The organism is Rhizobium sp. M1 (assembly GCF_002531805.1).
In the GTDB taxonomy this organism is placed as follows: domain Bacteria; phylum Pseudomonadota; class Alphaproteobacteria; order Rhizobiales; family Rhizobiaceae; genus Rhizobium; species Rhizobium etli_C.
On record NZ_NWSW01000017.1, the window covers coordinates 1 to 115,343 of the forward strand.

A 115,343-nucleotide genomic window follows, 5' to 3' on the forward strand; every position below is an offset into this window, starting at 1 on the left:
CGAGCAGAGACGAAAGTCGGTCATAGTGATCCGGTGGTCCCGCGTGGAAGGGCCATCGCTCAACGGATAAAAGGTACGCCGGGGATACCAGGCTGATGACCCCCAAGAGTCCATATCGACGGGGTTGTTTGGCACCTCGATGTCGGCTCATCGCATCCTGGGGCTGGAGCAGGTCCTAAGGGTTTGGCTGTTCGCCAATTAAAGCGGTACGTGAACTGGGTTCAGAACGTCGTGAGACAGTTCGGTCCCTATCTGCCGTGGGTGTAGGAATATTGACAGGATCTGTCCCTAGTACGAGAGGACCGGGATGGACATATCTCTGGTGGACCTGTTGTCCTGCCAAGGGCATAGCAGGGTAGCTATATATGGACGGGATAACCGCTGAAGGCATCGAAGCGGGAAACCCACCTGAAAACGAGTGTTCCCGATCAGAGCCGTGGAAGACGACCACGTTGATAGGCCGGGTGTGGAAGTGCGGCAACGCATGAAGCTTACCGGTACTAATAGCTCGATCGGCTTGATCGTTCTCATTGACTGTGCTCATCTCAGGGCGACCGCAAAGCGGTCGTCCCGACAAGGCAAAGGCCTTCGCCTTTGCCCGGGCCCGGCGAACACGCAGTGTTCGTCCGGTTAAAGGCCAAAGACGTGTTCAAAACAAAACACTACCGACTAGTCACTAATCACTAGTCACTCGTGTACCAGCTTCTCAAATCAAAAAGTTGCGCTTTGCCGACCTGGTGGTTATGGCGGGGTGGCTGCACCCGTTCCCTTTCCGAACACGGCCGTGAAACGCCCCTGCGCCCATGGTACTTCGTCTTAAGACGCGGGAGAGTAGGTCGCTGCCAGGTCTGCAAATCGCAACTCAAATCTTCTCTGAACATCCAACGGCCAAAAGCCGAACAAAAGGCCGCCCACAAAGCGGCCTTTCGTGTTACAATATACCGCGGGCTGGAGCAGCCCCCGCCGAACCGCAGAAGGCAGTGCCTTCGAGGACCGGCAAACAAAAAGTCCGGGCTTGCCCAGACAGCTCACAATGGCGCGGGGTGGAGCAGCCCGGTAGCTCGTCAGGCTCATAACCTGCAGGCCGCAGGTTCAAATCCTGCCCCCGCAACCAAATCTTCCTTATCTTCCAGGAGCACCGAAACCAGTTATCGCTGGCGATGGTAGCTCGTCGTCCTGCGGACCATAACCTGAAGGGTGAGCGGTCGGTCGGGCTAAGCCCGATAAAACAGTCCAGTGGACTGTTTTAAGATCCGAACGGTTCAAATCCTGCCCCCGAAACCAAACTCTTCAACACACAATACTCAAAAAGCCCGCCAATCCGGCGGGCTTTTTTGATTCCAGAACACATCTGAGCGAGCACTCAGTCCCAAAGGACCGGGTTCCGATCCCTCACCTCCAGCGCATTCCGTGCCAGGAATTCCGCGGCCTGGACCGTCTCCAGAGCATTCGCCGCCTCCCTGAAATATGGCAGCGTTTGCCAGAGCGTGCGATCGCCGACAATGTAGAAGCGGCGCTTGGCGCGCGTTAGCGCGACGTTCAAGAGGTTTGGCTTGGAGGCGGCCCAGCCGGCCGCTCCGCGATGATCGGCGTCGGCGCCGAGCACCATGAAAACGATATCCTCTTCCTTGCCCTGGAACGTATGCACAGTGCCTATCCGTTCCTGAAGCCACTTCTGCAGTTTCGGCGGAGATGCGCCCGTATATCCGTCCTGATCGGTCCATCGCGCATGGGTCAAAGCCCGTCTCAGACTGTTCTTCGCTTCCTTGAACGGTGAGATGATGTAGAGATCAGGCAATGCACCGGACCGACGGTAGGTCGCGCCGAGGAGATCGACGATGAAGTCCGTCTGCTCCGCAACGGCCTGTTTGCCCGAAACCTTGCCCTTGACGTCGATCCAGGCGCTGTCGCCATAGAAGGGCGGCGCGTCGCCGGCCGGGCGGCGCTCTGCCAGCCCGAAGATCATCTTGTTCTGGTAGGCGATCTGGTTGGCAAGGCTGAACATTGGATCGATGCACCGTCGATGCACTCTGAGAGGGCTACCGATCCAGAGCCCGTCTGCTTTCTCGTCTTGAAGCGTTGTTCCGTAGCGATTGGCGGCATCGGCGAGCATCTGCACCGACACCCTGTTCGGCGAATACTGGCCTTGCGCCGTGTGCGGTGAGAGAGCCGAAGCGGCGCCGATCAGCGCGCTCGGAAGAGTAAAGACCGGTTCGATCTGCTGGGGATCGCCGATCACCATGACGCGGCGCGCCCGCAACAAGGCCCCGACGGCCGCCTGCGGCACGGCCTGGCCGGCTTCATCGATGAAGACCCAGCCGATCGAGCCGGCTTCGAGACCGCGGAACTGCCGGGCGAAGGAGGCGAATGTCGTCGAGACGATGGGAACGACCATGAAGAGGCTTTGCCAGATCGATGCAATATGTTTGTCATCGACGGGATTGTTGTTGGACAGCAGCTTGCTGACGGCAACGATATTTCCGCCGAAACCGCCGCCCTTCCGGCCGACCTCAGCCAGCCACGCTTCATGCAGCGTCAACGCTGCTTCGAACAATGCCGAACGCAGAGCCGCCAGTTCGTCCTGATGCCAGAGGCCGTCAATCTGCACCTGATCGCTGTCGAGGTCGGCGAGGCGCTCCGGTGCGGCGGGATGATCGAGAATTTCTCCCAGCCGCTCGAGTTCTTCTGTCTTCGCAAACCAGATTTTCCGGCGTGACCGCAGTGCCCGTTCGGCGTGGTCATGCGCCCGTAAAGCGCGTTCCAGCGCGGGTTTATCCGTCTTCGCAAGCTGATCCTCGCATTCTGCCAGCGCCTTGCGCAGCTCCAATTGCTTGCGCGCATTGGCGACGACGTCTTGCCGATGCTGCCGGGCAGGGTTGGTCGCGAGCACTCTCTTCCATCGCGCCGGAGCGCTGCGGTCGAGCAGCTGTTCCTCTTCCTTCAAAGAAGACAAACTGTCCTTGATACGGCCCATTTCGGCCGCGATCTCGTCGCACCGGTTCTGTGCATGGCGAAGTTCGCCAGCGGCGGCGGCCAGCTTTTCAAGCGTTTCGCGGCAGAATGCATCCTGCGTGACATGCGCGATTTCATGACGGAGATCGGCATAGCGCGCATATTGGCCGATCTTGTCGCGAACCACGTCGTCGGCGGCATGAAAGGCGGCCGATGCTTCGGCGAAGGTCGGCCCCTCATAGCTCTTCAGCCATTCCCAGATGGTCTGCGGCTTCTGGGCGCCCGACCAGCCGGGCTTCGGCCTGTCGGTGATTTCCATGAAGGCGAAACGTTCCTTGAACGCTCGCCGATTCCTGGAATTGCCGAGCACACAGGCGATCAATCCCCACGGGCGATCGCCGTCGGCGAGTTTGATCACGCCCCCATTGTCCTTCTGGCAGGCGATTTTATGAGCGACCGTCTGCAGATAGCGGAAGGAAGACGTCTTCGAAATCGAGCTCTGCTTGGGAAGGTCGCGCGAGATATTCTCGACGGCGGCGTTGTTGGAGGATGCGACGATCATTTCGAATCCGGCGAGCGCCGGGATCAGCGCGGATATCGAGGCCGTGCTGCGGTCGGCAAAAGTGACGCGGCGCGGCGCGCCGTCAAAGGCATCGCGTGCCGTCTCGAGGCCGCCCAGGATCCGGGCCCGCCGAACGATATTATCCGCGAACATGTCGCGCAGCAGGGTCGTCTTTCCGGTGCCGGGCGGACCGTTGACCGAGAACAGTCCGGTTTCCGAGCGGCCGCCGATCGCCGAATTGATTGCAAACTGCTGCATGAGGCTCATGGCGAGGTGAGGTTCGCTCAGCCAGCGTCCGCGGTTGAGATTGGCGGGATGCAGGGCCCGAACGATGGCGCCGCGCCCATCTTGCGAATAGAGGTCGACCCGCTTTTCATCGGCCAGCGGCGTGAGATATCGCCTGAGCGGCTCTGGGACATTGCCCTGCTTGACGCAGATCATCGCCCGTTCGATGTCCTCGATGAAGAAGCTGTTCAGGATGCCAATGTCTTCTTCACCATCTGCACTCTCGTCTTCCTCGTCGTCGGCATTGGGGGCATGGTCCTCCTGTTGGGGCTGCAGGGAGATGAGATCGGGTCTCTCCGCCCTGTCACGGTAGCGTATTTCGACGGCGGCGATGGGCCTGTCCCGGCGCGAGACAAAGCTCGCCCAATCGCAGAGCAATTCATGCAGCGCCAGGATTTCGGCGGCATCGATCGGCTGATCGGAGCCGGCCTCGAAGGCTGAAGATGTCAGCTGTCGCTGCGCCCGAAAGTTTTGAAGCAATTCCGACAGCTGCCGTTTGCTGTCGGCAAACGCCTCATGGCTGAGTGAGGCGAGCCCGGATTTCTGCACGCGGCCGAGAGCCCATGGAAGCGTGGAAACCGCAAAGGTTTCGAACATCGGCTGCCCCAGCGGCGTGAGCTGCAGGCTGGCAAAGCAGGTATCGCCATCGAGATCGCTGCGTTCGGCATCCTCGTACTCGGCAATATCGGCCGCAACGCGGTCGAAGCGCCGGCGGATATCGGCAATTTCGGATTTGCTGAAAACGCCGAGGAACAAGGTAAAGCCGGTAATCTGCTTCTCCTCGGGTATAACAGGACGGCTGAGTGCCGCGCCATCCTGCAACAGCGTTTTTGCATGCAGCCAGAAAACGGTCCGTCCTTCCGCTGAGACGAGCCGACTGGAGAGATCGTAAGGTATGAAAAACTCGATTTTGTGCCAGAAATCGAGAATGGCCAGAAGCCGTTCCCGTTCCGCCCTGTCTGCATCGGTCTGCATGACTTCTCACTGAGGAGTTGCTAAGTGGCTCTCGCCTCTTTTAGCAACGATTGCAGCTCGAAATCAAAGAGCATGGTGATTGGGCGCCCGGCCGAACGCGTTGAGCGCGCGTAAGGCGCGTCCATGCAGACGCGGCCCGGAGGCGTGGAAGGGCAGCGCTGGCCTTGGCGGCATAATCGAGGGCGGTCGGATCGTTCGACCCCGCTGGCAAAGGTCATATAAATATGACAATTTGTACTGGAATATTACATTCGTCCGATTATCTATAGTGAAAGCAAATATAACCTTACAGTACCAGGTCTAGCAAAAATACAACCGAAGCGTAGTAACGTATCGTTTTTCGCTCCCGAAAACTAATCACTTTGGGCCATTTCCTTCCTTCTCAATCCGTATTAACATAATTAAGAAATGTCTAAAGAAGAGGGCGGTGACATCAAGGGGGCGGCATTTCATACTATCTTCTACCCGCCATCGCTTCACGTTTGAGTAAAGTGTAACGCTAGGGGAGGCGTATATGTTCATGACAGGCTCAGGAATGGAGAATACCGACCAGGCAAGAAAGTCTAGCCCTTCCGGAGATACTATCCTTGTAGTTGCCAAGGCGGATCTGTTTTCAGAATGCATGGTAGAGGCGCTGGCAAAGAAATTCCCGAACTGCGATGTGCCAAGCTTAGCAAATACGAAGCCGATGCTGGAAAAGGATACGAGCGATCTAAAGCTCGTTTTATTCTACCATATACCTCAGCCTGAGCTTCAGGACGCGTTGAAGGCGGTACGGGAAAATCACCCGGAAACCTCGATCGGACTCGTTGTCGAGGCCATCGATATGCTGGAACCCTATGTCAGCCGTTTGGTGGAGGCAAGGATCATCGACGGCGTCCTGCCGCTCAATCTTCGGCTTGATGTCTTCATGGCCGCGGTGGATCTGCTGATGAAGGGCGGAGAGCATTTTCCCTCGGCACTTCTTAACCGTCTCGCCAACAAGAGCCCCCAGCTGGAGCCTTCACTCTATCAGACGAAATCGGTCGATGCCGCGCGCAGCAATGCGCTCAAGCTGAGACGCGACAGCATCTCCGCTTTGACGACCCGCGAGGTTCAGATCCTGGATCTCATCTGCAAGGGGACGCAGAACAAGATCATCGCCGACAAGCTGCATCTTTCCGAAAACACGGTGAAGGTTCACGTCCGCAACATCTACAAGAAGATGAACGTCCGAAACCGCACCGAGGCAGCGTCCCGCTTCTTCAACGACCATCCGGTCGGCGATGACGAGATGTCGAGCCGCTGGCGCAACTGATCTGCAGCGCGCCGCGTCTGTTCAGGCGCGCAAGGGACGCCGCAGCAGGTTGAACTGCCGGGTAATTTATCCTTGCATCGATGTCGATTCGAAGGATTTGTTTCAGATCGACGGACGCGCAAAGCAGCGCGACTTCTGTCCGAAGCCGCTCGGAGAGCAGATGTACGGGGCGGACCCGTGATAGGCGACGACGCGGGCAGGTGCCGCGGCCGGCCGCACGGCCCGGTTTTCCGGGTAGGCGTATGCCTTCGAGACACGTGGCGTCTCGACGACGACGACATTCTTTTTCGCGACGGCGGCTATGTCGTCGTTAACGACCGAACAGGCCGTCGGCCCGACCGCAAGAAGCGTCGTTCCCCAGGCAAACATCGCAAAATGAAATAGACGCCAGCCTTTCGGCTGCGCTGCAGCGTGTTTTTTCGACATGGCCAATCCCCTCGCATATGGCGCTCCCGGATGCAAGACCGGTCGTGCAGTTACGCGCGGCCAGCCCTTCAATTCTTTTGTACTCGTTCTTGGTTGACCGAAGCTTGAGCGGTGTCGGGATACTCGTTCTGCGTGAAAAAAAGACAGAAAATGATTAATTATTTGTTACTTAAAAGAACAATTGCGTAGTTATTTTGGATTGAAAACGTTTTTAAAGTTGACCTCGCTAACAATCGTCTTATCATTCGAATAGTAAGCCAGATATCCGAAGAATAACTATAAAGTTATTCAAGTGAGATACTCAAGTAGATGAATATCCGACCGGATAATGAAGGCACGCAGCGCCTGAATAAATCAAAAGACTAAAACATGGGAAGGAGTTTGTAATGCGTAGTTTCGTTCCCGGCGAAGGTTATTCTGAAGTAGAAGGCGTGCCGGTGCTCAAGAATCTGGGCACTGCTCTTGTCAATGGCGGGGCCGGTTTTCTTGGCTCGCATCTCTGCGAAAGGCTTCTGTTACGCGGCCACAGCGTCATATGCCTCGATAATTTTTCGACCGGCCGCCGTGTGAATGTCGATCATCTCCTGTCGAACCCCCGTTTTCGCATCATCGAGCACGATGTCCGGCAGCCCTTCGATATCGAAGCGTCGCTCATCTTCAATTTTGCCTCGCCCGCCTCTCCGCCCGATTATCAGCGGGATCCGGTCGGCACATTGCTCACCAATGTGCTCGGCGCCGTCAACACCCTGGACTGTGCGCGCAAGACCGGCGCGACCGTCGTTCAATCGTCGACCTCGGAGGTTTATGGCGATCCGAACCAGAGCCCGCAGCGCGAAACCTATTGCGGCAACGTCAACCCGATCGGGCCGCGCGCCTGTTACGACGAAGGCAAGCGCAGCGCCGAAACCCTGTTCTTCGACTACCACAGGACCTATGGCGTCGACATCAAGGTCGGCCGCATCTTCAACACCTACGGGCCGCGTATGCGCCTGGATGACGGCCGGGTGGTCTCCAATTTCATCGTGCAGGCTCTGCGCAACGCCGACCTGACGATCTACGGCGACGGCCAGCAGACCCGCTCTTTCTGCTATGTCGACGATCTCGTTGAAGGTTTCCTGCGTTTCTCGGCAGCCGGCAGCGCCTGCCACGGCCCGATCAATCTCGGCAACCCCGGCGAGTTCACCGTCCGGCGCCTGGCGGAAATCATCCGCGACCTGACGAATTCGCGTTCCCGCATCGTTCACCTGCCTGCTGTCGTCGACGATCCGCGCCAGCGGCGGCCGGATATTTCCCGGGCGATGACCGAGCTGGGATGGCAACCCCACATCGAGCTCGAAGCCGGCCTGGCGCGCACCGTCGAATATTTCGACGGCCTGCTTGCCCGGACAGAGAAGGCGGAGGCCGTATGAGATGCCCCGCTACATTCTCGTCACCGGCGGTGCCGGTTTCATAGGCAGTCATATCTGCAAAGCCCTGTCGCGCGCCGGCATGATCCCGGTTGCCTACGACAACCTGTCGACCGGACATGCCGACAGCGTCCGCTGGGGCCCGCTCATCCGGGGTGAACTCGGCGATGCGGTGGCGCTGCGCCGGACGATGGCCGAATTTTCGCCCGATTGCGTTATCCATTGCGGCGCCAACGCCTATGTCGGCGAATCCGTCGAGATGCCGAGAAAATACTACCGCAACAACGTCGTCGGCAGCCTCACGCTGCTCGAAGCCTGCCTCGATCAGGATATCGACCGGATCGTCTTTTCGAGCAGCTGCGCCACCTATGGCGTTCCCGCCTCCTTGCCGATACGGGAGGAAACCCCGCAGCAGCCGGTCAATCCCTATGGCCGCACCAAACTGATCTTTGAGATGGCGCTCGAGGATTTTGCCGCCGCCTATGGCATCCGCTTCGCCGCCTTGCGTTATTTCAACGCCGCCGGCGCCGATCCGGATGGCGAACTTGCCGAGCGTCACGAGCCCGAAACCCATCTCATTCCCCGCGCCCTTCTTGCTGCCGCCGGCAGGCTGGAGCGGCTCGATATCTTCGGCACCGACTATTCGACCGCGGATGGAACCTGCGTGCGCGACTATATCCATGTCAGCGATCTCGCGCAGGCGCATTTGGCCGCCGTCAATCACCTGATGGCGGGCGGCGGCTCGCTCAGCGTCAATCTCGGTTCCGGCCGGGGCACCTCGGTGCGCGAGATCCTTGCAGCCATCCATCGCACCACCGGCCGTGAAGTGCCGGTCCGGTACCGCTCGCGCCGTGCCGGCGATCCGCCGATCCTTTTTGCCAATACGGCAAGGGCGAAAGCGGAACTCGGCTTCGCGCCGGCACTCTCGGATATCGATACGATCATCCGCACCGCCGGCCCCACCTTCGGACTGGAAGTGACGGCATGAGCGACGCTTCGCACATCGGCTATGGCCTTGCGCCTGCAAAAACCGCCACCGCCGAAGCGTTCGATCCTGTTTTCACCGGCCGCAGACGCGTCGCCTATGGCTTCGGCATCCTCTGCTGGCTGGCCGCCCTTGGGTTTTTCTGGATCTGGTGGTGCCAGTCCGCCCATATCATTTCCTGGACTGCGTTCGTGCTCATCACCGCCGTGCTGGCCTGGATCACGCTCGTCCCGGCCTATTTCATCCTGATCTTCCTCGATGCCAGGACGATCAGTTCGCGTGCGCGGCTGCCGGAAGGGCGCGTGGCGATGGTCGTCACCAAGGCGCCGTCCGAGCCCTTTGCCGTCGTCCGCACCACGCTGCAGGCGATGCTCGATCAGATCGGCGTCGAGTTCGACGTCTGGCTGGCCGACGAGGATCCTTCCGAGGAAACCAGACGCTGGTGCGCCGAGCACGGCGTGCTGATCTCCACCCGAAAGGGCGTGGCGGAATATCACCGCACGACCTGGCCGCGCCGAACCCGGTGCAAGGAAGGCAATCTTGCCTATTTCTACGACCATTTCGGCTATGCGCGTTACGATTTCGTCGCCCAGTTCGACGCCGATCATGTACCGACGCCGACTTATCTCAGGGAAGTCCTGCGCCCCTTTGCCGATCCCGGCATCGGCTACGTCTCCGCGCCCAGCATCTGCGATGCGAATGCGGCGGCAAGCTGGGCGGCGCGCGGAAGGCTCTATGCGGAGGCGAGTCTGCACGGTTCGCTGCAGACCGGTTACAACAATGGCTGGGCGCCGCTTTGCATCGGCTCCCACTATGCGGTTCGCACGTCAGCCCTTCGTGAGATCGGCGGCCTCGGCCCCGAACTTGCCGAAGATCATTCGACGACGCTGATGATGAATGCCGGCGGCTGGCGCGGTGTCCATGCCGTCGACGCGATCGCTCACGGCGACGGTCCGGCGAACTTCGTCGATCTCGCCGTCCAGGAATTTCAATGGTCGCGCAGCCTCGTCACCATCCTGCTGCAATATTCTCGCCGCTACGTCACCCATCTGCCCTGGTATCTGAAATTCCAGTTCGTGTTTTCGCAGCTGTGGTACCCGCTTTTCTCCGCCTTCATGGCCGTGATGTTCCTGCTGCCGGTTGCCGCTTTGCTGACGGGCGATGTCTTCGTCAACGTAACCTATCCGGATTTCCTGCTGCATTTCGCGCCGATATCGATCGTGCTGACGCTGTTTGCCTTCTTCTGGCGGGCAACGGCAACCTTCAGGCCGCACGATGCGAAACTGTTCGGCTGGGAAGGGCTTGCCTTCATCTTCCTGCGTTGGCCGTGGTCGCTCGCCGGCAGCCTCGCAGCTGTTCGCGACCATCTCTGCGGCTCTTTCGTCGACTTTCGCATCACGCCGAAAGGCCGGCAGGAGCAGCAGTCTTTGCCGCTGCGCATCGTTGCGCCCTATATCGGCCTCGCCGGCCTTTGCGCCGTCGCCATGGTGTTCGCCAACGACGCGGCCGCCGCCCAGGGCTTTTATATCTTCGCCGCGATAAATCTCATGATCTATCTGCTGCTGACGGTGCTGATCGTCCTTCGCCACGCAATCGAGAACGGTCTGCCGCTGCTGCCGCAGTCACGCGGCCTGTGGCTGGCGACGGCGACGGGGCTTGCGATCTGCGTCACCGGCGGCATGCAGGCCGGCGGCCATGGGCTGCGCAGTCTCGAAGCCCTTTCGCACGGTCAGACTGTCATCAGTTTCAGCCAATCGCAATTTGCCGTGGCCGGAGCCGGTCTGGGCGGCGGCAAAACCCGGACCGTGAAGTTCCGCATCAGGTGGAATGGGTTCGGACGCACGGGACGCGACGAACAAGGTGTTTGAGCCGGGGAAACCGGCCGGCGTCGAGGAGGAGAATGTAATGCGTATCGGATCGAGACTATATGGGGCGGCCCTTGCTCTCAGCCTGTGCCTGCCATTGGCGGCGCAGGGCGCCGAGACCGCAAAGAAGAATGAGCCGACGCCGCTCACCGCCTATGAGCTCTACCGGATCTACGGCGATAGGACCTGGACCTGGGATACCGGTGGCGGCCGCTTCATCGAGGATGGCCGGCGGTTTGTCGCCTGGGTAAACGACAAGGGCAAGCAGTCCTTCGCCGAAGGAAAATGGGTTGTCGACGACCTCGGCCAGCTCTGCATGCGTGCCACCTGGACGAATGCCGAGGGTGCAGCGCGCGCCAGCACCTGTTTCGGTCACCGCAAGATCGGCAACACGATCTATCAGCGCCGCCAGCCGAACGGCAACTGGTACGTCTTTCGGCATGCATCGGTGCACCAGGACGACGAATTCCGCAAGCTTGTTGCCGCGGACACCGTCAGCGCCAAGGCACGCGATCTGAAGCAGCTCCTGTCGGACCAGGAACTTGCCCGAAAAGGAGGGTGAGCCATGAAGACGCTAATGAATAACCACCTCTCGACCGCCGCGATCGCGCTGCTGCTATTGTGCGCCACGGATTTGCCCGGCCGAAGCGAAATGCAATATGCGGGAGTCGCCCCGAACCAGACATCCAGCATACGAACGATCATCGATAAACGCCCGGTGGTTCATGCCGACGGCATCAAGTTCGGCGCCTATGACCCGCATGGGGATTTCGGCGCTCAGACCAATGTCTCGACCGAGGCCCTGTTCCTGCCATGGGAAGACGTTGACCTGGAGACGCTGCGTATCGCTGATGCCTATGCACAGGCCAGAGGCCGCAACCTGCTGATCACGGTAGAGCCGTGGTCCTGGGACGTTGACTGGCGGCTGACTTCCGACGAGCTTCGCCGCAAGGTGCTGCGGGGCGATTACGACGTCAACATGCGGGCAATCGCGCAGATGATCTCGCAGCTGAAGAGCCCGGTGATCGTCCGTTGGGGCCAGGAGATGGAGGACAAGTCAGGACGGTTTTCGTGGTCCGGCTGGAACCCGCAGGACTATATCACCGCCTACAAACGGATGATGGATATCGTCCGCGACGAGGCGCCCGGCACCGAGCTCATGTGGTCGCCGAAGGGAGAACCCGGCCTTGACGCCTATTATCCCGGCGACGACTACGTCGATCTTGTCGGCCTCTCGGTTTTCGGGCTCCAGCGCTATGACGAGCTTGCCTACAACAAGCATCGGACCTTTTCGGAAGCGTTGAAGCAGGGCTATGATCTCGTCGCCGGCTATGGAAAGCCCGTCTGGGTCGCAGAGCTCGGCTACGAAGGCGGTGACGCCTATATGAGACCCTGGATCGAAACCGCGACGCTGAAGCAGAGCGCCTTCCCGAACCTTCAGGAAGTGGTCTATTTCAATGACCGCGACGTGCACGCCTGGCCCTTCAATCTCGGCCGGCCGGACTGGCGGGTGGTCGAAAGCCTGGCAGCCAACTGAAAGGCATCTGAAGCGCAAATCCACAAGGTCGCAACGCGCTTCAATCAGGAAAACAGAGAGGCCCGCCGGGGTTTTGCGGGCCTCTCCTCTCATATCCGGCAGCCGATCATCCCTTGAGCGTTGCCTTACCCTCTTCGACGAGCCGGGTCGCCGCATCGGCGGGCGAGGTCCGTTCGAAGGCGAGTTCGTCGCAGATCGGCCGCAGCACGCGCTGGTCGAATTGGGTTGCACCCATCGGCACCGGCGGCGGATATTCGCCGACCTGATCCTTGAGCATGTTGACGTATTTGACCGTTTCCTGTTCCGTCGGGTTCAGCTGCGGCAGGATGGCCTCACGCACGGTCGGCGACATCGGCACGCCGCGCTCGACGCCGAGAATCTTGCCGGCCTCGATGTCGTTGACGAAGAAGTCGATGAATTTTGCGGCCGCTTCGCCGTTCTTCGTCGTGGCGCCGACACTCCAGATCAGCGCAGGGCGGTAGTAGTGGCCCGACGGCCCGCCTTTCTTTTCCCGCGGCAGCATGGTGATGCCGAGCTTGTTCTTGATGATCAGCTGATAGCCGATCATTTGGTTGGAATAGGCCATGCCGATCACCGATTTTCCGAGACCGAGGCTATTGGTGTCGATGGTGTTCTGGTCCAGCGTCTGGACGTCGGCAGCCACCGTGCCCCCTGCTTTACGCAGCTTCTCCCAGTAGTCGAACCATTCCGTCGCATCGTCGGCCGTGAAACCGAGCCCGACGCTTTCCCTCGCAAAGAGGCTCTTGCCGCGTTGGCGCAGCCAGGCGTCGAACACATAGGCGTAGCGGGCCGCATAGGGGCCTCCGCTCTTGCCGGACGACTTGGCGAGTTCGACGGCGAGCTTGGCATATTCGTCCCAGGTGAGATCGGGTGTCGGCAGCGGAATGCCGGCCTTCTCGAATTCAACCGTGTCGAAGAACATCGAGAAGGAGTTGAGGCCGAGGCCGACGCCATAGAGTTTGCCGTCGATGGTGGTCAATTTCAGCATGTCGGGGCCGAAGGACTGGACCTTCAACGCCGATGGGACGAACTCGTCAAGCGGCATGCAGGCGCCGCGCTTGGAATAGTCGGAGATCGTCCCCGGTTCGAGCTGGAAGATGTCGGCAATCGAGCGCCCCGCCATCTGGGTGGCGAGCTTCGTCCAGTAGCCGTCGCCGGAAAGCGATTCACCGACGATCGTGACGCCGGGTGTTTTCGACTGGTAGAGTTTGGCGACGTCGAGCGTGCGTTTGGCACGGTCGTTGGACCCCCACCACATGGCGCGCAGCGCCGTGTCTTCGGCAAAAGCCGGAATGGCGCGTCCCGCGAATGCCAGGCCGGCAGCTGCGCCGGCGGAGCCCATCAGGAATGAACGGCGGTTGACCTGCATACTATCCTCCCTTGTCCCTATATGCCCGCGGCCAATCCTCCAGAGCGTCGTCGGGCATTCGGCAAGCAGAGTACGCAAAAAAATATTTATTGCAAGAAATAACGTTCGTGTTGCAAATTTGCGTAATTTGCATAATGTTTGCCCATGAGCGATGAAAAAATCAGACGGCCGCGTCAGGCCGATATAGCCACATTGGCGGGTGTCTCGGTCTCGACGGTGTCTCGCGTGCTGGCGAACGAGCCGGGGATCAGCGAAACCGTCCGTCGTCAGATATTGAAGGTGGCTGCCGAACACGGTTATCCGGTCAAGCCGGCAGTTGAAGCCGTTGCCGGCGGGCTGGCGCTGATCGCCAGCGACGGCGTCACGGGCGGCCTCAGCGTCTTCTACGAGGCGATCGTCGAGGGCCTGCGCGCCGGAGCGGCCGAAGCGGGCATGCCGTTCGAAGTCCGGATGGTCCGGGAGGAACGCATCACGCCGGACGCCGCGCGCGATTATATGCAGGCCGCGGCGGCCGAAGGTCTCTTTCTCGTCGGCATCGATCCGAACGACATGCTGCGCGACTGGCTGCAGGACGCCATGGTGCCGACCGTTCTCGTCAATGGCACCGACCCCGGAATGCGTTTCGATGGGGTTTCGCCGGCTAATTTCTTCGGCGCCTATCAGGCGACTGGCCGGCTGACGAAGGCCGGCCATCGCCGCATCCTGCATCTGAGCGGCTCACATCGCCAGACGATCCGTGAGCGTATCCGCGGTTTCGAGGCGGCGATTGCCGCTGTCCCTGGCGCCGAAGGTCGTTTCGTAGCCATGACGCTGCAGGGCAGCGCCAGCCGCGAGGCCCATGAACGCACGGCGGCGATCCTCGCCGAGAATGCCGGTTTTACCGCCGCCTTCTGCATGAATGATTTCATCGCCGTCGGCGTGCTCGAGGCTGTCATCGAAGCGGGCCTGCGTGTGCCGGAGGATTTCGCGATCGTCGGTTTCGATGATCTGCCTTGTGCGCTGATGACCAATCCGCAGCTTTCCACCATGCGCGTCGACCGCGCCGCCCTCGGGCGCGAAGCCGTTTCGCTGATGCTGTCCCGTTTCCGCAACAGGACGGCGCCGGCGCGCCACATCTGTCAGGCTGTCGTTCCCGTTGCGGGAGGGACCGTTGTGAACGTCGAAACCCGTGAGTGATCCGATGACCTATGATCCCGCCAGCGCCAATCCGCTTGCCGGCAATCCGCTCGAAACCCGCGCCGATATGAGCCGAGCCCTGCTTGATCTCTTCGATCCGCTGCTTGCCTGTTTTTCGAAAGGCAATGCCCGCGTCAGGCTGAGCGGTGCCGCCGCCCATTTCGACCGGGCGGCGGCCGATCTTGAAGGTTTTGCCCGCCCGCTCTGGGGTTTGGCGCCGCTTGGCGCCGGCAATGGAGACTTCGCCCACTGGCATCGTTTTGCCGAAGGCCTCGCAAACGGCACCGATCCCGCTCATCCCGAATATTGGGGAACCGTCAATGGCCGCGATCAGCGCATGGTCGAGCTTGCCGCCCTCGGTTTTGCCCTGGCGCTGGTGCCGGAAAAAATCTGGGAGCCGCTCGATGCGCGCGCCCGCAGCAATGTCATCGCCTATCTCAAGCACGCCCGGCAGTTCGACTATGCCGACAACAACTGGAAATTCTTCCGGATTTTCGTCGACATCGCCCTCGATCGCCTCGGCGCCGATTTCGATCGCAGCCTGACGCGGCAATATCTGGAGGAACTCGAAGGCTTCTATATCGGCGACGGCTGGTATCGCGACGGAAACGTGCGCCGCATCGACCACTACATTCCCTTCGCCATGCATTTTTACGGGCTGATCTATTCGAAGCTCGTCGATGACGATTACGCCAAGCGCTACCGCGAACGGGCGATCCTCTTCGCCCGCGATTTCCGCCACTGGTTTGCCGCCGATGGGGCGACGATTCCCTTCGGCCGCAGTCTGACCTATCGCTTTGCCTGTGCCGGCTTCTGGTCGGCGCTTGCCTTTGCCGGCGTCGAGGCGCTGCCCTGGGGTGAGGTCAAACACCTTTGCCTGCAGCATCTGCGCTGGTGGAGGGACAAGCCGATCGCCGACCGCGACGGCGTGCTGTCGATCGGTTTCGGCTATCCGAACCTCTTGATGTCGGAGAGCTACAATTCCGCCGGCTCGCCCTATTGGGCATTGAAGGCCTTTCTGCCGCTGGCGATCCAGGAGGATCATCCGTTCTGGACGTCCGAGGAAACGGCGCGGGAGCCGGCGCCCGAGGTCGTTCCCCAGCGCCATCCCGGCATGGTGATGATGCGCACGGGCGGCGACGTCGTGGCGCTGTCATCAGGCCAGGAAAACCTGCAGATGCGCTTCGGCACGGAAAAATACGCGAAATTCGCCTATTCCACCCGTTACGGCTTCAGCGTCGAATCCGATGAGCGCGGCTTTGCGCTCGCCGCTTTCGATTCGATGCTGGCCTTCAGCGATGACGGCCTGCATTACCGCGTGCGCGAAACCAATGAGGAAGCCAGGCTCGCGGGCGATGTGCTTTATGCGAAATGGTCACCTTTCCCCGATGTCAGCGTCGAAAGCTGGCTGGCGCCCGCGGCCCCCTGGCATATCCGCCTCCACCGGATCAGGGCGGCCCGGCCGCTGAGGGTCGCCGAAGGCGGCTTCGCCATCGCCCGTCGGGATTTCGAGCTGGACACGCTGTCGGCGTCGGATGGCGCTGCCTATGCGATCGGCGAAGCCGATTTCAGCGGTATTCTCGACGTGGGATCGTCGGTCGATCGCGCCGGGCTCGTGCAGAAGGCCCAGCCCAACACCAATGTGATCGTCGCAAAGACCATCGTACCGCAGCTGCGCGGTCAGATTCCGGCCGGTGAGACCATCCTGGTAACGGCGGTGCTGGCGCTCGGCGATCCCGCCGCCGTCGCGTCCGCCTGGACGCGGCCGCCGAAGGCGCCTGATCTTGCGGCGCTGGAGGCGCTGGTGCGGGAAAAGGGTGTGACCGTCAGCGCCATCGAAGCGCCGGGCCAGATGCCATGAGCCGCCCGGCCATCGTCCTTGCCATGGAACCGTCGCGCACGGAGCATGTCCTGCCTGACGAGATCCTGCGCCGGCTCGATACCATCGGCCGCCTGCTGGATTCCGAGCCGCTGCAGCATTTCGAGGACGAACGCGCCAGCCGCCTGCTGGCCGAAGCCGAAATCCTGGTGACCGGCTGGGGCGCGCCCTATGTCGGGCCTGAGATTCCCGCTGCCGCGCCGCGGCTTCGCCTCATCGTCCATGCGGCGGGCACGGTGAAGGGCATCATCGACGAGGCCATCTTCGAAGCGGGCATCGCGGTCAGCCACGCGGCCGAGGCCAATGCCGTGCCGGTTGCCGAATTCACGCTTGCCGCGATCCTCTTTGCCGGCAAGCGCGCCTTCCGGTTCCGCGACCTCTATGTCGCCGACCGCAACCGCGATCGCACCTATCCAATGCAGCGCGAAGCGATCGGAAATTATGGCCGCACCCTCGGTATTATCGGCGCCTCGCGCATCGGCAGGCGGGTGATCGAGCTGTTGAAACCTTTCGAATACAGTCTGCTGCTGTTCGATCCGATGGTCGATGCCGCCGAGGCGGCAGGCCTCGGAGCCGAAAAGGTCGCGCTCGACGATTTGATGCGCCGCGCGGATATCGTTTCCCTGCACGCGCCATCACTGCCGTCGACGCAGCATATGATCGATGCGCGAAGACTGTCGCTGATGACGGACGGGGCAACGCTCATCAACACCGCGCGCGGCATTCTCATCGATGAGGCCGCTCTGCTTTCGGAGCTGAAGACCGGCCGCATCGACGCGGTGATCGATGTGACCGATCCGGAAATTCCGGAGGCGGGTTCGGTTTTCTACGATCTGCCGAACGTTTTCCTGACCCCGCACATTGCCGGCGCCATCGGTCTGGAACGGGCTCGCCTCGGAGAGATGGCAGCGGATGAGATCGAGCGTTTTACGGCCGGCCGGCCGCTGCTCTACCAGATCCGCCGGCAGGATCTCGAAAACATCGCCTGACGCAACCAGGGGCGCGTCAACGCGGTGTCCTCAACGAATTGGGCGAGCCGTCATTGGCAAGCTCGGGCATCAGCTCGGCGATATCGACCACCCTGCCGGTGCGCGAACTCGTCAGCGCGGCAATGCCGCAGAGCACGGACATGGCGCCTGCCCGCGTGCCGGCGCGCTGGCCGAGCCTGTCTTCCATGCCGGGCTTGAAGATCATGTTGCGCATGCGGTCGTCGCCGCCGTAATGGCCGCCGGTGAAATGCGGAACGACGATGCGTTCGACGGCTTGCCTGTCATTCGGGAAATTGCGGATGAGGAGGATCGTATCCTCCTTCGGCTGTTCCCAGGGCTGGGCCTCATATTGGCGAATTTCGATGCGCCCCTTGGTGCCGTTGAAGGCGAGGTGATGGCCTTCGATCGGCTGGAAGGTGTTCAGCGAATAGGAGACATGAACGTTGTTGCGGTAGCGGAGGCTGACCACCATCGTATCGGGAATGTCGATGTCTTCGCGGAAGACGCAGCCGTCGCGGAAATAACCGTCGATCTTCGAGGGATCCTCGTAAAGCTGATCCAGGAAAGGGTCGGCTTCGAGATCAAGATAGTAGTCGCATTCATGTGCGTGCGGACAGAGCTTGCAACGAGGCCCGCGGAACGGCCCCTTGCGGCCGTAATTCTGCAGATCGGCGAAGGACGTGACGGCCTCGGGATCGCTGTCGAGATACCAGTTCAGAAGATCGAAATGGTGGGTCGCCTTGTGAACGAACAGGCTGCCGGAATTTTCCGTATAGGCATGCCAGCGGCGGAAGTAGTCGGCGCCGTGTTTGGTGTTCAGATACCAATGGAAATCGACGGAGGTCACCCGGCCGATCTCGCCGGCATTGAGCAGTTCCTTGATGCGGGCCGCCGTCGGCGCATAGCGATAGTTGAAGGAGACATCGACCCGGCGGCCGGTGCGCTTCTCGGCATCGAGAATCCGGCGAATTTTCTCGATCGAGGTGGTCATCGGCTTTTCGGTGATGACGTCGATGCCGGATTCCAGCGCCCGCACGATAATATCGTCATGCGTCTGGTCGGGCGTGCAGACGATGGCCAGATCCGGCCTCTGCTCGGCGAGCATGGAATCGATGTTTTCATAAAGCGGCGCATTGCTGCCGATCATGTTGCGGGCGCGCTCGCCGCGCAGCGAGTTCTTCTCGACGATGGCGGTCAGGTCGACATGTTCGCGCCAGCCGGCCAGCAGGTCCTTGCCCCACATGGTGGTGCCGCGGTTTCCGGTGCCGATCAGGGCAAAACGGCGTTTCTCCATCGAATGAATCCTCCTGCATGCTGATGAAACGAATTTTGAAAATCAGGCCTAAAGCGCGTCGCGATCTTTCAGATTCGCTTAGTCCGCGCTTTAGGTCTTTGGCTTTCGCATGTCGTGATCGCAAAACCGCTGCGCACTTTTGCGCGACATGCTTAGCAGCAGCTCCGGAAGCGCTCGACGCAGGTGGCGATCACTTCGTCGGCCGGACGCTTCCACCAGGTCTCTGCCGAGAAGATCTCCACTTCCTGCGCCCCGAAGAAGCCCGCCGCCTCGATCATCCGCCTTATGCCCTTGAGGTCGATGACGCCGTCGCCCATCATGCCGCGGTCGAGCAGCATATCCTTGGTCGGCACCAGCCAGTCGCAGATGTGATGGGCAAAGATGCGTTTCATGCGGCCCGCGCGGGCGATCTGGTTGGCGAGATCTGGATCCCACCAGACATGGTAGACATCGATCGCAACGCCGACATCCTCGCCGAGCGGTTCGCACATGTCGAGCGCCTGGCCGAGCGTGTTCACGCAGGAGCGGTCGGCGGCATACATCGGATGCAGCGGCTCGATCGCGAGCTTCACACCGGATGCCTGGGCATGCGGCAGAACGGCGGCGATGCCGTCGAACACCATTTGCCGGGCCGCGACAATATCCTTCGAGCTGCCGGGCAGGCCGCCGACGACGAGCACGAGGCAATCGGCGGAAAACGCCGCCGCTTCGTCGATGGCGCGCCTGTTGTCGTCGAGGTTCTTTTGCCAGTCGGCCTCGCTTGCCGCCGGAAAGAAGCCGCCGCGGCAAAGGCCGGTCAGCTTGATGCCGTTCGACTTGACGATCCTGACCGCCTCGTCGAGACCGGCCTTGGCGACCTGGTCGCGCCAGGGCGCGATCGAGGTGATGCCGTGCTTCAGGCAGATATCGACCGCTTCGGCAAAGCCGCATTGCTCGCGGATCGTCGCCAGATTGATCGAAAGTCCTTCGACCTGCATCTCATTCCCCTCCCATTGCCATGCCTGAGATCAGTGAATGCCGTGGACAGCAAGCACTTGGCGCATGCGCGCCGCTGCAAGTTCCGGATCGGCCAGAACCCGCGCCTTGTCTGCCAGGCGGAAGAGTTCGGCCAGATGTGCCAGCGAACGCGTGCTTTGCTGGCCGCCGACCATAACGAAATGATCCTGCAGGCCGTTGAGATAGGCGAGGAAGACGACGCCGGTCTTGTAGAAGCGGGTCGGCGCCTTGAAGATGTGACGCGACAGCGGCACGGTCGGCTCGAGCAGATCGAAGAATTCGTGATTGCTCTTGCGGCCGAGCGCGTCGAGCGCGGCCGAGGCTGCCGGCGCGATCGCATCGAAAATGCCGAGCAGTGCGTCGGAATGGCCCTCTTCGTCGCCGGCGATCAGTTCGGCATAGTTGAAATCGTCGCCGGTATACATGCGGACACCTTTCGGCAGCCGGCGGCGCATCGCCACTTCCTTCTCCTTCGACAGAAGAGAGATCTTGATGCCGTCGACTTTCTGAGCATTGGCCTCGATCACCTCGAGGCAGGTTTCCATCGCTTTCAGATGGTCGTCATTGCCCCAGTAACCCTGAAGCGCCGGATCGAACATTTCGCCGAGCCAGTGGATGATGACCGGCTCCTTGACCTGGCGAAGGATGCGGTCATAGACCCTGACATAATCGTCCGGGCTCCTTGCGACGACGGCAAGCGCCCGGCTTGCCATCAGGATGATGCGGCCGCCGGCCGCCTCGACCGTTTCGATCTGCTCCTCATAGGCCTTGAGGATCGTGTCGATCGTCACCTCGGGGCCGGGTATCAGGTGGTCGGTGCCGGCGCCGCAGGCAATCAATGCATCCTTGCGGCCGGCGGCTTCGCCAAGCGCCCGGCGGATGAGGTCACGCGCTTCCGGCCAGCCGAGCCCCATGCCGCGCTGCGCCGTATCCATGGCTTCGGCGACACCGAGGCCGAGATCCCAGAGCCGATGGCGGAAGGCCAGCGTCCGTTCCCAGTCGATCGCCGGCGTCAGCCAGGGGTCGTTGTCGGCAAGCGGATCGGCAACGACGTGCGCCGCCGCAAAGGCGATGCGCGGGAAGCTCGTGGCGTCGCGCTTCTTCAGTTCGATCGGCGTGCCGGTCAGCGTATAGGGGACGATCTTGCCGTCGAGAGGGAGATTGATCGTCGTCACGGCTCAGAACTCCAGTGCGGGAACGTCGAGCCAGCGGCGTTCGGCCCAGGATTTCAGCCCGAGTTCGGCCAGCTGCACACCCTTGGCGCCGGCCTCCAGGCCGTAGGGCCACGGCGCGTCTTCGACGACATGGCGGATGAACATTTCCCACTGCGCCTTGAAGCCGTTGTCGAAGGCCTGGGTATCAGGAACCTCGTCCCAAGTCTTGTAGAAGTCGATCGTCTGCGGCTGGTCGGGGTTCCAGACCGGCTTCGGCGTGTTGACGCGGTGCTGGCTCCAGCATTTCGTCAGGCCGGCGACAGCCGAACCATGCGTGCCGTCGACCTGGAAGGTCACGAGATCGTCGCGGCGCACGCGCACCGCCCAGGAGGAATTGACCTGCGCGATCACGCCGCCCTCAAGTTCGAAGGTCGCGTAGGCCGCGTCATCCGTATCGCAATCATAGGGCTTGCCCTGCTCGTCGATGCGGCTCGGAATATGCGTGGCGCCGAGGCAGGAGACAGCCTTGACTTCGCCGAACAGATTGTCGAGCACGTAGCGCCAGTGGCAGAGCATGTCGAGGATGATGCCGCCGCCATCGCCCTTGCGATAGTTCCAGGAGGGGCGCTGCGCCGGCACGCCCCAATCGCCCTCGAAGACCCAATAGCCGAATTCGCCGCGCACCGAGAGGATCTTGCCGAAAAAGCCGGAATCCCTGAGCAGCGCCAGTTTGCGCAGGCCGGGCAGGAAGAGCTTGTCCTGCACGACGCCATGCTTGAGCCCGGAGCGCCGCGCCTTGCGGGCGAGATCGATCGCCACCTGCAGATCGTCGGAAATCGGCTTTTCGCAGTAGACGTGCTTGCCGGCGTCGAGCGCCCTGGACAGAAGCTCGGCGCGCATCAGCGTCGTGCCGGCGTCGAAGAAGATCGTGTCGTCGGGATTGGCCAGCGCGGCATCGAGATCGGTCGACCAGCGCTTGATGTTATGCTTCTTCGCCAGCTCTTCCATCTTGGCGCCGTTGCGGCCGACGATGATCGGGTCGATCTCAAGTTTCTCGCCCGAATTCAGCGTGATGCCGCCTTGGTCGCGGAAGGCCAGAATCGAGCGCACCAGGTGCTGGTTGTAACCCATGCGGCCGGTGACGCCGTGCAAGATGATCCCCAAGCGTGCCATTTTTTTCCTCCCTGCAATCTTTTTCGGCGGGAGCGGGCATGTCAGCCCGGCCCTCCCAAGCCAGTAACTAAACAGTTACTTGATGACAGAAGAGCGGCGAGCCTGTCAAGAGTCGAATCCGACTTTCGAGACTCAGCGCTTGATCGAGGCGAGCGTGACGTGGACGATATGGCTTTCCCAGGCGTTGAGATTGGCCGGCTCGATCAGGTCGCGGCCGAAGATCGTCGAAAGCGTGTACTGGTTGGAGAGATAGAAATAGCCGAGCGAGGCGATCGTCAGGTAAACATGCAGCGGATCGGCCGTCTCGACGAAGACGCCCTGTTTCTTGCCCTGTTCGAGCACTTGGGATAGCTCGCCGATCAGGTGCGAATGGAGTTCCTTGAGCCGGACGGATTGGCGCAGCCACCGGGCGCGATGCAGGTTTTCCGTGCCGAGCAGGCTCAGGAATTCCGGGTGCTGGAGGAAATAGCGCCAGGTGAAGAGCGCCAATTCGCCGATGCCTTCCTCCGGGCTGCGGTCGCCGATATGCAGCGCGCGCTCGGCGGTGCGGATGCCGACATAGGCTTCCTCGAGCACTTTGAGGTAGAGCTGCTCCTTGTCGCCGAAATAATGATAAAGCATGCGCTTGTTGGTGCCGGCCCGTTCGGCGATGGCGTCGACGCGGGCGCCGCCCATGCCGTTTTCGGCAAATTCCCGGGTTGCCGCTTCGAGGATCGCCGCGCGTGTCCGCTCCGGATCGCGTTGGGCCGTCCGTTCTGTCGACGGTCGCCGGGCCTGCTTCTTTTCCCTGTTTCCCCCGCTGTCGTTCATCGCTCCACCCCTGTCTTCACGTGTTGCGCTCATAAGCCTTCGGTGCGAAATTGTAAAAACCGAATTTGGAAGGGCGGCCCACCGGAACAGAAGGGTCGGAGCATGACGTCGCCTGAACCGTCGAGGCTTTTCGCCATCATGCTCTAACCGACACCGCTTGACAGGCTTGCCGCTTTGCTCGTAGCTTGTAACCAATTAGTTATTTGCGCAAGCAAAACTGGTTTGGAAGCGTGTGGAGGCGCTTCCCTTTGGAGGAGGAAAAAATGACCCTGCGTGTAAACAGACGTAATTTCGTGGCCGGCGGCGCAGCACTTCTGTCGCTCTCGGCGCTCGGCACCAGCGCCCTGGCGCAGGAAACGCGCCTGCGTCTCCTGTGGTGGGGCTCGCAGCCACGTGCCGACCGCACCAACAAGGTGTCGCAGCTCTATCAGACCAAGAATCCGGGGACGTCGATTACTGGCGAGTTCCTCGGCTGGGGCGATTACTGGCCGCGCCTTGCGACCCAGGTCGCGGGCCGCAACGCGCCCGACGTCATCCAGATGGACTATCGTTATATCGTCCAATATGCACGGCGTGGCGCGCTCGCCCCGCTCGAATCCTATATGCCGGCCAAGCTCAATCTCGACGATTTCGACAAGGCCCAGATCGAAGGCGGCAGTGTCGACGGCCATCTCTATGGCGTCAGCCTAGGTGCGAACTCGGCCGCGACGGTCCTGAACACCACCGCCTTTAAGGAGGCCGGGGTCGATCTGCCGACGCAGGCGACCACCTGGGATGAGTTTGCCCGCATGGGCGCCGAGATCACCAAGGCCGGCAAGCGCAAAGGCATGTTCGGCCTCGCCGATGGCAGCGGCGGCGAGCCTCTGTTCGAAAACTGGCTGCGTCAGCGCGGCAAGGCGCTCTATACCGCCGATGGCAAGATCGGCTTCGGCGTGGACGATGCCTCGGAATGGTACGACATGTGGGCCAAGTTCCGTGAGGCTGGCGCCTGCGTTCCCGCCGATATCCAGGCTCTCGACAAAAATGATATCGAAACCAACACGGTGTCGCTCGGCAAATCTGCGGCCGGTTTTGCCCATTCCAATCAGTTCGTTGCCTATCAGGCCATGAACAAGGACAAGCTGGCGCTCACCAATTACATGCGCATCAAGGCGGATTCGAAGGGCGGCCACTATCGCAAGCCTTCGATGTTCTTCTCGGTCTCGGCCCAGTCGAAAGCGATCGACCTGGCCGTGGACTACATCAACTTCTTCGTCAAGAACCCCGAGGCAGTGCTGCTCCTGGATGTCGAACGCGGCATTCCGGAATCGGCCGCCATGCGCGAGGTCGTCGCGGCGAAGCTCGATGAGAACGGCAAGGTTGCATTGGCCTATGTCAGCGGTCTCGGCGATCTTGCCGGCAAATTGCCGCCGCCGCCGCCGGCCGGCGCCGGTGAAGGCGAGCTGATGCTGCGAAACATCGCCGAACAGGTCGGTTTCGGACAGCTGTCTCCCGCCGACGGCGGCAAACAGCTGGTCACTGAAATTACGCAGATTCTCGCACGAGGCTGATCCCGTATGAGCAATGCGATGCGCACGCCCGCAGGGGCCATAAATGTGGAAAGATATGAGGGGGCCGTGGCCGAAGGGCGCTTCCGGCGTCTCTGGAATGCCAATGCTCCCGGCTATCTCTTCCTTCTGCCATGGCTTGCCGGCTTTTTCGGGCTGACGCTCGGGCCGGCCCTGATTTCGCTCTACCTCTCCTTCACCGACTTCGACATGCTGCAGTCGCCGCGGTGGGTGGGAATGGCGAATTACGTGCGCATCGCCACGGCGGATCCGAAATTCTCGGCCGCCATGCACGTCACCCTGACTTATGTTGTCTTCTCGGTGCCGTTCAAGCTGACCTTCGCCTTGCTGGTCGCCATGGCGCTGAACCGCGGCCTGCGCGGGCTGACCTTCTATCGCGCCATCTTTTACCTGCCCTCATTGCTGGGCGGCAGCGTGGCGATCGCCGTTCTCTGGCGCCAGCTTTTTGCCAGTGATGGTCTCGTCAATGCCGCGCTCTCGCAGTTCGGCATCGAGGGGCCGAGCTGGATCTCGCATCCGAATTATTCGATCTATACGCTGGTGGCGCTCTCGGTCTGGCAGTTCGGTTCGCCGATGATCATCTTCCTTGCCGGCCTGCGCCAGATCCCGCAGGACATGTATGAGGCGGCCAGCCTCGACGGCGCCTCGAAATTCCGCCAATTCTACAAGATCACCCTGCCGCTTCTGACGCCGGTAATCTTCTTCAACGCCGTCGTCCAGACGATCGAAGCCTTCAAGGCCTTCACGCCGGCCTTCATTATCTCGGGTGGCACCGGCGGGCCGATCAATTCGACGCTGTTCTACACGCTCTACCTCTATCAGGAAGCCTTCGGCAATTTCCGCATGGGCTATGCCTCGGCGCTCGCCTGGATCCTGGTGGTGATCATCGCGATCTTCACCGCCTTCTCCTTCCTGACCTCGCGTTATTGGGTGCATTACGATGACTGAGATGACCGCTTCCGTCACTGCGGCCAGGCCGCCATCGGACATCACCAAACGCAGCCTGCCGGCGTCGCTCGTCATCCACGCCCTGCTGATCGCCGCTTCGCTTCTGATGCTCTATCCGCTGTTGTGGATGGTCTCGGCATCGGTCAGGCCGGAAACCGAGATCTTCTCGTCGACCTCGCTCATCCCGTCGTCGATCGATTTCTCATCCTATGCGCGCGGCTGGGTCGGCCTCGATGTCAGCTTCGGCCGGTTCTTCTGGAATTCGCTCGTCATCTCGCTGCTGGTGGTGACCGGCAATGTCATCGCCTGTTCGCTGACGGCCTTCGCCTTTGCCAGGCTGCGTTTTGCCGGCCGGAATTTCTGGTTTGCGATCATGCTCGGCACGCTGATGATCCCCTATCACGTGACGCTGATCCCGCAATATGTGCTCTTCCTCAATCTCGGCTGGGTCAACACCATCCTGCCGCTTGTCGTGCCGAAGTTCCTGGCAAGCGACGCCTTCTTCATCTTCCTGATGGTGCAGTTCTTCCGCGGCATCCCGCGCGAACTCGACGAGGCGGCGATGATGGACGGCTGCAGCGCCTGGCGCATCTATTGGAAGATCATGCTGCCGCTGTCGCTGCCGGTGCTGGCAACCGCCGCCATCTTCTCCTTCATCTGGACCTGGGACGATTTCTTCGGCCCGCTGATCTACCTGAACGACATGAACACCTATACGATCCAGCTCGGCCTGCGCACCTTCGTCGATTCCACCAGCGCCTCGGATTGGGGCGGTCTCTTCGCCATGTCGACTTTGACGCTCGTGCCGGTCTTCTTCTTCTTCCTGTTCTTCCAACGCCTGCTGATCGAGGGCATCGCCACGACCGGCATGAAACGCTGATGGCGGCAATGGGAAAGAGTGACATGAGCATCAAGACGGTCGCGATCGTCGGCTGCGGCATCGGCCGCTCCCACATCGTCGAGGGCTATCTGCCGCATTCCGACAAGTTCAAGGTCGTGGCGATCTGCGACCTGAACGGTGAGCGGTTGGCTGCGGTCGGAGACGAGTTCGGCATCGAGCGCCGCACCACTTCCTTTGCGGAGCTGCTTACCGATGACACGATCGACATCATCGATATCTGCACCCCGCCTGGCATCCATCTGGAACAGGTGGTGGCAGCACTCGCCGCCGGTAAGCATGTCGTATGCGAAAAGCCGCTGACCGGCTCGCTTGCCGCCGTCGATACGATCATGGAAGCGGAAAAGAGTGCCAAAGGCGTGCTGATGCCGATCTTCCAGTATCGTTACGGCGACGGTATCCAGAAGGCCAAACGGATCATCGATGCCGGCATTGCCGGCAAAGCCTATACGGCTTCGGTCGAAACCTTCTGGTTGCGCAAACCGGAATATTACGCCGTGCCCTGGCGCGGCAAATGGGCGACGGAACTCGGCGGCGTGCTCGTCACCCATGCGCTGCATCTGCACGACATGATGATGCATCTGATGGGGCCGGCGGCAAGGGTTTTCGGCCGTGTCGCCACCCGCGTCAACGATATCGAGGTCGAAGATTGCGCCTCCGCCAGCCTGCTGATGGAAAACGGCGCCTTCGTCTCGCTGTCCTGCACGCTCGGCTCGCAGGAGCAGATCAGCCGGCTGAGGCTGCACTTCGAGAACGTCACCTTCGAAAGCACGCACGAACCCTACACGCCGGGCAAAGATCCCTGGAAGATCATCGCCGCCAATGATGACGTCAGGGCAAAGATCGACCGCGTGGTCGGCGACTGGCAGCCGGTCGCGCCGCGGTTCACCACCCAGATGGGCCAGTTCCATGCCTTCCTCAGCGGCCAGGGGCCGCTGCCGGTGACAACTCAGGATGCGCGCCGTGCCCTCGAACTTGTCACCGCCATCTACCAATCTTCCGACAGCGGCGCTGAAGTGCCGCTGCCGGTCGGTCCCGACAGTCCAAAATACGCCGATTGGCGCGCAAGAACGAAGTAACCGATAAATAAACGAGAGGGTTTTGAGAAGATGGCAACCAGTGTCGTTCTTCAGAAGGTCGAGAAGCGCTACGGCGCGATGGATGTGATCCATGGCATCGACCTCACGATCGATCCCGGCGAATTCGTCGTTTTTGTCGGGCCCTCCGGCTGCGGAAAATCGACCCTTCTGCGCATGATCGCCGGCCTCGAAGAGATATCGGGCGGCGCGCTGCTGCTCGACAGCGAGCGCATGAACGAGGTGGCGCCGGCCAAGCGCGGCATCGCCATGGTTTTCCAGTCCTATGCGCTCTATCCGCACATGTCGGTCTACAAGAACCTCGCCTTCGGCCTGGAGACGGCGGGTTACAAAAAGGCCGATATCCAGCCGAAGGTCAAACGTGCCGCCGAGATCCTGCAGATCGAAAAGCTCCTGGAGCGTAAGCCGAAGGCGCTCTCCGGTGGCCAGCGCCAGCGTGTCGCCATCGGCCGGGCCATCGTGCGCGAGCCGCGTATCTTCCTGTTCGACGAGCCGCTGTCGAATCTCGATGCCGAACTGCGCGTGCAGATGCGGGTCGAGATCTCCCGCCTGCACCGGCAGCTCGGCAACACCATGATCTACGTCACCCATGATCAGGTCGAAGCGATGACGATGGCCGACAAGATCGTCGTCTTGAATTCCGGCCGCATCGAGCAGGTCGGCGCGCCGCTCGATCTCTACAACAACCCGGCCAACCGCTTCGTCGCCGGCTTTATCGGCAGCCCGAAGATGAACTTTCTGCAGGCGCGCATCGAAGAGGTCGGTGAAGCCGAAACCAGCATTCATGTTTGCGGCAATTCCGTCCGCCTGCCGCGCCGGCTGCAAGGCGAGGCCGGTGAGACCGTCACCTTCGGCATCCGCCCCGAGCATCTTTCCCTCACGCAGGGCGCCATCACGCTCTCGACCGTTAATGTCGATCTCGTCGAAAATCTCGGCGGCGCCACCATGCTCTACACCACAACGCCGGATGGCCAGTTGCTGACGGTCGCGCTCGACGGTCAGCAGAAGGTCGAGCCCGGCGCCAATGTGAAGGCTCTCTTCGATCCGGCCCGCTGCCACGTCTTCGACGCCGCCGGCAAGACGATCTGACCCTAAAGCGCCCTTTGCGCGTCCGGAAGGACGCGCGCGGCTGCTTGACAGCCTATCCTGCTCTGCCCCATCATTTTGCCAGCGCCGCAAGGGGGATAGCATGACGCCTGAGGATAGGATTCATGCGCTTGGCATCTGGCAGGGTCCGATTGAAATTTCGCCGATATCTGGCGGCATCACCAACAGGAACTATCTGGTCAGCGATGCCGTCGCGCGCTGCGTGGTGAGACTCGGCACCGATATTCCGATCCACCACATCATCAGGCAGAACGAGCTTGCCGCAAGCCGCGCGGCGCACGCAGCCGGCCTGTCGCCCGCCGTCATCCACCATTCGCCCGGCGTGCTGGTGCTCGACTATATCGAGGCGCGGGCGCTGTCGCCCGAGGATATCAGGACGCCGGAAATGCTGGCCCGGATCGTGCCGCTGGTGCGCGCCTGCCACCATGATATCGCACGGCATTTCCGCGGCCCGGCGATGATCTTCTGGGTCTTCCATGTCATCCGCGACTACGCCGCCAGCCTGAAGGAGTCGGGCAGCCTCCACCTCCCACTGCTGCCGGCGTTGATCGCCAAGGCCGAGACGCTGGAAGAGGCGGCAGCGCCGTTCGAGATCGCCTTCGGCCATAACGACCTGCTGGCCGCCAATTTTCTCGATGACGGCAAGCGGCTCTGGCTGATCGATTGGGACTATGCCGGCTTCAACACGCCGCTGTTCGATCTCGGCGGGTTGGCCTCCAACAACGAGTTCTCGCAGGCCGCCGAGCAAATGATGCTGGAGATCTATTTCGATCGGCCGCCGACCGATGATCTCCGCCGCCGCTACGGCGCGATGAAATGCGCCTCGCTGCTGCGCGAGACGCTCTGGAGCATGATTTCGGAAATCCACTCCACCATCGATTTCGACTATGCCGCCTATACAGCCGAAAATCTCGCGCGCTTCGAGCGCACCTATCAAGCTTTTGAACAGGATCGATAAATGACGAGACAATTACCGAAGACGGCCAAGGCCGTGGTCATCGGCGGCGGCATCATCGGCTGCTCGACGGCCTATCATCTCGGCAAGCTCGGCTGGACCGATACGGTTTTGCTCGAGCGCAAGAAGTTGACCTCGGGCACCACCTTCCATGCCGCCGGTCTTGTCGGCCAGCTGCGCAGCAGCGCCAACATCACCCAGCTGCTCGGTTATTCCGTCGATCTCTACAAGCGGCTGGAAGAGGAAACCGGTCTCGGCACCGGCTGGAAGATGAATGGCGGCCTGCGCCTTGCCTGCAACGAGGAGCGCTGGACGGAGGTCAAGCGCCAGGCGACCACGGCGCAGTCCTTCGGCCTCGAAATGCAGTTGCTGACACCGCAGGAGGCCTTCGATCTCTGGCCGCTGATGACAACAGACGATCTCGTCGGCGCCGCCTTCCTGCCGACCGACGGCCAGGCCAACCCTTCAGACATCACCCAGGCGCTGGCAAAGGGCGCCCGCATATCAGGCGTTTCGATCTTCGAGGATACCGAGGTTCTCGACCTCGACATCGACAAGGGAAGGATCCGCGCCGTCGTCACGGCTGAAGGCCGCATCGAATGCGAGCGCGTCGTCGTCTGCGCCGGCCAATGGACGCGCGCCTTCGCTGCCCGCTTCGGCGTCAACGTGCCGCTGGTCTCGGTCGAGCACCAGTATATCATCACCGAATCCTTCGGTGTGCCCTCCAACCTGCCGACGCTACGCGATCCCGATCGCCTGACCTATTACAAGGAAGAGGTCGGCGGCATCGTCATGGGCGGCTATGAGCCGAACCCGATTGCCTGGGCTGAGAAAGGCATCCCCGAAGGTTTCCACTACACGCTGCTGGACAGCAATTTCGAGCATTTCGAGCAGATCATGGAACAGGCGCTCGGCCGCGTTCCGGCGCTGGAGAATGTCGGTGTCAAGCAGCTGCTGAACGGCCCGGAAAGCTTTACGCCGGATGGCAACTTCATTCTCGGCGAGGCGCCCGAGCTCAAAAATTTCTTTGTCGGCGCCGGCTTCAACGCCTTCGGCATCGCCTCAGCCGGCGGCGCCGGCATGGCGCTTGCCGAATGGGTGACCAAGGGCGAGCCGCCCTACGATCTCTGGCCGGTCGATATCCGCCGTTTCGGCCGCCCGCATTTCGATACCGACTGGGTGCGCACTCGCACGCTCGAAGCCTATGGCAAGCACTACACCATGGCCTGGCCGTTCGAGGAGCATTCGAGCGGGCGCCCCTGCCGCAAGTCGCCGCTCTATGACAGGCTGAAGGCGCAGGGTGCCTGTTTCGGGGAAAAGCTCGGCTGGGAGCGGCCGAACTGGTTCGCCGATCTCTTCGCCAATGAGGAGCCGAAGGATATTTATAGCTACGGCAGACAGAACTGGTTCGACGCCGTCGGCCGCGAGCACAAGGCGGTGCGCGAGGCGGCCGTCATCTTCGACCAGACCTCCTTCGCCAAATTCGTGCTGAAGGGCAGGGATGCCGAGGCGGCACTCTCCTGGATCGCCGCCAACGATGTCGCAAGGCCCGCGGGATCGCTCATCTATACGCAGATGCTGAACGACAAGGGCGGCATCGAATGCGACCTGACCGTCGCCCGCATTGCCGAGGACGAATATTACATCGTCACCGGCACCGGTTTCGCCACCCACGACTTCGATTGGATCGCCCGCAATATTCCGGCGGAGATGCATGCCGAACTGGTCGACGTCACCTCGGCCTATTCCGTTCTGTCGCTGATGGGACCGAATGCACGCGCCGTGCTGGAGAAGGTGACCGGCAGCGACGTCTCGAATGCCGCCTTCCCCTTCGGCCAGGTCAGAACGATCGGCATATCGGGCTGCCCGGTGCGGGCCTTGCGCATCACCTATGTCGGCGAGCTCGGCTACGAACTGCATATTCCCATTGAGTATGCGACCACGGTCTATGATGTGTTGATGGTTGCTGGCGGCGAGCTCGGCCTCGTCAATGCCGGCTACCGCGCCATCGAAAGCTGCCGCCTGGAAAAGGGCTATCGCGCCTGGGGTTCCGATATCGGCCCCGACCACACGCCCGTTGAGGCCGGCCTCGGCTGGGCGGTGAAGATCAGGAAGAACGTTCCCTTCCGCGGCCGCCAGGCGATCGAACGGCAGCTTAAGGAGGGTGTGAAGAAGCGCCTTGCCTGCTTCGTTCCCGACGATCCCGATACCGTGCTGCTCGGCCGCGAAACCATCTATCGCGACGGCAAACGCGTCGGCTGGCTGTCGAGCGGCGGCTTTGGTTACGCGCTGGGAAAACCGATCGGCTACGGCTATGTCCGCAACGCCGAGGGGGTCACGGAGGATTTCGTCTTGTCCGGCAGCTATGAGCTCGATGTCGCCAGGGAACGCATTCCCTGTAAGGTGTCGCTGGCCCCGCTCTACGATCATGATATGGCGCGGGTGAAGGCGTGACCATGTGGCGTGGGTTTACGCCTCCGCGTCAAAGCGGACCGTCGCGGCTTGGCACCCTCTTCTCCCCAGCGGGGGTCCGAAGGACGGGCTGAGACCCGCGGCTCAACCCAGGTAAAGGTGGCCCGAAGGGTCGGATGGGGGGCCGCACGGCACACCATTCATTGCTCTTCGCTTGCGCTCAGCGCATTCGCGGCTTTCGCCGCTCACCCCCTCCTCTGCCTGCCGGCATCTTCTCCCCGCCGGGGAGAAGGGACCTGTAGCACGCGCCTTGCTATCTCTCCCCAAGTAAGAGCAAGGCGTGTCGGAGGAAGAGAGAAAACCTCAAAACAGCGGCAACCGATCGTCCTGGATCAGGATCTCCAGCTTGTCCGAGACATCCTGCGCCCACGCCCGATGTTCCGTCAAAGCCTTCGGGAAAAGTCCGGGCAAGGTGAACAGCGCCGCCGAAATCGCCGGACCGGTGCGCGGGACATCGGCGATCAACGCGGCGATTTCGGCTGCACGGGGATCGCGCAATTCGTAGCGCTCGCCATTGCCGCGTTCGCCGATCGCATAGCGCATCCATGCCGCAACGGCGATCGCATAGGTCTCCGCCCTGTCGCCGTGCGCCAGCGCCTCGCATGCCGGTTCCAGCAGCCGCTGCGGCAGTTTCTGGGTGCCGTCCATGGCGATCTGATAGGTGCGGTGGGCGATCGCCTTGTTTGCAAAGCGCGCTATCAATTCCTTGGCATAGTCGTCGAGATCGATGCCGGGGACCGGATCGAGCGTTCTCGCCGCCGCGTGCATGTGGCGATAGGCAAGTCCGGCCAGCGCGTCATCGTCCATCACGTCGCGGATGAATTCATAGCCGCCGATATAACCGAGATAAGCGAGCAGCGAATGGGCGCCGTTCAACATCCGGAGCTTCATCTTCTCATAGGCCGAGACGTCTTCGACCATCAGCGCGCCGCGCACCTTTTCCCAATCCGGCCGCCCATTGGCGAAATGGTCCTCGATCACCCATTGGGTAAAGGGTTCCGTCTCGATCGCCGCCATATCCGTGCGGCCGGTCAGCCGCTCGGCATCGGCATAGGTCGCCTCGGTGCTGGCCGGCGTGATGCGGTCGACCATCGTCGACGGGAATGGCACGTTGGCTTCGATCCAGCGATGCAGATCGGCATCGATGCGGGAGGTGAATTCGAGCACCAGGCGTTTCAGCACGGCGCCGTTGCTCGGCAGGTTGTCGCAGCTGAGCGGCGTAAACGGGGCAATGCCCTTCTGCCGGCGGCGCGCAAGGCCTTCGACGAGATAGCCGATGACGCCACGCGGCGCATGCCGGTTGGCGAGGTCGGCGACGATATCGGGATGTTTGAGGTCGAGGCCGCCGGTTGCCGGATCGAAGCCATAGGCCTTTTCCGTCACCGTCATGCTGACGATACGGATATCAGGATCTTCGAGCCGCGCAAGCAGGCCGGCCGGATCGCGCGGCGCCACATGCGCCTTCAGGATCGAGCTGATCACCTCAGCCGTCGTGCCCGAGGTATCGCGGATCAGCGTCGTATAGAGCCCGTTCTGGGCAGTCAGATTGTCCGCGACATCGGGCGTGCGCAGGCTTGCCACCTCGATGCCCCAGTCGCCGCCTGCAGCGGCGAGCGCGCCATCGGTAAACGGCGCGAAATGCGCGCGGAAGAAGGCGCCGGGGCCTAGATGCAGAATGCCGCTTTTCAGCCGGCTGCGGTCATAGGCGGGAAGCTTCGCCGTCGGGGCGAGGCCGGAAAGGGTCTGCAGTCGTTCGCTCACAGCTTATAGGCCTTCTTCGCATTACCATAGGAGAGTTCGCTCGCCACGATCTCGGCGTCGCTCTTGGAAATCCGGTGCTCGGCGACAAGCCCAGCGAGGAAGCGGCAGACTTCGCGGCGCCAGACATCGTGCCGCGCCGGGATCGAAAGCAGCGCGCGCGTATCGTCGTTGAAGCCGGCCATATTGGCAAAACCTGCCGTTTCCACCACCTGGTCGAGATAGCGCCGGATGCCGAGCGGGCTGTCGTGGAACCACCAGGGCGGGCCGATCATCAGGCAGGGCCAATGGCCGGCCATCGGCGCCAGCTCGCGCGCATAGGTCGTCTCGTCAAGGGTGAAGAGCAGCACCCGCAGCCCCGGCGCATGGCCGTATTTCGACAGCAGCGCATTGAGGCCGCCGACCCAGTCGGTGGGCGTCGGGATATCGGCGCCCATATTCGGGCCGCGGGTCGCAAACAGCCCGCTGTCGGTATTGCGCCGCGAGCCGGCGTGGATCTGCATCACCATGCCGTCTTCGGCCGAAAGTCCGGCCATCTCGGTCATCATCTGGCCGCGGAAGAGCTCGGCATCCTGAGGCGAAAGCGGACCCTTCAGCGCCTTGTCGAGCAGCGCCTGCTTTTCGGCAAGTGGCAGGTCGGCGGTGAAGGCTGTGGGTACGCCGTGATCGGTCGCGGTGGCGCCGAACTGGCGGAAATAGGCGCGGCGGCGCCGATGCGCCTCGATCAGGCCGTCCCAGCGCGTCACGTCAGCGCCGGTGATCTCCCCGAACTTGACGAGATTGTTGCGGAAGCCGACGGCGTCGGGATCGGTGACGCTGTCCGGCCGGTAGGTGGTGCGCACTCTGCCGATCCAGCCGTCCGCGGCCATCTTCTGGTGATGGGCCAGCGGGTCGAGCGCACCTTCTGTGGTCGCGATCGTTTCGATGCCGAAGCGCTGATGCAGCGCCCGCGGCCGGAATTCGGGAAGGGCGAGCTGGGCATTGATGTGATCGTAGAGCGCATCGGCATTGTCTGATGTCAGCGGCTCGGTGCAGCCGAGTACGGCCGACATGGCGTGGTCGACCCAGAGGCTCGATGGCGTTCCGCGGAAGAGATGGTAATGCTTGGCAAAGCTCCGCCAGATCGCGCGTCCTTGAGCCACCGGTTTGCCATCGAGCCGCGGCACGCCGAGTTCGTCCAATGGAACGCCGACGCTGTGCAGCATGCGGAAGAGATAATGATCGGGAATGACGAGCAGCGAGGCCGCGTCTTCGAAGGGCTTGTCGTCGGCGAACCAGGACGGTTCGGTATGCCCGTGCGGGCTGACGATCGGAAGATTGCGCACCGTCTCATAGAGGTCTCGCGCAATGGTCCGTGTTGCCGGGTCGGCCGGAAAGAGCCGGTCCGGATGAAGAAAGCCGTTTCCTGCATCCATCAGTATTCCTCCCTGATGGATATGGGCCTACCCCACAACATCAGGCGCGGCAAGGTCTTTTAGTAACCAAACGGTTCAGTTTTGCGCGCGGCTGCGCCGGCCATCGAAAACATTGACGAGATGGCCTATTTCCGCTTTGGGAGAACCATCTATTCTGCCGGTGTCGGCAAAGGAGGATCTAGAGCCTTTCCGGGTTAGATTGTAGCATTCTGTTGGCTCAAACGGAGTCGGATGGTCGACCGGCCGGCGCGTGTCGTAGCCCGGTTCTACGGCCAAGCCGGCCGGTCGAGCAGGCGGCCCGTTTCAGCCAACCCGAAGGGCCGAGCATCTTTCCGCCAGGACAAAGGCGATCGGCTCGGGCGTACCAAGGGGTATGCCCGTCGCCAATCGCCTTTGCCCTGACGAAAACCTGCTCCGGCAGAATGCTGCAATCTAACCCGGAAAGACTCTAATGTCCGACGAGACGAACCGCATCACCCGGCTGGAGGAAATGCTGGCCTATCAGGCAAAGACGATCGAGGAGCTTTCTGATCAGCTTGCCGAACAATGGAAGATCGTCGAGCAGATGCGCACCAAGCTCGACCGTCTGACCGAACGTTTCCTGTCGCTGGAGGAGCAGTCGCTGGAAGCGCCTGCCGTCACCCGTCCGCCGCATTATTAACGGCACGCGGCGAGAGGCCGCGTGCCCGGTTCTTGCGGCTGGCTGATCAGACGCCGCCGATGCAGAGATATTTCATTTCGAGATAGTCGTCGGCGCCGTGGCGTGAGCCCTCGCGGCCGAGGCCGGATTGCTTGATGCCGCCGAAGGGCGCGGTCTCGGACGACATGATGCCGGTATTGATGCCGATCATGCCGTATTCCAGCGCTTCCGCCACCCGCCAGACCTTCTTCAGGTCGCCGGCATAGAAGTAGGCGGCAAGGCCGAATTCGGTATCATTGGCTTGAGCGATGACATCCTCGGCCGTCTCGAAACGGAAGAGCGGCGCCACCGGTCCGAAGGTTTCCTCGCGCGCCACCTTCATGCCGCGCGCCACGCCGGTCAGCACCGTCGGGGCGAAGAAGGTGCCGGCGCCGTCGATACGCTTGCCGCCGGTCAGCACCTTGGCGCCCTTGGCAAGCGCGTCGCTGACATGATCTTCCACCTTGGCAAGGCCCTGCTCGTCGATCAGCGGCCCGATCTCGACACCCGCGGTGAAGCCGTCGCCGACCGACATCTCGGCGACCCTGGCGGCAAGCTTGGCCGCAAAGGCGTCATAGACGCCCGACTGGATGTAGAGGCGGTTGGCGCAAACGCAGGTCTGGCCGGCATTGCGGTATTTGGAGGCGATCGCGCCTTCGACGGCGGCGTCGAGATCGGCATCGTCGAAGACGATGAAGGGTGCATTGCCGCCGAGTTCCAGGCTGACCTTCTTGATCTGGTCGGCGCACTGCCGCATCAGGATGCGGCCGACTTCGGTCGAGCCGGTGAAGCTGATCTTGCGCACCTTGTCATTGCCGCAAAGCTCGCGGCCGATTGCCGGGCCGTCGACGCCGACGATGAGATTGAAGACGCCGGCGGGGATGCCGGCCTGTTCGGCGAGCACGGCAAGGGCGATCGCCGTCAGCGGCGTCTGTTCGGCGGGCTTCGAGACGACCGTGCAGCCGACGGCCAGCGCCGGCGCGATCTTGCGGGCGATCATCGCCGCCGGGAAATTCCACGGCGTGATCGTGCCGACGACGCCGACCGGCTGCTTGATGACGATCATGCGCTTGTCCTGGGACGGCGCCGGGATCGTCTCGCCATAGATCCGCTTGGCCTCTTCGGCGTACCATTCGACATAGGACGCGGCATACAGGATCTCGCCACGCGCTTCCGCGAACGGCTTGCCCATTTCGGCGGTCAGGATCGCGGCGAGTGCGTCGGCATTGGCGACCATCAGGTCGAACCATTTGCGCAAGGTGGCGCTGCGCTCCTTGGCCGGGCGGGCAGCCCAGGCCGGCTGGGCGGCATAGGCCGCATCGATCGCCGCCCGCGTCTCGCTGGCTCCCATGTCGGGCAGCGAGGCAAGCAGCTCGCCGGTTGCCGGATTGAGCACGTCGAAGGTCTTGGCGGCATCGCCCGATGTCCAGACGCCGTTGATATAGCCGGCGGCGCGCAGGAACGGCGAAGAGAAGGGAACGTGCTTCGTCAGGGCGGTGGTGAAAGCCATGGCATATCTCCTTTGGGAGAGGCTGCCGGTCGCCGGCAGCCATTGAAATCCGGTTCGGTTACTTGGCCGCGCTCGCTTCCAGCATCGAGGCCTCGAGAATGTCGAGTGCCTCGCCGAGAACCTCGTCCTGGATGGTGATCGGCGCGAGGAAGCGGATGACATTGCCGTGGACGCCGCAGGTGAGCAGGATCAGGCCCTTGTCGAGTGCGATCAGCCGCACCCGGTTGGCGAAATCGGCACTCGGCAAGCCGGTCGTCCGGTCGTTGAATTCGATCGCATTCATGAAGCCCGGCCCGCGGATATCGGCGATCTCCGGCACGCTGTCGCGCAAGGATTCCAGCCGCTGTTTCAGCCGGCCGCCGAGCAGGTCGGCACGATCGCAGAGATCCTCGTCGGCGATGACGTCGAGGACGGCATGCGCAGCGGCGATGCCGAGCGGGTTGCCGCCATATGTGCCGCCGAGCCCGCCCGGTCCGGGCGCGTCCATGATCTCGGCGCGGCCGGTGACGGCGGCGAGCGGAAAGCCGCCGGCAAGGCTCTTTGCCATCGTCGTCAGGTCGGCCGCCACCTCGTGATGATCCATCGCGAACATCCGGCCGGTGCGGGCAAAACCGGTCTGCACTTCGTCGGCGATCAGCAGGATGCCATGCTGGTCGCAGAGCTCGCGCAGCGCCTTCATGAAGGCGGCGGGTGCGGAATAGAAGCCGCCTTCGCCCTGCACCGGCTCGATGATGATGGCGGCGACGCGCTGCGGATCGACATCGGCGGCAAAGAGCTTCTTCAGCGCGGCAAGCGACTGATCGGCGGTAACACCATGCAGTTCGACCGGGAAGGGGACGTGGAAGACGTCGCCCGGCATGGCGCCGAAGCCGACCTTGTAGGGCACGACCTTGCCGGTCAGCGCCATGCCCATGAAGGTGCGGCCGTGAAAGCCGCCGCCAAAGGCGATGACGGCCGAACGGCCGGTTGCCGCACGGGCGATTTTGACGGCATTTTCGACCGCCTCGGCGCCGGTCGTGACGAAGATTGTCTTCTTCTCGAAATCGCCCGGCAGCAGCGCGTTCAACCGTTCGGCAAGGCTGACGTAGCTCTCGTAGGGCACCACCTGATGGCAGGTATGGGTGAAGCGGTCGAGCTGGTCTTTGACCGCCGCGATGACTTTGGGATGGCGGTGGCCGGTGTTGAGAACGGCGATGCCGGCGGCGAAATCGATATAGCGGCGCCCCTCCTTGTCCCAGATTTCGGCATTCTCGGCGCGATCCGCATAGATCTGGGTGGTCATGCCGACGCCGCGCGAAATTGCGGCGTTCTTCCGGTCCGTAAGGCTTGTCGCGGTCATCGATCTGCTCCATATCGAGGGTTAAGGATTATCTTGCATAAGTTCTGCAAGATATTCTGGAAATTCCTACATTTTTCCTGCAAGAAAACAAGAGACATTTTTTGCTTCAAACATCAGGCGATTTGATCAATGTTCGCGCGACGAGAATCGGGGATAGTGGCGGATGAACGATAACGGGCCTGTGCGCTACAAGGTGGCGGAGGCCGCGCGGCTGGCCGGTGTTTCCGCCTCGACGCTGCGCCTCTGGGAAAGCCAGGGTCTGGTGGTTCCCGGCCGCTCCGAAACCGGTCATCGGCAATATAGCGCCGACGACGTCGCGCGCCTGAAGCGCATCTCCTGGTATCGGGTCGAGCGCGGCCTCAATCCCGCGGCCATCCGCGAGGCGCTGGAGGGCGAGGATCCCGTGGCCGAGGGCGAAGCAAGCCAGAATTCCGGCCTCGGCCGCAGGCTGCGCAGCCTGCGCCATGCCGCCGGCAAGACACTGGAACAGGTGGCCGGGGACAACGGCATCACCGCTTCGACGCTGTCGACGCTGGAGCGCACCTCGCAGGGCGTCGGCTTCAAGACGCTGCATGATCTCGCTGATTACTACGGCACCACCGTCTCCCGCCTGTCCGGCGAAGAAAGCGGCGAGGTGCCGGTCCTGGTGCGTTCCGGCGAATGGCGCAGCTGGCCGGAAACGACGCCCGGCGTCACCGTGCAGCTGCTTGCCGAAGGCCCCAGGATGATGGACTGCCATCGTTTCGTGCTGGCGCCGGGCGCAGCCAGCGAGGGCGCCTACCGCCACGAGGGCGAGGAATTCATGCATGTCCTGTCCGGCCGGCTCGAGCTGGTGCTCGACGGTGATCAGTTCTTCGAACTCGGTCCGGGCGATTCGCTGTATTTCGAAAGCCGCCGCTACCATTCCTGGCGCAACCGCCACGACGGCGAAACCGTGCTTCTCTGGATCAACACGCCGCCGACATTCTGATGCGAAGAAGCGGTTTCGCACTTTGCGCCTTTGCGCTATAGCGCTACCTACGCAATTCCTTAGGTCGAAAATCGATATAAGGATAAAATCATGCAGCAATTCAAAGCGCTACAGCGTCCTTTGCGCGTCTGAAAAGAGGCGCGGCTGTTTCGAACGAAAGATAGTCTCATGGCCGCCACCATACGTTATCACGAAGGCGATATTTCCACGGCCGATGCGGCCCGCTACACCGGCGCGGTAGCGATCGACACCGAAACGCTCGGCCTGGTGCCGCGCCGCGATCGGCTCTGCGTCGTCCAGCTTTCGCCGGGTGACGGCACCGCCGACGTCATCCGTATCGCCGCCGGCCAGAAAGAGGCGCCCAACCTGGTCGCCCTGCTCGAAGATCCGACCCATCAGAAGATCTTTCATTATGGCCGCTTCGATATTGCCGTGCTCTTCCACACCTTCGGCGTCACGACGACCCCGGTCTTCTGCACCAAGATCGCCTCGCGCCTGATCCGAACCTACACCGATCGCCATGGCTTGAAGGATAATCTCAAGGAGATGCTCGACATCGACATCTCCAAGACGCAGCAATCGTCCGACTGGGCGGCCGAAACGCTGTCTCCGGCCCAGCTCGAATATGCCGCTTCCGACGTGCTTTACCTGCATGCTTTGCGCGACAAGCTGACCGCCCGCCTGATCCGCGACGGCCGCTTCGATCATGCCACCGCCTGCTTCGAATTCCTGCCGACCCGCGCCAAGCTCGACCTGCTCGGCTGGGAAGAGGCCGATATCTTCGCCCATAGCTGAGCGAACCGCCCGGTGAACACTGGCACCAGCCCCTGCGTGGCTTCCGCGGCCGTAATAGCGAATACCTGAAGGGCGCGAAGCGAATCCAAGAGATCGCGACGCGCTTTAGCCCTTTGTTTTTATGCATGTCGTTGTCCCGGAACCGCTGCACACTTCCGGGCGACATGCATTAGCATTTCGTTAAGATCTCTTTACTAAAATTCTCGTTAATTTTTATGCATTCGATGACGCCGGAATTGCGTCATGCGGACAGGAGGATCTGCTGGGATGCAGAGGGATCGGATGAGCACGGTCCTTTTATAGAGCCTGCTTTCATCGTCACTTTGCGAAAGGAGCATGCCATGTTGACTCCCGTTCGTGCGGCGTCCAATGCAAGCTTTTCGTCTCAAGGCCAGACTGCGGCGATCGTCGCCGGCGGCCTCGGCCGATCTGTCATTGCCCCGGCGCCCGTCAATGCCGTCGAAGCCGCCGACCTGAATTCCGCCATTGCCGGCAAGCTGAATATCCTGCTCCTGGCCGCGCGCGAGCGCATGGTCGACGCCCTTTTCGATGTCCTCGATGCGGCCGGCCGCGCCATCTCGCTGGATCGCGGCGAGGACGAAACCAATCTTGCCTTCGCCTCCCGGCTCGCCGATGCCATCCGGCGCCTGCCGGCCGCCCGGATCGACGAGGTCGAGCGCCAGCTTGCCGGACAGGGCCATAGCCTGCCGCTCAGGATGGTCGCCGAAGCCTTGAAGAATCCGACAGGTCCGGAAGCCGCCCGGATCGTCGCTTATCTCGAAATAGTCCGCTACAAGGACCGTGATCTCGCCGCCCGCGCCGTGGTGCGTTCCTATGGCCAGAACGACGCTTCGCCGATGCGCGCCGATGCCCGCCCTGAAATCCAGCTGCATGAGGGCAGCCTGCCTGCCGCCATGCGCCAGCCGGCAGAAGAGGCGCCTGCGCCGGCCGATGCCCATGTCGGGGCCGAAGCGCTTATGACGGACGAGAAGACGATCGCCGCGGAGACTGTCGAAACAGCCGAGCCGAAAACGCCGCAGCTTGAAGACAACGCCCGCTCCGCTCCGGCGACGTCAGAAGACCTCGCGCCGGAAAATCCGGTCGCCCCCGAGACCGAAGCCCGGCAATCCATGGAGACAGCCGCGGCCGGCGATAGCAGGGAGACGGCGGAGCCGCCTGCCATCCAGCCGCGCGCAAATTCGGAAAAGGCCGATCCCGTCATTCCGAGAAACTGGACGGGCATTGTCGCCTCGATGACCGAAGAGGCCTCCGAGATGATCGCCACCATCATCCGCGAGCAGGACGTCGACACCGGACTGGAGGATGGTCCAGTCGAGGCGGCAGTAGAGATCGATGTCATTCTCGATGACGCCGTCATCAGCGATGCGGCCGAGACTTTGGCGAGGCAGCCTGCGGAAATTCCGGCATCCGACCTGCGCCAGGCCACGGCACTCCATCCCGCGCCAACGGAGAGCAAGGTTGCCGCGGCGGCTGACCGTCAGCCGAAGGAGATTGCCGCGCAGCCGCAAATAGTGCCGGCCCCAGAAGCCGTTGAACCCTCCTATGTGCCGCTTGCGGCAAGAATGCCGGATGGTTTTGCCTATGCCCAGCTGCCTTATCAGTTCGCCAAGGATATGCCGCTGAACGAAACGGCGGGGGAGACGCATCACCAGCATCAGCACCAGCGCGACGACGCTTCCGAGGATCAGCAGCAGGAAGAACAGCAGGCGCAGTCCGGCGAAGAGGCCGAGCCCGACCCCGCAGCGGCCGACGCCGCACCTGCGCGAAGGACGCCGCGAATGATCGACGCCGATCCGGCGCCCCAGCCGGCCGGCGCGGTCGCCGACCCTGTTTATGCGCTCTACCAGCGCATGGTCGGCTGGGAATGATACGGTTTCATCGCCTGAAAATGCAGAACCCGCCGGATCGCTCCGGCGGGTTCTTCAATTTTAGCGAAGGATGGGGGGCTTATTCGCCGCCGCGGTTCTTCAGGGCTGCGCCCAGGATGTCGCCGAGCGAAGCGCCGGAGTCGGACGAACCGAACTGAGCGACGGCTTCCTTCTCTTCCGCAATCTCCAGAGCCTTGATGGACAGCATGATCTTGCGGTCCTTCTTGGAGAAGTTGGTGACGCGGGCGTCGACGACCTGGCCGACCGAGAAGCGCTCAGGACGCTGCTCGTCGCGGTCGCGGGCGAGATCGGCGCGACGGATGAAGGACGTGATGTCTTCGTGGTTGACGAGCTTCACTTCGACGCCGCCATCGTTGATCGCGATGACTTCGCAGGAAACGACGGCGTTCTTGCGCAGATCGCCCGATGCAGCGGCGTCGCCGACTGCATCCTTGCCGAGCTGCTTGATGCCGAGCGAGATGCGTTCCTTCTCGACATCGACGTCGAGAACGACGGCCTTGACGACGTCACCCTTGTTGAACTCCTCGATGACCTGTTCGCCCGGACGGTTCCAGTCGAGGTCGGAGAGGTGCACCATGCCGTCGACATCGCCGTCGAGGCCGATGAACAGGCCGAATTCGGTCTTGTTCTTGACTTCGCCTTCGACTTCAGTGCCGGCCGGATGGCTGCGGGCGAATGCTGCCCACGGGTTTTCCAGCGTCTGCTTGAGGCCGAGCGAGATACGGCGCTTGGACGGATCGACTTCGAGAACGACGACTTCGACTTCCTGGCTCGTGGACAGGATCTTGCCGGGGTGAACGTTCTTCTTGGTCCAGGACATTTCCGAGATGTGGATCAGGCCTTCGATGCCCGGCTCCAGCTCGACGAACGCACCGTAGTCGGTGATGTTCGTGACGGTACCGGAGATCTTCTTGCCTTCCGGATACTTGGCCTGGATGCCATCCCACGGATCGGACTCGAGCTGCTTCATGCCGAGCGAGATGCGGTGGGTTTCCTGGTTGATGCGGATGATCTGAACCTTGACCTGCTGGCCGATGTTCAGGATTTCCGACGGATGGTTCACACGGCGCCATGCCATGTCGGTGACGTGCAGCAGGCCGTCAATGCCGCCGAGGTCGACGAACGCACCGTAATCGGTGATGTTCTTGACGACGCCGTCGACAACCTGGCCTTCTTCGAGGTTCTGAACGATTTCAGAACGCTGCTCGGCACGGGATTCTTCCAGAACCGTACGGCGCGATACGACGATGTTGCCGCGGCGCTTGTCCATCTTGAGGATTTCGAAGGGCTGCGGGTTGTGCATCAGCGGCGTGACGTCGCGGATCGGGCGGATATCGACCTGCGAACGCGGCAGGAAGGCGATCGCGCCGTCGAGGTCGACCGTGAAGCCGCCCTTGACCTGGTTGAAGATCACGCCTTCGACGCGTTCACCGGCTTCGAACTTGGCTTCGAGCTTGATCCAGCTTTCTTCGCGGCGAGCCTTCTCGCGCGACAGAACGGCTTCGCCAAGCGCGTTTTCGATGCGCTCGACATAGACTTCGACTTCGTCGCCGACCTTCAGCGAACCGTCCTTGGCGCGTGCGCCGAATTCCTTGAGCGCAATGCGGCCTTCAACCTTGAGGCCGACGTCGACAACGGCGACGTCCTTTTCGATGCCCGTGACGATGCCCTTGGTGACATAGCCTTCGGCCAGGTCGTTCTTGGCAAAGGACTCTTCGAGAAGAGCCGCGAAATCCTCGCGGGAGGGGGTAGCTACTGACATAAAATCTCCTGCGTGTCCCGAAATGGAATCGGACACGTGCGCGCCGGTTGGTTTGCGTTGAACGGGCCTGAACCCAGTCCGCCCTCTCTCACGAAGGCAATCCGGCGCTTGGACGGAATTTCAGGCTGCATAAAAGCGATATCGTGCTTTTGAGCACGCGAAATCGCTTGAATTTAGGCATTTCGGCTCAAGACTGCATCGATGATTGATTGCGCAGCTTGAAACGCGGCCTCTATACTCATTTCCGACGTATCAAGCAAGTGCGCATCGACCGCTGGTTTCAAAGGGCTGTCGGCCCGTCCCATGTCGCGTTCGTCGCGTCGCTTGACGTCCTCGAAAATCGCATCGAAATCCGCCGTCGCACCCTTGCCGACAATCTCGTCGTAACGGCGTCTCGCGCGCACCTGCGGCGTTGCCGTCACATAGAGCTTGACCGGCGCATCCGGGCAGACGACCGTGCCGATATCGCGCCCGTCGAGCACCGTGCCCGGCGCTTTTTCGGAGAACCGCCGCTGCGCCTCGACGAGCGCCCGGCGCACCGCCGGCATGACGGCGATCTTCGAGGCGGCTTCGCCGATCTCGTGTTGCGAAAGTATATCGCGATCGAGCCCGCCAAGTTCAACCTCCCGCGCCATCTTTTCCGCCACCGCCTCATCGTCAAGCGGCAGGCCGGCGTCGAGCAGCGCCTTGGCGGTGGCGCGGTAGGTCAGGCCGGTGTCGAGATGGTGGAAGCCATATTGCTCGGCGATGCGGCGCGAAAGCGTGCCCTTGCCGGCCGCAGCCGGGCCGTCGATGGCGATGGTGAAAGTCTTGGTCGTCATGAGATCAATCCTGGAGCAGGGCGCTTACGGGCCTCGACGCGGCGCCACACGTGGCATAATGCTTTGTAAAGGCGCAGCATTTCCTTCGCAAGCCCGCCCTTTCCGGCGACCGTCTCCGCCCGCTTCCGCAGCCGCCGCGCCCCGTTGCGAGAGGGACGCCGGCCGGGCAGCCGCCGGTGCCGGAAATACCCGGCACGGCGATGATAAAGTTTGGCTTTGACATGCGAAGCCGCAGCGATTAAGGGGACCGGCTTATAAATTCCGATGGAACGCCGGCTTGAACGGCATTTTGCCGAATCGCGGATTCGGCCATTCTCACGAGGCTTATAGTGGCGAAAGCGGAACTTGGAACCAAGCGCACCGATCCGGAAACCGGCAAGAAGTTCTACGATCTGAACCGGGATCCGATCGTTTCTCCTTATACCGGCAAGTCCTACCCCCTGTCCTTCTTCGAGGAAACCTCGGCAATCGCCGACGTCGCCGAGGAAGACGAGGTTGCGGAAGTCGATACCGAAAACACCGAAGTCGAACTGGTCTCGCTGGAAGATGCCGATGACGCCGCCGGCGGCGACGACATCCCCGATATGGGCGACGACGATGTCGAAATCGAAGGCGATGACGACGACGATACCTTCCTCACACCCGACGAAGACGATGACGACGACGACATGAGCGACATCATCGGCGTGACCGGCGACGAAGACGAAGTCTGACGACTGCATTTCGGCCCGGTGAGGAAAAAATTCTTCGGGCCGAATTTTTTAGGCTTGCTATCTCCGAAAACCGGAAGTAATAAGCCGCCACCCCAGAGGCAACGCCCTCCGGAGTATCCCAGGACCGGCCACGCCGGACCACCTTTGATGGGGCTATAGCTCAGCTGGGAGAGCGCTTGCATGGCATGCAAGAGGTCAGCGGTTCGATCCCGCTTAGCTCCACCACGCTTCGCCCTTACGGGCTTCGCGTGACACAGCCGCGAGAAACCGTTAGGCCGAAGCAGTGCCCGGCATAGCCCGAAGGGCGACGACGGGCTGAAACGCTGATGTGGTACGTCTATATTCTCCGCAGCGTCGATTTTCCCGATCAGGAATATACCGGCTCTACCGCAGATCTGCAGCAGCGCCTTGCGGCGCACAATGCCGGCAAATCCACCTACACCGCCAAATTCGCGCCTTGGAATTTGCTCTGGTATTGCGCCTTTCCCGACAAGTACAAAGCGCTTGAATTCGAAACCTACCTGAAATCGCATTCCGGTAGAGCTTTTGCCAGCAAGAGATTGGTCCAGCCGAATCAGACTCCGGATCATCTCATGAAACAGCAGACCGATTCCGAATAGCCAGAAAAGGCCTCCAGCGGCGTCTGTGGAGACCGGCGCACCCTCCAACGTCTGACGATCCCTTTGATCTATAGTGATAGCGTCGGCGAAGCTTGGCTCCGCCCCATTCCTTGCCAATCCTCTTTGCCAATTCCTCAATGAAGAGGATTTATTCTGCTGCCGGAACTCAGTGATTCCACTTCAGGACCCTCGAGCAATGACCAGAGCAAGACGCCGCCGTATCATCCGTACCCGACGCACCCTGACCGGGCTCGCCCTCGTCGGCTCGATTTCGTTTCTGGCCGGCATGACCGATGCGACCGGCCTGCTGCTGACCGGCGATTTCGTTTCCTTCATGACCGGCAACACGACGCGGGCCGCACTCGCCTTGAGCGAGGGCAACCTTTTTCACGCGGCGGTGCTGATCTCGGCCATTCTCGTCTTCGTGCTCGGCAACGCGGCCGGCATTGTCATCGCCCATGTCTCGCAGCGCCGGATTTTCGTGGTGCTCGGCTGCGTCGGCCTCGTCCTGGCGCTCGCCTCGATTGTGAGCGCGCAAAGCATGATGCTTCCGAGATTCTACCTGATCGTCTTTTCCATGGGCATGGTGAATGCCGCCGTCGAACATATCGAAGGCCTGCCGATCGGGTTGACCTATGTCACGGGCGCGCTGTCGCGTTTCGGCCGCGGCATCGGCCGCTGGATCATCGGCGATCGCCGCGTCGAATGGACGATCCAGATCGTGCCCTGGGGCGGCATGGTGCTCGGCGCGATTGCCGGTGCCGTCCTGACGCGGCTGACCGGCGCGCATGCCTTGTGGCTGGTCTCGATCTTTGCCATGGCGCTGGCGCTTGCCGCCATGTTCATTCCCCGGCCGCTTCAGCGGCGCTTCAACCAGAAGCTCGCGCCGCACCACTCGGCGGTTGCCCGCAGCAAATAGAGGCGTCGCATTCCTGTTACCCTCGAATCGGATAGGAAGGAGCGCCGTCCGTCCTCGAGGAGTAGATCTTGTTTCTGATTTCGAAGCTTGTCTGGATTTTGGGCCAGCCGCTGTCGCTGGCATTCCTTCTTGTCTTCTTCGCCCTCCTCGCCGGGCTTCTGCGCTGGCGCGCCTTAAGTCTTTTCGCGACAGCCGGTGGCGCCCTCATCCTCTTCGTCACGCTCTACACCACGGCCGGCAACCTCATGATGCAGGGGCTCGAGCAGCGGTTTCCAAAGCCTGCCGCCGATCCGGAAAACCTGCAATGCATGATCGTGCTCGGCGGCGCCTTCGAAAACGAGGTGAACACGGCCCGCCACGGTATCGAATTCAACGGCGGCGCCGACCGCTTCGTCGAAGCCCTGCGGCTGGCGCAGAAATTTCCCGACTCGCGCATTCTCGTTTCGGGCGGCGACGGCTCCATCTCCGGCATTTACGAAGGCGATGCGGCGGCGTCCGAGCGGTTCTTCCCGCTCTTCGGCATCGGCAAAGATCGGCTGATCGAGGAGCGGCAATCGCGCACCACCTTTGAAAACGCCGTCAACACCAAGGAATTCCTGGCAGGCCAGGGGCTTTCCCATTGCCTGCTGATCACCTCGGGTTTTCATATGCCGCGTTCCGTTGGCATCTTCCGCAAGCTCGGCATCGATATCGTGCCCTGGCCGACCGATTATCGCACCGACGGGCAGGTGAGGCCGGGCCTGGATTTCACCCAGCCGAACCTCAATGCCCAGAACATGGCGACGGCGATCCGCGAATGGTACGGCTTGGTCGGCTATTATCTCGCCGGCCGGACGTCGGAGCTCTATCCCCGCTGAGTCACTTCTTCGAGATGGTGACGAATTTCGTGCCGCGCACGCGCGCCGTCACGATACAGGGGTCACCTTCGGTGCGGTCGCAGAACCGCGGATGCATCTTCATCGCCAGCACCATGTTGCCGAAGCGCTGGACGAAGTCGTAGCCGTAGATCTGCGCCGTCGCGATCATGAAATAACCGCCTTCGGCGACCTGCAGATAGAAATTATAGGTGCAGCCGTCGTCATTGCATTGCGGCCCCTTCTGGCCGTCGCAGGTGAGCAGGCCTTCGTTGACCACCGCGTCGATCAGCCCGTCATTATTGATGTCCTGCCGGGTGATGAAGCCGTCGGCGAATTCGGCCGCCTTGCACTGCTCCTGGAAATGCTTCTTCTCGTAGATCTCCGGGTCGGAGATCAGCGACTGCTGGCCGAAGGCCGCAGCCGGCATGATGAGCAGCAGGACGATATTCAGAACGGCGAGCACCAGCGTTTTCACGGGCTTTCCTCTTTTGGATAAAGCTCTTCAGCTCGCTTTATGGCCGCTCCGCCTTGCGCCGCCCTTGCCGCCGTGGTTCTTTCCGGAAACTGTTCGCCGGCTCCGGGGTCCGCATGTCCTTGCTCGTCTATCTCGATTATGCCGGCATTGCGCTGTTTGCCGCGACAGGCGCGCTCGCAGCCTCGCGCAAGCAGCTGGATCTGATCGGCTTCCTGTTTTTCGCCATGGTGACGGGAACCGGCGGCGGCACCGTGCGCGATATCGTGCTCGGCCGCGTGCCGGTCTTCTGGGTGCTGAACCCCGGTTATATCCTCGTCTGCTGCATCATGGGCGTCATCGTTTTCTTCACCGCTCACCTGCTGGAATCGCGCTATCGCCTGCTGATCTGGCTGGATGCGATCGGTCTGGCCGCCTATTGCGTGCTCGGCGCCGCCAAGGGACTTGCCGCCACCGGCTCGCCGACCATCGCCATCGTCACCGGCACGTTGACGGCAACCTTCGGCGGCATCCTGCGCGATCTGATGGCAAACGAGCCTTCGGTGCTGCTCAGGCCGGAAATCTATGTGACGGCAGCCCTTATCGGCGCCGGCGTGTTCACGCTTGCCAATGGGCTGGGGATGCCGCTTTATCTCGCCTCGGGCTGTGGCGTCGCAGCCGCCTTTGCCGTTCGCGGCGGAGCGTTGTGGTTCGGCTGGACTTTCCCGATTTACAAGCACAAGCCCGGCCGGCATCCCGACGATGTCATGTAGAGACCGAGCATGATGCCGAAAAGTGTAAGCGGTTTTCGGACGACGTCATGCTCTAGCTATTTAAACTAGAACTGGATGCCGTCAGCCCCGCTTGGCCCGCAGGCGGATCACCACGTCGACATGGGCGATCTCCATGCCCTCGGGCGGCTCCGGCAGATTGGCGATCGTCAGGTTGCTGACGGGAATGTCGAGCACCTCGTTTTCGCCTTCGACGAAGAAATGATGGTGGTCGGACACATTCGTGTCGAAATAGGTCTTGGCGCTCTCCACGGCGAGAACGCGGATCAGGCCGGCCTCGGTGAACTGGTGCAGCGTGTTGTAGACGGTCGCCAGCGAAACCGGCACGCCGGCGGCAACCGCCTCCTCATGCAGTTCCTCGACGGTCAGATGCCGGTCGCCCTTGGCAAACAGGAGGTCGCCGAGCGCGACGCGCTGGCGGGTGGGACGCAAGCCTGCGCCACGCAGCCTTACCTCTATTGCGATCGGGAGTGCACCCGTCATCAAAACCAACTCCGGTTATTCCTGCATAAAGCAATCATGTTTCTCAAAGCGGTATAACTTTTGCATTGGAGCCTTTCAATAGTTCAATGGGGACAAGAGCCTGATAAACGCGGCAAAAACGGGCTTTTGACGCAAATAGGTCTGGTCGCGGCCCTGGCCTTCCTGTATGCGACCACCAAATAATGGCGTAGGCCTGGTCCGGGGCGATGAAGGAAGCTGCCTTGCTTGTGCTTCATTTTCTGAAGAACTTGGACTACACGTTCACATCCATCGGCTTCACGCGGGGGGAAAAATAAATTTTATGACAACCAGACAGTCCAGCTTCTCGTATGAAGAACTCATCGCTTGTGCTCATGGCAAGCTGTTCGGCCCCGGCAACGCGCAGCTGCCGCTGCCGCCCATGCTGATGGTTCACCGCATCACGGAAATTTCCGAAACCGGCGGTGCCTTCGACAAGGGCTATCTCAGGGCCGAATACGACGTACGCCCCGACGACTGGTATTTTCCCTGCCATTTCGAAGGCAATCCGATCATGCCGGGCTGCCTCGGCCTCGACGGCATGTGGCAGCTGACCGGCTTCTTTCTCGGCTGGCTCGGCGAGGAAGGCCGCGGCATGGCGCTTTCGACAGGCGAAGTGAAGTTCAAGGGCATGGTGCGGCCGCATACGAAACTCATCGAATACGGCATCGACTTCAAGCGCGTCATGCGCGGCCGCCTCGTGCTCGGCACGGCCGACGGCTGGCTGAAGGCAGACGGCGAGACCATATACCAGGCGGCCGATCTTCGTGTCGGTCTATCGAAAGACAAGACCGCCTGAAACCGCATTTCGAGCGGCTGACGAAAACAACAAAGGTTTGATCAGATGAGACGGGTAGTTGTCACGGGTCTGGGTATCGTTTCCTCGATCGGAAGCGACGCGGCCGAAGTCACCGAATCCTTGCGCCAGGCAAAGTCGGGTATTTCCTTTTCCAACGATTTCGCCGAACACGGCTTCAAGTGCCAGGTCTGGGGCAGCCCGAAGCTCGGCCCGGCGGAACTGGCCGAGCTGGTCGATCGCCGCGCCATGCGCTTCCTGTCGCAGGGCGGCGCCTGGAACCATGTCGCCATGAAGCAGGCGATCGCCGATTCCGGTCTGGAAGAGAAGGACTACGCGCAGAACGAACGCGCCGGCATCATCATGGGATCCGGCGGCCCGTCCACCCGCACACTCATCGAAGCGGCCGACATCACCGTCAAGAACAACAGCCCGAAGCGCATCGGCCCCTTCGCCGTGCCGAAGGCGATGTCTTCGACCGCCTCCGCCACGCTTGCCACCTGGTTCAAGATTCACGGCGTCAATTATTCGATCTCGTCGGCCTGCTCGACCTCGGCGCATTGCATCGGCAATGCCGCCGAGATGATCCAGTGGGGCAAGCAGGACGTGATGTTTGCCGGCGGCCACGAGGATCTCGACTGGACGATGTCCAATCTCTTCGACGCCATGGGCGCCATGTCCTCCAAGTACAACGACACGCCCGACAGCGCCTCGCGCGCCTATGACGTCAACCGCGACGGCTTCGTCATCGCCGGCGGCGCCGGCGTGCTGGTGCTCGAGGAGCTGGAGCGCGCCAAGGCTCGCGGCGCCAAGATCTACGCCGAAATCGTCGGCTACGGCGCCACTTCTGATGGTTACGACATGGTCGCTCCGTCGGGTGAGGGCGCCATCCGCTGCATGCGCCAGGCGCTTTCCACCGTCAAAGGCGACGTCGACTATATCAACACCCACGGCACGTCGACGCCGGTCGGCGACAGCAAGGAAATCGGCGCTATCCGCGAGGTGTTCGGCGCCAGGATCCCGCATATCCAGTCGACCAAGTCGCTGACGGGCCATTCACTGGGCGCGGCCGGCGTGCAGGAATCGATCTATTCCCTGCTGATGATGCAGCAAGGCTTCATCGGCGAGAGCGCCCATATCAGCGAGCTCGATCCCGAATTCGAAGGCGTGCCGATCGTGCGCGAGCGTATCGACAATGCGAAGATCGATATCGCCCTCTCCAACTCCTTCGGCTTCGGCGGGACGAACGCCACGCTCGTCTTCCAGCGCCATAACGGATAATAATATGACTGGAATCATGCAGGGTAAGCGCGGCCTCATCATGGGCGTCGCCAACAACCACTCGATCGCCTGGGGAATTTCGAAGGCCCTCGCCGCACAAGGTGCGGACCTCGCCTTCACCTATCAGGGCGAGGCGCTCGGCAAGCGCGTCAAGCCGCTTGCCGCCGAAGTCGGCTCGGATTTCGTGCTCCCCTGCGACGTCGAGGACATCGTCTCGGTCGATAGCCTGGTCGACGCGATCGAACAGCGCTGGGGCAAGCTCGATTTCATCGTTCATGCCATCGGCTTTTCCGACAAGAACGAGCTGAAGGGTCTCTACGCCGATACGACGCGCGAGAATTTCAGCCGCACCATGGTCATTTCCTGCTTCTCCTTCACCGAGATCGCCAAGCGTTGCGCGCCGTTGATGGAAGACGGCGGCGCGATGCTGACCTTGACCTACAATGGCTCGACGCGCGTCATCCCGAACTACAACGTCATGGGCGTCGCCAAGGCGGCGCTCGAGGCTTCGGTGCGTTATCTGGCCGCCGACTACGGCCCGCGCGGCATCCGCGTCAACGCCATATCCGCCGGGCCGATCCGCACGCTCGCCGGCGCCGGCATCTCCGATGCGCGCGCGATCCTCTCCTGGAACCAGCGCAATGCGCCGCTGCGCAAGACCGTGACCATCGATCAGGTCGGCAATTCGGCGCTCTACCTGCTTTCGGACCTTTCCGCCGGCGTCACCGGCGAGATCCACTTCGTCGACGCCGGTTTTAACGTCACCTCGATGCCGACGCTGGATACGCTGCGCAGGGCAGACGTCGAGTAGGCGCCGCTCATCGAAATTCAAAGGCCGTGCGCAGAGCCTGCGCACGGCCTTTTTGTTTTCGTGATGGGGAGATCGCTTCGAAGCCGCCTGAGCCTTATTTCTTCGCCCACAGAACCTTGAAGCGGGCATTGCGGCAGGTTTCGCCGCTTTCCCTGAATTCCGCCGCCAGAACCGGCTCGTAGGGTAGGCCGCGATTGGCGACGAGCAGCAGGCGGCCGCCGCCGCGAAGCGCGGATGCGGCGGTCTTGATCATCGCCTGGCCGAGCGACGGCTCGGCGGCATGGCCCTCATGGAAGGGCGGGTTCATGATGACGAGGTCGTATTTGTCCTTGACCGGCTCGCCCGCCAGATCGTGCCAGAAGAAGCGCGCAGGCGCGTTCGGGCAGTTCTCCGCCATATTGTCCCGCGCAGCCTCCAGGGCCGCGTGATTGGCCTCGTAGAGGTCAAGGCGCCCCAGTCCGCGCGATCTCTGCGCCATCTCGACGGAGAGATAACCCCATCCCGCGCCGAAATCGGCGACGTCGCCGGTAAAATCCTGCGGCAGGCGCGAGGCGAGCAGCTCCGATCCGGCATCGACGCGGTCATGCGAGAACATGCCGGCTGTCGCATGGAAGCGGTCGTCGACGCGCACCGGCGCTTTTGCCAGCTTGGAAACGATGTCGCCGGCATCGGCCGGCCGGCCGAACCAGAAGGCGACGCCGTGATATTTCGGCATATGGTCGATGGCGAGGCCGAACCCTTCCAGGCGCTTGCGCAGCGGCTGGATGCCGTCTTCCTTGGCCCCGGCAACGACGATCAGCCCGCCTGCCCGCGTGCGGGCGATGGCGGCGGCCAGATTCGCCTCGTTCTCGCCCTTGTGCTTGGTGCAGAGCACGAGTGCGGCGTCATAATCCTCGCCGTCGATCTCCGGCTTGGCGTCGATCCGCTGCGCCAGAAGCTGGCGGTAGAGCGGCCGGAAGCCCTGGACGGCGCTGAGCGAGGCGGCAAAGCCTTCGGGCAGCTGAAAGCCCGCCTCGGCGCCGAGAAACAGCACACGCTCGCCCTCGCCGGGCGCCTCGACTGTGCCGCTGGCAAAGGGATGGAACAGGGTCTTCAGCGTCTCGCGGCTCATGGGTCTCGTCTCGTTAAAGCATGTCGGGCAAAAGTGTGCAGCGGTTTTGCGACCACGACATGCGCAAAACCAGGATACAAAAAGGGCGCGGAAGATTCCCGCGCCCGGAATTCAATCTGGGAGACGCGGCTTATTCGGCCGCTTCTTCCTTCTTCTTCTCGTTCGCGATCTCCTGGCCGGTGGCCTGGTCGACGACCTTCATCGACAGGCGAACCTTGCCGCGTTCGTCGAAACCGAGCAGCTTGACCCAGACCTTGTCGCCTTCCTTGACGACGTCCTGCGTCTTGGCAACACGCTCGGAAGCGAGCTGCGAGATATGGACGAGGCCGTCGCGGGCGCCGAAGAAGTTGACGAAAGCGCCGAAGTCGGCGGTCTTGACGACGGTGCCTTCATAGATCTGGCCGATTTCAGGCTCGGCAACGATCGAGTGGATCCACTTGCGGGCCGCTTCGATTTCCTTGCCGGAAGAGGAAGCGATCTTGACGGTGCCGTCGTCCTCGATGTTGATCTTCGCACCGGTCTTTTCGACGATTTCGCGGATGACCTTGCCGCCGGAGCCGATGACTTCGCGGATCTTGTCGACCGGAATGTTCATGACTTCGATGCGCGGAGCGAATTCGCCGAGCTGGCCGCGGCTTTCGGTGATCGCCTTGGACATTTCACCGAGGATGTGGGTGCGGCCGCCCTGGGCCTGGCTGAGCGCGACCTTCATGATCTCTTCGGTGATGCCGGCGATCTTGATGTCCATCTGCAGCGAGGTGATGCCGTCGGCCGTACCTGCAACCTTGAAGTCCATGTCGCCGAGGTGGTCTTCGTCACCGAGGATATCGGAGAGAACAGCGAAGCGGTCGCCTTCCAGGATCAGGCCCATGGCGATGCCGGCAACCGGCTTGGCAAGCGGAACGCCGGCGTCCATCAGAGCGAGCGAGGTGCCGCAGACGGTCGCCATCGAGGACGAGCCGTTCGACTCGGTGATCTCGGAGACGACGCGCAGCGTGTAGGGGAACTGCTCGGCCGACGGCAGCATCGGACGGATGGCGCGCCATGCGAGCTTGCCGTGGCCGATTTCGCGGCGGCCCGGGGAGCCCATGCGGCCGGTCTCGCCGACGGAGTAGGGCGGGAAGTTGTAATGGAGCAGGAAGCGCTCCTTGTACATGCCCGTCAGGCTGTCGACATATTGTTCGTCTTCGCCGGTGCCGAGCGTGGCAACGACGATCGCCTGGGTTTCGCCGCGGGTGAACAGCGCCGAACCATGGGTGCGCGGCAGAAGCCCGACTTCCGAAACGATCGGACGAACGGTTTCGAGGTCGCGCCCGTCGATGCGGCTCTTGGTGTCGAGAATGTTCCAGCGGACGATCTTGGCCTGCAGGTGCTTGAAGATCGCGCCGACTTCCTCGGCCGTGTAGCGGGCTTCGCCTTCCTCGGGGAGGAAGTGGGCCTTCACCTTCGCCTTGACGGCGTCGACGGCGGCGTAGCGGTCGGCCTTCTGGGTGATCTTGTAGGCTTCACGCAGTTCGGCTTCGGCAAGACCGAGCATTTCGCTTTCGAGCGCGGAATAGTCTTCCGGCTGGAAGTCGCGCGGCTCCTTGGCGGCAACTTCGGCGAGCTTGATGATGGCGTCGAGAACCGGTTGGAAACCCCTGTGGCCGAACATGACGGCGCCGAGCATGACGTCCTCGGGCAGTTCCTTGGCTTCGGATTCGACCATCAGCACGGCGTCGTAGGTGCCGGCGACGACGAGGTCGAGGCTCGACTCGTCCATCTCGTCGAGATGCGGGTTGAGAACATATTCGCCGTTGATGTAGCCGACGCGCGCACCGCCGACCGGGCCCATGAAGGGGACGCCGGAGAGCGTCAGCGCTGCCGAGGTCGCGACCATCGACAGGATGTCGGGGTTGTTTTCAAGGTCGTGCTGGATGACGGTAACGACGACCTGCGTGTCGTTCTTGTAGCCTTCCGGGAAGAGCGGGCGGATCGGACGGTCGATCAGGCGGGAAACGAGGGTCTCGTTTTCGCTCGGGCGTCCTTCGCGCTTGAAATAGCCGCCGGGGATCTTGCCGGCTGCATAGGTCTTCTCCTGGTAGTTGACGGTCAGCGGAAAGAAGTCCTGGCCGGGCTTCGGCGCCTTGGCCGAAACGACGGTGGCGAGAACCACGGTTTCGCCGTAGGTGGCGAGAACGGCGCCGTCGGCCTGACGGGCGATCTTGCCGGTTTCAAGCTTCAGCGGGCGGCCGGCCCACTCGATTTCCACGGTGTGTGTATCAAACATATCTTGTCCTTCAATGCGGGAGCACGCGCCATCGCCGATATCAGGGCGCAGCGCACAGTCGACCGCAATCAATGCGACGTATCACGGGCAAGACAACGGGAGGCTTTTCGTCTCAGCTTCCTCAGGAACCCTTGTCCCCGGGAAATCGGGCCAAAGCTTCGAGAAGCTCTGGCCGAAAGCATCCGGCAATCCTGCCCCATGACAGGTCAGCGGTTGGTTTGGCAGAACCGGCCCATCCGGGTCCGCCGGTCGTTCCTCCGCTTGAGATAGGGCGCGGCCGGAACATTTCATCGGAACATCGTCCCGAAACAGATCCGGCGGACGCTCGAAAGCGCCCGCCGGACAATCTTAGCGGCGGATACCCAGGCTGGTGATCAGCTTGGAGTAGCGGCCTTCATCCTTCTTCTTGAGATAATCAAGAAGCGAGCGGCGGCTCGAAACCATCGTCAGCAGGCCACGGCGGGAATGGTTATCCTTCTTGTGGTCCTTGAAGTGTTCGGTCAGGTTGTTGATGCGCTCGGTCAGGATCGCGACCTGGACTTCCGGCGAACCGGTATCGCCTTCAGCGGTTGCGTATTCCTTGATCAGCGCAGCCTTGCGCTCAGCAGTGATCGACATCGGATGGTCCTTTCTATGAGAGGAGAAGAAGTCGCCAAAAGCCGGGATGCCGTCCAGCTTTGGCCGCGAATGCAATCGAGCGTACCCGATGCTGGCGCTGCCTATAAACCAAATAAGCAGCGATGGAAAGAGGGAGCCCCGCAGCAGCTTTCAGCGGCCCGTCATGGCGTCCCGAATCATCGCATTGTAGCCTGCAGGATCCTGCAGCATGGCGAAATGGCTGGCGTCTTTCAGGATGACGAGCTTTGCGCCGGGAATTTCTTTCGCCATCATCTCGGTATGATCGAGCTTTACGGCCTCATCATGATCACCGATGGCAAGCGTGACCGGCAGCGTGATCTTGCCAAGCTCCGTCGCCGTCCAGTTCGGCTGCGTCGCCCACATCTGCGAAATCTGCGTAACGAAGGCGTCGTATTCGTTCGGTGTCGGCGACAGCTTCCGGTATTGTTCGCCGGCGACGCTGATGTATTCGTTGAAGGTCTTGTTGCTCAAGACGTCGGGCTTGACGCCGTCCGTCGTGACATTGGCAGCCTGGGCAATGACCCGCCTCAGCTTTTCCGGATATCTCATCGCCATGTCGATGCCGATGATGCCGCCGTCCGACCACCCGACGAGCGTCACCTTGTCGATCTTCAGATAATCGAGCAGGGCGACATAGTCCGATGTCATCAGATCGTAGCCGAAGGGCTGCTGGCTGCGCGTCGAGCGGCCGTGACCGCGGCTGTCGGCAACGATGACCAGATGATCCCTGGCGAATTCGGCGATCTGGCGACCCCAGACGCCGGTATTGCCAAGGCCGCCATGGATGAAGAGGATCGGATCGCCTTCGCCGTATTCGGCATAATACATCCTGATGTCGTTCACATCAGCCATGCCGCTCACCTTCGGCGCGGGCATGGCAGGAAAGGCCGGGAGCCCGGCCCAGCGCTCGCCGGATTGCGCGCCGGCGACGGTCAGGAACATCGAAAAGAACGTCAGTATTCCAATTGCGATTGCGCGCATAATTTTCCCCTCGGGCCACCATGGCCCCTCGGGCCGCCACGGCCCGAAAGGAAGATATCGCATCGCGATCGTCTGGCAACCGTCAGCTGTACAGACTCAGGCGAAAACCCGCTTTGGGCGAAACTCGCCCTGGCCGATCTCGCCGATCGCGATCAGCCGGCCGCGGGCCGTCGCATAGGCTTCGCTTTCGGCGATCGGCGCATCACGGCCGCGCACCAGGATCGGATTGCCCATCTTCAGCCGGTGCGCCTGGTCGTCGTTGATGACGAGGTGGGGCAGGGCGGAAAGCGCTTCGCACGTGTCGATCAGCAATGCATCGAGGGCGGCGAGCCGCTCATCCATGTCTTCGATCGCTTCGAGCGCCACGAGATTGGCAAGCGGCACCATGGCTTCTTCCGCGAAAGGCGCGACGAAGGTGCGCCGCAGCCCGGATATATGGCCGTAGCAGCCGAGCTCGCGGCCGAAATCGCGGGCAAGCGCCCGGACATAAGTGCCCTTGCCGCATTCCACTTCGAAATGCGCGGTATTCGCATCCGGGCAGGCAAGCAGCGTCAGCCGGAAGATCTCGACTTCGCGTGAGGGAATCTCGACGGCTTCGCCGTCGCGCGCCAGATCATAGGCGCGTTCGCCTGCGATCTTGATGGCGGAAAACTGCGGCGGCACCTGGCTGATGGTGCCGATATAGCGGGGCAGGATATCGCGGATCTGCTGCTCGGTCGGGCGGCTTTCCGAGCTCTGGGTCACGTCGCCTTCGAGATCGTCGGTGGCCCGCTCCTCGCCCCAGCTGACAGTGAACTCATAGATTTTCCGGCCGTCCATCACATAGGGAACGGTCTTGGTCGCATCGCCGAGCGCGATCGGCAGCATGCCGGAGGCAAGCGGGTCGAGGGTGCCGGCCTGACCGGCCTTCTGCGCCTTGTAGAGCCATTTGAGCTTGGAAACGGCTTCCGTCGAGCCGAAATCCACCGGCTTGTCGAGGATCAGCCAGCCGGAAATCGGCCGGCCCTTGGGTTTGCGTGGTTTGGACATGCGTCTCTTCTGTTATTGTTCGTCGTTGTCGCCGTCGAGATCGCGGCTCACCTCGGGCGAACGCAAGAGCTCGTCGATCTTTTTGTAATTGTCGAAGCTGGTATCGTCGCGGAAACGCACCTCCGGCATGTATTTCATCTGCCGGAGCTGCGGCCCGAGCCGGCCGCGGATGAACTTCGCATGGCGGTTCAACGCCTCGATGACGATGCTGTGGTCGGAAACGCCGAGCGGCGTCACGTAAGCCGTGGCGATCTTGAGGTCCGGCGACATGCGCACTTCCGAAATCGAAATCACGGTCGCCTCGATGACGTCGTCGCGCACTTCGCCGCGCTGCAGCACCTGGGTGATCGCGGCGCGGACCTGTTCGCCAACGCGCAGCATGCGCTGCGAAGGCGCGGAGGATGTTGGTCTGGTCATTGTTATCTCTGTTTGCCGATGCGGCTGGGAATCGAACCCGTCAAAGGAGAGCGTCCATGACTCTTTTGGCTGCAAAGGTCAAGGCCGCCAGATACCAGAAGCCATCCGCCGGCTGGCGGATGGCTTCTGGAAAGCTGTTGTTGCGCGAGGCGCCCGACGGTTAGAGCGTGCGCGTGATGTGTTCGACGCGGAAGCACTCGATGACGTCGCCGACGCGCATGTCCTCGTAGTTTTCGAAGGCCATGCCGCATTCCTGGCCCATCGGCACTTCGGAGACTTCGTCCTTGAAGCGCTTGAGGGTCTTGAGCTTGCCTTCGTGGACGACGACGTCGTTGCGGATGAGGCGGACGCCCGCTCCACGCTCGACCTTGCCTTCGACGACACGGCAGCCTGCGACCTTGCCGACCTTGGTGATGTTGAACACCTCGAGGATCTCGGCATTGCCGATGAAGGTCTCGCGCCGTTCCGGCGACAGCAGGCCCGACATCGCCGCCTTCACGTCATCCACGAGATCGTAGATGATGTTGTAATAGCGGATCTCGAGGCCCTGGCGTTCGGCGAACTGGCGTGCCTGCGCATTGGCGCGAACGTTGAAGCCGATGATGGCGGCGTTCGAAGCTTCGGCGAGCGAAATATCCGATTCGGTGATGCCGCCTGCGCCTGAATGGACGATGCGGGCGCGGACTTCGTCGGTGCCGAGCTTCTCCAGCGCGCCGGCAATCGCTTCGATCGAGCCCTGCACGTCGCCCTTGATGACAAGCGGGAACTCCTTGATACCGGCGCTCTGGCGCTGGATCATCATCTGTTCCAGCGAGCCGCGCTGGCTAGACTGGCGGGCAGCCGCCTTGTCGCGGGCAAGACGCTGACGGTATTCCGAGATTTCACGGGCGCGGCTCTCGCTTTCGACGACAGCGAACTTGTCGCCTGCCTGCGGCGTGCCGGAAAGACCGAGGACCTCGACCGGAGTCGCGGGACCGGCTTCCTTCACATGGTCGCCCTTGTCGGTCACCAGCGCACGCACACGGCCCCAGACATCGCCGGCGACGATGATCTGACCCGGACGCAGCGTGCCCTTCTGGACGAGCACGGTCGCGACCGAACCACGGCCGCGGTCGAGCTGGGCTTCGATAACGGTGCCTTCCGCCGTCCGGTCGGGATTGGCCTTGAGGTCGAGAATTTCGGCCTGCAGCAGGATCGCCTCGAGCAGCTTGTCGAGGTTCTTGCCTGTTTTGGCCGAAACCTCGACGTCGAGCACTTCACCGCCCATGGTTTCCACGAAGACTTCGTGCTGCAGCAGCTGGTTGCGGACCTTCTGCGGATCGGCCTCGTGCTTGTCGATCTTGTTGATCGCAACGATGATCGGAACGCCAGCCGCCTTGGCGTGGTTGATCGATTCGATCGTCTGCGGCATGACGCTGTCATCGGCCGCGACCACCAGGATCGCAATATCGGTCGCCTGCGCGCCGCGGGCACGCATCGCCGTGAAGGCGGCGTGGCCGGGCGTGTCGATGAAGGTGATCTTCTGGCCGTTCTGCTCCACCTGATAGGCGCCGATATGCTGGGTGATGCCACCGGCTTCGCCGGAAACCACGTTGGCATGTCGGATGGCGTCGAGCAGCGAGGTCTTGCCGTGGTCGACATGGCCCATGATGGTGACGACGGGCGGGCGCGAAACCAGTTCGCCGGCCTCGTCGGAGACGTTGAAGATGCCGAGTTCGACATCGGACTCCGATACGCGCCGGACAGTATGGCCGAATTCGCCGGCGATGAGTTCGGCAAGGTCGGCGTCGATGACGTCGCCCGGCTTCATCATCTGGCCTTCCTTCATCAGGTACTTGATGACGTCGACGGCGCGTTCGGACATGCGCTGCGACAGTTCCTGAATGGTGATGGTTTCGGGCAGGATGACTTCGCGGGAGATCTTCTCGCGCGTTTCCTGCATCTGGCTGCGGCGGAATTTCTCCTGCCGGCGGCGCATTGCCGAAAGCGAACGGCCGCGGGCGTTGTCGTCGCCGTCCGCGTCGGCGGTGGTAATGGTCAGCTTGCCGCGGCGGCGCTCTTCATCCGTCTTCGGACGCGTCGTCACCGGTTTTGCGGGTTCGGGGCGAACGACGCGGCCACGGGCGGGACCGCCGCGGGCTGCGCCACGATCTTCGTCTTCCGTTTCAGGGCGACGGCCACGGGCACCGGCCGGCGCGGCGGCGCCTGGCGCCGGACGGGCGGCAGCGGGGGCTGCGGCATCGGGCCGGCGTGCAGCCGCAGGCCGCGGAGCCTCCGAACGAGCTTCGGCGGCGACGGGAGCCGGTGCTGCCTCAGCGGCTGCCGGTTCGACGACAGCGGGTGCCTCGGCCTGCCGGGCAGCCTCTTCGGCTGCCTTGCGGGCGGCTTCTTCTGCTTCGGCTGCCTTGCGGACAATCTCCTCGGCGGCACGGCGCTTGTCTTCCTCGGCGCGGCGGATCGCGTCCTGGGCGTCACGCGCCTGGGATTCTGCCAGCGCGCGGCGGCGGGCGTCCATCTCCTCAGGCGACAGATGGTTCAGCACGACAGGGCGCGGACGGTCGTTCGAGCGCTGCGGCTGATAGGACTGCTGCGGACGCTGGTTGGTCTGGCTGTTGCCCGGCTGGTGAACCCGCGGCGCCGGTGTCGGCTGCGGCGGACGCGCCTGAACGGGCGCCGGCGCCGGTTCGGCTGCGCGGACCGGGGCTGCCGGGGCAGCGGGCGTGATCGGCTTTTCGTCTTCCGGGCGCATCGGGCGCCGCTTGCGGGTCTCGACCACGACCGCCTTGGTGCGACCCCGACCCATATCCTGGCGAACGGTGCCCTGGCTCATCCCCGATGGTTTCAGGGTAAGCGTCTTTTTGCCCGTCACGCTGATTGTCTTGTCGTCGTTACTATCGGTCATTCGTTCCCGTTCCTTCGGACAGGGAGCGATGACTAGATCAGACCCTGTCGTTCAAATACTGTCGATCAATGAGAATGAGACCGGCCGATGCCGGTGACCGTCTCATTGTTTTTGCCGGCCAGCGCCGCCCGCTGCCCGGGACTGACCGCCAATACGGTACTGTTCGAGCATCTTTGCGCGCTTCACTACACCCTCACCCGCCTGCCCTGCAAGCACTGCGGCATGGATAAAAGCATTCTGGCCCATCAGGCCTTCCATTTCGCTCTCCGAGAAGAAGCGGTAGGAAGGTATCTCCTCCTCGGTCTCCATTCCGAGGTGCCAGGCCTTGCGGGCCTGGTCGATTTTCCTCACACCGTCGTCCGCCGCGTCAGTTGCGTGGAACACCGCAATGGCTGCTCCGCTTCTGACCGCGGCGTCCACTTTCGAGGAGCCGCTGATGAACTGGCCGGCTTTGCGCGCCATGTTCATCATCTGCATCAATTGCGCCGCCAGCAGCCGGTCGACATTCGCGCCGAGATCGTCCGCGGCCTTCACGTCGCTTTTCAGCGCACGGGCGAAGAGCTTCTTCGCCACTGCTCTGTCGACCAGCGATCGGTCGGCTTTCACCCAGCAACCGCGTCCCGGAAGCTCGCGCTTCAGGTCGGCGACGACGGTTCCGTCGGGAGCCGCGACGAAGCGGATCAGCTCATCCGGCGATCCGCTTTCGCGCGTCACGATGCACATGCGTCCGTTCACGTCATAACCTGCAAGATCGTCGTCCTGAGGGAGAGCGTCCGGCTCATGCGCGGTCATCATGCTTCCTGTTCGGCTTCGGTGACCTCTTCTTCGGTCCCCTTCGCCAGGTCCTCTTCGGTGATCCAGCCGGCCGCAAGCCGAGCCTGGACGATCATCTGTTCGGCTTCGACGCGCGAGACGTCGAACTTCGAGAACAGGCCCTCGAACTTCTTCGTTTCGCCGTTCTTGCGCTCCGTCCAGCCGACGAGATCATCGGCGGCGCAGCCGGCAAAGTCCTCGATCGTCTTGATGCCGTCTTCGCCGAGCGCCACCATCATCTGGGCAGTCATGCCGTCGATCCCGCGCAGCTCGTCCTCAACGCCGAGCGCCTTGCGCTTCTCGTCCATCTCGGCTTCGAGACGCTCGAGGAATTCGCGGGCGCGCTGCTGGATTTCCTGCGCCGTCTCTTCGTCGAAACCGTCGATCGAGGCGATTTCGTCGAGATCGACATAGGCCAGTTCCTCGACGGCGGCAAAACCTTCCGAGGCCAGAACCTGGCCGACCATTTCGTCGACGTCGAGCGAATCCATGAACAGGTTGGTGCGCTCGTTGAATTCCTTCTGGCGGCGCTCCGATTCCTCGGCCTCCGTCATGATGTCGATATCCCAGCCGGTCAGCTGCGACGCCAGGCGGACGTTCTGACCGCGGCGGCCGATCGCAAGCGACAGCTGCTCATCGGGAACCACCACTTCGATGCGTTCGGCATCCTCGTCGAGAACGACCTTGGCGACTTCGGCCGGCTGCAGGGCGTTGACGACGAAGGTCGCCGGATCCTGCGACCACGGAATGATGTCGATCTTCTCACCCTGAAGCTCGCCGACGACGGCCTGGACGCGCGAGCCGCGCATACCGACGCAGGCGCCGACCGGATCGATCGAACTGTCGTTCGAGATGACGGCGATCTTGGCGCGCGAGCCCGGATCGCGGGCGACCGACTTCACCTGGATGATGCCGTCGTAGATTTCAGGTACTTCCATGGTGAAGAGCTTCACCATGAACTGCGGATGCGTGCGCGACAGGAAGATCTGCGGGCCACGCTGTTCGCGGCGGACGTCATAGACATAGGCGCGGACGCGATCGCCATAGCGCACGTTCTCGCGCGGGATCATTTCGTCGCGGCGGATGATGCCTTCGCCACGGCCGAGATCGACGATGACATTGCCATATTCGACGCGCTTGACGGTGCCGTTGACGATTTCGCCGACGCGATCCTTGAATTCGTCGAACTGGCGGTCGCGCTCGGCTTCACGCACCTTCTGCACGATCACCTGCTTGGCCGACTGTGCGGCGATGCGGCCGAAATCCATCGGCGGCAGCGGATCGGCAATGAAATCGCCGAGCGCGGCGTCCGGGTTGCGGTCGCGGGCAAGTTCCAGCGGGATCTGCGTCGAATAATCCTCGGCCTTGTCGACGACTTCGAGCAGGCGCTGCAGCCGGATTTCGCCGGTCTTCGGATTGATGTCGGCGCGGATGTTGGATTCGGTGCCGTAACGCGAGCGTGCCGCCTTCTGAATGGCATCGGCCATTGCGGCAAGCACGATCTCGCGGTCGATGACCTTTTCGCGCGCCACTGCATCTGCGATCTGCAGAAGTTCGAGCCGGTTCGCACTGACTGCCATTGTCTTGTTTCTCCGTCTTTACTCCGGGGTTCCCGTCCCTGGGAGCGGTCTGTTAATCGGTTATTCCTGCTCGTCCGCTTCGTTCTGATTGGCGGCCTGCGCTTTCGCCAGCTTGTCGGCGCGCAATGCATCGCGGATCAGGTCGTCGGTCAGGATAAGTTTCGCATCGCTGAGCGCCGTGAAAGGAATGGTGACGTTCAGCTCTTCTCCGTAGGCAACCTGGTCACGCTCGAGCGTGAAACCATCTGCGTCCGCTTCGACGATCTTGCCGCGGAAGCGCTTGCGGTTGCCGATCATGATCGACGTCTCGCATTTCACCAGGTGACCTTGCCAGCGAACGAAATCGGATTTCCGCACCATCGGACGGTCGATGCCGGGCGAAGACACTTCGAGATGATACTCTTTATCGACCGGATCTTCCACATCGAGGACGGGAGAAATCGCCATCGAGACTTCTTCGCAGTCCTGGACGGTCATCGTGCCGTCGTTGCGCTCGGCCATCACCTGCATCGTCATGCCGTTCTGGTTCAGCATGCGCACACGGATGAGCCGGAAGCCCATCCCGATGAGAACGGGTTCGATGATATCGGCAAGACGCTGGTCAAGCCCGGTTTCGGTAATCAGCCGCGGCTCAAGTTCGTTGTCTGCGTTCGTCATGTCCGACAAGCGGTGCGCTCCTCGCAATTTCTGCTGTTCAGGCGATCGAGCTAATAAAAAAGAGCGGGTCCTTGCGGCCCACTCTTCATCAAGCGATCAAGAATTTGAGAGCCATATAGTCGGGTTTTTACGAAATTGCAAGGTCTGCGGCCGATTCCGCCAATTCGCCTCCGACAAGGCGAACGCGCCTATGGCCAGCGCCGGTCATGCGCATATATTGCCCGGCGGGGCAATGACAAAAGCGGGAGAAATTGTGGCGTACACTTCGTCGACATTGGCGCCTTTGCGGCATGATACCTATCGCGCCATATGGTTTGCGAGCCTTTCCTCGAATTTCGGCGGTCTGATCCAGGCGGTGGGTGCTGCCTGGATGATGACGACGATCACCGCTTCGGAAGATATGGTCGCGCTGGTGCAGACCTCGACAGCGCTGCCGATCATGCTGTTTTCCCTGATCTCGGGCGCGCTCGCCGACAATTACGACCGCCGCCGGGTGATGCTGACGGCGCAGTGCCTGATGCTGACGGTCTCCGGCCTGCTGACGGCCGCAGCGCTTCTCGGCTGGATCACGCCCTGGCTGCTGCTCCTCTTCACCTTCCTGATCGGCTGCGGCACGGCGCTCAACAATCCCTCCTGGCAGGCCTCGGTCGGCGACATGGTGCCGCGCGCCGATCTGCCGGGTGCCGTCACCCTGAACAGCATGGGCTTCAACATCACCCGCAGCGTCGGACCGGCGATCGGCGGCGCCATCGTGGCAGCCGCCGGCGCCGCCGCGGCCTTTGCGGTGAATACGCTGAGTTATCTGCCATTGATCTACGCTTTGTCGCGTTGGCGGCCGAGCGCGCCGGTTTCGACCCTGCCGCGCGAGGCGCTCGCCAGCGCCATCTTCGCCGGCCTGCGATATGTCTCGATGTCGCCCAATCTCGAAAAGGTTCTCGTCAGGGGGCTCATCTTCGGCATCGGCGCCAGCTCGATCCTGGCGCTGCTGCCGGTGGTCGCGCTTGATCTGGTGGCCGGCGGACCGCTGACCTATGGCTTCATGCTCGGCGCTTTCGGCATTGGCGCGATCGGCGGCGCCGTGCTGAGTGCGAGAATTCGCCAGGCGTTTTCCGGCGAGACGATCATCCGCCTGGCCTTTGCCGGCTTTGCGCTCAGCGCCGTCATTGCGGCCGTCAGCCCGAGCGCCGTCCTCACCTCAGCCGGACTGCTCGTCGCCGGCGCCTGCTGGGTCTCGGCGCTGTCGCTCTTCAATACCATCGTCCAGCTCTCGACTCCGCGCTGGGTGGTGGGCCGCGCGCTGTCGCTCTACCAGACCGTCACCTTCGGCGGCATTGCCGGCGGCAGCTGGCTGTGGGGCGTTGCTGCCGATCGCTACGGCGTCGCCAATGCGCTGCTGACGTCATCCGTCGTCATGCTGCTCGGCATTGCGATCGGCCTGCGTTTTTCGATGCCGGCCTTCGCCTCGCTCAATCTCGATCCGCTGAACCGCTTCACCGCGCCGGCGCTCAGCCTCGACATCACGCCGCGCAGCGGCCCGATCGTCATCCAGGTCGACTACGAGATCGCCGACGACGATCTTGCGGAATTCATGACGTTGATGGGCGAGCGGCGGCGTATCCGCATCCGCGATGGCGCGCGGCACTGGGCGCTGATGCGCGATCTCGAAAATCCCGGGCTCTGGACCGAAACCTACCATACGCCGACCTGGGTCGAATACATCAGGCACAACCAGCGGCGCACGCAGGCCGATGCCGAAAACATCGACAGGCTGCGCGCCCTTCACCGCGGCGAAGGCCCGCCGCATGTTCACCGGATGATCGAACGCCAGGCCATCCCGCCCGGCGACGATGTCTTCCACAAGGCGCCGATCGATCTGCACCATTGAGAACAACCATGTATGATTTCAGGCTCGCCCGCCAATCCGATCTTGCCGCGATCATCGGGCTCCTCGCCGATGACGATCTCGGCAGCGCCAGGGAGGTCGTCTCGGACCCCATCGACGCGCGCTATCTCTCGGCCTTCGCCGCGATCGAGGCGGATGCCAATCAGATGCTCGCCGTCGCCAGCGATGCGGACGATCAGCTTGTCGGCTGTCTGCAGCTGAGCTTCATTCCCGGCCTGTCGAGAGCGGGCATGTGGCGCGGACAGATCGAAAGCGTGCGGATCGCCCGGGACTTGCGCGGTTCCGGCCTCGGCTCCGAGTTCATCGAATGGGCGATCGCCCAATGCGCCGAGCGCGGCTGCGGTCTCGTGCAGCTGACATCGGACAAGACGCGGGCGGATTCGATCCGCTTCTACGAGAAGCTCGGCTTCGTCGCGAGCCATGAAGGGCTGAAGCGCAACCTCTGAAACGGCTACTTCAGCTTGCCTTTCATCGTGGCCTCGGGAAAGCAGGTCGGCTTCATGCCGTTCTTCGCCTGCCATTGGCCGATCGACCGCCGTGTCTTGTAGCCCGGCAGCCCGTCGGAACCGCCGACGTCATAGCCCTGCCGCTCCAGCGCCTTCTGCATGGCGGCGACATCCGAGCGCAGCATCTTGCCGACATCGCCCCACCGGCCCTCAAAGGCGCCGCCGTTGGACCCGATCCGGTCGGCGAGATTGCCGATATAGAGCGCGTAGAGATCGGAGTTGTTGTATTCCTTGATGATGTAGAAATTCGGGGTGACGATGAATTCAGGCCCGTCGCGGCCGGCCGGCACGAGCATCATGCCCTCCGCCTTCATCTCGCTTGCGGGGAAGTTCCTGCCGGAGATGCGGTCGATGCCGAGCGAGGCCCAATGCGAAAGCGGCTTCGCGAGGTCTGGACCCTCCTGCGCGCAGGAAACCGCCTCCGGTATCGAGACCTCGAAGCCCCAGTCACGATCACGCTGCCAGCCTTTTTTGACCAGGTAATTGGCAATCGAGGCAAGCGTATCCGGCACGGAGGTCCAGATATTGCGGTGACCGTCGCCGTCGAAATCCACCGCATATTTCAGATAGCTCGTCGGCATGAATTGCGGCTGGCCGAGCGCGCCGGCCCACGAGCTCTTGAAATCGGCGGGCGTCACGTCGCCGCCGTCGAGAATATGCAGCGCCGCCATCAGCTCGGTGCGGAACATGTCCTTGCGGGTCGACATGAAGGCCTTGGTCGCCAGCACCTCGACCGCCGAATTCGGGATCTTCGCCGCGCCGAAGCCCGTCTCCCGGCCCCAGATGGCGAGCACGATCGAGCCCGGCACGCCATAGGTCTTCTCGATCCGTTTCAGCGTCGAGCCATATTGTGCGGCAAAGCCGCGCCCGGTTGCGGCGAGCCTCTTCAGATGATCCTCGTTGAAATAGGGGCTAGGCGAGGAAAATTCCGCCTGCGTCTGCTTCTGCTCCTTAGGTGGCGGGAAACCGGGCGGCGCGAGATCCGGCAGGTTCCAGTTCAGCGCGACGCCCGAGAACGCGGCCTTGAAGGTCTTCTCGGAAATGCCGCCCGCCTTGGCCTGCGGCCAGAGGTCCTTCTGCACCCAGCTTTTGAACTGGGTCTCGACATCGGCTTTCGATGGGGCTGCGAAGGAGGGGAGCGGAAGTAGGGCGGTCATTATCGCCAATGCGAGTATCCGCAGGGTGCGGTGCGCCATATACAAACCCCTCATATCACCGTCCTTGCCCGCAGCGCCGCCGCCAGCGTGCCCTCGTCGAGATAGTCGAGCTCGCCGCCGACAGGCACGCCATGCGCCAGCCGCGTGATCTTCACGTCGAGCCCCTGCAGCTGGTCGGTGATGTAATGTGCCGTCGTCTGCCCTTCGACGGTGGCGTTGACGGCGATGATCAGCTCGCGGATGCCGCCTTCGCCGATCCGGTCGATCAGCCCGCGAATATTGAGATCGTCGGGCCCGATCCCGTCGAGCGGCGACAGCGTGCCGCCGAGCACGTGATAGGCGGCGTTCATCGCGCCGGCCCGCTCCAGCGCCCAGAGGTCGGAGACGTCCTCGACGACGATGATGACGGATTGGTCGCGCTGCGCATCGGTGCAGACCGTGCAGGGATCGACGGTATCGACGTTGCCGCAGCGCGAGCAGATCTTCACCTTGTCATAGGCCTCGCCCATCGCATTCGACAGCGGTCCGAGCAACTGGTCCTTCTTCTTGATCAGATGCAGTGCCGCCCGGCGCGCCGAGCGCGGCCCGAGGCCCGGCACCTTCGCCAGAAGCTGGATGAGTTTTTCGATTTCGGGGCCGGTGACTCGTTTTGCCATGCGCCGTTCTTAGCTGATATGCAACGAAAACGGAATCGCGGAAGGATCGGCCGTCTCATGAAAATCCTGGCGCTGTGTAGAGGCAATGCAGAAAGGCTGCCCGGCAAGAGCTACAAGACCGGCATTTTCAAACACGTCGTCAACGGCGCCGTGATGATCGATGTCGAAGGGCTGGTCGGCGACGCCATCTGCAACCGCAAACACCATGGCGGCGTCGATCAGGCGGTCTATATCGAAGGATCGCTGACGCTCGACTGGTGGGCGCAGCAACTTGGCAGGCCCTATGCCCCCGGCACCTTCGGCGAAAACATGGTGATGTCGGGCCTCGACAATCGCGACGTTTCCGTCGGCGATCGCTTCATATCAGGCGATCTCGTCCTCGAAGTCACAGCATGCCGCATCCCCTGCGCCACCTTCGCCGCCAGGATGGCCGATCCGAAATTCGTCAAGCGCTATACCGATGCCGCCCGCCCCGGCATCTATTGCCGCGTCATCCGCGGCGGCATCGCCGAAGCCGGATTGCCGGTCGAGCATCAGTCATTTGCCGGCGACAAAGTCACAATGCCGGAGTTGATGGAAACTTTCGGCCGACGGCTTTCCGAGGCGGACCGGGCGCGATATCTCGCTGCCCCTATTCACTACAGGCTGCGAGCGATGTTGGAAACACAGCGTTAGGCGCCAATTTCACCTGTGCATCGCGAACGCGATTGTCACATCGCCCATCGCCACAGCGGTGAAATGGAGATCGAATCGCCGGCTATCAGAACGGCAGCTTGAAGCCGGGCGGGATCGGCAGGCCGGCGGTGAGCGCCTTGGTCTTTTCGGCGGCGAGCGCTTCGGCCTTGTCCTTGGCGTCCTTGTGGGCGGCGACGATCAGGTCCTCGAGGATCTCGACATCGTCCTCCTTGAACAAAGACGGGTCGATCTTCAGGCTCTTCAGCTCACCCTTGCCTGACATGACGACGGTGACGAGGCCGCCGCCCGCCTTGCCTTCGGCCGAGAGCTCGGCGATCTCCGCCTGCATCTGCTCCATCTTGGCCTGCATTTCCTTGACTTTGCCCATCATGCCCATGATGTCGCGCATCGTCTCGCTCCTTCTTGAAACCTTAGAATTCTATGTCGTCGCCGGGCAGGATGTCACCGTCTTCGGATTCGGCGGCGGCAGGCGGTGTCGCCTCTTCCGCTTCCTCCTCCGGCGTCGGCGCCCTGACGCGCACGTCGATGATCTTGGCGCCCGGAAACTGCGCAAGAATGGCGGCGACATCGGGGTCCTGGCGGGCGTCGCTGACGCGCTGTTGCTGCGCCTTGGCTTCCGCCTCCACCATCGTCGGCCCGCCCTCTTCGCGGCTGGTGCTGACGATCCAGTGGATGCCGGTCCATTCCTTGAGTTTGACGGCGAGCTCGTTCAGCAGCGTGCCCGGCGCGCCCTCGGTGAGGTTCACGTCCAGCCGGCCGGGCTCGATGCGCACAGGCCGCACGAAGTTGCGCACCAGCGCCTTCAGCTTGACGTCCCGCTTTTCGGCCGCGAGGTCGACGATATCGCCGATCGTATTGACCGATACCAGCGGCTTCGGCGCTTCAGCCGGCTTCGTCTCGACGCGGCCGATTGTCTGCGGTTCCGGATTGGGCACGGCGCGCAGCATCGCGGTCGGCCCTGAGGGCTGAGGCCGCGGTGTCGGCTCCGGCGCCCGCGCCGCAACGCTGCTCTGATAGGGAACCCGTGTTCCGTTGCCGCCGCCACCGCCTGAAGGCGGGGAGGAGGGGCGCGAGCCGGCACCGTCGCCGGAAAATTCGGCAAGCCGCCGCGCCGCATCCTCGGGCGCCGGCAGATGTGCGGCATGCGCCAGCCGGATCAGCACCATTTCGGCCGCCCCTGCCGTGCGCGACGAGCCTTCGGTTTCGGGAATACCCTTCAGCAGCATCTGCCAGATGCGCGACAGCGTCGTCACCGCCACACCCTTGGCCAGTTCCGCCGCCTTGGTACGCTCGATTTCGCTGAGCGAAGGATCGTTTGCCGCATCCGGCACATATTTCAGCCGCGTCACCAGATGGGTGAAATCGGCAAGATCGGTCAGCACCACGACAGGATTGGCGCCGGCCTCGTACTGGCTCTGGAATTCGCCGAGGGCGCCGGCGACATCGCCTTTGACGATATGCTGGAAGAGATCGACGATCCGGGCGCGGTCGGCAAGGCCGAGCATCCCACGCACCGCTTCGGCCTGCACGGCGCCGGCGCCATGGGCGATCGCCTGATCGAGCAGCGACAGGCCGTCGCGCGCCGAGCCTTCGGCAGCGCGCGCGATCATCGCCAGCGCGTCCGCTTCCGCCTCGATACCTTCCTTGGCAGCAATCGTCGTAAACAGCCCGACGAGGTCCGAGGCGCTGATGCGGCGCAGGTCGAAACGCTGGCAGCGCGACAGCACGGTGATCGGCACCTTGCGGATCTCGGTGGTGGCGAAGATGAATTTCACATGTTCCGGCGGCTCTTCCAGCGTCTTGAGCAGACCGTTGAAGGCCTGTGTCGACAGCATGTGCACTTCGTCGATGATGTAGACTTTATAGCGCGCCGAAACCGGCCGGTAGCGCACCTGTTCGATGATCTCTCTTATATCGTCGATACCGGTATGGGAGGCGGCATCCATTTCGATCACGTCGACATGCCGGCCTTCCATGATCGCCTGGCAATGTTCGCCGGGCGTGCGGAGGTCGATCGTCGGCTTGTCGATCTCTGCCGTCTTGTAGTTCAGCGCCCGCGCCAGGATGCGCGCCGTCGTCGTCTTGCCGACGCCGCGCACGCCGGTCAGCATATAGGCCTGCGCGATGCGGCCGGTCTCGAAGGCGTTGGTGAGCGTGCGGACCATCGGCTCCTGGCCGACCATCAGGTCCGTGAAATCCTTGGGGCGGTATTTGCGAGCCAGCACCCGGTATCCGGTGCCCGTCGAGGCGGCATCTTTTGATTGTCGCTCGGTGTCGCTCATCGCCCTGCTTGTCGCCCGGATGCCGGGCACTTCGTAAAGAGAAGGTGGGAGGCTGGCACGATGACCCGTGCCGGGCTCGTTAGGGCTGCTTCCTTCCGGACCTGACCCGGTTGGCGAGTGGCTCGTCCACCACCAACCTCCCGGATGCACATATCGGCAATATCGTCATCAAAAGCAAGCCAACATGATAAAAAACTGCTAGTCGTTGGAAAAGACAGGAGGAATGCCCTTGAACGGCTTTAGACTCGACCCCCGGCTGGAAAACGACAGCACCAGCGTCATGGTCACCGGCCTCTGTGATCTGAGATTGTCGAGGGATGCCCGCTGGCCGTGGCTCATTCTCGTGCCGCGCCGGGCCGATATCACCGAAATCTTTGAGCTGACGCCGCTCGACCAGGTGCTGCTCGCCTTCGAGACGGAGCTCACCGCCAAGGCGCTCAAAGAGATCACCGGCGCGACAAAAATCAATGTCGGGGCTCTTGGCAACATCGTCCGCCAGCTTCATGTTCATGTCATTGCCCGCTTCGAAGGCGATGCCAACTGGCCAGGCCCCGTCTGGGGCTTCGGGCGGGCAGAGCCCTACGAGGACGGAAAGAGAGACGAATTGACAGCGAAGCTGCGGGAAGCCCTTTCATCATGAGCCATTCGCTTTTTGATTCAGATGTGCCGCATCCGGAACCCAGCAATCTCACGGCCTTTGCCGGCAACGACCTCAATCGCGATTCCGAACATCGCGACGAACACTCCGTCGAAAAGGCGTTGGCGAGGGAAGGCACGCATATCTTCGCCTTCGCCAACGACAAGCTGGTGCTGAAGCATGACGGCCAGGTGCTCGATCCGCTTTTTGCCCGCTACGAACTGCAGGAGCTTCGGCCGAATTGGGACGAGACGGTGCTTCTCGGCTACCGCAAATCAGGCGAACCGCGCCTTGCCGTGCCCGTCGGCGTCGATGTCGACGACCTTGCCAGCCAGTACAAGCCTGCCGACGGCCGCACGCTGTTTCGCGAAATGCTGATCGATGAGGTGCTGCTCGGCGAATTCGCCCAGGCCGCCAGCCTCATCCGCTGGAACGGCGACAACCGCTTCTGCGGCCGCTGCGGCTCGGCGATGGAGATCCATATCGGCGGTTACAAGCGTGTCTGCGCCGTCTGCGAGCACATGATCTTTCCCCGCACCGACCCCGTCGTCATCATGCTGACGATCGACGAGAGCCGCGACCTCTGCCTGCTCGGCCGCAGCCCGCATTTTGCGCCCGGCATGTATTCCTGTCTTGCCGGCTTCGTCGAGCCGGGCGAGACCATCGAGAACGCCGTGCGCCGCGAAACGCTGGAAGAGTCAGGCATCCGCACCGGCCGTATCCGCTATCACGCCTCGCAGCCCTGGCCGATGCCGCATTCGCTGATGATCGGCTGTTACGCGGAGGCGAAATCCACCGAGATCAAGCGCGATGAGACGGAGCTCGAGGATTGCCGCTGGTTCACCCGCGAGGAAACGCTCGAGATGCTGGAGCGCCCAGGCGCCAACGGCAAAGCCTCGCCGCCGAAAGGGGCGATCGCCCACCGCCTGATGCGCGACTGGGTGGAGTGGAAGCGCTAGTGCCATGCCGGTCGCCCGTTCGGAACGGCTCCTGACGCTGCTCCAGACGCTTCGGCGTTATCGCAGGCCGGTGACCGGCACCGTGCTCGCTCAGGAGACCGGCGTCAGCCTGCGCACACTCTATCGCGATATCGCCAGCCTGCAGGCCCAGGGCGCGATGATCGAAGGCGAAGCCGGCATCGGTTATGTGCTGAAGCCGGGTTTCATGCTGCCGCCGATGATGTTTTCCGAGGAAGAGCTGGAGGCACTGGTGCTCGGCTCGCGTTGGGTGGCCCGCGCCGCCGAGCCGCGCCTTGCCGGCGCCGGCGCCGATGCGCTGGCCAAGATCGCCGCCGTACTGCCGGCCGATTTGCGTGAAATGATCGATTCGGCCGCTCTCTTCGTCGGCCCCAAACGCCGCGATGAGGATAGCGCGGATGTCTCGGCCATCCGCAGGGCGATCCGCCTGGAGCGTATTCTCGAGCTGCATTACGGCGACGAACAGGGCCGGATCTCGCGCCGCCGCGTCTGGCCTTTCGCGCTCGGCTATTTCGAGCACGTGCGCGTCCTCATGGCCTGGTGCGAGCTGCGCCAGGATTTTCGCCATTTCCGCACCGATCGCATCATCGACATGGCACTGCATGAGGTGCGTTATCCGCGCCGCCGCACCGTGCTTCTCAAGGAGTGGCGCGAGACGCAGGACGTGCCGATCGAGAGGTGATCGCTGCTGCCATAAACTGTCAGCAGTTGGCGTTATGATCAGTCTCAATCCACTAGGGAAGGAGTACTGATCATGGTAACGCCTCCAATCATTCAGCAGGCCGGCGACCGCTTCGCCACCAATAGCTTTGCCGATATTATTTCGGCCGAAACCTTCGCCGATGCCCGGCAGTCGACCCGCTTCGGCCTGCTGCAATTCGCCATCGGCCTTTTCCGGATCCCCGGGGGAAGCCGCCCCAAACTCGACGTTGAGGCGACACCTGATTACATGAAGCGCGACCTCGGCTTCATGGACGGGCGCAACCCACGCCACGAAGACCGCTTCCCGCTCTAATCCGCTTCATCATCGACATTCCGCCCGACGAAACCGGGCGTTGCTTCGGCAACGCCCGCTGCATCCTGCTGACATAGATTGGCAGCAGGCGCTCATCCAGCATGTCACACCAAGGGAGAACCGAAATGACCAGCCCCAATCTGATTATCCTCTACGTCAAGGACCCCGGCGAAAGCGCCAGCTTCTACCGCAACCTCCTGAACCGCGAACCGGCCGTGGAAGCGCCGAATTTCGTCGCCTTTCCGCTCGACGGCGGTTTCACGCTCGGCCTCTGGCGGCGCAGCAAGGTCGAGCCGCAGCCCTCCGCCATCGGCAACCGGGGCGAAGTGGCCTTCATGGTGGCGGGGGAAAATGCCGTCGCCAGGCAGTATGAGGACTGGCGCCAGCGCGGCCTGCCGATCGCCCAGGAACTGACGGAGCTGGATTTTGGCCCGACCTTCGTCGTCCTCGATCCGGACGGGCATCGGCTGCGCGTCTGTGAGCCGGATAAGTAATAGCCTGAATGGACGGGGCCTGCTTAGAGCAGGCCTCGCATCGCATGCCCCTTGTAGACGCCGAGGATGCGCACCTTCTCGGAGAAGAACCGCAGTTCCTCCAAGGCCCGGCGAACGTTCGGATCGTTCGGATGGCCTTCGATATCGGCGTAGAACTGCGTCGCCACGAATTTTCCGCCGAGCTGGTAGCTTTCCAGTTTCGTCATGTTGATGTTGTTGGTGGCAAAGCCGCCGAGCGCCTTGTAGAGCGCGGCCGGAATGTTGCGGACATTGAAGACGAAGGTGGTGACGACCTTTTCTTCCGCCGAATTGCGCTGCGCCCATTCCTCGTCACGCGAGAGCACGACGAAGCGGGTGACGTTGTTTTCCGTATCCTCGACATTTTCGGCGACGATCTCGAGCCCGTAGAGATCGGCGGCAAGGCGCGGCGCCAGCGCGGCCATCGAGCGGTCGCCGGTTTCCTTGACGAGCTTTGCCGCCCCTGCCGTATCGCCGGCGATGACAGGCTTCCAGCCATGGGCGCGCACGATCTTGCGGCACTGGCCGAGCGCATGGATATGGCTGTGCACCGTGCGGATCTCGTCCTTGGTCACTCCGGGCAGCACCATCAGCTGGAAGCGGATCGGCATGAAATATTCGCCGATGATGTGCAGCCGCGATTCCGGCAGCAGGTGATGGATATCGGCAACGCGGCCGGCAATGGTGTTTTCGATCGGGATCATGGCGATATCGGCGTCGCCGTTGTCGACCGCGGTGAACGCATCCTCGAACGTCTGGCACGGCAGCGGTTCCATGGTCGGAAACATGTCGCGGCTGGCCATGTCGGAATTGGCGCCGAACTCGCCCTGGAAGGCGATCCTGTTGGTCTTGATGTTCATGATGGTTCCGTCAGTTCGACTTAGAGCATGATGCCGAAAAGTGTGAGCGGTTTTCGGACGACATCATGCTCTAACTCTTTAATTGAGAACAGGATTCAGTTTTTAGGCCAACCGAGCCTAAAATCATCCTGTTCTGGCGGAGAGGATGCGCCGCGCTTTTTCAAGGTCGGCGGGAGTATCGACACCGAGCGGAACCGTGTCAACGATCTCCACGTCGATGCGCATGCCGGCCTCCAGCGCCCGCAGCTGCTCCAGCGATTCGCGCTTTTCGAGCGTCGACGGGCCGAGCGAGACAAATCGCTCCAGCGCCGCACGCCGATAGGCATAAAGGCCGATATGGTGATAAAGCGGCCCCTTGCCGTAAGGTGCTGTCGCGCGCGTAAAGTAGAGGGCGTGCAGACGGGTGTCGGAGACGGGCGAACCGACGATCTTGACGATATGCGCCGCTGTCTTGTCGTCCTCATCGTCGATTTCGGTCGTCAGCGTGCCGATATCGACCACCTCGTTCTCGAGCGGGCGCAGAGCCGCGCGCACGGTTTCCGCATCGATCGTCGGCAGGTCGCCCTGGACGTTGACGATGATTTTCGCTTTCCCGTCCGGATCGACCTTGGTCAGCGCTTCGAAGATCCGGTCGGAACCCGATTGATGGTCACTGCTGGTCATGACGACGTCGAAGCCGGCGGCAGAAACGGCATCGAACACCTGTTGGTCGTCGACCGCGACGACCACGCGGCCGATGGCTGCCTCTTTGGCGCGCATCGCCACCTGCACGATCATCGGCAGTCCGCAAATATCGGCGAGCGGCTTGCCCGGAAGCCGGGTGGAGGCCATGCGTGCCGGGATCAATACCAGCACCTCGTCTAAATTTGAATCACTCATGGTTCGGGCCTTCTATTCCGGGCTGAAAAGTGTCAAAAAGTCTCACGCATAAGACCATTTAGACAGTTGCAACGATCAGTCAAAAGACATAGGTTCCGCGCGATTTCAAGATGGTCCGGTTCTGGTCTGCCGGCTGCAAGGGGAGCATTGCAGATGAATTCATACGTCAATACGGCCGTGGGGGCGCTGCTCGGAACGATTTTCGTTCTGATGTCGGTCTCCATCGCGTCCGAGGGGATCTTCCATTCCGAAGCGCCGGAAAAGGAAGGTTTCGCGATCGTTGCCGAAGAGGCGCCCGCCGCCGGCGGTGAAGCCGCGCCCGCCGCTGCCGTTCCGATCGCGCAATTGCTCGCTTCTGCAGATGCCAAGGCCGGTGAAACGGCCTTCAAGAAGTGTCAGGCCTGTCATGACGCCACCAAAGGGGGGCCGAACAAGGTCGGTCCTAACCTCTTTGGTGTCGTAGATCGCCCGATCGCCTCGCATGAAGGCTTCGCCTATTCCGCCCCCATGAAGGATTTTTCCAAGGGCAGCAGCGAGAAGTGGACCTTCGAGAACCTCAACAAGTTCCTGCTGGCGCCGAAGAAGGACGTCCCCGGCACCGCGATGGGATTCGCGGGCCTGGCGAAGGATCAGGAGCGCGCCAACGTCATCCTCTACCTGCACACGCTCGCCGATTCGCCGGTGCCGCTGCCGGATCCGAAAACCGCGACGCAGTAAGGCGAAGCGCCATCGCATGACAATCGAAGCCCGGCCGCAAGCCGGGCTTTTGTTGTTGATGGCGCAGGTTCAGGCGCCGAGGAAATAAGCCCAGAGCGAAACGGTGATGGCGCCGAGCGCTGTTGTCACCGAGATCGTCGAGGCGGCGAGGCTGTGGCCGACGCCGAAACGATTGGCGATCAGCCAGGCATTGATGCCTGTCGGCACGGAGGAGGTCAGCACGATCGCCGCCGTCCATTCCGGGCTGAGACCGAGGAGACGGCTCGCTGTCCAGACGCAGCCGGGCAGCAGCAGCAGCTTGAGGCTCGAGGTAACGCTGGCGATGCCGAGATTGCCGGAGACGCCGTATCTCTCCAGCGCCATGCCGAGCGAGATCAGCGCCGCCGGGCCGGCTATGCCGGCGATCTGGCCGACGACCGATGCCACCGCAGTCGGCATGGTGAGGCCGGAAAGATGCACGGCCATGCCGGCCGCAAGGCCGATCACCAGCGGATTGCGGATGAGATTGATGGCGATCTGGCGAAGCACAAAGACCATGCTGCGGTCGCTTTTGCCGGCGATCTTTCGTTCAGCGTGCTCCATCAACACCGTGCCGGCGACCATCATGACAGGCAAATGCACGGCAAGCAGGATCGACAACGCCACCAGCCCTTCGTCGCCGACGGTCCGCTGGACGAGCGGCAGTCCGATGAAGACGTTGTTGGCGAAGGCCGAGGAAACGCCGGCCAGCACGCCGATCCGTTCGTCGCGATTAAAGAGGCGCGTGGCGGCGATATGGCCGGCCGTCCAGGTGATGGCGACGCCGGAGAAATAGACGATCCAGAGCCGGAAGGGCGAGGCGCCATGGAAATCCGCCTCGGCGATGGTGCGGAAGAGCAATAGCGGCACGGCGATCTTGAAGACGAACTCACTGAGCGCGTCGCCGACATTCGATGCCATCAAGCCGCTGCGAACGATTACCCAGCCGATGAGGATCAGGATGAAGATGGGAAGGACGTCGAGAATGATGGCTGACATAAGGAAGGATGCTCTGCGGGGAGGGAGTATCCGAGGTCTAGCAGCAAAAGGCTTGCGTTGAAAACGCAATCGGCGCCCGGCCGCGGAGGGGCTGCATCCGAACGCAAAAAAAGCGGGCATGGCCCGCTTTTCCGCTCCGGCCTTGCCGGATATCCGGATCGCGAGGCTGCCAGTTCATCCGTGGTCAGCACCGCGCCGGTAAGATCGAAGGGATCATCCCTCGTCGTCCGGCTGCAACTGAAAGCTGCTCATGCCGGTCTTCTTGCAAGCATTTGTAGGTCTCGAAAATGACAGGGACATGACGAATAAGCGGCACTTTTGCGAAGAATAGAGACGCCATTCACCATTTATCCTTCCAAACCGCGGAAATTTCGCTAAGACCGAACCCCGGCTATCACAAATCCGGGACTCCCCATTTCATGACAAGATTCGATGTTCTGACAGTCGGCAACGCGATCGTGGATATCATTGCCCGCTGCGACGACCAGTTCCTCATTGATAACAAGATCACCAAGGCGGCGATGAACCTCATCGATGCCGAGCGCGCCGAACTTCTGTATTCGCGCATGGGGCCGGCACTCGAAGCCTCCGGCGGCAGCGCCGGCAATACGGCGGCCGGCGTTGCCAATCTCGGCGGCAAGGCTGCCTATTTCGGCAATGTCGCCGCAGATCAGCTCGGCGACATTTTCACCCATGACATTCGCGCCCAGGGCGTCCACTATCAGACCCGTCCCAAGGGCACCTTCCCGCCGACGGCGCGGTCGATGATCTTCGTCACCGAAGACGGCGAACGTTCGATGAATACCTATCTCGGCGCCTGCGTCGAACTTGGCCCTGAAGACGTCGAGGCCGATGTCGTTGCCGACGCCAAGGTCACCTATTTCGAAGGTTATCTCTGGGATCCGCCGCGCGCCAAGGAGGCTATTCGCGACTGCGCCCGCATCGCCCATGAAAACGGCCGCGAAATGTCGATGACGCTGTCCGACAGTTTCTGCGTCGACCGTTATCGCGGCGAATTCCTCGATCTGATGCGCTCCGGCACGGTCGATATCGTCTTCGCCAATCGCCAGGAAGCGCTGTCGCTTTACCAGACCGAAGACTTCGAAGAGGCGCTGAACAGGATTGCCGCGGACTGCAAGATCGCCGCCGTGACGATGAGTGAGAATGGCGCCGTCATCCTGAAGGGCCGCGAGCGTTATTACGTCGATGCGATCCGGATCAGGGAAGTTGTGGACACGACGGGCGCCGGCGACCTTTTTGCCTCCGGCTTCCTCTACGGCTATACGCAGGGACGGTCCCTGGAAGATTGCGGCAAGCTCGGCTGCCTCGCTGCCGGCATCGTCATCCAGCAGATCGGCCCGCGCCCGATGACCTCGCTCAACGAGGCCGCCAAGCAGGCAGGGCTTATTTGAAGGCTTCGCCGGGATAGGCGCCCCAGATTTCCGACTGCGCCACCCAGCCGGTGGCGCCGTCGGTTTCGGCGCGGCACCAGTCGCCGTTGCATTCGCCGATCGCCAGCATCACGCCGGGTTCCAGCTTGGCGATGATCGAGGCGGAGGGCTGCGCCTCGCGGCGCAGATTGACGAAGATGCCCTTGCCCTTCGTCTTCATCCAGGGTGCGGCGATCGCCGCACGCTGGCCGGAGAGCAGCGACTGATTGACCCAGCCTTCGGTGCCGTCGGCATCACGGATGCGGCGCCAGTTGTCGTATTCCTGGATGATCTCCACCGGCAGGCCGGATTTCAGATACATCCACGAAACCGCGTAATCGGTTCCCGGGCCGATGCGCAGGTTGACACGCTTGGATTTCAGCGTGACAAAACGCGGCAATGGCAGGCCGCTCGGTCCCTTGGCCGCCTGCGCATGGGCAAATTCGACGGGGCCGAGCGATGCCGCCAGAGCGATCGCGAGGGCGAGGCAGGACTTCAGGACTTTGCTGCGCATGGAGGCATCCGTTTGCTCGAATTCACGGGCAGGCCCGCCTGCACGCGGTCCGGGCTGTGACATTCCCCGGCTGCACCACGAGTTTTGTTTGTCTTCGCGTGCGGGTCTGGTAGAAATTGCCCGGAACGGGAAAATTATCACCCCTCTTGGTTAAAGACCTCTGAACAAGGCACCGCAGGCAGCCATGACAGCGAAGAAAAAACCGAAGGTCTACATCACCCGCAAGCTGCCGGATGCCGTCGAAACCCGAATGCGGGAACTCTTCGATGCCGAGCTGAACATCGACGACGCGCCGCGCTCCGTGCCCGAGCTCATGGCCGCTGTCCGGACCGCCGACGTGCTGGTGCCGACCGTCACCGATCGCATCGACGCGGCGCTGATCGAGGCGGCCGGCCCGCAGATGAAGCTGATTGCAAGCTTCTCCAACGGCACCGACCATATCGACGTCGAGGCGGCGGCGCGCAAGGGCATCACCGTCACCAACACGCCGAACGTCCTGACCGAGGACACCGCCGACATGACGATGGCGCTCATTCTCGCGGTGCCGAGACGGCTCGGCGAAGGGGCGCGGGTGCTGACCGACAAGCCGGGCGAGTGGGCCGGCTGGTCTCCTACCTGGATGCTCGGCCGGCGCATTCACGGCAAGCGCATCGGCATCGTCGGCATGGGGCGCATCGGCACGGCGGTCGCGCGCCGCGCCAAGGCTTTCGGCCTTTCGATCCACTACCACAACCGCAAGCGCGTCAATCCGGCCGTCGAGGACGAGTTGGAGGCGACCTATTGGGAAAGCCTCGACCAGATGCTCGCCCGCGTCGACATCGTCTCGGTCAATTGCCCGTCGACGCCGGCAACCTTCCATCTGATTTCAGCCCGTCGCCTGGCGCTGCTGCAGCCGACCGCCTATCTCGTCAACACCGCCCGCGGTGACGTGGTCGACGAAAGCGCGCTGATCAAAAGCCTGAGAGAGGGCAAGATCGCCGGCGCCGGCCTCGACGTCTTCGAGAACGAACCGGCCGTCAACCCGAAGCTCGTCAAGCTCGCCAACGAGGGCAAGGTCGTGCTGCTGCCGCATATGAGCTCGGCGACGATCGAAGGCCGCATCGATATGGGCGACAAGGTGATCATCAATATCCGCACCTTCATCGACGGCCACAGGCCGCCGAACCGGGTGCTGCCCGGGCGTTGATCCGGTTCAGACGATGCGGGCCTGAGCCGCAAGCATCTTCCGCATCTCGACGAAGGTCGTTCTGGCAAAGCCCGGATGTGCCTTCTCGGCGGTTCTCGAAAAACCCCAGGCGCCAAAGACGGCATGATTTTCGGTGAGCTCGATGCGCGTCTCCAGCCGCAAAGCGGCAAGGCCAAGCGCTGCCGCCGTCGCCTCGGCGGTTGCCAGCAGCCGCTTGCCGAGCCCCCTGCCTTGCGCCTCCGGGAGAACGGCGAGCTTGCCGACATAGAGACAGTCGGCCTCCGGCCGCAGGAACAGGCAGCCGATCAGCTTTTCGTCTTCGATGGCGACATGACCGATCTCGGTTCCGGCTTTTTCGGCCAACGACTCCGTCGTCAGCTTGAGCGCCGAAGAGGGCGGGTCGATCCTGCCGTTCATCGAGGCGAAGGCAGCGAGGATGAGCGCCAGCAGTTCGTCCCAGCGCGTGAAGTTCTGATCCAGGCGGATGATTGTCATAGGGTCTGTCCTTGCCTTTCCCGGCGGCGTTTATAGCGTATCGTGTCGAACCGGGCCGAGAGCGCGTCGTAGAGCAGCAGACGTCCGATCAGCGGTTCGCCGGCGCCGGTGATCAGCTTGATCGCCTCCATCGCCATCATCGTGCCGATGACGCCGGTGAGCGCGCCGATGATTCCGGCTTCGGCGCAGGAGGGGATCAAGCCCGCCGGCGGCGCTTCCGGAAACAAGTCGCGATATCTGGGATTGGGTGTTCCGTCTTCGCCGGTCTCATAGGGCTTGAGCACCGTCAGCGAACCGTCGAAACGCCCGACCGCGCCGGTGACAAGCGCAATCTGCGCCGCCTCGGCGGCGTCGGCGGCGGCATAACGCGTGTCGAAATTATCGGAACCGTCGATCAGCAGGTCGAAGCCGGCGAGCTGCCGCTGGGCGGTCTCCGCGCCAAAACGTTCCTCGAAGCGGATCAGCCGCACATGCGGATTGAGCCGGGCAATGGCGAGCGCCGCACTTTCGGTTTTCAATTCGCCGATCGTGCCGGAATCATGGATCACCTGCCGCTGCAGGTTGGAGAGCGACACCCGGTCGTCATCGACGATACCGAGCGTGCCGATACCGGCGGCGGCCAGATATTGCAGGATCGGCGCTCCAAGGCCGCCGGCGCCGATCACCAGCACGCGGGCGGCCTTCAGCCGCTGCTGGCCGGCGCCGCCGATCTCGGGGAGCAGGATGTGTCGGTGATATCGGGCGATTTCGTCGGGGCTGAGCGGTTCCATGGCGGCGATGCTATCATGACGGCCGACGCCGGGAAAAGCCGCCTCCCTCATCCGAACACCTTTCCGTCGGCAACGGTGAAGAACTGTGCCCGGTCTGCGAGCGCTGAAAACATTGTCCGATCCGTGCCCGTCATGAAGGCCTGGCCGCCGAGCCCGTCGATGAGATCGAACAGTGCGGCACGGCGGCCCTCGTCGAGATGGGCGGCGATCTCGTCGAGCAGCAGGATCGGCGCATGGCCGGTGAGATTGCCGACGAGCCGTGCATGCGCAAGCACCAGGCCGACGAGCAGCGCTTTCTGCTCGCCGGTCGAGCAACGCTCCGCCTCCATCGCCTTTTCGCGGTGGTGGACGATGAGGTCGGCTCGGTGCGGCCCCTCCAGCGTGCGCCCCGCGCCGGCGTCCCGATACCGGCTCTCCGCCAGCATCGCCGCATATTCGTCCTCGAGATCGACCGAAGGGCGAGAGAACTGGCCGTCCATGAAGCCCGAGAGCTGCAGCGATGCCGAAGGGAAGGGCGAATTCTCCGGCCTTTCCTCGATCAGCCGGGTGAGCAGGCCGAGCATTTCCTGTCGGGCGAGCGCCATGGCGATGCCGAGGCTTGCCATCTGCTCCTCGATGCCGGCGAGCCAAGAAGGATCGAAGCGGCCTTCGTCCAGCAATTTGTTGCGGCTGCGCATGGCGCGCTCGAAATCGCTGGCGCGGCGGCCATGGGCGGGATCGAGCGACAGCACCAGCCGGTCGAGAAAGCGTCGGCGGTCGGAGGAGGCGCCGGTAAAGAGCCCGTCCATCGCCGGTGTCAGCCAGAGAAGACGCAGATGGTCTGTCAGTTCGTCGGCGGTTTTTGCCGCGGTACCGTTGATCCGCAGCCTGCGGGTGGTCGTCTCCTCCCCCGCTTCAATGCCGGTGCCGATCTCGACTTCGCCCTCCATGCCGTCAAGCGCGGCAAAGATCGAAAAGCCGCCGGTCGCGCCGACGCGGGTAATATCGCCATAGGCGGCGCGGCGAAGCCCCCGGCCCGGCGAAAGCAGCGAGACCGCCTCCATGAGATTGGTCTTGCCCGCGCCGTTGTTTCCCGTCAGCACGGCATGCCGGCCATCGAGGGTGAGGCTCACCGCCGCATAGTTACGGAAGTCTGTCAGCTTCAGACGGGAAAGAGAAACCTTGTGCGGCATCGGGTGTCCGGGTTTGTGAAGCCTGACAGCTATGCCGAAGCGGCGTCGATAGCAAGGCTCGCGGCTCGGCCGCCACGGGTCACGCGTAAAATACCCGGGCGGTATTTCCGCATGCTCGCGTAAATGAGCCCCGATTCAGGAACTGTACGGTACGTTTTATCCGGCATGTCCCAAAAAAATACAACCGCATCGAAGCGATCCGGTGTCGCGTCCTCGGCCGCTGACAGCCCTCGTCATGGATTTCAAACCGCCTGGATACTAGGGGCTCCGCCCATTCTTCCGGGGCCGCTGACGTAACGTAATGCCCAGAAAAAGTCGGTTGAATTTTGCAACTAACGGGTTGAGTTATGCGGCGGAAACGCTATGGTAAACGAACCGTTTGCGTATGAAAGAATGACGAAGTGCCAGATCCGGTTGATATTATCGTTGGTCGCAACATAAGACAGCTTCGCGCCCTTCGCCGGGTTTCCCAGCTCGAGCTTGGTGAAGCCCTTGGACTGACCTTCCAGCAGATTCAGAAATACGAAAAGGGGACGAATCGCGTTTCCGCCAGCAAACTGCACCAGATCGCGGTTTTTCTCGATGTCGAGATCTCGGTTCTTTTCGAGGGTGCCGACATGCCGCAATTCGGCAGCCGCATCGAGCTCAGCCCTGACGCCTATGCGCTTGCCCTGAGTTACGACAAGCTGAATTCACCGGCAGGCAAGGAAGCGGTCAAAACCATTCTCACGCTCATAAGCAGTGGGCAGGCTGCCGAAACCGCCGCGTGAGTCGAGCCGGGAAATCGGCTTCCTCGCAGACATTGCAATCTGTTTAAGCTCCGCGTTTCGGGCAAGCCCAAGAACAGCGAGAGCCGAAACGCGCCGCGTCGCGTTCGATAAAAAGCGTCAGTGAAATTCGCGCTCGTGCAACGCCGTCAGCAGGTCGTCCTGCGTCTGGTGGCCGGCATGATAGAGGTCGATCGCGATACTGGCGATCGAAAGGCCCTGTTGGCTGCGAAGCTTGATGTTGCGCTCGGCGCACCATGTGTAAATGGCGCCGGCGAGAACGTCGACGTCGTCGTGCTGAGAGGAGAAGGCTGGCGCCATGGCAGTTACTCTTGCTTTGGTTATTCCCCGAACAGAGCGCCGCGCCCGAAAGGACGGCCAAGGTCGCTCCATCATTCCAATCTGCGCCTGATCCTTCGAAAACCTGCTCCGATCTCCGGGTTATGCGCTGACGACAGAGACTGAATTCATTTGGAAAACTTGCAAGCGCCATTATCCGGCTGCGTTAACGCAACTCGACTTTCATCCCGCTGCCGTCTCAATGCGGTACAAATTGCCCGGCGCGCCATGCGAATGTGCCAAAACGGGTCGTCATGACGAAAAAGCCGGGGACGTTTCCGTGCCCCGGCTTTCGATACGGCAATTCCGGTTGCGGCTCAGCTTTCGAAGAATTCCTTCATCCTAGCAAAGAAGCCCGTCGATTCCGGATTGTTCTCCTTGGAGGAAATCTGCTCGAATTCCTGCAGCAGCTCGCGCTGGCGCTTGGTCAGCTTCTGCGGCGTCTCGATCTGGATCTGGATGTAGAGGTCGCCCGTCTGCGCCGACCGCAGCACCGGCATGCCCTTGCTCTTCAGGCGGAACTGTTTGCCGGCCTGCGTGCCCTCCGGCACGGTCACCCGCGATTTGGTGCCGTCGAGCGTTGCCACGTCGAAGGTTCCGCCGAGCGCCGCCGTCGTCATCGAGATCGGGACGGCGCAATAGAGATCGGCTCCGTCGCGCTGGTAGAATTCATGCGGCTTCACCGACAGGAAAATATAGAGGTCGCCCGCCGGTCCGCCGCGGGCCCCGGCTTCGCCCTCGCCCTGCAGGCGGATGCGCGTGCCGTCCTCGATGCCGGCAGGGATATTGACCGAGAGCGAACGTTCTTCGGTTACCCGGCCCTGGCCGTGGCACTTCTGGCAGGGATCGGGAATGATCTGGCCGCGGCCGTGGCAGGTCGGGCAGGTCCGCTCGATCGAGAAGAAGCCCTGGGCGGCGCGCACGCGCCCCGTTCCCTGGCAGGTGCCGCAGTTCTTCGGCTGCGTGCCGGGCTTGGCGCCCGACCCCGAACAGACGTCGCAGGTGATCGACGTCGGCACGCGGATCTGCGCCGTCTTGCCGGAAAAGGCCTCTTCCAGCGTGATTTCCATATTGTAGCGAAGATCGGCGCCGCGTTCGCGCCCACCCGACGAACGCTGGCGCGCCCGTCCGCCACCCATCATCTCGCCGAAAATATCCTCGAAAATGTCGGAGAAGCCACCGCCGGCAAAGCCGCCGCCACCGCCGCCCATGCCGCCATGTTCGAAGGCCGCATGGCCATAACGGTCATAGGCCGCCCGCTTCTGCGGGTCCTTGAGCATCTCGTAGGCTTCGTTGATTTCCTTGAACTTCCGTTCGGCGTCCTTGTCATCCGGATTCTTGTCCGGATGGTATTTCATCGCCAGCTTTCGGAAGGCGCTCTTCAGCTCTTTCTCGTCCGCCGACTTGGCTACACCCAGAGTTTCGTAAAAGTCCGCTTTTGCCATTAAGGATTAAACCCCGGAAATGGATTTCCGGCTGCCATGGTGAGCAGCCGGATCAGGTGTTGAAGCATTACCACGCCGCCGCGGATTACGCGGACTTCTTGCGGTCGTCGTCCTTGATTTCCTCGTAGTCGGCGTCAACGACATTGTCGCCGCCTTCCGCGGAGGCATCGGCAGCAGCGCCGCCTTCGGCCTGCTGTGCTTCATAAATCGCCTGGCCGAGCTTCATGGAAACTTCCATCAGCGTCTGGGTCTTGGCCTTGATGTCGTCAGCATCCGGTTCGGAGGCTTCCGATGCCGTCTTCAGCGCGGCGATCGCATCCGAAATCGCGGTGCGGTCGGTTTCGGAGACCTTGTCGCCGTAATCCTTCAGCGACTTTTCCGTCGAGTGGATCAGGCTTTCGGCCTGGTTCTTGGCTTCCACGGCCTCGCGGCGCTTCTTGTCTTCGGCCGCATGCGACTCGGCATCCTTGACCATCTTTTCGATGTCGGCGTCGGAGAGGCCGCCGGAGGCCTGGATGCGGATCTGCTGTTCCTTGCCGGTGCCCTTGTCCTTGGCCGAAACCTGGACGATGCCGTTGGCGTCGATGTCGAAGGTCACTTCGATCTGCGGTACGCCGCGCGGCGACGGCGGCAGGCCGACGAGGTCGAACTGGCCGAGCAGCTTGTTGTCGGCAGCCATTTCGCGCTCGCCCTGCGAAACGCGGATGGTGACGGCCTGCTGGTTGTCTTCGGCGGTCGAGAAGGTCTGGCTCTTCTTCGTCGGGATCGTCGTGTTGCGCTCGATCAGGCGGGTGAAGACGCCACCGAGCGTTTCGATGCCGAGCGACAGCGGCGTGACGTCGAGGAGCAGGACGTCCTTGACGTCGCCCTGGAGAACGCCGGCCTGGATGGCGGCGCCGAGAGCGACGACTTCATCCGGGTTGACGCCCTTGTGCGGCTCCTTGCCGAACAGCTGCTTGACGACTTCCTGCACCTTCGGCATGCGGCTCATGCCGCCGACGAGAACGACTTCGTCGATTTCGGCAGCGGTGACGCCGGCGTCCTTGAGAGCGGCCTTGCAGGGCGCGATCGTGCGCTGAACGAGATCGTCGACCAGGCTTTCGAGCTTGGCACGGGTCAGCTTCAGCGTCAGGTGCTTCGGGCCGGAGGCGTCGGCCGTGATGAACGGCAGGTTGATTTCGGTCTGCTGCGAGGAGGACAGCTCGATCTTGGCCTTTTCCGCGGCTTCCTTGAGGCGCTGCAGGGCAAGCTTGTCGTTCTTCAGGTCGATGCCGTTGTCCTTCTTGAACTCGGCAACGAGATATTCGACGAGACGCATGTCGAAGTCTTCACCGCCGAGGAAGGTATCGCCGTTGGTGGACTTCACTTCGAAGACGCCGTCGCCGATCTCGAGGATCGAAATATCGAAGGTGCCGCCGCCAAGGTCGTAGACGGCGATCGTCTTGCCTTCTTTTTTGTCGAGGCCGTAGGCGAGAGCGGCAGCGGTCGGCTCGTTGATGATGCGCAACACTTCAAGGCCGGCGATCTTGCCGGCATCCTTGGTTGCCTGGCGCTGCGCGTCGTTGAAATAGGCCGGAACGGTGATGACCGCCTTCTCGACCTTTTCGCCGAGATAGGATTCGGCGGTTTCCTTCATCTTCTGAAGGATCATCGCGGAAATCTGTGCGGGTGAGTAGCCCTTGCCATTGGCTTCGACCCAGGCGTCGCCATTGTCGCCCTTGACGATGCTGAAGGGAACGAGATGCTTGTCCTTCTCGACGGTCGGATCTTCGTAGCGGCGGCCGATCAGGCGCTTGACAGCAAAGAGCGTGTTCGTCGGGTTGGTGACCGCCTGGCGCTTGGCCGGCTGGCCGACGAGGCGCTCGCCGTCATCGGAAAAAGCCACCATGGAAGGGGTCGTGCGCGCACCTTCCGCATTCTCGATGACCTTCGCGTCCTTGCCGTCCATGACTGCGACGCAGGAATTCGTCGTTCCAAGGTCGATACCAATTACTTTTGCCATGTCATTCTCTCCTTGAAGCAAGCTGTCGGAACCCCCAGAAGGCATTTCCCTGACAGCCCCTTACGGGATGGGTCTACTTAAGATTACGCAATCGTGATTGCGGTGATGCGGCGTATATAAGGAGCGGTTTTCTGGACTGCAAGGCGGGAAATCGCCCGGAATCCAGCAAAACGAATGTGTTGCCTCCAATTTTGACGGTAGCCGGGAAAGAGCTCTGCCCATAGCAGGAGGGCGGCTGATTTCCGCGCATGTTCTGCAATGGCGGGCGGCGGTTTTACGGCAGAGACATGCAACAGGCAAAGACGCTGAACATCGCAGGCGAATCGGAAAGGTCGCGATGCGTTTTGCGGATCGGGCCTGTGCCGGGCGCGCTGCAAAAATCTCACTGGCCCATGATCAGATCGAGCAGCGTCGTGCGCCGCGGCTGCACCGAAGAGGTCGTCTGCGGCGTCCCGACATCGCCGGGCGGCACGACGTTTCCATAGTCGGACCCGCCTTCGGCAACGGCGGCAGGTGGAACCGGACCGTTTCCTGACGGCGCGGTTTGCTGCCGGACGGGCGCCTGCGGATAGCGGTTGGCATTTTCGTCACCACCGAAGACACCGGAAATGATGCCGCCGATCGTCGTCGATGGCGGCGCTTCGGCCGTGACCGGCTGCCCGCCATCCGGTGCTGCCTGCGCCATCGGCTGGCCGCTGTTCTGATCGCCGATCAGCTGGCCGTTGCCGAAGAGCGGCGCCGGCGAAAGACCCTTGTGGGCGGCGATCATGAATTCCTTCCAGGCCTTGGCCGGCAGGCCGCCGCCGGTCACCTTCTTCATCGGCTTGCCGTCGTCATTGCCGAACCAGACGCCTGTCGTGAGATTGCTGGTAAAGCCGACGAACAGCGCGTCGCGTGAATTCTGCGTCGTGCCGGTCTTTCCCGCCGCCTGCCAGCCGGGGATCTTGGCGCTCTTGCCGGTGCCGTTTTCGATGACGCCCATCATCATCGTATCCATTTCGGCGGCGATCTGCTCGGAGAGCACGCGCGGCGGGCTGTCATAGGTATTTTCGTAGAGAACCTTGCCTTCGGCAGTCGTCACCCGGCGGATGACGTGCGGCGTCGCCTTGTAGCCGCCGTTCATGAAGGCGGCATAGGAGGCGGTGAGTTCCATCAGCGACACTTCCGACGTGCCGAGCGCAATCGAGGCGTTCGGCTGCAGCTCGCTTTCGATGCCGAGCCGGTGGGCAAGCTTGATCACCTGGTCGGGCCCGTCATACATCACCAGCTGCGCGGCAACCGTGTTCAGCGACTTGGAAAGCGCAGTGGCGAGCGTCACTTCGCCATTGTATTTCTTCTCGTAATTCTCCGGCGTCCAGTCACCGATGCGGATCGGCGCGTCATTGAACACCGAAAAGGGCGTCAGCCCCTTTTCCAGCGCTGCGGCATAGACGAAAGGCTTGAACGAGGAGCCCGGCTGGCGTTTGGCCTTGACGGCGCGGTTGAACTGGCTCGTTGCATAGTCCCTGCCGCCGACCAGCGCCCGGATTGCGCCGGTGCCGTCGATCGAGACGAGGGCCGCCTGTGAGGCGTCGAGCTTGTCGCCTTCCTTGTCGAGCACATCGACCAGTGATTGCTCGGCCTTTTTTTCCAGTGACTTGTCGATGGTCGTATCGACGATGACGTCCTCCTTGACGTCGCCGATCAGGCCCGGCAGCTCGTCCATCACCATGTCGGCGACATAATGCCCGGCGCCCGACCAGTAGCTCTTGGCCGAAGCCGGGGTCTGCGACATCGCGGTCTTGACCTCGGAATCGGTGATGAAACCCTGTTCGCGCATCGCCGCGAGCACGAGCTGGGCGCGCGCATTCGCAGCGTCCGCGTCGCGGGCCGGCGAAAGCCGCGACGGCGCCTTGAGCAGCCCGGCCAGCACCGCGGCCTCGCCGAGGTTCACGTCGCGCGCCGACTTGCTGAAGTAGCGGCGCGACGCCGCTTCGACGCCATAGGCGTTCGATCCGAAGAACACCCGGTTGAGATACATCGCAAGGATCTGGTCCTTGGTGTATTTCTGCTCCAGCCAGAGGGCGAGCAGTACCTCCTGCACCTTGCGTTCCAGCGTTCTCTCGGGAGAGAGGAAGAGGTTCTTGGCAAGCTGCTGCGTCAGCGTCGAGCCGCCCTGGACCATGTGGCCGGCCGTCAAATTGGTGACGATCGCCCGGCCGAGGCCGAGCGGATCGACGCCGAAATGCGAATAAAAACGCCGGTCTTCGATGGCGATGACGGCCTCGGGAATATAGGGCGACATGTTTTCGAGCGATAGCGCCTCACCGCCGGTGGCGCCGCGATTGGCAATGACACTGCCGTCGACGGCGGTGATCTTGACGTTCGGCGGCCGCTCGGGAATCGCCCATGTGCTGGCGCTCGGCATGCGCGAACCATAATAGACCACAAGCCCGGCAACGCCGATGCCGGCCCAGATGAAAAGCACGACGCACCAATAGACCACACGGCGCATAAAGCCGAAAAAGCCGCCGCCTTCACGCTCGCGCGGTTCGCGCCGCCGCTGGCGGGCGGCCCGCTGCGGCGGGGGCCTGGAACCGCCGCGCCGCGCCGATCTGCTGCCGACGACGCGGTCATCGGCATCGAGCGAAAATTCGTCGTCGTCGCGGGCCGGACGGCCGCTGAAGGACGGTTCTATTCTGTCGCTTGATCTGCCTCTGCCTGCCATCGTCGACCGGTCGCATCCCCTGTTCGATCGCGAAGCCCGCTTCGCATAACGGCGCCCCTGCAGCGCCGCGTGTCCTTCCGGACGCGCAAAGAACGCTGTAGCACTTTGAAGGGCTGCGTGATTTTGCCTTCAACCGATTCCGGTTCAAGGAACGACGCAGCGGGCGACGCGATCATCCGGTTGAACTGTAATTGCGGCGATTTAACGGGATGTTAAAGGGCGGCAAACGACGGCGCCGCGCTGCCTCGCGTTAAATCGTCTCTTCAATATTGGCGGGCTTCGTAATCGTCGGGCGTTTCCGGATCCTGCTTATATTCCCACTCGCCCAGATGAAAGCGGCGCCAGATCTGGCCTGAAGGGTTGAGGCTTGCCCCATCAGTCAGGCGGACAGGAAGGATGGGGTTGTATTTATGCCAGAGGGTAACGTCCGTGGCGGTCGCCCGAGGTCCGAACAGCCCGAAGAAAGCCAGGTGGTCTTGCGTCATCAGGGTTCCAGCCTCGAACGGATCAAGATCGATCCGCAATACCGCAAATTGCTATAAGCAACCCGGCAAAACAAGAGCGACACGCTGCACTCACAGCAAATTGTCGGTGACCTCGCGCGGACCAAGGCTTCCCGCCGCCGCCCTTCGTTACGCCCGCTGAGGCCGGGAGATCGGGCCCGTTGCGGATCGCCCTTCGCGGCCACCTGCGTGAGCAGAGACACGTTGCATCGATCAAATGCGATTTCTGATTTAAGGAATTATGCGCGGGGCGGAACCAATAGGCTCGACGATTGTTTATTGAGAAGCGGGACACCCCCTCACGTCCCGCCCTATGATCGGCCGTCTCCCCTCAACGCGCGCCGATCGACATCAGGCCCGGTGCATCCCCCCAAGGAGCGCCGGGCTTTTTCTGGCACTGCTGTCGCATTGAACCCGTCCATGCAGAAAGGGCGGCATTGCTGCCACCCTCGATATTTCAGTTGTCGCAGGACGGATCGCCCGGGCGGCAGACAAAGGGCGAAGCCCTGGGATCCGGGCGGTTGTAGGTATCGGCCTTCCCGCCCCTGAACTGCGGCAGATCACGGAAATTCGAACTCCTGTTGTCGTCATCCCTGCGGACCTCTCTGCGGCGTTCCTCCCTGCGGTCCTCGTCGCGCCGGTCCCGGTCACGATCCCGGTATTCGCGGACCTGGTAATCCCGATCCCGATATTCGCGCGGCCGGTAATCCCGATCCCGGTAGTCGCGGTCGCGGTAATAGTAGTCCGGGCCGCGGCTCCAGCGGTCACGCTCGCGATAGAAAGCGCGGCCGCGGTAGTAGCGGTCCCAATAATTGCCGACGCTGAAGGTAACCATCGGAATGCCCAGCGGACGGTAATATTGCGGACCGACATAGACACGGCGTTGCTGGTAGACGGCCTGCACATACTGGCCGGAAACCCAGCCGCGGCCGCCGTAGAATTCGACGTCGCACCAGTTGACGTTGGAAAGACATCCGCGGATTTCGACGGAAGAGCCAGCGGGGATGACTGCGACGGCGGGATAGCGCGTGCTTGGTCCCGCACGCATGTTGACATTCGCCGTCGAGTAACCCTCGGCGGCCTGTGCTATTGCCGGAGCCAGCACAAACAGCGCGGCCGCGGCGATCTTGACGATGAGGTTTTTCACGCTTCTCACTCCTGGTTGGCGTGTTTTCAGCAGCGCTTGGCTGCGTTTCCTTGAGGCATATGCCATATGCGCAAAGATAGAGCGATCGCCGGCATTTGTTAGGGCGTCGCCATTTTCCTTGTCTTTCAAAGGTTTATACCGAGGTCGCGATGAACGCAGCTTGAACGAGGGGGGTTTTGTGATGCGATGTGGCGTTCTCGATGCCGCAGACGCTTGTGCAAGTGTCGTTAACCGCTCGTTAACCTTTCGAAGGCAGTCTCCTTGCAATACCGCCTTCTCCTTGACCACGGATGAACTGGCACTGAGACGCGCGGATGACGAAAGGCCGGTTTGAACCGGCCTTTTTGTTGTCGCGATTTTTCGTGCAGCGTGGGACGCGCCAGCCTCTCTCAGGCGGCAAGGGCCTGAAGAATCCGCACCCAGGAGCGGATGCCCTTGTGATAGGAGACAAGCTCGTATTTTTCGTTCGGCGAATGGATGCGGTCGTCGCTGAGGCCGAAGCCGACGAGCAGCGATTCCATGCCGAGCATCTTCTGGAAGTCGCCGACGATCGGGATCGAGCCGCCCATGCCGATGACGATGGCGGGTTTCGGCCATTCGTCGGAAAGCGCCGTCTTTGCCTTGGTCAGCAGAGGCGAGTCATAGGAGAGATGAATCGCCGGCGAGCCGCCATGCGGATGGAATTCGACCGAGCAGTCGGCCGGAATTTTCGACCTGACATAGCTGCGGAAAGCCTCGCGGATGGCGGTCGGATCCTGGGTGCCGACGAGCCGGAACGAAACCTTCGCCGAGGCCTTGGCGGCGATCACCGTCTTGAAGCCTTCACCGGTATATCCGCCCCAGATGCCGTTGACTTCGGCGGTCGGCCGCGCCCAGGTCAGTTCCAGCACCGAGCGGCCCTTCTCGCCGGAGGGAATGGACAGGCCGACTTCGCCGAGGAATTTTTCCGCGCTCTTGCCGAGCGTTTCCCATGACGCCTTGATGTTGTCGGGCGTCTCCTCGACGCCGTCATAGAAACCATCGAGCGTGATGCGGCCGGTCTCGTCGTGCAGGCCGGCAAGCGTCTCGACGAGAATATGGATCGGATTTGCCGCCGCGCCGCCGAACAGACCGGAATGCAGATCGCGGTCGGCGGCGGTGACGACCACCTCCTCGCCGACGAGGCCGCGCAGCGCCGCGGCGATGGCCGGCGTGTCGCGGTCCCACATGCCGGTATCGCAGACAAGCGCATAATCGGCCTTCAGCTCGGCGGCATTGGCTTCGAGGAAAGGTTTCAGCGACGGCGAGCCCGATTCTTCCTCGCCCTCGAACAGAATGGTGATGCGGCAGGGAAGCGCGCCGTTGATTTCCTTATAGGCGCGGCAGGCTTCGACGAAGGTCATCAGCTGGCCCTTGTCGTCCGATGTGCCGCGGCCGGTCAGGATCTTGCGGCCCTCGCCGATATCCTTGATCGACGGCTCGAACGGATCGTTTTCCCAGAGCTCGATCGGATCGACCGGCTGCACGTCGTAATGGCCGTAGAACAGAACATGCGGCGCATCGGCGGAGGCCCCGGCATGGTGGGCGACCACCATCGGATGGCCGGGCGTGTCACGCACCGAAGCGGAAAAGCCGATTCCCTGGAGATAGGCGACCAGCCATTCGGCGGCCTTCCGGCATTCCGCCTTGAAGGCGGGATCGGTGGAAATCGACTGGATGCGCAGAAGCTCGAACAGCTTTTCGAGACTCGAGGAAAGGTTCTGATCCGCGCGTGCAAGCACCTGTTGTACATCCGTCATTTTCGACTCCCTTTTGAAATTCGGCCGGACGATAGACCAAACCAGCAGGGCAGGCGAGGCGGAAAAAGCAAAAGTGGGGGTGGCGAAAGTGACCAGATCTGGCCCCGCGTCGGGAAGATTTGTGAGATAGTATAGAAGAACATCCTAATTCAATTTACGGTTATTTAGTACAACCAAATTAGCTTGACCGAATTCAGCTGTACGAGGGGCGAGATGTTTTCGGTCATTACTTGTATTCGCGACAATCACGATTGGCGGCTGGTGCTCGCGGCGGCCGTGGTCTGCCTGATCGGCGCAATGGCAGCGATGCTGCCGCTTTCGCGCGCGCAGGAATGCGATGCCGGACGCCGCAAGCTTTGGATCGGCGCGTCGGCTTTCGCCTTCGGCACCGGCGTATGGGCAACCCATTTCATCGCGATGCTGGCCTATGACGGCGGCATGCCGATCACCTACCAGCTGGGCCTGACGGCGCTTTCCTTCCTCTTGTCGGTGGTCGGCTCGTGGGCGGCAATCCTCGTCGCTTCGCAGGGCCGGGGCAGGTTTTCGTGCATCCAAGGCGGCGTTCTGATGGCGCTCGGCATCGCCACGATGCACCTGACCGGCATGCAGGCGATCGAGACGCAGGCGGTTATCCTCTACGATCCGTACATGACGTTGAGTGCGGTACTCGCGGGGGTGCTGTTGTCGAGCATCGCCTTCCACGCCTTCTTCCACTTGAAGGGACTGAGACGGCTCCTCGCCTCATCGGTCACCTTCGTCCTTGCAATCTGCGCACTCCACTTCATTTCGATGGCCAGCATCACACTCGTGCCGGATCCCGGCAAAGAGGTTCCGGCAACGGTGCTGGATACCAGCCTGCTGGCCGCGATCGTCGTGGTGGCGGCCACGGCTCTCATTCTGATCGCAATTGCCGTGGTCTTCATCGAAAGCCACCTGACGGATCTGAGGGGACTCGCAAATGCGTCGCAGGAAGGATTGCTGATCCTGCGGGAAGGCAGGATTATCGATGCCAACGAACGCTTTCAGGGGCTTTCCGGCTGGAAGCTTGCCGATCTCCTAGGCAAGGCGCCCTCCATTGTCTTAACCCAGGGACAGAACAGGCCGGGCGAGACGCTACTCAACACCAGGAACGGCAGGGAGATCGCCGTCGAAGTGAACACCAGCAGGATCGTCTATCGCGGGCACAACTGCGACGTGCTGGCGGTGCGCGATCTCACCGAGCGCAGGCAGGCCGAGGAGATGATCGAGCACCTCGCCCACCACGATGTTCTCACCGACCTTCCAAATCGGTCGTTGTTCGACAAGCGCATCCGCCAGGCGCTGCAGATGGCCAAGGGAAAGAACAGCGAGGTCGCCCTCTTCTATATCGATCTCGATCGCTTCAAGACCGTCAACGATATTTTCGGCCACGCCGAGGGCGACCGCATTCTTTGCAAAGTCGCCTCGATCCTGCGTCGCGTGGCCGATGAACGCGATACTATCGCCCGTCTCGGCGGCGATGAATTTGCCATCATTCAGTCCGCCGGACAGCAACCGGCGGCCGCGCAGAAGCTCGCAGCCGCGATCCTCGACGAATTCGCCGCCGAGATGGATATGGCGCGCGACCCGACCGCCGTCGGCGTCAGCCTCGGCATCGCTCTTTATCCGACCGACGGAAGCGATGCAGACGAGATCTGCAACAACGCCGATATCGCCCTCTATCGGGTCAAGCACGGCGGCCGCGGCAAGGCCTGTTTCTTCAATGCGGAAATGGACGAGGCCACGCGAGCCCGCCGCCAGATCGAAAGCGAACTGCGCCACGCTATCACCCGCAATCAGATCCATGTCAGCTATCAGCCGGTTCTCGATGCACAGAGCGGCGAGATCAGCGGTTACGAGGCCCTGATGCGCTGGAACCGGCCGGGCCACGGCCTGAGCGAGCCGGATATCTTCATTCCGATCGCCGAGGAAAGCGGGTCGATCGTCCAGCTCGGTGAGTGGGTGCTGCAGCAGGCCTGCAAGGAGGCCGCGCGCTGGCCGCATCCGCTGAGGATCGCCGTCAACGTTTCGCCGGTGCAGTTCATGCTGCCAAACCTATGCGAGCGGATCGAGGCGATCCTCAAGGAAACGGGGCTTGCGCCCGGCCGGCTGGAAATCGAGATCACCGAGGCCGCTCTCATCCGTGATCGCGACCGGGTGATGGCCACGCTGCAGCGTCTGCGCAGTCTGGGTGTTCACATCGTCATGGACGACTTCGGCACCGGTTTTTCCTCGCTCTCCAACCTGCGAACCTTTCCTTTCGACAAGATCAAGGTCGACCGCAGCTTCACCGGAATGCTGGACCATGACGCGGCGGCGCGTTCGATCGTGGGCGCAATCATCGGCCTCGGTCACAGTCTCGGCATGCCTGTCGTGACGGAGGGCGTCGAAACCGAGACGCAGCGCCAGATCGTCGTCGAAGAAGGCTGTGCGCAGGTACAGGGGTTTTTGCTCGGCAGACCGGATGTCGAGCCGAGCATGAAGCTCGCTGCCCGCGAAAGCCTCCTGTCCTCGACAGCCCGAACGGACGATCTGTCGATAGCGGGGCGGCGACCCATCCGTCTTGCCGGCGAGTAATGCCGGTCAGAGCGCCTTGGCGTTTTCCAGCAGCCGGCGGATATATTCGAGCGTCAGCTCGCGCTCGAAAGTCCGAAAGCCCTTGAAGAGCGCGAGGTCGGCCTCGCGCGCGCTTTCGATCGCCTCGGCTTCCATGGCACGCGCCTTCGGCGTCAGGAAGATCAGCTGCGCCCGCTTATCGGATGGATGCGGCCGGCGTTCGATCAGCCCGTCGCGGACCATGCGCGACAGCGTATTGGCCATGGTCGCCTGCTCGATATCGACCCGCTCGAGCAGCTGTTTCTGGGTTAGGCCGTCTTCGCCCCACAGTTCCAGCAGAATGGGAAACTGACCGGGGGAAAAACCGAGCCCGACCGCGCGCCGGTGCAGCGAGCGGGCAAAACCCTTCGCCAGCTGGCTGGCAAGGTAAGCTCCCGAATCCATGCGGTTAAATCCCATGATTGCAAGTTAGGCTCAAAACCATGCCGGAGACAATGCAGCAAATCGCATAGGACGCTCCAAAAAAACGCAAGCTCCGCCCATCGTTTCGAGGGTCGGAAAAACAAAAGTCGCCATGACCTGGAGGTTGGCCATGGCGACCTTAAAATGGGGACAAAGGCCCGGAGAGGGGGATAAGGCCTTTGTCCAAGCCTGATGCGGCGGGGGACAAGCCGGTAATCAGACCCGCGGCGCGATCAAGCGCCGGTGACATGGATTTGGAACTGCGAATGTGGTTTTTCAAGGGTCACGCCACGTTACAAATCGGTAACAGTTTGGTGAGCAGGAATCCCTTCTGCATATTTCCTTGAACCCGACCCATAATCGCTTGGCGCGCCGAACTTTATATGGACCTCGTTCCGTGCCCGCGCTATCCATGCACGCATGAAAAAAGGCGATCACCTCTTCCTAGTCGACGGTTCCGGTTTCATCTTCCGGGCGTTTCATGCATTGCCGCCGCTGACGCGCAAAACGGACGGCCTGCCGGTCGGCGCCGTTTCCGGTTTCTGCAACATGCTGTGGAAACTTTTGAGGGATGCGCGCAATACCGATGTCGGGGTGACGCCGACGCATCTTGCCGTCATCTTCGATTATTCCGCCAAGACGTTCCGCAAGGATCTCTACGACGCCTACAAGGCGAACCGTTCGGCACCGCCCGAAGAGCTCATCCCGCAATTCGGGCTCATCCGCGAAGCAACCCGCGCCTTCAACCTGCCCTGTATCGAAACCGAAGGCTTCGAAGCCGACGACATCATCGCCACCTATGCCCGCCAGGCCGAGGCGACGGGGGCCGATGTCACCATTGTTTCCTCCGACAAGGATCTGATGCAGCTCGTCACAGCGAATGTCCACATGTATGACAGCATGAAGGACAAGCAGATCGGCATTCCCGATGTCGTCGAGAAATGGGGCGTGCCGCCGGAAAAGATGATCGACCTGCAGGCGATGACCGGCGACTCCGTCGACAATGTGCCCGGCATTCCCGGCATCGGCCCGAAAACCGCCGCTCAGCTGCTTGAGGAATACGGCGATCTCGACACGCTGCTCGAACGCGCCACCGAGATCAAGCAGGTCAAGCGCCGCGAGACGATCCTTGCCAATATCGAGATGGCCAAGCTCTCGCGCGAACTCGTGCGGCTGCGCACCGACGTGCCGCTCGATCTCGATCTCGACGCGCTGGTGCTGGAGCCGCAGAACGGTCCGAAGCTGATCGGCTTTCTCAAGACGATGGAATTCACGACGCTGACGCGACGGGTCGCCGAAGTCTGCGATTGTGATGCAAGCGCCATCGAACCGGCGGTCGTCCGCATCGAATGGGGTGATGCCGCCCATGGTCCCGATCTCGATGCGGCCGAGCCGGCACCGGTCGCCGGCGGCGTCCCTGACGTCTCGGGGCCATCCGTGCCCGTGCCGCCGCGTGCGAAGGCTGGCGTCGAAGGCGCCTTTTCACCCGCCGATCTTGCCAAGGCGCGGGCCGAGGCCTTCGCAACGCTGCCCTTCGATCATTCCACCTATGTGACGATCCGCGATCTGGCGACGCTCGACCGATGGATCGCCGATGCGCGCGACACCGGCCTCGTGGCCTTCGATACCGAGACGACGTCGCTCGATGCCATGCAGGCCGAGCTTGTCGGCTTCTCGATGGCGATCGCCGACAATGTCGCCGACCCCACCGGCACGAAGATCCGCGCCGCCTATGTGCCGCTTGCCCACAAGAACGGCGTCGGCGATCTGCTCGGCGGCGGCCTTGCCGAAAATCAGGTCCCGATGCGCGATGCCCTGCCGCGGCTGAAGGCGCTGCTGGAGGACGCTGCGGTTCTCAAGGTCGCCCAGAACCTGAAATACGACTATCTGCTGATGAAGCGTTATGGCATCGAGACGAAGAGTTTCGACGACACGATGCTGATCTCCTACGTGCTCGACGCCGGCACCGGCGCCCATGGCATGGACCCGCTCTCGGAAAAATTCCTCGGCCATACGCCGATCCCCTACAAGGACGTGGCCGGCAGCGGCAGGGCGAACGTGACCTTCGATCTGGTCGATATCGACCGCGCCACCCATTATGCCGCCGAAGACGCCGACGTGACGCTGCGCCTCTGGCTGGTGCTGAAGCCGCGGCTGGCGGCAGCCGGACTGACCAGCGTTTATGAACGGTTGGAGCGGCCGCTATTGCCGGTGCTGGCGCGCATGGAGGCGCGCGGCATCACCGTCGACCGGCAGATCCTGTCGCGCCTGTCCGGTGAACTGGCCCAGGGTGCGGCGCGGCTGGAGGACGAGATCTACACGCTGGCCGGCGAGCGTTTCAATATCGGCTCGCCGAAGCAGCTCGGCGACATCCTGTTCGGGAAGATGGGTCTTGCCGGCGGCAGCAAGACGAAGACCGGTCAATGGTCGACCTCCGCCTCGGTGCTCGAGGATCTCGCCGCCGCCGGTTTCGAGCTGCCGCGCAAGATCGTCGACTGGCGCCAGCTCACCAAGCTGAAATCGACCTACACCGATGCGCTTCCCGGCTATGTGCATCCGGAGACCAAGCGGGTCCACACCTCCTACTCGCTGGCCTCGACGACGACAGGTCGGCTGTCTTCCTCCGAGCCGAACCTGCAGAACATTCCGGTGCGCACCGCCGAAGGCCGCAAGATCCGCACCGCCTTCATCTCGACACCGGGCCACAAGCTGATTTCCGCCGATTACAGCCAGATCGAACTGCGCGTGCTTGCCCATGTGGCCGAGATCCCGCAGCTGACCAAGGCCTTCGAGGATGGCGTCGATATTCACGCGATGACGGCGTCGGAAATGTTCGGCGTGCCGGTCGAAGGCATGCCGGGCGAGGTGCGCCGCCGCGCCAAGGCGATCAATTTCGGCATCATCTACGGCATCTCGGCCTTCGGGCTCGCCAATCAGCTTTCGATCGAGCGGTCGGAAGCCGGCGACTATATCAAGAAATATTTCGAGCGTTTCCCCGGCATCCGTGACTATATGGAAAGCCGCAAGGCCATGGCGCGCGACAAGGGTTATGTCGAGACGATCTTCGGCCGGCGAATCAACTATCCCGAAATCCGCTCGTCCAATCCGTCGGTGCGCGCCTTCAACGAGCGGGCCGCGATCAACGCGCCGATCCAGGGCTCGGCCGCCGACGTCATCCGCCGGGCGATGATCAAGATGGAGCCGGCGCTTGTTGAAGCCGGTCTTGCCGAGCGTGTCCGCATGCTCTTGCAGGTGCACGACGAACTCATCTTCGAAGTCGAGGATGAGGATGTCGAAAAGGCGATGCCGATCATCGTCTCGGTCATGGAAAACGCCACCATGCCGGCGCTCGAAATGCGCGTGCCGCTGCGCGTCGATGCCCGCGCCGCTACCAATTGGGATGAGGCGCATTAAGCGCCTCCCCAAAACGGAAAAGATTTTTCCGTTTCCCGCAACTCATTGAAATAGCGACGGTTTGCCTCTGGGAGCTGTATCGGAACGATCCGGCTGGAAGGAACTTATTAACCTTCCTTTTCTATCCCGGTAGGGTCGTAATTTGTCAGGCATGAGTGAGTAGCGGACGCATGCGTTTTCCCAGAACCAATTTGACGGATGCCGCAGATTTTTCCAGCGGGCTTGAAACGGAGCTTGCGGAGGAAAATCCCGGTGAAAAGCCGGCGGCGCCGATCTGGCAGAGCAACTTCTCGCTCGCGCCGAATGTTCGCTTCACGCGCACCCCGGAAACGCTGATCAGCCGGCGCCGTCCGCCGAACGAGCCCGTTCGCGACGAACCGCAGCTCGAACAGCAGGCGATCCGGATAGAACCGGTCGCCGTCGATGTGCCGTTCGACATCTATCTGCCGGAGCCGAGCGAGCTTGCCGCAGCGCCGGCTGCGATGATCGAGATGCCGCAGCCGCCGGCTTCCGGCCGGGCGGAGGCGCCTGCCTTGCGCGCTGCTTCCGAACTGTCTTCGATTTCCGATTTCGCCTTCTGGGAAGTCATGGCCTTCGAAGAGGGCGAGCCGGTCCGCACACCCTCGATCGTTGTCCCGAAGATCGAGACCACGCCCGAATCAATCACTGCCCTGTTCCGCGTCATGGAATGGCGTCCGGGCGCGCCGAAACCGGCTCCCGCCGCATCGCGCCCGATCCAGCCGCCGGCCGCAACCCCCGCATCGGCAGCTCCGCGGCCGCCGGCCGCGATCTCCCTCGAAAAGCCGGTTCGTGCTGCGGAGCCGATTGTGCTGGCGCGGAGAGGCGTGCCCCAGGCACCCCAGACCGCGCCAATGCCGCAGGCTACTCCGATGCCTCAGGCGACACCGTTGCCCCAGGCTACAGCGTTGCCCCAGGCGGCGCCGGCGCCTCGGTCGACGCCTCCGGTCGCCGCCGTCCTGCCGTCGCCGCGCCTGATGGCAAGACCGGAAAAGGTCGACGCGTCAGGCTATGAATTCCCGCCGCGCGCCCTGTTGCAGGAGCCGCCGGAACGGCTTGGCGAGATCATGTCGCAGGAGACGCTGGAGCAGAATGCCGGTCTTCTGGAAAGCGTGCTCGAGGATTTCGGCGTCAAGGGCGAGATCATTCATGTCCGCCCCGGCCCCGTCGTCACCCTCTATGAATTCGAGCCGGCGCCCGGCGTGAAGTCATCGCGCGTCATCGGCCTTGCAGACGATATCGCCCGCTCGATGTCGGCGCTTTCGGCCCGCGTCGCCGTCGTTCCCGGCCGCAACGTCATCGGCATCGAACTGCCGAATGTCACCCGTGAAACCGTCTATTTTCGCGAGATGATCGAGAGCCAGGATTTCGACAAGAGCGGCTATAAGCTGGCGCTCGGCCTCGGCAAGACCATTGGCGGCGAGCCTGTCATCGCCGAGCTTGCGAAGATGCCGCATCTGCTCGTCGCCGGCACCACCGGCTCGGGCAAGTCGGTCGCCATCAACACGATGATCCTGTCGCTGCTCTACCGCATGACGCCGGAACAGTGCCGGCTGATCATGGTCGACCCGAAGATGCTCGAACTCTCGGTCTATGACGGCATCCCGCATCTGCTGACGCCCGTCGTCACCGACCCGAAGAAGGCGGTCATGGCGCTGAAATGGGCGGTGCGCGAGATGGAGGAGCGTTATCGCAAGATGTCGCGCCTCGGCGTGCGCAACATCGACGGCTATAATGGCCGCGTCTCCCAGGCGCGCGAAAAGGGCGAGACCATCCATATCATGGTCCAGACTGGCTTCGACAGGGGAACCGGTGCGCCGGTCGAGGAGCAGCAGGAGCTGGATCTCGCGCCGATGCCCTATATCGTCGTCATTGTCGACGAAATGGCCGACCTGATGATGGTCGCCGGCAAGGAGATCGAAGGCGCGATCCAGCGTCTGGCGCAGATGGCGCGTGCGGCCGGCATTCATCTGATCATGGCGACGCAGCGCCCGTCGGTCGATGTCATCACCGGCACGATCAAGGCGAACTTCCCGACCCGCATTTCCTTCCAGGTCACCTCGAAGATCGACAGCCGCACCATCCTCGGCGAACAGGGCGCCGAGCAGCTGCTCGGTCAGGGCGATATGCTGCATATGCAGGGCGGTGGGCGGATTTCCCGCGTCCACGGTCCCTTCGTCTCGGATGCCGAGGTCGAAAAGGTCGTTGCCCATCTGAAGACCCAGGGCCGCCCCGAATATCTCGACACCGTCACGGCCGACGAAGAGGAAGAGCCCGAAGAGGAAGAGGCCGGCGCCGTCTTCGACAAGAGCGCCATGGCCTCCGAGGATGGCAACGAGCTCTACGAGCAGGCAGTCAAGGTCGTCATGCGCGACAAGAAGTGCTCGACCTCCTACATCCAGCGCCGCCTCGGCATCGGCTATAACCGCGCCGCCTCATTGGTCGAACGCATGGAAAAGGAAGGCCTCGTCGGCCCGGCCAATCACGTCGGCAAGCGCGAGATCGTATCGGGACGAGGCGACAGCGACTGATCGGGGACGGCCGGAGCGCCGCAGCCGCTTCGGTCTCACGTTCTCAACGTGGCTAATCGTATCGTCTCGTTGACAAAGGCCGATTTCCCGCCGGTATAAAAATCCCAGTCGCCGTCCGCCTCCGCGGCCAGCCGGCGTTTGAGATCGGCATAAGCTTCGGCCCTGTCGGTATGATCCCTGAGATAGTCGCGAAACAGGATGCGCTGCCGATGCGCGAGGTTGGCGGGGTCGCAAAGATAGAGCTTGAAGCCATAGGCTTGGTGATCTCGAGTGAAGGCCCAGCGTTTCTCTCCCAAGTCGCCGTGGAAGACAAAATCGGCAGCGCGCAGGATGTCGATAGCCGCCGGCAGAACGTCGTCTGAGATGGTGACGACATCGAGGTCGATCTTCGGCTTGGCCGCTAGGCCAGGCACCGACGTGCTACCGATATGGTCGATGGACAGCACGACATCGCCGAGCAGGACGGAGATCTCGGCGCTGATTTCGGCAAAGCGCTGCGGCCAGGATGGGTCGTAATCGACGACTTTGATGGCGCGCATCCTGCCTCTCTGTTGCGGTCAATGCACCTCGGTGAGCAGCCCGTCGAGGATCGCGACCATCTTCTGCTTGGCCTCTTCGAGCGAGCCGCTATTGTCGAGTTCCGTCACGTCGTAGTCGCCGCGCACCGTCAGCGGCCCGCGGGCGAGTCTCGCCATGATATCCTCATGCGTCTCGCGCCCGCGCGCCTCCAGCCGGCTGGCAAGCACTTCGGGGCGGGCGGTGACGTTGATCACCTTGAGCCGCGGGAAAGCGGCCTGGAAACGGTGAAGCGCCGAACGCGAACCATTGGCGACGACGACATGGCCGCGGGACAGTGCCACCGAGACCTCGGCCGGAATACCGTATTTCAGGCCGTGCGCCTCCCACCAGACGGCGAAGGAGCCCGACTGTTCCATCGCCGTAAAGCCTTGGAGGGAGACGGAAAGATGGTCTTCGCCGCCGGCGTCGCGGTGGCGGGTGATGACGCGGCGAGTGAAGTGAATGTCGGCGCGGCCGGCGAAATGCCGGGCGGCAAGGTTCATCAGCGTGTCCTTGCCGGCGCCGCTCGGCCCGACGACGACGACCATGATGCCGCGCTCGGCTCCGGCTCCGGGGTGGGGTTCGTGCGGCGTCATGCGACACGGCGTCCCTGGCGCCAGACGGAGCGTGTCACCGGCACGCCATGCGAGCGGTGGACGCGGACGAGATCGGCGCGCAGCCCGGTTGCGATCCGGCCGCGATCGTCGAGGCTGACGGTGCGGGCGGGCGTCGACGTCACCATCGCGATCGCCTTCGGCAGCGTGATGCTCTCGACCTCGTCGGCGAGGATGAAGGGCGCATGCAGCAGGCTGAGCGGCACGTAATCGGAGGACAGCACGTCAAGCACGCCCATCTCGGCGAGGTCGCGGGCGGCGATATTGCCGGAATGGGATTTGCCGCGCACGATGTTCGGCGCCCCCATCAGCACGCTCATGCCGTGCTCATGCGAGGCTCGGGCCGCATCGAAGCTGGTCGGGAATTCGGCAAGCCGCACGCCGTTGTCGATCGCCTCGTCGACATGGGCGAGTGTGGCGTCGTCATGGCTTGCGACCGTGATGCCGCGCTCGGCGCAGACCTTAGCGATGGCGTTGCGGTGCGGCGTCGAATTGCGCGCCGATTCCGCCTGGCGCTTGGCGACGAAACGAGCGAAGACCTCGTCGCTCAGGCCCCGCTTCTTCTGGTAGTAGAAAATGTACTGATCCATCGTCTGGAACTGCCGCTGGCCGGGCGCATGATCCATCAGCGAGACGAGCCGCACATGCGGATCGTTTTCGAAATCGGCGAAATGTTCGAGCACATTGTCGGCCGAAACCTCGCAGCGCAGATGGAGCAAGTGTTCGGCGCGCAGCCGCCCTTCCTTCTCCGCCGCCTGGATGGCATCGGCCATCTCGCGCATCTCGCCATGTTCGAAACCGCCGTCCTCATCCGCGCCCATGCGCAGGCAGTCGAAGACCGTGGTGATGCCCGATGTGACGATCTGGGCGTCATGCGCCTGGACCGCCGCCGTCTTGTTCCAACGGATACCGGGACGCGGCTGGTAATGGCCTTCTAGATGGTCGGTGTGCAGCTCGACGAGGCCGGGAATGATGAAGTCGCCTTCGAAATCTTCGCCGGCTACCGAATTGCCTTCGGAGATGTCGGCGATCTTGCCATCACGAATGAGCATCGAGCCGAGGAGGATATCGTCCTCGAGAACGATGCGGGCGTTGGAAAACACGGTCTCTTTGCTCATAAGCCTTTGATCTTTCAGCGTTTGGTGCCGGTAAGCGGCAGCCAGGAATGGACTTTGAACGGGGCGCCGCGCGTCTCTTCGGTGAAGACGGCAAGGCCGGAAATCGAGAGCGGCCGGCCGGTGAAACCGGCAAAACGCTCGGCCAGGATCGCTTTCATCACTGCGGCGCGCGTCTCCGGTACCTGGCCGCTCAGCGTCATGTGAAAGCCGAAATCCTCCATGACGTAAGGATAACCCCAGCGATGCAGATTGGCGCGCTGGCTGTCGCTGAGCTTCTCCGGATTGCGTCTGTTGGTGTCGGCCTCGGAGAGTGCGGCGCGAAACGGCTCGAAGGATTTTACCACCTTCGCGGCGAAATCCTGAAGCGGTTGATGAAGAGAACCGGGAACAAGGGCAAAAAAACGGCCGAGTTGGCCAAGCACAAGCTCGGGAATCTCGAAGGCCGGCGTACTGGCGGCAAATTCCTCCACAACTGCCATGAGATCCTTCTCGGTGACGGAGGCGGCAAGTGAAAACGGCGCCTTGATCGTGGCGTGAAAACCGTAGCGTCGCGGGTCGGCGGTCAGCTCGAACTGCTCTGCCGCACTGAGCGTCTCATGCTCCGGCGCAGGATAGGCCTCGCCGGTGAATGCATCGCGGCCGAGCCAGCGCGAGGCGGCGCCGGTCAGGGGATCATCCTTCGGCGGCGAGAAATAGAGAGCGTAGCGCAAGGCATTTATCCTGGGGATCGTCGAGACGGGGGAGCGCAATGTGCAGTGATTTGGCGGCCAACCGCAAGCAGGCTCCCGGCTAAAAGATTTCGGTGACAGAATGATGATGGCGGCAGCTTGTCAGTGGTTCTTTTTCCCCATCACGCGCGAGCGCAGCGCATTCGAGAGGTTGTCGAAGGCGAAGACGACCAGGAGTATCAGAAGCACCATGTAGGCGACTTTGTCCCAGTCCGAGTTGGTCTTCATGGATTCCAGCAATTTCAGGCCAATGCCGCCCGCCCCGACGGCGCCGATCACGGTTGCCGAACGGGTATTCGACTCCCAGAAATAAAGTGATTGCGAGATGAAGACCGGCAGGACTTGTGGAACGACGCCGAAACGCTGAACGGCAACTGGCGCCGCACCCACCGACTTGACGCCCTCACGCTGCTTGTCGTCGATGTTCTCGAGGGCTTCGGCGTAGACTTTTCCGAGCGCGCCCGTATCGGTGAAGAAAATCGCCGCGATCCCGGGAAGCGGCCCTGGGCCGAAGGCACGGGTGAAGAACAACGCCCAGATCAGCATGTCGATCGACCGCAGGAAATCGAAGAGCCGCTTCGTGGCCCAGTTCACGGCGCGGTTGTGCATGATGTTGCGTGCGGCGATGAAGGCGAGCGGAAAAGCAACCAGGGTGCCGAATAATGTGCCGACGAAGGCCATGACGAGTGTCTGCATCAGTTTCGACAGGATGTCGCCGTGCTGCCAGCTCGCATTGTTGAGGAAGTTGTCTAACGCCAGCGACACGTTGGATTGATTTGCATCCAGCCGTGCGCCCGAGAACATCAGGCCGACGACCTCGGGCAGGCTGCGGCCCCAGAAGGGTGATTGCGTATCGAAGAAGAAGTTCGCCCAGCCGAGAAAGCGGCGCTGTACGTAGACCTGGCTGGTGCGGATTTCTGCCTGTCCGGAAAAACCGTAATAGACATTCACCTTGTTGTCGTCCTGCTGCATCTGGACCGGCGCATCGGCAGGCAAAGAGGCACGGTCGCGGGTGATGGTGACGGGATAGAGCTTGCCGTCGATATAGACGTCCACGCGGCTTGGGCTCACTTCCAGGCGGTCACCGTCGCTACCGAAGGTGACAGTGTATCTGTGCCCATCGGCACTGGGCTTCAGCCAGTCGATCTCAGCGCCTTCGGGATACTGGCGACGGCTTGTCCATTGTGGGACGACCTGATCGTTCTGGAAACGCAGGCGCGGCTGGGCACGCCAGGAATACCAGTCCTGAACATAGATCGCTGCGCGATCCCAGTTGCCGTTTACGAAAGTCGGAATGACGTTGAAGAAGGCGAAGCAGAAGGCAAGGTAGACGAGGACTGCCGCAGAGATGAGGAGAAGGCCCCATCGCTGCATGAAGCTGCGATGGAAGACGTCCGGATAGGCGGCCAGCAGGCGGTTACGTTCGACAGCGTTCATGGTCAGAGCAGAGGACATCACGCCGCTCCCCGGCCAAATTCGAAAGACTGCCGGCCGATCAGCCGTTGACGCAGCCAGGCGGAAAATTGATCGACGCAAATGACCGTGATCAGCAGCAGGATGATGATTGCGTAAGTCTTGGCGGCATGGTCGCGGCCAATCGAAAGGCTGAATACTTCGCCGATGCCGCCGCCGCCGACGGCGCGCAGGCCTTCATCCGGCTTCATGTCGGCATTCTCGACAACTTCAAAGAACAGCTTTCCAAGCGCGCCGACGGTGTGGAACCACACTGCGATGATCGCCGAGATAGGGCCGATCGACAGGATCGCCGCGAGAAGACCGGCGGTGACGATCTCTGGAAAGGCGCGCATGATCTCCATGATGCGCCGCACGATCCAGCGCGTGACACCTGCACCGACGAGATTGGTGGACGCGAAAAAGCAGAGCAGGAACGCGCCGCTCGCACCCAATATGGTGGAGACGATGGCGATGTTGAGCGTAATCGCGAGCTCGTAGAAGAGATTCGGTATGTAGAAACTGTCGGTGATCCAGACGCGGTCGCTTGTATAGTCGTATTTTATCGAACCGTCGGAGTAGGGCGACGGCAGGTCGAACATGGCGCGGAAGATCTCGAGCGGGCTGTCCGGCACGAAGCTCTTCATGAAATCGAAGAAATAGGGCAGGCGCTCAAAGAACTTGCCCGAATTGGCGCTGTTGGCGAAATCGAGCGAAGTGCCGAGGATAATCAGGAAGATCACGATGGAGACGGCCGTATAAATCCGGCGGGTTCGGACTTGGCTCTGATAATTGTCGAGGATCGTACGGGAGCTTTCCTGCAGTCCGTTCAGATGATCCGCTCCGGCCGAGTGCGCCATATGTGGCTCCCTTAATTGGAACGCGGCGGCATCATGACGATGCCGCCGGAAGATTGCACAGACCGAGGATCAGCCGCCGATGACGGCTTTGCGAGCATCGATGATCGTCTGGTAGAAGCTCTGGTCGACCGGCGACCAGTCAACGTAGCCGCCGCCGGTGAACGATTCGAAGCAGCTCATGTCCTTCTTCGGCAGCTCTGCGAAGTAAGCGGTAACCTTCTTCTGGAGATCGGCCGGCAGCTTCTGGGAAACCATCAGCGGGCCATTCGGGATGAGCGGCGACTTCCAGACCTGGACGATATCGTCCATGTCGAGCAGACCCTTCGCGACCATCTGGTGCAGGTTGCCTGAGGTGTAGCCCTGTGCCCAATCGCCCTGAGCGGAACCGAAGGTGGTGCCGACATCGAACTTCTTGTCGAGAACACCGAGGACGAGGTTTTCGTGGCCGCCGCCAAAGCCGGTTTCAGAGAAATACTGCTTGACGGGAACACCGATGTCCTTCGGCAGGGCAACGTTCGGGACAAGGTAGCCCGAGGTGGAGTCCGGATCGGCAAAGCCGAGCTTCTTGCCCTTGGCGTCGGCGAGCGTCTTGATGCCTGAATCCTTGCGGGCCACCATGATCGAGTAGTAGCCGGTCGAACCGTCGGCCTGCTTGGTCGTGAGAACCGGGGTAACGGCGTTCGGATCCTTGAGGTAGATAGCCGCGTACGAGGAGGCGCCCATGACGGCGAGATCGATCGTGCCGCCGAGAAGGCCCTGGATGACGCCGTTATAGTTCGGCGACGGGAAGAGCTGCACTTCGGAAACGCCGGTGGCGGCGATCAGGCCCGGCTTGACGCACTCGGTGCGACGCACCTGGTCGGCTTCGTTTTCACCGCCATCGAGACCGATGCGGAGGACTTTGACGTCCTGAGCGGCGGCATTGCCGGCGAGGGCGGCTACGGCGATGGTTGCCATCAAAATCTTGCGGAATGCAGACATGGAAGTCTCCTGTTGTGATGTGGCTTGTCAGTTGGTTCTCCGGCCGTTGTCCCGTCGGCCAGACACGGGTCAATGCATGGCGGCTGTTTTGGCCATCATGCCGGATGATGGGGCCCCGGCGCGGCGCGCGGATTCGAGGCTGGTCGACGTCATGGTTTCGTCGATGCCGGCGCCGTCCTTGTCAGTCCCGTAGATCGCCTTCACCGCTTCGGCGGTCAGCTCGGACGGCTTGCCGTCGAAGACGACGCGGCCGCCGGCCATGCCGACGATGCGCTCACAATAGTTGCGGGCGGTATCGAGCGTGTGCAGGTTGGTGATGACGGTGATGCCCTCGCGCTCGTTGATGTCGCGCAGCGCATCCATGACGATCTTGGCGTTCAGCGGATCGAGCGAGGCGATCGGCTCGTCGGCAAGAACCATCTTCGGGTTCTGCATCAGCGCGCGGGCGATCGCCACGCGCTGCTGCTGGCCGCCGGAAAGCGTGCCGGCCGCCTGCAGCGCCGTCTGCTCGATGCCGAGGCGTTCGAGGGCCGCGATCGCGTGCACGCGTTCCTCGCGGGTGAAGATGTTGAGCAGGCTCAGGAACGTCGAGCGGTGATTGAGGCGGCCGAGCATGACATTGGTGAGAACATCGAGGCGCGGCACCAGGTTGAACTGCTGGAAGATCATCGCGCAGTCGCGCTGCCAGTTGCGCAGCGCCCGGCCGCGAAGCCCGGAGACCTCGACACCGGCGAATTGGATGGAGCCGGAGCTCGGCTCCTGAAGCCGGTTGATCATGCGCAGAAGCGTCGACTTGCCGGCGCCGGAACGGCCGATGACGCCGACCATCTGGCCCTGGGGAATGGCGAGGGTGACGGTATCGACGGCGAGCTTGTTTCCGAAACGGCGGGTGACATCCTTCAGCTCGAACATCATGCTCTTCCCCTTGCACTCCAGGCCTTGGTCAGCATCGCCTTAGTCCCGCTTGATGAACCTCAAATGTCATATTTGTGTAGTTCGTGTCACAAATCGCCGCGCCTATATCGGAGGTTTAACCGTCGTAGCGGGCCAGGAAATCTTACGCGCTCAGGTTGCGAAAATCCTGCAGCGCCAGGCGCAGCCGGTCGTGCTCCCAGTCCCACCAGGCGAGCCGGTCCATACGTTCGCCGACCGCTTTCGAAAAGCGCTCGCGGATGAGTTTGGCCGGCACGCCGCCGACGATCGAGTAAGCCGCGACGTCCTTGGACACGACGGCGCCGGCGCCGATCACCGCGCCGTTGCCGACGCTGACGCCCGGCAGGATCGTCGCCCCGTGGCCGATCCAGACGTCGTTGCCGATCGTCACGCGGCTTGCGCGCCGCCAGGCGAAGAAATCCTCCTCCGTGTCGGCGTCCGGCCAGTAGTCGGCGGCGCGATAGGTGAAATGATGCAGCGTCGCCCGCCAGGTCGGATGGTTGGTGGCGTTGATGCGCACGGCGGCGGCGATATTGACGAACTTGCCGATCGTCGCGCACCAGACGGAGCCGTCCTGCATGATGTAGGAATAGTCGCCGAAGGTCGCCTCGCTGATGCGGCAGCGCTCCGACACTTCCGTATAGCGCCCGAAGGTGGAATCGCTGACGGAGGCCGTCTCGTGGATAGAGGGTTCGATATCAAGCTTGCGGCTCATGCGGCGATCCTTCGCGGCGAGAACTGCTGGACGTCGAGAATGCGGTCGGCGACCGCTTCGCGCACTTCCTCGTCGTGGAAGATGCCGAGAAGGGCGACGCCCGCCTGCTTCTTTTCCGAGATCATGCTGACGACGACGGCGCGGTTGCGGGCATCGAGCGAGGCTGTGGGTTCATCGAGAAGCAGGATCGTATGCTCGGTGATGAAGCCGCGGGCGATATTGACGCGCTGCTGCTCGCCGCCGGAGAAGGTGGCGGGCGGAAGCTGCCACAGCGCCTCCGGCAGATTGAGCCGGGCAAGCAGGGCGCCCGCCTTTTCCCGTGCGGCGCCGGCTTCCTCGCCACGCGCCACCAGCGGTTCGGCAACCACGTCGATTGCCGCGACGCGCGGCACGGTGCGCAGGAACTGGCTGACATAGCCGAGCGTATTGCGCCGCACGTCGAGCACGGTGCGCGGATCGGCGGCGGCGAGATCGACGACGCGCCCGTCATGGCGGATGAGGATCTGGCCGGTGTCGACGGCGTAATTGCCGTAGATCATCTTCAGCAGCGAGCTCTTGCCGATGCCCGATGGGCCGCCGAGCACGACGCATTCGCCTGAAGCGACCGAGAAGGCGACATCGGAGACGACGGGCAGCCGGATGCCGTCGCGCAGGTGCATGGTGAAGCTCTTCGAGACTTCGGAAACGACGAGGGGCGTTGGCATGATGTCTTCTTCCCTGGTTTTGGACCTGCAGCGGCGCTCAGACCTGCAGGATCGAGGAAACGAGCAGTTGCGTGTAGGGTTCGCGCGGATCATCGAGCACCCGGTCGGTGAGCCCGTGTTCGATGACGTAGCCATCCTTCATCACCATCATGCGGTGCGACAGAAGCCGGGCGACGGCGAGGTCGTGGGTGACGATGATGGCCGAGAGGCCGAGATCGTTGACGAGGCCGCGCACGAGATCGAGCAGGCGCGCCTGCACCGAGACGTCGAGGCCGCCGGTCGGCTCGTCCATGAAGACGAGGCGTGGGCCGGTGACGAGGTTGCGGGCGATCTGCAATCGCTGGCGCATGCCGCCGGAAAAGGCGCGCGGCTGGTCGTCGATGCGGTCGGCATCGATCTCGACGCGTTCCAGCCAGTCTATGGCGGTGGAGCGGATATTGCCGTAATGCCGGTCGCCGATCGCCATGAGGCGTTCGCCGACATTGGCGCCGGCAGAAACCGTCATGCGCAGCCCGTCGGCCGGGTTCTGGTGCACGAAGCCCCAGTCGGTGCGCATCAGGAAGCGGCGCTCGGCCTCGTTCATATGGTAGAGGTCGCGGTAGCTGCCGTCGCGCATGTTGTATTCGACACTGCCGGTGGTCGGCATCAGCCGGGTGGAGATGCAGTTCAGCAGCGTCGTCTTGCCCGAGCCGGATTCGCCGACAATGGCGAGCACTTCGCCGGGCCAGAGCTCGAAGGACACATTGCGGCAGCCGATGCGGTTGCCATAGAACTTCGAGAGGTCGTTGACTTTGAGAAGCGGCGTATCGGTCATTCTGCAGCCTCCCGGGCCAGCATTTCGCCGGCATGTCCGTGTGCTCGGCAATCTTCGCAATGGTCGGTATCGGAGCAGACGAACATGCGCCCGCCTTTGTCGTCGAGGATCACCTCGTCCAGATAGACGTCCTCGGCGCCACAGAGAGCGCAGGGCTTGCCGAAACGCTGGATTTCGAAGGGATGGTCTTCGAAATCCAGGCTGACGACATCGGTATAGGGCGGCACGGCATAGATGCGCTTTTCGCGGCCGGCGCCGAAAAGCTGCAGCGCTTCCGACTTATGCATCTTGGGATTATCGAATTTCGGCGTCGGCGAGGGATCCATGACGTAGCGGCCATGAACCTTGACCGGATAGGCATAGGTCGTGGCGATGCGGCCGTTGCGGGCGATATCCTCGTAGAGCTTCACGTGCATGAGACCGTATTCTTCCAGCGCATGCATTTTGCGCGTCTCGGTCTCACGCGGTTCGAGGAAGCGCAGCGGTTCGGGGATCGGCACCTGGTAGACGAGCACCTGGCCGGCCTTGAGCTTTTCCTCAGGGATGCGGTGGCGCGTCTGGATGATCGTCGCCTCGCTTGTATGCGTCGTCACCGCGACATTGGCGACCTTCTGGAAGAAGGCACGGATGGAAACGGCGTTGGTCGTGTCGTCGGCGCCCTGGTCGATGACCTTCAGCACGTCGTCGGGTCCGATGATCGAGGCCGTCACCTGCACGCCGCCGGTGCCCCAGCCGTAGGGCATCGGCATTTCGCGCGAGGCGAAGGGCACCTGGTAGCCGGGAATGGCGATCGCCTTTAGGATGGCGCGGCGGATCATCCGCTTGGTCTGTTCGTCGAGATAGGCGAAGTTGTAGCTGGCCAGATCGCTCATTCGGCGGCCTCCTTCATGTCTTCGTCGCTGTTGCGGGCGGCTTCGAATTCGCGGCGCATGCGGCGGACGAGATCGAGTTCGGCCTGGAAGTCCACATAATGCGGAAGCTTCAGATGCTCGACGAAGCCGGTTGCCTGGACGTTGTCGGAATGCGAGATGACGAATTCCTCGTCCTGGGCCGGCGCGGTGATATCCTCGCCGAGCTCTTCGGCGCGCAATGCACGATCCACCAGCGACATCGCCATCGCCTTGCGCTCGCTCTGGCCGAACACCAGGCCGTAGCCGCGGGTGAATTGCGGCGGCGCCTTGGCAGAGCCCTTGAACTGGTTGACCATCTGGCATTCGGTGATCTGGATCGTACCGAGCGAGACGGCGAAACCGAGTTCCGGCACGTCGAATTCGACTTCGACCTCGCCGATGCGGATCTCACCGGTGAAGGGATGGTTGCGGCCGTAGCCGCGCTGGGTGGAATAACCGAGCGCCAGCAGAAAGCCTTCGTCGCCGCGGGCGAGCGCCTGCAGGCGCAGGTCGCGGCTCATCGGGAATTCCATCGGCTCGCGCGTCAGGTCGCCGACCTCGTGATCCTCCGGCATGTCGCCGTCTGCTTCGATCAGGCCTTCCTCGCCGAGGATT

The 115,343-nt window shown here is 62.2% G+C and carries 101 protein-coding genes, 2 tRNA genes, 2 rRNA genes and 1 other RNA gene (1 of these 106 running past the window's edge); 47 read left to right on the plus strand and 59 right to left on the minus strand.

What is annotated here, in order from left to right:
• The 3 genes from CO655_RS17505 to CO655_RS17515 form a co-directional block, all read left to right on the plus strand.
• A 23S ribosomal RNA gene (locus CO655_RS17505) occupies positions 1–525 on the plus strand; the annotation flags it as partial.
• Between the two features lie 208 nt (positions 526–733).
• Positions 734–848: ribosomal RNA gene (gene rrf / locus CO655_RS17510) — 5S ribosomal RNA — on the plus strand.
• Positions 849–1,037: 189 nt separating this feature from the next.
• Positions 1,038–1,114, plus strand: a tRNA-Met gene (locus CO655_RS17515).
• Positions 1,115–1,363: 249 nt separating this feature from the next.
• Here the strand turns inward: CO655_RS17515 and CO655_RS17520 are convergent.
• Positions 1,364–4,774, minus strand: a complete 3,411-nt coding sequence (locus CO655_RS17520; protein WP_097665623.1) for a DEAD/DEAH box helicase — start codon at positions 4,772–4,774, stop codon at positions 1,364–1,366.
• A 514-nt stretch (positions 4,775–5,288) separates the two neighbouring features.
• Here CO655_RS17520 and CO655_RS17525 point away from each other — a divergent pair.
• Positions 5,289–6,071 carry a response regulator transcription factor gene (locus CO655_RS17525; RefSeq protein WP_097608041.1) on the plus strand — a complete coding sequence of 261 codons (783 nt, stop codon included), beginning with the start codon at positions 5,289–5,291 and terminating at the stop codon, positions 6,069–6,071.
• Positions 6,072–6,173: 102 nt separating this feature from the next.
• Here CO655_RS17525 and CO655_RS17530 read toward each other — a convergent pair whose 3' ends face one another.
• Positions 6,174–6,497 carry a hypothetical protein gene (locus CO655_RS17530; protein ID WP_097608042.1) on the minus strand — a complete coding sequence of 108 codons (324 nt, stop codon included), beginning with the start codon at positions 6,495–6,497 and terminating at the stop codon, positions 6,174–6,176.
• Positions 6,498–6,883: 386 nt separating this feature from the next.
• Here CO655_RS17530 and CO655_RS17535 point away from each other — a divergent pair, with 386 nt between their 5' ends.
• From CO655_RS17535 to CO655_RS17555, 5 genes are read left to right on the plus strand one after another with little or no spacing between them, the layout of a single operon-like run.
• Positions 6,884–7,906, plus strand: coding sequence for a UDP-glucuronic acid decarboxylase family protein (locus tag CO655_RS17535; RefSeq protein WP_097608043.1), 1,023 nt, complete (start codon positions 6,884–6,886; stop codon positions 7,904–7,906).
• 1 nt (position 7,907) lies between these two features.
• Complete coding sequence (gene galE, locus CO655_RS17540) at positions 7,908–8,891, plus strand: UDP-glucose 4-epimerase GalE (RefSeq protein ID WP_097608044.1); 984 nt, start codon at positions 7,908–7,910, stop codon at positions 8,889–8,891.
• Entirely contained in the window at positions 8,888–10,756 is a 1,869-nt protein-coding gene (locus CO655_RS17545; protein WP_097665624.1) for a glycosyltransferase family 2 protein, read from the plus strand. The genes galE and CO655_RS17545 overlap by 4 nt, the downstream gene beginning before the upstream one ends.
• A 37-nt stretch (positions 10,757–10,793) precedes the next feature.
• Positions 10,794–11,315, plus strand: coding sequence for a DUF995 domain-containing protein (locus tag CO655_RS17550; protein WP_097581236.1), 522 nt, complete (start codon positions 10,794–10,796; stop codon positions 11,313–11,315).
• 3 nt (positions 11,316–11,318) lie between these two features.
• Positions 11,319–12,290: a glycosyl hydrolase gene (locus CO655_RS17555; RefSeq protein ID WP_097608046.1), complete on the plus strand. Its 972-nt coding sequence runs from the start codon at positions 11,319–11,321 to the stop codon at positions 12,288–12,290.
• A 106-nt stretch (positions 12,291–12,396) separates the two neighbouring features.
• Here the strand turns inward: CO655_RS17555 and CO655_RS17560 are convergent, their stop codons facing one another.
• A complete protein-coding gene (locus CO655_RS17560; protein WP_097665625.1) occupies positions 12,397–13,680 on the minus strand; it encodes an ABC transporter substrate-binding protein in 1,284 nt (427 codons plus the stop codon).
• Between the two features lie 144 nt (positions 13,681–13,824).
• Here CO655_RS17560 and CO655_RS17565 point away from each other — a divergent pair, with 144 nt between their 5' ends.
• The 3 genes from CO655_RS17565 to CO655_RS17575 are packed head-to-tail and all read left to right on the plus strand — an operon-like array spanning position 13,825 to position 17,724.
• On the plus strand, positions 13,825–14,856 hold the full coding sequence (locus CO655_RS17565; RefSeq protein WP_097608048.1) for a LacI family DNA-binding transcriptional regulator: 1,032 nt from the start codon (positions 13,825–13,827) through the stop codon (positions 14,854–14,856).
• 4 nt (positions 14,857–14,860) lie between these two features.
• Positions 14,861–16,717, plus strand: a complete 1,857-nt coding sequence (locus CO655_RS17570; RefSeq protein ID WP_097665634.1) for a DUF2264 domain-containing protein — start codon at positions 14,861–14,863, stop codon at positions 16,715–16,717.
• Entirely contained in the window at positions 16,714–17,724 is a 1,011-nt protein-coding gene (locus tag CO655_RS17575; RefSeq protein WP_097665635.1) for a hydroxyacid dehydrogenase, read from the plus strand. The genes CO655_RS17570 and CO655_RS17575 overlap by 4 nt, the downstream gene beginning before the upstream one ends.
• A gap of 16 nt (positions 17,725–17,740) precedes the next feature.
• On the opposite strand, the gene CO655_RS17580 is transcribed toward CO655_RS17575, so the two are convergent.
• The 5 genes from CO655_RS17580 to CO655_RS17600 form a co-directional block, all read right to left on the minus strand.
• On the minus strand, positions 17,741–19,018 hold the full coding sequence (locus CO655_RS17580; RefSeq protein ID WP_097665636.1) for a Gfo/Idh/MocA family oxidoreductase: 1,278 nt from the start codon (positions 19,016–19,018) through the stop codon (positions 17,741–17,743).
• A 152-nt stretch (positions 19,019–19,170) separates the two neighbouring features.
• Positions 19,171–19,995 (minus strand): sugar phosphate isomerase/epimerase family protein, encoded by an 825-nt coding sequence (locus CO655_RS17585; RefSeq protein ID WP_097665638.1) that lies wholly within the window; start codon positions 19,993–19,995, stop codon positions 19,171–19,173.
• A gap of 30 nt (positions 19,996–20,025) precedes the next feature.
• Complete coding sequence (locus CO655_RS17590) at positions 20,026–21,189, minus strand: dihydrodipicolinate synthase family protein (protein WP_097665639.1); 1,164 nt, start codon at positions 21,187–21,189, stop codon at positions 20,026–20,028.
• Between the two features lie 3 nt (positions 21,190–21,192).
• Complete coding sequence (locus CO655_RS17595; protein ID WP_097665640.1) at positions 21,193–22,341, minus strand: Gfo/Idh/MocA family oxidoreductase; 1,149 nt, start codon at positions 22,339–22,341, stop codon at positions 21,193–21,195.
• A 132-nt stretch (positions 22,342–22,473) separates the two neighbouring features.
• Entirely contained in the window at positions 22,474–23,151 is a 678-nt protein-coding gene (locus tag CO655_RS17600) for a TetR/AcrR family transcriptional regulator (protein WP_097608055.1), read from the minus strand.
• A gap of 263 nt (positions 23,152–23,414) precedes the next feature.
• Between CO655_RS17600 and CO655_RS17605 the strand changes: the two genes are divergently transcribed.
• The 7 genes from CO655_RS17605 to CO655_RS17635 all read left to right on the plus strand — a co-directional run bounded on the left by CO655_RS17605 (position 23,415) and on the right by CO655_RS17635 (position 32,178).
• The gene (locus CO655_RS17605) at positions 23,415–24,701 is read left to right on the plus strand and encodes an ABC transporter substrate-binding protein (RefSeq protein ID WP_097665641.1); all 1,287 of its coding nucleotides are present in this window, start codon (positions 23,415–23,417) and stop codon (positions 24,699–24,701) included.
• 6 nt (positions 24,702–24,707) lie between these two features.
• The gene (locus CO655_RS17610) at positions 24,708–25,667 is read left to right on the plus strand and encodes a sugar ABC transporter permease (protein WP_176539271.1); all 960 of its coding nucleotides are present in this window, start codon (positions 24,708–24,710) and stop codon (positions 25,665–25,667) included.
• 1 nt (position 25,668) lies between these two features.
• Positions 25,669–26,547, plus strand: a complete 879-nt coding sequence (locus CO655_RS17615) for a carbohydrate ABC transporter permease (protein ID WP_176539273.1) — start codon at positions 25,669–25,671, stop codon at positions 26,545–26,547.
• Complete coding sequence (locus tag CO655_RS17620; protein ID WP_170965045.1) at positions 26,547–27,644, plus strand: Gfo/Idh/MocA family oxidoreductase; 1,098 nt, start codon at positions 26,547–26,549, stop codon at positions 27,642–27,644. Before CO655_RS17615 ends, CO655_RS17620 begins: the two co-directional genes overlap by 1 nt.
• Before the next feature lie 30 nt (positions 27,645–27,674).
• Positions 27,675–28,751, plus strand: a complete 1,077-nt coding sequence (gene ugpC, locus CO655_RS17625) for a sn-glycerol-3-phosphate ABC transporter ATP-binding protein UgpC (RefSeq protein ID WP_097665644.1) — start codon at positions 27,675–27,677, stop codon at positions 28,749–28,751.
• Between the two features lie 100 nt (positions 28,752–28,851).
• A complete protein-coding gene (locus CO655_RS17630; protein ID WP_097608059.1) occupies positions 28,852–29,727 on the plus strand; it encodes a choline/ethanolamine kinase family protein in 876 nt (291 codons plus the stop codon).
• Positions 29,728–32,178 (plus strand): FAD-dependent oxidoreductase, encoded by a 2,451-nt coding sequence (locus tag CO655_RS17635; RefSeq protein WP_097665645.1) that lies wholly within the window; start codon positions 29,728–29,730, stop codon positions 32,176–32,178. It abuts the gene before it with no gap.
• Positions 32,179–32,499: 321 nt separating this feature from the next.
• Here CO655_RS17635 and CO655_RS17640 read toward each other — a convergent pair whose 3' ends face one another.
• The gene (locus CO655_RS17640) at positions 32,500–33,957 is read right to left on the minus strand and encodes a mannitol dehydrogenase family protein (protein WP_097665647.1); all 1,458 of its coding nucleotides are present in this window, start codon (positions 33,955–33,957) and stop codon (positions 32,500–32,502) included.
• Complete coding sequence (gene uxaC / locus CO655_RS17645; protein WP_097665687.1) at positions 33,954–35,369, minus strand: glucuronate isomerase; 1,416 nt, start codon at positions 35,367–35,369, stop codon at positions 33,954–33,956. Before uxaC ends, CO655_RS17640 begins: the two co-directional genes overlap by 4 nt.
• Before the next feature lie 451 nt (positions 35,370–35,820).
• On the opposite strand from uxaC, the gene CO655_RS17660 reads away from it, so the two are divergent.
• Positions 35,821–36,030, plus strand: coding sequence for a SlyX family protein (locus CO655_RS17660; RefSeq protein ID WP_039617164.1), 210 nt, complete (start codon positions 35,821–35,823; stop codon positions 36,028–36,030).
• Positions 36,031–36,076: 46 nt separating this feature from the next.
• Here CO655_RS17660 and CO655_RS17665 read toward each other — a convergent pair whose 3' ends face one another.
• The gene (locus CO655_RS17665; RefSeq protein WP_097665689.1) at positions 36,077–37,558 is read right to left on the minus strand and encodes an NAD-dependent succinate-semialdehyde dehydrogenase; all 1,482 of its coding nucleotides are present in this window, start codon (positions 37,556–37,558) and stop codon (positions 36,077–36,079) included.
• 58 nt (positions 37,559–37,616) lie between these two features.
• Positions 37,617–38,897, minus strand: a complete 1,281-nt coding sequence (locus CO655_RS17670; RefSeq protein WP_097665691.1) for a 4-aminobutyrate--2-oxoglutarate transaminase — start codon at positions 38,895–38,897, stop codon at positions 37,617–37,619.
• Between the two features lie 163 nt (positions 38,898–39,060).
• Between CO655_RS17670 and CO655_RS17675 the strand changes: the two genes are divergently transcribed.
• The 3 genes from CO655_RS17675 to CO655_RS17685 all read left to right on the plus strand — a co-directional run bounded on the left by CO655_RS17675 (position 39,061) and on the right by CO655_RS17685 (position 42,551).
• On the plus strand, positions 39,061–39,867 hold the full coding sequence (locus CO655_RS17675) for a MerR family transcriptional regulator (RefSeq protein WP_097665693.1): 807 nt from the start codon (positions 39,061–39,063) through the stop codon (positions 39,865–39,867).
• Positions 39,868–40,035: 168 nt separating this feature from the next.
• Entirely contained in the window at positions 40,036–40,662 is a 627-nt protein-coding gene (locus tag CO655_RS17680) for a ribonuclease D (protein WP_010027227.1), read from the plus strand.
• A gap of 341 nt (positions 40,663–41,003) precedes the next feature.
• Positions 41,004–42,551: a hypothetical protein gene (locus CO655_RS17685; protein WP_097608068.1), complete on the plus strand. Its 1,548-nt coding sequence runs from the start codon at positions 41,004–41,006 to the stop codon at positions 42,549–42,551.
• 79 nt (positions 42,552–42,630) lie between these two features.
• On the opposite strand, the gene rpsA is transcribed toward CO655_RS17685, so the two are convergent.
• Both rpsA and cmk read right to left on the minus strand, forming a co-directional pair.
• Positions 42,631–44,334 carry a 30S ribosomal protein S1 gene (rpsA, locus tag CO655_RS17690; RefSeq protein WP_097608069.1) on the minus strand — a complete coding sequence of 568 codons (1,704 nt, stop codon included), beginning with the start codon at positions 44,332–44,334 and terminating at the stop codon, positions 42,631–42,633.
• Between the two features lie 173 nt (positions 44,335–44,507).
• Positions 44,508–45,155 (minus strand): (d)CMP kinase, encoded by a 648-nt coding sequence (gene cmk, locus CO655_RS17695; RefSeq protein WP_097608070.1) that lies wholly within the window; start codon positions 45,153–45,155, stop codon positions 44,508–44,510.
• Positions 45,156–45,484: 329 nt separating this feature from the next.
• Between cmk and CO655_RS17700 the strand changes: the two genes are divergently transcribed.
• The 5 genes from CO655_RS17700 to CO655_RS17720 all read left to right on the plus strand — a co-directional run bounded on the left by CO655_RS17700 (position 45,485) and on the right by CO655_RS17720 (position 48,264).
• Positions 45,485–45,868 carry a TIGR02300 family protein gene (locus CO655_RS17700; protein ID WP_038686030.1) on the plus strand — a complete coding sequence of 128 codons (384 nt, stop codon included), beginning with the start codon at positions 45,485–45,487 and terminating at the stop codon, positions 45,866–45,868.
• 149 nt (positions 45,869–46,017) lie between these two features.
• Positions 46,018–46,093 (plus strand) — tRNA-Ala (locus tag CO655_RS17705).
• A gap of 101 nt (positions 46,094–46,194) precedes the next feature.
• Positions 46,195–46,488, plus strand: coding sequence for a GIY-YIG nuclease family protein (locus CO655_RS17710; RefSeq protein WP_097665695.1), 294 nt, complete (start codon positions 46,195–46,197; stop codon positions 46,486–46,488).
• 196 nt (positions 46,489–46,684) lie between these two features.
• Complete coding sequence (locus CO655_RS17715; protein WP_097665697.1) at positions 46,685–47,407, plus strand: YoaK family protein; 723 nt, start codon at positions 46,685–46,687, stop codon at positions 47,405–47,407.
• A gap of 68 nt (positions 47,408–47,475) precedes the next feature.
• Positions 47,476–48,264 (plus strand): YdcF family protein, encoded by a 789-nt coding sequence (locus CO655_RS17720; protein ID WP_097665699.1) that lies wholly within the window; start codon positions 47,476–47,478, stop codon positions 48,262–48,264.
• A gap of 1 nt (position 48,265) precedes the next feature.
• Here CO655_RS17720 and CO655_RS17725 read toward each other — a convergent pair whose 3' ends face one another.
• Positions 48,266–48,739, minus strand: coding sequence for a hypothetical protein (locus tag CO655_RS17725; RefSeq protein ID WP_097665700.1), 474 nt, complete (start codon positions 48,737–48,739; stop codon positions 48,266–48,268).
• A 113-nt stretch (positions 48,740–48,852) separates the two neighbouring features.
• Between CO655_RS17725 and CO655_RS17730 the strand changes: the two genes are divergently transcribed.
• The gene (locus CO655_RS17730) at positions 48,853–49,488 is read left to right on the plus strand and encodes a trimeric intracellular cation channel family protein (RefSeq protein ID WP_097665702.1); all 636 of its coding nucleotides are present in this window, start codon (positions 48,853–48,855) and stop codon (positions 49,486–49,488) included.
• Positions 49,489–49,569: 81 nt separating this feature from the next.
• Here CO655_RS17730 and irrA read toward each other — a convergent pair whose 3' ends face one another.
• On the minus strand, positions 49,570–49,989 hold the full coding sequence (gene irrA, locus CO655_RS17735; RefSeq protein WP_038692124.1) for an iron response transcriptional regulator IrrA: 420 nt from the start codon (positions 49,987–49,989) through the stop codon (positions 49,570–49,572).
• Positions 49,990–50,290: 301 nt separating this feature from the next.
• Here irrA and fabA point away from each other — a divergent pair, with 301 nt between their 5' ends.
• The 3 genes from fabA to fabI are packed head-to-tail and all read left to right on the plus strand — an operon-like array spanning position 50,291 to position 52,895.
• On the plus strand, positions 50,291–50,806 hold the full coding sequence (gene fabA / locus CO655_RS17740; RefSeq protein WP_097665704.1) for a 3-hydroxyacyl-[acyl-carrier-protein] dehydratase FabA: 516 nt from the start codon (positions 50,291–50,293) through the stop codon (positions 50,804–50,806).
• A 45-nt stretch (positions 50,807–50,851) separates the two neighbouring features.
• Positions 50,852–52,084, plus strand: a complete 1,233-nt coding sequence (gene fabB, locus CO655_RS17745; RefSeq protein ID WP_097665706.1) for a beta-ketoacyl-ACP synthase I — start codon at positions 50,852–50,854, stop codon at positions 52,082–52,084.
• Between the two features lie 4 nt (positions 52,085–52,088).
• Positions 52,089–52,895 (plus strand): enoyl-ACP reductase FabI, encoded by an 807-nt coding sequence (fabI, locus tag CO655_RS17750; protein ID WP_097665708.1) that lies wholly within the window; start codon positions 52,089–52,091, stop codon positions 52,893–52,895.
• A 94-nt stretch (positions 52,896–52,989) separates the two neighbouring features.
• Here the strand turns inward: fabI and CO655_RS17755 are convergent, their stop codons facing one another.
• The 10 genes from CO655_RS17755 to rimP form a co-directional block, all read right to left on the minus strand.
• Complete coding sequence (locus tag CO655_RS17755) at positions 52,990–54,006, minus strand: class I SAM-dependent methyltransferase (RefSeq protein ID WP_097608077.1); 1,017 nt, start codon at positions 54,004–54,006, stop codon at positions 52,990–52,992.
• 130 nt (positions 54,007–54,136) lie between these two features.
• Positions 54,137–56,275 (minus strand): polyribonucleotide nucleotidyltransferase, encoded by a 2,139-nt coding sequence (gene pnp, locus CO655_RS17760; protein WP_064681602.1) that lies wholly within the window; start codon positions 56,273–56,275, stop codon positions 54,137–54,139.
• A gap of 348 nt (positions 56,276–56,623) precedes the next feature.
• Entirely contained in the window at positions 56,624–56,893 is a 270-nt protein-coding gene (rpsO, locus tag CO655_RS17765) for a 30S ribosomal protein S15 (RefSeq protein ID WP_064693303.1), read from the minus strand.
• A 150-nt stretch (positions 56,894–57,043) separates the two neighbouring features.
• Positions 57,044–57,895 (minus strand): alpha/beta hydrolase, encoded by an 852-nt coding sequence (locus CO655_RS17770; protein ID WP_097665710.1) that lies wholly within the window; start codon positions 57,893–57,895, stop codon positions 57,044–57,046.
• A gap of 96 nt (positions 57,896–57,991) precedes the next feature.
• Entirely contained in the window at positions 57,992–58,924 is a 933-nt protein-coding gene (gene truB, locus CO655_RS17775) for a tRNA pseudouridine(55) synthase TruB (protein WP_097665712.1), read from the minus strand.
• A gap of 12 nt (positions 58,925–58,936) precedes the next feature.
• Positions 58,937–59,341 carry a 30S ribosome-binding factor RbfA gene (gene rbfA / locus CO655_RS17780; RefSeq protein WP_010030783.1) on the minus strand — a complete coding sequence of 135 codons (405 nt, stop codon included), beginning with the start codon at positions 59,339–59,341 and terminating at the stop codon, positions 58,937–58,939.
• A 160-nt stretch (positions 59,342–59,501) separates the two neighbouring features.
• A complete protein-coding gene (gene infB, locus CO655_RS17785) occupies positions 59,502–62,243 on the minus strand; it encodes a translation initiation factor IF-2 (RefSeq protein WP_097608080.1) in 2,742 nt (913 codons plus the stop codon).
• A 102-nt stretch (positions 62,244–62,345) separates the two neighbouring features.
• Positions 62,346–63,038, minus strand: a complete 693-nt coding sequence (locus CO655_RS17790) for an RNA-binding protein (RefSeq protein WP_010027166.1) — start codon at positions 63,036–63,038, stop codon at positions 62,346–62,348.
• Positions 63,035–64,636: a transcription termination factor NusA gene (gene nusA, locus CO655_RS17795; protein ID WP_097608081.1), complete on the minus strand. Its 1,602-nt coding sequence runs from the start codon at positions 64,634–64,636 to the stop codon at positions 63,035–63,037. Before nusA ends, CO655_RS17790 begins: the two co-directional genes overlap by 4 nt.
• Positions 64,637–64,696: 60 nt before the next feature.
• Entirely contained in the window at positions 64,697–65,302 is a 606-nt protein-coding gene (gene rimP / locus CO655_RS17800; protein WP_097608082.1) for a ribosome maturation factor RimP, read from the minus strand.
• 244 nt (positions 65,303–65,546) lie between these two features.
• Between rimP and CO655_RS17805 the strand changes: the two genes are divergently transcribed.
• Together CO655_RS17805 and CO655_RS17810 are read left to right on the plus strand one after the other, a co-directional pair.
• Positions 65,547–67,178, plus strand: a complete 1,632-nt coding sequence (locus CO655_RS17805; RefSeq protein WP_097665799.1) for an MFS transporter — start codon at positions 65,547–65,549, stop codon at positions 67,176–67,178.
• A gap of 8 nt (positions 67,179–67,186) precedes the next feature.
• Entirely contained in the window at positions 67,187–67,642 is a 456-nt protein-coding gene (locus tag CO655_RS17810) for a GNAT family N-acetyltransferase (protein ID WP_097608083.1), read from the plus strand.
• 5 nt (positions 67,643–67,647) lie between these two features.
• Here CO655_RS17810 and CO655_RS17815 read toward each other — a convergent pair whose 3' ends face one another.
• Both CO655_RS17815 and recR read right to left on the minus strand, forming a co-directional pair.
• Positions 67,648–68,898 carry a lytic murein transglycosylase gene (locus CO655_RS17815; protein ID WP_176539274.1) on the minus strand — a complete coding sequence of 417 codons (1,251 nt, stop codon included), beginning with the start codon at positions 68,896–68,898 and terminating at the stop codon, positions 67,648–67,650.
• An 11-nt stretch (positions 68,899–68,909) separates the two neighbouring features.
• Positions 68,910–69,515, minus strand: a complete 606-nt coding sequence (gene recR, locus CO655_RS17820) for a recombination mediator RecR (RefSeq protein ID WP_004676724.1) — start codon at positions 69,513–69,515, stop codon at positions 68,910–68,912.
• A gap of 57 nt (positions 69,516–69,572) precedes the next feature.
• Between recR and CO655_RS17825 the strand changes: the two genes are divergently transcribed.
• Positions 69,573–70,190: an MOSC domain-containing protein gene (locus tag CO655_RS17825; protein WP_170965046.1), complete on the plus strand. Its 618-nt coding sequence runs from the start codon at positions 69,573–69,575 to the stop codon at positions 70,188–70,190.
• 85 nt (positions 70,191–70,275) lie between these two features.
• On the opposite strand, the gene CO655_RS17830 is transcribed toward CO655_RS17825, so the two are convergent.
• From CO655_RS17830 to ffs, 3 genes are all read right to left on the minus strand, one after another.
• The gene (locus CO655_RS17830) at positions 70,276–70,599 is read right to left on the minus strand and encodes a YbaB/EbfC family nucleoid-associated protein (protein ID WP_064681590.1); all 324 of its coding nucleotides are present in this window, start codon (positions 70,597–70,599) and stop codon (positions 70,276–70,278) included.
• 22 nt (positions 70,600–70,621) lie between these two features.
• Positions 70,622–72,493, minus strand: a complete 1,872-nt coding sequence (locus tag CO655_RS17835) for a DNA polymerase III subunit gamma/tau (RefSeq protein ID WP_097608086.1) — start codon at positions 72,491–72,493, stop codon at positions 70,622–70,624.
• 44 nt (positions 72,494–72,537) lie between these two features.
• An RNA gene (gene ffs / locus CO655_RS17840) (signal recognition particle sRNA small type) lies at positions 72,538–72,634 on the minus strand.
• Between the two features lie 88 nt (positions 72,635–72,722).
• Here ffs and CO655_RS17845 point away from each other — a divergent pair.
• From CO655_RS17845 to CO655_RS17865, 5 genes are all read left to right on the plus strand, one after another.
• A complete protein-coding gene (locus CO655_RS17845) occupies positions 72,723–73,133 on the plus strand; it encodes an HIT family protein (protein ID WP_097608153.1) in 411 nt (136 codons plus the stop codon).
• Positions 73,130–74,089, plus strand: coding sequence for an NAD(+) diphosphatase (gene nudC / locus CO655_RS17850; RefSeq protein WP_097608087.1), 960 nt, complete (start codon positions 73,130–73,132; stop codon positions 74,087–74,089). The genes CO655_RS17845 and nudC overlap by 4 nt, the downstream gene beginning before the upstream one ends.
• Before the next feature lie 4 nt (positions 74,090–74,093).
• Positions 74,094–74,789, plus strand: a complete 696-nt coding sequence (locus tag CO655_RS17855; RefSeq protein ID WP_097608088.1) for a YafY family protein — start codon at positions 74,094–74,096, stop codon at positions 74,787–74,789.
• Positions 74,790–74,861: 72 nt separating this feature from the next.
• Entirely contained in the window at positions 74,862–75,122 is a 261-nt protein-coding gene (locus CO655_RS17860) for a hypothetical protein (RefSeq protein WP_010034501.1), read from the plus strand.
• Positions 75,123–75,247: 125 nt separating this feature from the next.
• A complete protein-coding gene (locus CO655_RS17865) occupies positions 75,248–75,616 on the plus strand; it encodes a VOC family protein (protein ID WP_039617221.1) in 369 nt (122 codons plus the stop codon).
• Positions 75,617–75,639: 23 nt separating this feature from the next.
• Here CO655_RS17865 and CO655_RS17870 read toward each other — a convergent pair whose 3' ends face one another.
• Together CO655_RS17870 and CO655_RS17875 are read right to left on the minus strand one after the other, a co-directional pair.
• Positions 75,640–76,494, minus strand: coding sequence for a prephenate dehydratase (locus CO655_RS17870; protein ID WP_004672645.1), 855 nt, complete (start codon positions 76,492–76,494; stop codon positions 75,640–75,642).
• 123 nt (positions 76,495–76,617) lie between these two features.
• Positions 76,618–77,373 carry a 3-deoxy-manno-octulosonate cytidylyltransferase gene (locus CO655_RS17875; protein WP_010034506.1) on the minus strand — a complete coding sequence of 252 codons (756 nt, stop codon included), beginning with the start codon at positions 77,371–77,373 and terminating at the stop codon, positions 76,618–76,620.
• 153 nt (positions 77,374–77,526) lie between these two features.
• Here CO655_RS17875 and CO655_RS17880 point away from each other — a divergent pair, with 153 nt between their 5' ends.
• Positions 77,527–78,090 carry a cytochrome c family protein gene (locus CO655_RS17880; RefSeq protein ID WP_010034507.1) on the plus strand — a complete coding sequence of 188 codons (564 nt, stop codon included), beginning with the start codon at positions 77,527–77,529 and terminating at the stop codon, positions 78,088–78,090.
• Between the two features lie 69 nt (positions 78,091–78,159).
• Here CO655_RS17880 and CO655_RS17885 read toward each other — a convergent pair whose 3' ends face one another.
• Positions 78,160–79,107 (minus strand): AEC family transporter, encoded by a 948-nt coding sequence (locus CO655_RS17885; RefSeq protein WP_010034523.1) that lies wholly within the window; start codon positions 79,105–79,107, stop codon positions 78,160–78,162.
• 419 nt (positions 79,108–79,526) lie between these two features.
• Here CO655_RS17885 and CO655_RS17890 point away from each other — a divergent pair, with 419 nt between their 5' ends.
• On the plus strand, positions 79,527–80,519 hold the full coding sequence (locus CO655_RS17890) for an adenosine kinase (protein ID WP_064681582.1): 993 nt from the start codon (positions 79,527–79,529) through the stop codon (positions 80,517–80,519).
• On the opposite strand, the gene CO655_RS17895 is transcribed toward CO655_RS17890, so the two are convergent.
• Positions 80,512–81,051 (minus strand): SH3 domain-containing protein, encoded by a 540-nt coding sequence (locus CO655_RS17895; RefSeq protein ID WP_097608154.1) that lies wholly within the window; start codon positions 81,049–81,051, stop codon positions 80,512–80,514. The genes CO655_RS17890 and CO655_RS17895 overlap by 8 nt on opposite strands.
• A 184-nt stretch (positions 81,052–81,235) precedes the next feature.
• Between CO655_RS17895 and CO655_RS17900 the strand changes: the two genes are divergently transcribed.
• Complete coding sequence (locus CO655_RS17900) at positions 81,236–82,237, plus strand: D-glycerate dehydrogenase (RefSeq protein ID WP_010033669.1); 1,002 nt, start codon at positions 81,236–81,238, stop codon at positions 82,235–82,237.
• 6 nt (positions 82,238–82,243) lie between these two features.
• Here the strand turns inward: CO655_RS17900 and CO655_RS17905 are convergent, their stop codons facing one another.
• Genes CO655_RS17905 through recF form a run of 3 tightly spaced genes read right to left on the minus strand, consistent with a single transcriptional unit; the run spans position 82,244 to position 84,674 of the window.
• A complete protein-coding gene (locus CO655_RS17905) occupies positions 82,244–82,732 on the minus strand; it encodes a GNAT family N-acetyltransferase (RefSeq protein ID WP_097665714.1) in 489 nt (162 codons plus the stop codon).
• A complete protein-coding gene (locus tag CO655_RS17910; protein WP_097665716.1) occupies positions 82,729–83,553 on the minus strand; it encodes a molybdopterin-synthase adenylyltransferase MoeB in 825 nt (274 codons plus the stop codon). The genes CO655_RS17905 and CO655_RS17910 overlap by 4 nt, the downstream gene beginning before the upstream one ends.
• Complete coding sequence (recF, locus tag CO655_RS17915) at positions 83,550–84,674, minus strand: DNA replication/repair protein RecF (protein ID WP_097665718.1); 1,125 nt, start codon at positions 84,672–84,674, stop codon at positions 83,550–83,552. The genes CO655_RS17910 and recF overlap by 4 nt, the downstream gene beginning before the upstream one ends.
• A gap of 401 nt (positions 84,675–85,075) precedes the next feature.
• Here recF and CO655_RS17920 point away from each other — a divergent pair, with 401 nt between their 5' ends.
• On the plus strand, positions 85,076–85,444 hold the full coding sequence (locus CO655_RS17920; protein ID WP_097608092.1) for a helix-turn-helix transcriptional regulator: 369 nt from the start codon (positions 85,076–85,078) through the stop codon (positions 85,442–85,444).
• 117 nt (positions 85,445–85,561) lie between these two features.
• Here the strand turns inward: CO655_RS17920 and CO655_RS17925 are convergent, their stop codons facing one another.
• The 7 genes from CO655_RS17925 to CO655_RS17955 form a co-directional block, all read right to left on the minus strand.
• Positions 85,562–85,762, minus strand: a complete 201-nt coding sequence (locus tag CO655_RS17925) for a hypothetical protein (protein WP_004672628.1) — start codon at positions 85,760–85,762, stop codon at positions 85,562–85,564.
• Positions 85,763–86,097: 335 nt separating this feature from the next.
• Positions 86,098–87,225 carry a molecular chaperone DnaJ gene (gene dnaJ, locus CO655_RS17930; RefSeq protein WP_097608093.1) on the minus strand — a complete coding sequence of 376 codons (1,128 nt, stop codon included), beginning with the start codon at positions 87,223–87,225 and terminating at the stop codon, positions 86,098–86,100.
• A gap of 85 nt (positions 87,226–87,310) precedes the next feature.
• On the minus strand, positions 87,311–89,227 hold the full coding sequence (gene dnaK, locus CO655_RS17935) for a molecular chaperone DnaK (protein WP_097581291.1): 1,917 nt from the start codon (positions 89,225–89,227) through the stop codon (positions 87,311–87,313).
• A gap of 382 nt (positions 89,228–89,609) precedes the next feature.
• Entirely contained in the window at positions 89,610–91,934 is a 2,325-nt protein-coding gene (locus CO655_RS17940; RefSeq protein ID WP_097665720.1) for a transglycosylase domain-containing protein, read from the minus strand.
• Positions 91,935–92,197: 263 nt separating this feature from the next.
• Positions 92,198–92,419 (minus strand): hypothetical protein, encoded by a 222-nt coding sequence (locus tag CO655_RS17945; RefSeq protein ID WP_097608155.1) that lies wholly within the window; start codon positions 92,417–92,419, stop codon positions 92,198–92,200.
• A gap of 475 nt (positions 92,420–92,894) precedes the next feature.
• On the minus strand, positions 92,895–93,584 hold the full coding sequence (locus CO655_RS17950; RefSeq protein WP_097665722.1) for an SH3 domain-containing protein: 690 nt from the start codon (positions 93,582–93,584) through the stop codon (positions 92,895–92,897).
• A gap of 389 nt (positions 93,585–93,973) precedes the next feature.
• Complete coding sequence (locus CO655_RS17955) at positions 93,974–95,362, minus strand: dipeptidase (protein WP_097608096.1); 1,389 nt, start codon at positions 95,360–95,362, stop codon at positions 93,974–93,976.
• A 213-nt stretch (positions 95,363–95,575) separates the two neighbouring features.
• Between CO655_RS17955 and CO655_RS17960 the strand changes: the two genes are divergently transcribed.
• Positions 95,576–97,957, plus strand: a complete 2,382-nt coding sequence (locus tag CO655_RS17960; protein WP_097665724.1) for an EAL domain-containing protein — start codon at positions 95,576–95,578, stop codon at positions 97,955–97,957.
• A gap of 6 nt (positions 97,958–97,963) precedes the next feature.
• Here the strand turns inward: CO655_RS17960 and CO655_RS17965 are convergent, their stop codons facing one another.
• Positions 97,964–98,380 carry a MarR family transcriptional regulator gene (locus tag CO655_RS17965; protein ID WP_004674042.1) on the minus strand — a complete coding sequence of 139 codons (417 nt, stop codon included), beginning with the start codon at positions 98,378–98,380 and terminating at the stop codon, positions 97,964–97,966.
• Positions 98,381–98,818: 438 nt separating this feature from the next.
• On the opposite strand from CO655_RS17965, the gene polA reads away from it, so the two are divergent.
• Positions 98,819–101,812, plus strand: coding sequence for a DNA polymerase I (polA, locus tag CO655_RS17970; protein WP_097665726.1), 2,994 nt, complete (start codon positions 98,819–98,821; stop codon positions 101,810–101,812).
• Positions 101,813–101,982: 170 nt separating this feature from the next.
• Entirely contained in the window at positions 101,983–104,361 is a 2,379-nt protein-coding gene (locus CO655_RS17975) for a DNA translocase FtsK (RefSeq protein WP_097665728.1), read from the plus strand.
• Between the two features lie 35 nt (positions 104,362–104,396).
• Here the strand turns inward: CO655_RS17975 and CO655_RS17980 are convergent, their stop codons facing one another.
• From CO655_RS17980 to CO655_RS18040, 13 genes are all read right to left on the minus strand, one after another.
• Positions 104,397–104,900, minus strand: a complete 504-nt coding sequence (locus CO655_RS17980; protein ID WP_097608100.1) for a GrpB family protein — start codon at positions 104,898–104,900, stop codon at positions 104,397–104,399.
• An 18-nt stretch (positions 104,901–104,918) separates the two neighbouring features.
• Positions 104,919–105,515, minus strand: coding sequence for a phosphonate metabolism protein/1,5-bisphosphokinase (PRPP-forming) PhnN (gene phnN / locus CO655_RS17985; RefSeq protein WP_097665730.1), 597 nt, complete (start codon positions 105,513–105,515; stop codon positions 104,919–104,921).
• Positions 105,512–106,651: an alpha-D-ribose 1-methylphosphonate 5-triphosphate diphosphatase gene (locus tag CO655_RS17990; RefSeq protein WP_097665732.1), complete on the minus strand. Its 1,140-nt coding sequence runs from the start codon at positions 106,649–106,651 to the stop codon at positions 105,512–105,514. Before CO655_RS17990 ends, phnN begins: the two co-directional genes overlap by 4 nt.
• Before the next feature lie 14 nt (positions 106,652–106,665).
• The gene (locus CO655_RS17995) at positions 106,666–107,361 is read right to left on the minus strand and encodes a DUF1045 domain-containing protein (protein ID WP_097665734.1); all 696 of its coding nucleotides are present in this window, start codon (positions 107,359–107,361) and stop codon (positions 106,666–106,668) included.
• A gap of 120 nt (positions 107,362–107,481) precedes the next feature.
• On the minus strand, positions 107,482–108,834 hold the full coding sequence (gene phnE, locus CO655_RS18000) for a phosphonate ABC transporter, permease protein PhnE (protein ID WP_097665736.1): 1,353 nt from the start codon (positions 108,832–108,834) through the stop codon (positions 107,482–107,484).
• Positions 108,834–109,691: an ABC transporter permease gene (locus tag CO655_RS18005; protein ID WP_097665738.1), complete on the minus strand. Its 858-nt coding sequence runs from the start codon at positions 109,689–109,691 to the stop codon at positions 108,834–108,836. The genes phnE and CO655_RS18005 overlap by 1 nt, the downstream gene beginning before the upstream one ends.
• A 69-nt stretch (positions 109,692–109,760) precedes the next feature.
• Positions 109,761–110,672 (minus strand): phosphonate ABC transporter substrate-binding protein, encoded by a 912-nt coding sequence (phnD, locus tag CO655_RS18010; RefSeq protein ID WP_097581302.1) that lies wholly within the window; start codon positions 110,670–110,672, stop codon positions 109,761–109,763.
• A gap of 69 nt (positions 110,673–110,741) precedes the next feature.
• Entirely contained in the window at positions 110,742–111,584 is an 843-nt protein-coding gene (gene phnC / locus CO655_RS18015) for a phosphonate ABC transporter ATP-binding protein (RefSeq protein ID WP_097665740.1), read from the minus strand.
• Between the two features lie 145 nt (positions 111,585–111,729).
• Positions 111,730–112,320 carry a DapH/DapD/GlmU-related protein gene (locus CO655_RS18020; RefSeq protein ID WP_097665742.1) on the minus strand — a complete coding sequence of 197 codons (591 nt, stop codon included), beginning with the start codon at positions 112,318–112,320 and terminating at the stop codon, positions 111,730–111,732.
• Positions 112,317–113,024 (minus strand): phosphonate C-P lyase system protein PhnL, encoded by a 708-nt coding sequence (gene phnL, locus CO655_RS18025; RefSeq protein WP_097581305.1) that lies wholly within the window; start codon positions 113,022–113,024, stop codon positions 112,317–112,319. The genes CO655_RS18020 and phnL overlap by 4 nt, the downstream gene beginning before the upstream one ends.
• A 37-nt stretch (positions 113,025–113,061) precedes the next feature.
• A complete protein-coding gene (gene phnK, locus CO655_RS18030) occupies positions 113,062–113,838 on the minus strand; it encodes a phosphonate C-P lyase system protein PhnK (protein WP_097665744.1) in 777 nt (258 codons plus the stop codon).
• Complete coding sequence (locus CO655_RS18035) at positions 113,835–114,710, minus strand: alpha-D-ribose 1-methylphosphonate 5-phosphate C-P-lyase PhnJ (protein ID WP_097665746.1); 876 nt, start codon at positions 114,708–114,710, stop codon at positions 113,835–113,837. Before CO655_RS18035 ends, phnK begins: the two co-directional genes overlap by 4 nt.
• Positions 114,707–115,343 carry the 3' portion of a carbon-phosphorus lyase complex subunit PhnI gene (locus tag CO655_RS18040; RefSeq protein WP_097608110.1) on the minus strand. It continues 470 nt past the right edge of the window, so 637 of the gene's 1,107 nt are visible here — the last part of the coding sequence; its start codon lies beyond the right edge, outside the window; it ends in the stop codon at positions 114,707–114,709. Before CO655_RS18040 ends, CO655_RS18035 begins: the two co-directional genes overlap by 4 nt.

Coding starts and splice junctions, on each gene's coding strand:
- CO655_RS17520 (WP_097665623.1), bottom strand. CDS start 4,774: ATGCAGACCGATGCAGACAGGGCGGAACGGGAACGGCTTCTGGCCATT.
- CO655_RS17525 (WP_097608041.1), top strand. CDS start 5,289: ATGTTCATGACAGGCTCAGGAATGGAGAATACCGACCAGGCAAGAAAG.
- CO655_RS17530 (WP_097608042.1), bottom strand. CDS start 6,497: ATGTCGAAAAAACACGCTGCAGCGCAGCCGAAAGGCTGGCGTCTATTT.
- CO655_RS17535 (WP_097608043.1), top strand. CDS start 6,884: ATGCGTAGTTTCGTTCCCGGCGAAGGTTATTCTGAAGTAGAAGGCGTG.
- galE (WP_097608044.1), top strand. CDS start 7,908: ATGCCCCGCTACATTCTCGTCACCGGCGGTGCCGGTTTCATAGGCAGT.
- CO655_RS17545 (WP_097665624.1), top strand. CDS start 8,888: ATGAGCGACGCTTCGCACATCGGCTATGGCCTTGCGCCTGCAAAAACC.
- CO655_RS17550 (WP_097581236.1), top strand. CDS start 10,794: ATGCGTATCGGATCGAGACTATATGGGGCGGCCCTTGCTCTCAGCCTG.
- CO655_RS17555 (WP_097608046.1), top strand. CDS start 11,319: ATGAAGACGCTAATGAATAACCACCTCTCGACCGCCGCGATCGCGCTG.
- CO655_RS17560 (WP_097665625.1), bottom strand. CDS start 13,680: ATGCAGGTCAACCGCCGTTCATTCCTGATGGGCTCCGCCGGCGCAGCT.
- CO655_RS17565 (WP_097608048.1), top strand. CDS start 13,825: ATGAGCGATGAAAAAATCAGACGGCCGCGTCAGGCCGATATAGCCACA.
- CO655_RS17570 (WP_097665634.1), top strand. CDS start 14,861: ATGACCTATGATCCCGCCAGCGCCAATCCGCTTGCCGGCAATCCGCTC.
- CO655_RS17575 (WP_097665635.1), top strand. CDS start 16,714: ATGAGCCGCCCGGCCATCGTCCTTGCCATGGAACCGTCGCGCACGGAG.
- CO655_RS17580 (WP_097665636.1), bottom strand. CDS start 19,018: ATGGAGAAACGCCGTTTTGCCCTGATCGGCACCGGAAACCGCGGCACC.
- CO655_RS17585 (WP_097665638.1), bottom strand. CDS start 19,995: ATGCAGGTCGAAGGACTTTCGATCAATCTGGCGACGATCCGCGAGCAA.
- CO655_RS17595 (WP_097665640.1), bottom strand. CDS start 22,341: ATGGCACGCTTGGGGATCATCTTGCACGGCGTCACCGGCCGCATGGGT.
- CO655_RS17600 (WP_097608055.1), bottom strand. CDS start 23,151: ATGAACGACAGCGGGGGAAACAGGGAAAAGAAGCAGGCCCGGCGACCG.
- CO655_RS17605 (WP_097665641.1), top strand. CDS start 23,415: ATGACCCTGCGTGTAAACAGACGTAATTTCGTGGCCGGCGGCGCAGCA.
- CO655_RS17610 (WP_176539271.1), top strand. CDS start 24,708: ATGAGCAATGCGATGCGCACGCCCGCAGGGGCCATAAATGTGGAAAGA.
- CO655_RS17615 (WP_176539273.1), top strand. CDS start 25,669: ATGACCGCTTCCGTCACTGCGGCCAGGCCGCCATCGGACATCACCAAA.
- CO655_RS17620 (WP_170965045.1), top strand. CDS start 26,547: ATGGCGGCAATGGGAAAGAGTGACATGAGCATCAAGACGGTCGCGATC.
- ugpC (WP_097665644.1), top strand. CDS start 27,675: ATGGCAACCAGTGTCGTTCTTCAGAAGGTCGAGAAGCGCTACGGCGCG.
- CO655_RS17630 (WP_097608059.1), top strand. CDS start 28,852: ATGACGCCTGAGGATAGGATTCATGCGCTTGGCATCTGGCAGGGTCCG.
- CO655_RS17635 (WP_097665645.1), top strand. CDS start 29,728: ATGACGAGACAATTACCGAAGACGGCCAAGGCCGTGGTCATCGGCGGC.
- uxaC (WP_097665687.1), bottom strand. CDS start 35,369: ATGGATGCAGGAAACGGCTTTCTTCATCCGGACCGGCTCTTTCCGGCC.
- CO655_RS17660 (WP_039617164.1), top strand. CDS start 35,821: ATGTCCGACGAGACGAACCGCATCACCCGGCTGGAGGAAATGCTGGCC.
- CO655_RS17665 (WP_097665689.1), bottom strand. CDS start 37,558: ATGGCTTTCACCACCGCCCTGACGAAGCACGTTCCCTTCTCTTCGCCG.
- CO655_RS17670 (WP_097665691.1), bottom strand. CDS start 38,897: ATGACCGCGACAAGCCTTACGGACCGGAAGAACGCCGCAATTTCGCGC.
- CO655_RS17675 (WP_097665693.1), top strand. CDS start 39,061: ATGAACGATAACGGGCCTGTGCGCTACAAGGTGGCGGAGGCCGCGCGG.
- CO655_RS17680 (WP_010027227.1), top strand. CDS start 40,036: ATGGCCGCCACCATACGTTATCACGAAGGCGATATTTCCACGGCCGAT.
- CO655_RS17685 (WP_097608068.1), top strand. CDS start 41,004: ATGTTGACTCCCGTTCGTGCGGCGTCCAATGCAAGCTTTTCGTCTCAA.
- rpsA (WP_097608069.1), bottom strand. CDS start 44,334: ATGTCAGTAGCTACCCCCTCCCGCGAGGATTTCGCGGCTCTTCTCGAA.
- cmk (WP_097608070.1), bottom strand. CDS start 45,155: ATGACGACCAAGACTTTCACCATCGCCATCGACGGCCCGGCTGCGGCC.
- CO655_RS17710 (WP_097665695.1), top strand. CDS start 46,195: ATGTGGTACGTCTATATTCTCCGCAGCGTCGATTTTCCCGATCAGGAA.
- CO655_RS17715 (WP_097665697.1), top strand. CDS start 46,685: ATGACCAGAGCAAGACGCCGCCGTATCATCCGTACCCGACGCACCCTG.
- CO655_RS17730 (WP_097665702.1), top strand. CDS start 48,853: ATGTCCTTGCTCGTCTATCTCGATTATGCCGGCATTGCGCTGTTTGCC.
- irrA (WP_038692124.1), bottom strand. CDS start 49,989: ATGACGGGTGCACTCCCGATCGCAATAGAGGTAAGGCTGCGTGGCGCA.
- fabA (WP_097665704.1), top strand. CDS start 50,291: ATGACAACCAGACAGTCCAGCTTCTCGTATGAAGAACTCATCGCTTGT.
- fabB (WP_097665706.1), top strand. CDS start 50,852: ATGAGACGGGTAGTTGTCACGGGTCTGGGTATCGTTTCCTCGATCGGA.
- fabI (WP_097665708.1), top strand. CDS start 52,089: ATGACTGGAATCATGCAGGGTAAGCGCGGCCTCATCATGGGCGTCGCC.
- CO655_RS17755 (WP_097608077.1), bottom strand. CDS start 54,006: ATGAGCCGCGAGACGCTGAAGACCCTGTTCCATCCCTTTGCCAGCGGC.
- pnp (WP_064681602.1), bottom strand. CDS start 56,275: ATGTTTGATACACACACCGTGGAAATCGAGTGGGCCGGCCGCCCGCTG.
- rpsO (WP_064693303.1), bottom strand. CDS start 56,893: ATGTCGATCACTGCTGAGCGCAAGGCTGCGCTGATCAAGGAATACGCA.
- CO655_RS17770 (WP_097665710.1), bottom strand. CDS start 57,895: ATGCGCGCAATCGCAATTGGAATACTGACGTTCTTTTCGATGTTCCTG.
- truB (WP_097665712.1), bottom strand. CDS start 58,924: ATGTCCAAACCACGCAAACCCAAGGGCCGGCCGATTTCCGGCTGGCTG.
- rbfA (WP_010030783.1), bottom strand. CDS start 59,341: ATGACCAGACCAACATCCTCCGCGCCTTCGCAGCGCATGCTGCGCGTT.
- infB (WP_097608080.1), bottom strand. CDS start 62,243: ATGACCGATAGTAACGACGACAAGACAATCAGCGTGACGGGCAAAAAG.
- CO655_RS17790 (WP_010027166.1), bottom strand. CDS start 63,038: ATGATGACCGCGCATGAGCCGGACGCTCTCCCTCAGGACGACGATCTT.
- nusA (WP_097608081.1), bottom strand. CDS start 64,636: ATGGCAGTCAGTGCGAACCGGCTCGAACTTCTGCAGATCGCAGATGCA.
- CO655_RS17810 (WP_097608083.1), top strand. CDS start 67,187: ATGTATGATTTCAGGCTCGCCCGCCAATCCGATCTTGCCGCGATCATC.
- CO655_RS17815 (WP_176539274.1), bottom strand. CDS start 68,898: ATGGCGCACCGCACCCTGCGGATACTCGCATTGGCGATAATGACCGCC.
- recR (WP_004676724.1), bottom strand. CDS start 69,515: ATGGCAAAACGAGTCACCGGCCCCGAAATCGAAAAACTCATCCAGCTT.
- CO655_RS17825 (WP_170965046.1), top strand. CDS start 69,573: ATGAAAATCCTGGCGCTGTGTAGAGGCAATGCAGAAAGGCTGCCCGGC.
- CO655_RS17830 (WP_064681590.1), bottom strand. CDS start 70,599: ATGCGCGACATCATGGGCATGATGGGCAAAGTCAAGGAAATGCAGGCC.
- CO655_RS17835 (WP_097608086.1), bottom strand. CDS start 72,493: ATGAGCGACACCGAGCGACAATCAAAAGATGCCGCCTCGACGGGCACC.
- nudC (WP_097608087.1), top strand. CDS start 73,130: ATGAGCCATTCGCTTTTTGATTCAGATGTGCCGCATCCGGAACCCAGC.
- CO655_RS17855 (WP_097608088.1), top strand. CDS start 74,094: ATGCCGGTCGCCCGTTCGGAACGGCTCCTGACGCTGCTCCAGACGCTT.
- CO655_RS17860 (WP_010034501.1), top strand. CDS start 74,862: ATGGTAACGCCTCCAATCATTCAGCAGGCCGGCGACCGCTTCGCCACC.
- CO655_RS17865 (WP_039617221.1), top strand. CDS start 75,248: ATGACCAGCCCCAATCTGATTATCCTCTACGTCAAGGACCCCGGCGAA.
- CO655_RS17870 (WP_004672645.1), bottom strand. CDS start 76,494: ATGAACATCAAGACCAACAGGATCGCCTTCCAGGGCGAGTTCGGCGCC.
- CO655_RS17875 (WP_010034506.1), bottom strand. CDS start 77,373: ATGAGTGATTCAAATTTAGACGAGGTGCTGGTATTGATCCCGGCACGC.
- CO655_RS17880 (WP_010034507.1), top strand. CDS start 77,527: ATGAATTCATACGTCAATACGGCCGTGGGGGCGCTGCTCGGAACGATT.
- CO655_RS17885 (WP_010034523.1), bottom strand. CDS start 79,107: ATGTCAGCCATCATTCTCGACGTCCTTCCCATCTTCATCCTGATCCTC.
- CO655_RS17890 (WP_064681582.1), top strand. CDS start 79,527: ATGACAAGATTCGATGTTCTGACAGTCGGCAACGCGATCGTGGATATC.
- CO655_RS17895 (WP_097608154.1), bottom strand. CDS start 81,051: ATGCGCAGCAAAGTCCTGAAGTCCTGCCTCGCCCTCGCGATCGCTCTG.
- CO655_RS17900 (WP_010033669.1), top strand. CDS start 81,236: ATGACAGCGAAGAAAAAACCGAAGGTCTACATCACCCGCAAGCTGCCG.
- CO655_RS17905 (WP_097665714.1), bottom strand. CDS start 82,732: ATGACAATCATCCGCCTGGATCAGAACTTCACGCGCTGGGACGAACTG.
- CO655_RS17910 (WP_097665716.1), bottom strand. CDS start 83,553: ATGAGGGAGGCGGCTTTTCCCGGCGTCGGCCGTCATGATAGCATCGCC.
- recF (WP_097665718.1), bottom strand. CDS start 84,674: ATGCCGCACAAGGTTTCTCTTTCCCGTCTGAAGCTGACAGACTTCCGT.
- CO655_RS17925 (WP_004672628.1), bottom strand. CDS start 85,762: ATGGCGCCAGCCTTCTCCTCTCAGCACGACGACGTCGACGTTCTCGCC.
- dnaJ (WP_097608093.1), bottom strand. CDS start 87,225: ATGGCAAAAGCGGACTTTTACGAAACTCTGGGTGTAGCCAAGTCGGCG.
- dnaK (WP_097581291.1), bottom strand. CDS start 89,227: ATGGCAAAAGTAATTGGTATCGACCTTGGAACGACGAATTCCTGCGTC.
- CO655_RS17940 (WP_097665720.1), bottom strand. CDS start 91,934: ATGGCAGGCAGAGGCAGATCAAGCGACAGAATAGAACCGTCCTTCAGC.
- CO655_RS17945 (WP_097608155.1), bottom strand. CDS start 92,419: ATGACGCAAGACCACCTGGCTTTCTTCGGGCTGTTCGGACCTCGGGCG.
- CO655_RS17955 (WP_097608096.1), bottom strand. CDS start 95,362: ATGACGGATGTACAACAGGTGCTTGCACGCGCGGATCAGAACCTTTCC.
- CO655_RS17960 (WP_097665724.1), top strand. CDS start 95,576: ATGTTTTCGGTCATTACTTGTATTCGCGACAATCACGATTGGCGGCTG.
- CO655_RS17965 (WP_004674042.1), bottom strand. CDS start 98,380: ATGGATTCGGGAGCTTACCTTGCCAGCCAGCTGGCGAAGGGTTTTGCC.
- polA (WP_097665726.1), top strand. CDS start 98,819: ATGAAAAAAGGCGATCACCTCTTCCTAGTCGACGGTTCCGGTTTCATC.
- CO655_RS17975 (WP_097665728.1), top strand. CDS start 101,983: ATGCGTTTTCCCAGAACCAATTTGACGGATGCCGCAGATTTTTCCAGC.
- CO655_RS17980 (WP_097608100.1), bottom strand. CDS start 104,900: ATGCGCGCCATCAAAGTCGTCGATTACGACCCATCCTGGCCGCAGCGC.
- phnN (WP_097665730.1), bottom strand. CDS start 105,515: ATGACGCCGCACGAACCCCACCCCGGAGCCGGAGCCGAGCGCGGCATC.
- CO655_RS17990 (WP_097665732.1), bottom strand. CDS start 106,651: ATGAGCAAAGAGACCGTGTTTTCCAACGCCCGCATCGTTCTCGAGGAC.
- phnE (WP_097665736.1), bottom strand. CDS start 108,834: ATGTCCTCTGCTCTGACCATGAACGCTGTCGAACGTAACCGCCTGCTG.
- CO655_RS18005 (WP_097665738.1), bottom strand. CDS start 109,691: ATGGCGCACTCGGCCGGAGCGGATCATCTGAACGGACTGCAGGAAAGC.
- phnD (WP_097581302.1), bottom strand. CDS start 110,672: ATGTCTGCATTCCGCAAGATTTTGATGGCAACCATCGCCGTAGCCGCC.
- phnC (WP_097665740.1), bottom strand. CDS start 111,584: ATGTTCGAGCTGAAGGATGTCACCCGCCGTTTCGGAAACAAGCTCGCC.
- CO655_RS18020 (WP_097665742.1), bottom strand. CDS start 112,320: ATGAGCCGCAAGCTTGATATCGAACCCTCTATCCACGAGACGGCCTCC.
- phnL (WP_097581305.1), bottom strand. CDS start 113,024: ATGCCAACGCCCCTCGTCGTTTCCGAAGTCTCGAAGAGCTTCACCATG.
- phnK (WP_097665744.1), bottom strand. CDS start 113,838: ATGACCGATACGCCGCTTCTCAAAGTCAACGACCTCTCGAAGTTCTAT.
- CO655_RS18035 (WP_097665746.1), bottom strand. CDS start 114,710: ATGAGCGATCTGGCCAGCTACAACTTCGCCTATCTCGACGAACAGACC.